This window comes from Xenorhabdus sp. KJ12.1 (genome assembly GCF_963876495.1).
Lineage (GTDB): Bacteria > Pseudomonadota > Gammaproteobacteria > Enterobacterales > Enterobacteriaceae > Xenorhabdus > Xenorhabdus stockiae.
This window is the reverse complement of record NZ_CAWNQH010000001.1, coordinates 137,917-253,259: the sequence shown is the minus strand read 5'-3', so window position 1 is coordinate 253,259 and position 115,343 is coordinate 137,917. Positions and strand designations below refer to the sequence as shown.

Annotated in this window: 71 protein-coding genes, 1 riboswitch and 1 other annotated feature (2 of these 73 only partly in view); of the genes, 39 read left to right on the top strand and 32 right to left on the bottom strand. The window is 44.0% G+C overall.

Features of this window, described 5'->3' with window-relative positions; all coding sequences use genetic code 11:
* The 3 genes in view from AACS92_RS00955 to AACS92_RS00945 are tightly spaced (at most 11 nt apart) and all read right to left on the bottom strand, a layout consistent with a single transcriptional unit that may run on beyond the window.
* Positions 1 to 14,445, bottom strand: partial view of a non-ribosomal peptide synthetase gene (locus AACS92_RS00955; protein WP_099108246.1) — the 5' portion only. 342 nt of this gene lie to the left of the window's left edge; 14,445 of the gene's 14,787 nt are visible here — the first part of the coding sequence; the start codon lies at positions 14,443 to 14,445; its stop codon lies off the left edge, out of view.
* Positions 14,442 to 21,158: an amino acid adenylation domain-containing protein gene (locus AACS92_RS00950; protein ID WP_339373537.1), complete on the bottom strand. Its 6,717-nt coding sequence runs from the start codon at positions 21,156 to 21,158 to the stop codon at positions 14,442 to 14,444. The genes AACS92_RS00955 and AACS92_RS00950 overlap by 4 nt, the downstream gene beginning before the upstream one ends.
* Positions 21,159 to 21,169: 11 nt before the next feature.
* A complete protein-coding gene (locus AACS92_RS00945) occupies positions 21,170 to 44,122 on the bottom strand; it encodes a non-ribosomal peptide synthetase (RefSeq protein WP_099108244.1) in 22,953 nt (7,650 codons plus the stop codon).
* A gap of 833 nt (positions 44,123 to 44,955) precedes the next feature.
* Between AACS92_RS00945 and AACS92_RS00940 the strand changes: the two genes are divergently transcribed.
* Complete coding sequence (locus AACS92_RS00940) at positions 44,956 to 46,962, top strand: autotransporter outer membrane beta-barrel domain-containing protein (RefSeq protein ID WP_153044718.1); 2,007 nt, start codon at positions 44,956 to 44,958, stop codon at positions 46,960 to 46,962.
* A gap of 81 nt (positions 46,963 to 47,043) precedes the next feature.
* Here AACS92_RS00940 and AACS92_RS00935 read toward each other — a convergent pair whose 3' ends face one another.
* From AACS92_RS00935 to fliD, 5 genes are all read right to left on the bottom strand, one after another.
* Positions 47,044 to 47,781 (bottom strand): cyclase family protein, encoded by a 738-nt coding sequence (locus AACS92_RS00935; RefSeq protein ID WP_099108242.1) that lies wholly within the window; start codon positions 47,779 to 47,781, stop codon positions 47,044 to 47,046.
* Positions 47,782 to 47,877: 96 nt separating this feature from the next.
* A complete protein-coding gene (locus tag AACS92_RS00930) occupies positions 47,878 to 48,258 on the bottom strand; it encodes a hypothetical protein (protein WP_099108241.1) in 381 nt (126 codons plus the stop codon).
* Positions 48,259 to 48,543: 285 nt separating this feature from the next.
* Positions 48,544 to 48,921: a flagella biosynthesis regulatory protein FliT gene (fliT, locus tag AACS92_RS00925; protein ID WP_099108240.1), complete on the bottom strand. Its 378-nt coding sequence runs from the start codon at positions 48,919 to 48,921 to the stop codon at positions 48,544 to 48,546.
* Positions 48,921 to 49,331: a flagellar export chaperone FliS gene (gene fliS, locus AACS92_RS00920; RefSeq protein WP_086956342.1), complete on the bottom strand. Its 411-nt coding sequence runs from the start codon at positions 49,329 to 49,331 to the stop codon at positions 48,921 to 48,923. The genes fliT and fliS overlap by 1 nt, the downstream gene beginning before the upstream one ends.
* A gap of 12 nt (positions 49,332 to 49,343) precedes the next feature.
* On the bottom strand, positions 49,344 to 50,807 hold the full coding sequence (fliD, locus tag AACS92_RS00915; RefSeq protein ID WP_099108239.1) for a flagellar filament capping protein FliD: 1,464 nt from the start codon (positions 50,805 to 50,807) through the stop codon (positions 49,344 to 49,346).
* A 99-nt stretch (positions 50,808 to 50,906) separates the two neighbouring features.
* Here fliD and AACS92_RS00910 point away from each other — a divergent pair, with 99 nt between their 5' ends.
* From AACS92_RS00910 to fliZ, 4 genes are all read left to right on the top strand, one after another.
* Positions 50,907 to 51,107, top strand: coding sequence for a hypothetical protein (locus AACS92_RS00910; RefSeq protein ID WP_099108238.1), 201 nt, complete (start codon positions 50,907 to 50,909; stop codon positions 51,105 to 51,107).
* Between the two features lie 169 nt (positions 51,108 to 51,276).
* Entirely contained in the window at positions 51,277 to 52,350 is a 1,074-nt protein-coding gene (locus tag AACS92_RS00905) for a FliC/FljB family flagellin (protein ID WP_099108237.1), read from the top strand.
* A gap of 385 nt (positions 52,351 to 52,735) precedes the next feature.
* Positions 52,736 to 53,458, top strand: a complete 723-nt coding sequence (locus tag AACS92_RS00900; RefSeq protein ID WP_099108236.1) for an RNA polymerase sigma factor FliA — start codon at positions 52,736 to 52,738, stop codon at positions 53,456 to 53,458.
* Positions 53,459 to 53,509: 51 nt separating this feature from the next.
* Positions 53,510 to 54,022 carry a flagella biosynthesis regulatory protein FliZ gene (fliZ, locus tag AACS92_RS00895; protein ID WP_086956345.1) on the top strand — a complete coding sequence of 171 codons (513 nt, stop codon included), beginning with the start codon at positions 53,510 to 53,512 and terminating at the stop codon, positions 54,020 to 54,022.
* Between the two features lie 224 nt (positions 54,023 to 54,246).
* On the opposite strand, the gene putA is transcribed toward fliZ, so the two are convergent.
* Positions 54,247 to 58,227 (bottom strand): trifunctional transcriptional regulator/proline dehydrogenase/L-glutamate gamma-semialdehyde dehydrogenase, encoded by a 3,981-nt coding sequence (putA, locus tag AACS92_RS00890; RefSeq protein ID WP_099108235.1) that lies wholly within the window; start codon positions 58,225 to 58,227, stop codon positions 54,247 to 54,249.
* Between the two features lie 725 nt (positions 58,228 to 58,952).
* Here putA and putP (AACS92_RS00885) point away from each other — a divergent pair.
* Together putP (AACS92_RS00885) and putP (AACS92_RS00880) are read left to right on the top strand one after the other, a co-directional pair.
* Positions 58,953 to 60,437 carry a sodium/proline symporter PutP gene (gene putP, locus AACS92_RS00885; protein ID WP_099108234.1) on the top strand — a complete coding sequence of 495 codons (1,485 nt, stop codon included), beginning with the start codon at positions 58,953 to 58,955 and terminating at the stop codon, positions 60,435 to 60,437.
* A gap of 198 nt (positions 60,438 to 60,635) precedes the next feature.
* On the top strand, positions 60,636 to 62,120 hold the full coding sequence (gene putP / locus AACS92_RS00880) for a sodium/proline symporter PutP (RefSeq protein WP_099108233.1): 1,485 nt from the start codon (positions 60,636 to 60,638) through the stop codon (positions 62,118 to 62,120).
* A gap of 49 nt (positions 62,121 to 62,169) precedes the next feature.
* Here the strand turns inward: putP (AACS92_RS00880) and AACS92_RS00875 are convergent, their stop codons facing one another.
* The 4 genes from AACS92_RS00875 to AACS92_RS00860 form a co-directional block, all read right to left on the bottom strand.
* Positions 62,170 to 62,811 carry a hypothetical protein gene (locus tag AACS92_RS00875; protein ID WP_099108232.1) on the bottom strand — a complete coding sequence of 214 codons (642 nt, stop codon included), beginning with the start codon at positions 62,809 to 62,811 and terminating at the stop codon, positions 62,170 to 62,172.
* A gap of 381 nt (positions 62,812 to 63,192) precedes the next feature.
* A complete protein-coding gene (ghoS, locus tag AACS92_RS00870; protein WP_099108231.1) occupies positions 63,193 to 63,501 on the bottom strand; it encodes a type V toxin-antitoxin system endoribonuclease antitoxin GhoS in 309 nt (102 codons plus the stop codon).
* A 261-nt stretch (positions 63,502 to 63,762) separates the two neighbouring features.
* Complete coding sequence (locus tag AACS92_RS00865; protein ID WP_099108230.1) at positions 63,763 to 64,086, bottom strand: phage holin, lambda family; 324 nt, start codon at positions 64,084 to 64,086, stop codon at positions 63,763 to 63,765.
* Positions 64,087 to 64,265: 179 nt separating this feature from the next.
* Positions 64,266 to 65,183 carry a DMT family transporter gene (locus tag AACS92_RS00860; RefSeq protein WP_241537826.1) on the bottom strand — a complete coding sequence of 306 codons (918 nt, stop codon included), beginning with the start codon at positions 65,181 to 65,183 and terminating at the stop codon, positions 64,266 to 64,268.
* A gap of 130 nt (positions 65,184 to 65,313) precedes the next feature.
* Between AACS92_RS00860 and AACS92_RS00855 the strand changes: the two genes are divergently transcribed.
* Together AACS92_RS00855 and speD are read left to right on the top strand one after the other, a co-directional pair.
* Positions 65,314 to 66,216, top strand: a complete 903-nt coding sequence (locus AACS92_RS00855; protein ID WP_099108229.1) for a LysR family transcriptional regulator — start codon at positions 65,314 to 65,316, stop codon at positions 66,214 to 66,216.
* Positions 66,217 to 66,771: 555 nt separating this feature from the next.
* A complete protein-coding gene (speD, locus tag AACS92_RS00850; RefSeq protein WP_241537824.1) occupies positions 66,772 to 68,247 on the top strand; it encodes an adenosylmethionine decarboxylase in 1,476 nt (491 codons plus the stop codon).
* Between the two features lie 117 nt (positions 68,248 to 68,364).
* On the opposite strand, the gene AACS92_RS00845 is transcribed toward speD, so the two are convergent.
* On the bottom strand, positions 68,365 to 68,868 hold the full coding sequence (locus AACS92_RS00845; protein ID WP_099108227.1) for a GNAT family N-acetyltransferase: 504 nt from the start codon (positions 68,866 to 68,868) through the stop codon (positions 68,365 to 68,367).
* A gap of 119 nt (positions 68,869 to 68,987) precedes the next feature.
* Here AACS92_RS00845 and AACS92_RS00840 point away from each other — a divergent pair, with 119 nt between their 5' ends.
* The gene (locus AACS92_RS00840; RefSeq protein WP_099108226.1) at positions 68,988 to 69,377 is read left to right on the top strand and encodes a nuclear transport factor 2 family protein; all 390 of its coding nucleotides are present in this window, start codon (positions 68,988 to 68,990) and stop codon (positions 69,375 to 69,377) included.
* A gap of 67 nt (positions 69,378 to 69,444) precedes the next feature.
* Here the strand turns inward: AACS92_RS00840 and cycA are convergent, their stop codons facing one another.
* Positions 69,445 to 70,845 (bottom strand): D-serine/D-alanine/glycine transporter, encoded by a 1,401-nt coding sequence (gene cycA / locus AACS92_RS00835; RefSeq protein WP_099108225.1) that lies wholly within the window; start codon positions 70,843 to 70,845, stop codon positions 69,445 to 69,447.
* A 686-nt stretch (positions 70,846 to 71,531) separates the two neighbouring features.
* On the opposite strand from cycA, the gene AACS92_RS00830 reads away from it, so the two are divergent.
* The 6 genes from AACS92_RS00830 to AACS92_RS00805 all read left to right on the top strand — a co-directional run bounded on the left by AACS92_RS00830 (position 71,532) and on the right by AACS92_RS00805 (position 78,881).
* Complete coding sequence (locus AACS92_RS00830) at positions 71,532 to 72,278, top strand: OB-fold protein (RefSeq protein WP_193756829.1); 747 nt, start codon at positions 71,532 to 71,534, stop codon at positions 72,276 to 72,278.
* Positions 72,279 to 72,479: 201 nt separating this feature from the next.
* Positions 72,480 to 73,646: an AAA family ATPase gene (locus AACS92_RS00825; protein WP_099108311.1), complete on the top strand. Its 1,167-nt coding sequence runs from the start codon at positions 72,480 to 72,482 to the stop codon at positions 73,644 to 73,646.
* 249 nt (positions 73,647 to 73,895) lie between these two features.
* Entirely contained in the window at positions 73,896 to 75,272 is a 1,377-nt protein-coding gene (uhpT, locus tag AACS92_RS00820; RefSeq protein ID WP_099108223.1) for a hexose-6-phosphate:phosphate antiporter, read from the top strand.
* A gap of 139 nt (positions 75,273 to 75,411) precedes the next feature.
* On the top strand, positions 75,412 to 76,020 hold the full coding sequence (gene uhpA / locus AACS92_RS00815) for a transcriptional regulator UhpA (RefSeq protein WP_099108222.1): 609 nt from the start codon (positions 75,412 to 75,414) through the stop codon (positions 76,018 to 76,020).
* Positions 76,020 to 77,543: a signal transduction histidine-protein kinase/phosphatase UhpB gene (gene uhpB, locus AACS92_RS00810; protein WP_099108221.1), complete on the top strand. Its 1,524-nt coding sequence runs from the start codon at positions 76,020 to 76,022 to the stop codon at positions 77,541 to 77,543. Before uhpA ends, uhpB begins: the two co-directional genes overlap by 1 nt.
* Positions 77,544 to 77,552: 9 nt before the next feature.
* Positions 77,553 to 78,881: an MFS transporter gene (locus tag AACS92_RS00805; protein ID WP_099108220.1), complete on the top strand. Its 1,329-nt coding sequence runs from the start codon at positions 77,553 to 77,555 to the stop codon at positions 78,879 to 78,881.
* Positions 78,882 to 78,892: 11 nt separating this feature from the next.
* Here the strand turns inward: AACS92_RS00805 and AACS92_RS00800 are convergent, their stop codons facing one another.
* Complete coding sequence (locus AACS92_RS00800; RefSeq protein ID WP_099108219.1) at positions 78,893 to 79,450, bottom strand: GNAT family N-acetyltransferase; 558 nt, start codon at positions 79,448 to 79,450, stop codon at positions 78,893 to 78,895.
* Positions 79,451 to 79,623: 173 nt separating this feature from the next.
* Here AACS92_RS00800 and rlmA point away from each other — a divergent pair, with 173 nt between their 5' ends.
* Positions 79,624 to 80,439, top strand: a complete 816-nt coding sequence (rlmA, locus tag AACS92_RS00795) for a 23S rRNA (guanine(745)-N(1))-methyltransferase (protein WP_099108218.1) — start codon at positions 79,624 to 79,626, stop codon at positions 80,437 to 80,439.
* A 55-nt stretch (positions 80,440 to 80,494) separates the two neighbouring features.
* Here rlmA and mntP read toward each other — a convergent pair whose 3' ends face one another.
* The 8 genes from mntP to pabB form a co-directional block, all read right to left on the bottom strand.
* Entirely contained in the window at positions 80,495 to 81,079 is a 585-nt protein-coding gene (gene mntP, locus AACS92_RS00790; RefSeq protein ID WP_153044717.1) for a manganese efflux pump MntP, read from the bottom strand.
* Between the two features lie 7 nt (positions 81,080 to 81,086).
* Positions 81,087 to 81,262, bottom strand: a riboswitch (yybP-ykoY riboswitch).
* A gap of 141 nt (positions 81,263 to 81,403) precedes the next feature.
* A complete protein-coding gene (locus tag AACS92_RS00785) occupies positions 81,404 to 81,862 on the bottom strand; it encodes a DUF986 family protein (protein WP_099108216.1) in 459 nt (152 codons plus the stop codon).
* Positions 81,863 to 81,953: 91 nt separating this feature from the next.
* Positions 81,954 to 82,811 (bottom strand): PTS mannose transporter subunit IID, encoded by an 858-nt coding sequence (manZ, locus tag AACS92_RS00780; protein ID WP_193756828.1) that lies wholly within the window; start codon positions 82,809 to 82,811, stop codon positions 81,954 to 81,956.
* 13 nt (positions 82,812 to 82,824) lie between these two features.
* Positions 82,825 to 83,622: a PTS mannose/fructose/sorbose transporter subunit IIC gene (locus AACS92_RS00775; RefSeq protein WP_099108214.1), complete on the bottom strand. Its 798-nt coding sequence runs from the start codon at positions 83,620 to 83,622 to the stop codon at positions 82,825 to 82,827.
* 80 nt (positions 83,623 to 83,702) lie between these two features.
* A complete protein-coding gene (gene manX / locus AACS92_RS00770; RefSeq protein ID WP_099108213.1) occupies positions 83,703 to 84,668 on the bottom strand; it encodes a PTS mannose transporter subunit IIAB in 966 nt (321 codons plus the stop codon).
* Between the two features lie 538 nt (positions 84,669 to 85,206).
* Positions 85,207 to 86,571, bottom strand: a complete 1,365-nt coding sequence (locus AACS92_RS00765; protein ID WP_099108212.1) for an L-serine ammonia-lyase — start codon at positions 86,569 to 86,571, stop codon at positions 85,207 to 85,209.
* A gap of 176 nt (positions 86,572 to 86,747) precedes the next feature.
* Positions 86,748 to 87,311, bottom strand: a complete 564-nt coding sequence (locus AACS92_RS00760; protein ID WP_099108211.1) for a CoA pyrophosphatase — start codon at positions 87,309 to 87,311, stop codon at positions 86,748 to 86,750.
* Positions 87,308 to 88,678 carry an aminodeoxychorismate synthase component 1 gene (gene pabB, locus AACS92_RS00755; protein WP_099108210.1) on the bottom strand — a complete coding sequence of 457 codons (1,371 nt, stop codon included), beginning with the start codon at positions 88,676 to 88,678 and terminating at the stop codon, positions 87,308 to 87,310. The genes AACS92_RS00760 and pabB overlap by 4 nt, the downstream gene beginning before the upstream one ends.
* Positions 88,679 to 88,844: 166 nt before the next feature.
* On the opposite strand from pabB, the gene AACS92_RS00750 reads away from it, so the two are divergent.
* The 3 genes from AACS92_RS00750 to pip all read left to right on the top strand — a co-directional run bounded on the left by AACS92_RS00750 (position 88,845) and on the right by pip (position 90,715).
* Complete coding sequence (locus AACS92_RS00750) at positions 88,845 to 89,027, top strand: YoaH family protein (protein ID WP_099108209.1); 183 nt, start codon at positions 88,845 to 88,847, stop codon at positions 89,025 to 89,027.
* A gap of 100 nt (positions 89,028 to 89,127) precedes the next feature.
* A complete protein-coding gene (yebF, locus tag AACS92_RS00745) occupies positions 89,128 to 89,505 on the top strand; it encodes a protein YebF (protein ID WP_099108208.1) in 378 nt (125 codons plus the stop codon).
* A gap of 256 nt (positions 89,506 to 89,761) precedes the next feature.
* A complete protein-coding gene (pip, locus tag AACS92_RS00740; protein WP_099108207.1) occupies positions 89,762 to 90,715 on the top strand; it encodes a prolyl aminopeptidase in 954 nt (317 codons plus the stop codon).
* Between the two features lie 59 nt (positions 90,716 to 90,774).
* On the opposite strand, the gene AACS92_RS00735 is transcribed toward pip, so the two are convergent.
* Positions 90,775 to 91,005, bottom strand: coding sequence for a DNA polymerase III subunit theta (locus tag AACS92_RS00735; RefSeq protein WP_099108310.1), 231 nt, complete (start codon positions 91,003 to 91,005; stop codon positions 90,775 to 90,777).
* Between the two features lie 375 nt (positions 91,006 to 91,380).
* Here AACS92_RS00735 and ftnA point away from each other — a divergent pair, with 375 nt between their 5' ends.
* The 8 genes from ftnA to htpX all read left to right on the top strand — a co-directional run bounded on the left by ftnA (position 91,381) and on the right by htpX (position 99,194).
* The gene (ftnA, locus tag AACS92_RS00730) at positions 91,381 to 91,893 is read left to right on the top strand and encodes a non-heme ferritin (RefSeq protein WP_099108206.1); all 513 of its coding nucleotides are present in this window, start codon (positions 91,381 to 91,383) and stop codon (positions 91,891 to 91,893) included.
* A gap of 228 nt (positions 91,894 to 92,121) precedes the next feature.
* On the top strand, positions 92,122 to 92,508 hold the full coding sequence (gene copC / locus AACS92_RS00725) for a copper homeostasis periplasmic binding protein CopC (RefSeq protein ID WP_099108205.1): 387 nt from the start codon (positions 92,122 to 92,124) through the stop codon (positions 92,506 to 92,508).
* Positions 92,508 to 93,467, top strand: a complete 960-nt coding sequence (gene copD, locus AACS92_RS00720) for a copper homeostasis membrane protein CopD (protein ID WP_099108204.1) — start codon at positions 92,508 to 92,510, stop codon at positions 93,465 to 93,467. Before copC ends, copD begins: the two co-directional genes overlap by 1 nt.
* A gap of 222 nt (positions 93,468 to 93,689) precedes the next feature.
* On the top strand, positions 93,690 to 94,052 hold the full coding sequence (locus AACS92_RS00715) for a YebY family protein (protein WP_099108203.1): 363 nt from the start codon (positions 93,690 to 93,692) through the stop codon (positions 94,050 to 94,052).
* Between the two features lie 622 nt (positions 94,053 to 94,674).
* Positions 94,675 to 95,172, top strand: a complete 498-nt coding sequence (locus AACS92_RS00710) for a GAF domain-containing protein (protein ID WP_099108202.1) — start codon at positions 94,675 to 94,677, stop codon at positions 95,170 to 95,172.
* 95 nt (positions 95,173 to 95,267) lie between these two features.
* A complete protein-coding gene (gene proQ, locus AACS92_RS00705; protein ID WP_099108201.1) occupies positions 95,268 to 95,981 on the top strand; it encodes an RNA chaperone ProQ in 714 nt (237 codons plus the stop codon).
* Positions 95,982 to 96,000: 19 nt separating this feature from the next.
* Positions 96,001 to 98,100 carry a carboxy terminal-processing peptidase gene (gene prc, locus AACS92_RS00700; RefSeq protein ID WP_099108200.1) on the top strand — a complete coding sequence of 700 codons (2,100 nt, stop codon included), beginning with the start codon at positions 96,001 to 96,003 and terminating at the stop codon, positions 98,098 to 98,100.
* A 209-nt stretch (positions 98,101 to 98,309) separates the two neighbouring features.
* Positions 98,310 to 99,194, top strand: a complete 885-nt coding sequence (htpX, locus tag AACS92_RS00695) for a protease HtpX (RefSeq protein ID WP_099108199.1) — start codon at positions 98,310 to 98,312, stop codon at positions 99,192 to 99,194.
* A 96-nt stretch (positions 99,195 to 99,290) separates the two neighbouring features.
* On the opposite strand, the gene AACS92_RS00690 is transcribed toward htpX, so the two are convergent.
* Positions 99,291 to 100,658 (bottom strand): L-cystine transporter, encoded by a 1,368-nt coding sequence (locus tag AACS92_RS00690; RefSeq protein ID WP_099108198.1) that lies wholly within the window; start codon positions 100,656 to 100,658, stop codon positions 99,291 to 99,293.
* Between the two features lie 430 nt (positions 100,659 to 101,088).
* Positions 101,089 to 101,667 carry a metal-dependent hydrolase gene (locus AACS92_RS00685; RefSeq protein WP_099108197.1) on the bottom strand — a complete coding sequence of 193 codons (579 nt, stop codon included), beginning with the start codon at positions 101,665 to 101,667 and terminating at the stop codon, positions 101,089 to 101,091.
* 361 nt (positions 101,668 to 102,028) lie between these two features.
* Between AACS92_RS00685 and AACS92_RS00680 the strand changes: the two genes are divergently transcribed.
* Complete coding sequence (locus AACS92_RS00680) at positions 102,029 to 102,568, top strand: YniB family protein (protein ID WP_099108196.1); 540 nt, start codon at positions 102,029 to 102,031, stop codon at positions 102,566 to 102,568.
* 360 nt (positions 102,569 to 102,928) lie between these two features.
* Here AACS92_RS00680 and AACS92_RS00675 read toward each other — a convergent pair whose 3' ends face one another.
* The 5 genes from AACS92_RS00675 to AACS92_RS00655 form a co-directional block, all read right to left on the bottom strand.
* The gene (locus AACS92_RS00675) at positions 102,929 to 103,792 is read right to left on the bottom strand and encodes a fructosamine kinase family protein (RefSeq protein WP_099108195.1); all 864 of its coding nucleotides are present in this window, start codon (positions 103,790 to 103,792) and stop codon (positions 102,929 to 102,931) included.
* A gap of 144 nt (positions 103,793 to 103,936) precedes the next feature.
* Entirely contained in the window at positions 103,937 to 104,812 is an 876-nt protein-coding gene (locus AACS92_RS00670) for a metal ABC transporter permease (RefSeq protein WP_099108194.1), read from the bottom strand.
* A complete protein-coding gene (locus AACS92_RS00665; RefSeq protein WP_099108193.1) occupies positions 104,809 to 105,684 on the bottom strand; it encodes a metal ABC transporter permease in 876 nt (291 codons plus the stop codon). The genes AACS92_RS00670 and AACS92_RS00665 overlap by 4 nt, the downstream gene beginning before the upstream one ends.
* Positions 105,681 to 106,580: a manganese/iron ABC transporter ATP-binding protein gene (locus AACS92_RS00660; protein ID WP_099108192.1), complete on the bottom strand. Its 900-nt coding sequence runs from the start codon at positions 106,578 to 106,580 to the stop codon at positions 105,681 to 105,683. Before AACS92_RS00660 ends, AACS92_RS00665 begins: the two co-directional genes overlap by 4 nt.
* Complete coding sequence (locus AACS92_RS00655) at positions 106,577 to 107,491, bottom strand: metal ABC transporter substrate-binding protein (RefSeq protein WP_099108191.1); 915 nt, start codon at positions 107,489 to 107,491, stop codon at positions 106,577 to 106,579. Before AACS92_RS00655 ends, AACS92_RS00660 begins: the two co-directional genes overlap by 4 nt.
* 253 nt (positions 107,492 to 107,744) lie before the next feature.
* Here AACS92_RS00655 and AACS92_RS00650 point away from each other — a divergent pair, with 253 nt between their 5' ends.
* From AACS92_RS00650 to pheT, 10 genes are all read left to right on the top strand, one after another.
* Entirely contained in the window at positions 107,745 to 108,461 is a 717-nt protein-coding gene (locus AACS92_RS00650; RefSeq protein WP_369800361.1) for a transglycosylase SLT domain-containing protein, read from the top strand.
* A 346-nt stretch (positions 108,462 to 108,807) separates the two neighbouring features.
* Complete coding sequence (locus AACS92_RS00645) at positions 108,808 to 109,317, top strand: cupin domain-containing protein (RefSeq protein WP_099108190.1); 510 nt, start codon at positions 108,808 to 108,810, stop codon at positions 109,315 to 109,317.
* A gap of 165 nt (positions 109,318 to 109,482) precedes the next feature.
* The gene (locus tag AACS92_RS00640; RefSeq protein WP_099108189.1) at positions 109,483 to 110,121 is read left to right on the top strand and encodes a hypothetical protein; all 639 of its coding nucleotides are present in this window, start codon (positions 109,483 to 109,485) and stop codon (positions 110,119 to 110,121) included.
* Positions 110,122 to 110,451: 330 nt separating this feature from the next.
* Positions 110,452 to 112,380: a threonine--tRNA ligase gene (thrS, locus tag AACS92_RS00635; protein ID WP_099108188.1), complete on the top strand. Its 1,929-nt coding sequence runs from the start codon at positions 110,452 to 110,454 to the stop codon at positions 112,378 to 112,380.
* A gap of 3 nt (positions 112,381 to 112,383) precedes the next feature.
* Positions 112,384 to 112,923 carry a translation initiation factor IF-3 gene (gene infC, locus AACS92_RS00630; RefSeq protein ID WP_099108187.1) on the top strand — a complete coding sequence of 180 codons (540 nt, stop codon included), beginning with the start codon at positions 112,384 to 112,386 and terminating at the stop codon, positions 112,921 to 112,923.
* Positions 112,924 to 113,016: 93 nt separating this feature from the next.
* Positions 113,017 to 113,214 carry a 50S ribosomal protein L35 gene (gene rpmI / locus AACS92_RS00625; RefSeq protein ID WP_006118955.1) on the top strand — a complete coding sequence of 66 codons (198 nt, stop codon included), beginning with the start codon at positions 113,017 to 113,019 and terminating at the stop codon, positions 113,212 to 113,214.
* A 46-nt stretch (positions 113,215 to 113,260) separates the two neighbouring features.
* Positions 113,261 to 113,617 (top strand): 50S ribosomal protein L20, encoded by a 357-nt coding sequence (gene rplT / locus AACS92_RS00620; protein ID WP_010847342.1) that lies wholly within the window; start codon positions 113,261 to 113,263, stop codon positions 113,615 to 113,617.
* A 120-nt stretch (positions 113,618 to 113,737) separates the two neighbouring features.
* Positions 113,738 to 113,862: a sequence feature (Phe leader region), on the top strand.
* Entirely contained in the window at positions 113,741 to 113,788 is a 48-nt protein-coding gene (gene pheM, locus AACS92_RS21800) for a pheST operon leader peptide PheM (protein ID WP_139204069.1), read from the top strand. (Overlaps the previous feature by 48 nt.)
* Before the next feature lie 85 nt (positions 113,863 to 113,947).
* A complete protein-coding gene (pheS, locus tag AACS92_RS00615) occupies positions 113,948 to 114,931 on the top strand; it encodes a phenylalanine--tRNA ligase subunit alpha (RefSeq protein WP_099108186.1) in 984 nt (327 codons plus the stop codon).
* Between the two features lie 14 nt (positions 114,932 to 114,945).
* Positions 114,946 to 115,343, top strand: partial view of a phenylalanine--tRNA ligase subunit beta gene (gene pheT, locus AACS92_RS00610; protein ID WP_099108185.1) — the beginning only. Its footprint extends 1,990 nt past the window's final position; 398 of the gene's 2,388 nt are visible here — the first part of the coding sequence; its start codon is at positions 114,946 to 114,948; its stop codon lies off the right edge, out of view.

Genomic DNA, 115,343 nt, shown 5'->3' with positions numbered 1-115,343 from the left:
TGTCAGGTTTTCAAAATCCTGTCGGGTGAGAGAAAGCGGCTGATCTAAGATCATATCGTAGATATCAATCAACTCCATTATCGTCTCAGTATGGCTGACAGGCTTATGGATAGAGCCTTGTTGGTTGGGTTCGTCTGTATCAACAAGAATGAGGTCAGCGACCTGTTCGCCCTCTGCCTGTAGTTGTAAGGCGATTTCAAAGGCGATCCAGCCACCAAAAGAGTGGCCCAACAGATGATAAGGCCCGTGAGGCTGAATCTCACGAATAGTCCGGATGTAAGCCCGGGCAGCCCCTTCAACGCTGGTATGCGGGTAATTGTGCTCAGCAGTAAAACCACGGGCCTGTAAAGCATAAATGGGCAGTTGCGATGGGAATGATAACGCCAGTTCAAGCAGGCTGGACGGGCTGGCTCCAGCTCCGGGCAGACAGAATAGCGGGGAGACTGATTTAGAACCCAGCTGAATGATCACACGCGGGTCGAAAGCCGGAACGGCCTGTATCTGCTCAGTAATTGAATCTGCAATCTGATTAAGGAAAGGAGGCTGCATAATAGAAAAGTGTGTTCCGCCAATGGGGCAGAGTACAGAATGGTGCCCGGCGATATCGTGCCAGCCATGCCAGCGGTCACGATTGTTTGACTCATCTGCGGCATAGAGATGAACAGGCAGGGATGACTTGGGCGGAACATAGTCTTGTCCCAGCCGGGTGATCAGTTCAGCGGTATGAGTACGTGTAAGGATATCGTTCTGCGTGATATTCGCCGGTACCCATTGATGCTCAATGCAGTAATCAATAACCTGCTCCAGACTACTGAGTTTGTACAGTGCTTCCAGCGCCTGCTCATCATCAATATTCTTCTGAGTACGCAGTGAATCAATGATTAACCCGATTTGTACAGCTGTTTTATCTTCACTTTCCCTGTCTTCATTAAGCGTATTGTTATCAGTATCGTCATTGACATAATTATAGGTGTCAATCATGCCAAGGAATTCCACGACTTCATTGTCATTGATTAACTGTTGAGCGATTTCATAAGCAATCAGGCCACCAATAGACCAGCCAGCCAGACGATACGGCCCCTGAGGCTGAATACGGCGGATTGCCTGAATATGGCAGGCGGCAAGTTCTTCAATGGAGGTGGGTTGCTGTTTCAGTGTATGAATGCCAAGCGCCTGTAGTGCGTAAACGGGAAGCTCAGCCGGCAGTAGCGTTGCCAGTGGAGAATAAACCAGCGGATCGCCGGAAGTCTCGTGTATCAGGAATAGTGGAGGTAAAGAACCAGACGGGCTTAACGGTACTGGGTTTGCATCAAACGGAGATTCTGGTACGGCAAGGTGTTTATCCACAGCGGTAGCCAGCTCACATAGTGTGGGGTGAGCAAACAAAGCGGTCAGTGGAGCTTCCATTTCCTGTTCCTTCATTCGGTTTAGTAGTTGTATGGCGAGTAATGAGTGACCGCCCAATTTAAAGAAATGGTCATAACGGCCAACTCGCTTCAGTCCCAATAGATCCTGCCAAATCTGTGCCAGCGCGATCTCAGTTTCGCCCATCGGGGCGGCATAATTATGTACTATCATTGCGGATAAATCAGGAGCAGGTAGTGCCTGCCGATCAAGTTTACCATTAGGGGTTAATGGGAAAGCCTCCAAAGTCACAAAAGCACTGGGTAGCATGTACTCAGCAAGATGTTGGGCAAGTTGCCGACGAAGTTCAGCCGGGACTAACTTAGCGCCCATATGCGGTAATAAGTAAGCAACCAGACGTTTTTGTCCGCCTGTTTGTTCATCAACAGGGTTTTCACGGATAATGACTACCGCTTCACGTACTCCATCACATTTTGCCAGCCGGGTTTCTATTTCACCGAGCTCAATTCTGAAGCCTCGTAGCTTAACCTGAAAATCATTACGGCCAAGATATTCGATATTGCCATCCGGCAACCAGCGCCCGAGATCGCCTGTTTTATACATCCGCTCATTCGGATTGGCAGAAAAAGGATCGGGCAGGAAGCGCTCAGCCGTCAGGTCTGGCTGATTTAAATAACCACGGGCCAATCCGGCACCGGCGATATAGATTTCACCAATGACACCAACGGGAATCAGTTGCTTGTCAGGATTAAGAATATAACAGCGGGTATTGGCAATGGGACGGCCGATTATGGAGACATCAGGGACAACACGCGCAGCATCGTACTCATACCATGTAGCATCCCCATTAATTTCAGATGAACCATAAAAATTAAGCAGCCGGATCCACGGATAATTAGTGACTAACTGCCGAGCCAGTTCGGGTGTCAGCTGCTCCCCGCTGCAAATCAATATCCTGATAGATTTCAGGATGTGTTCATCATTATTCTGGATTAAGATCTTCAACAGGGAAGGAACGATGACCAGTAAATTCACACCAGTATGCTGTAGGTTTGCAAGGAATCGGGCAGGATCTTTCACCTCATGGTTGTCGAAAACCACCAGTCGCCCTCCTGCTAATAGGGTACTCAGCGTCTCTGTTATTGAATCAATGAAGCTGATACTGGTTTTCAGTGCTGTGATAAGCGGAAGTGTCACTATGTCGTTCACAAACCACAATAACCGGTTACTCAGGGCTTGGTGGCTGCTCATGACACCTTTAGGAACCCCCGTTGAACCTGACGTGTAAACAACATAGGCCAGATGCTGATCTGTTATACCGGATACTGTCGGATTATGTTCTGGTTGTGTATCCATAAACGGTGTCTGGATATCTAAAAGGATGATTGGCAGAGTATCCGCAGATTCTAAATCGCATAATATATCGAGAGAAATGGTCTGATAGATTTCAGACTGAGTCAGCAAGGCTATCGGAGCAGAGTTTTTGAGCATATACTTCAGCCGCTCTGCCGGGTAAGCCGGATCAAGCGGAACGTAAGCTCCTCCCGCTTTAAGAATACCGAGTAAGCCAGCAACCATTTCTGGGCCGCGTTCAAGACAAACCGCGACTCGATCATCAGGGCGCACACCCGATGCAATCAAATAATGGGCCAGACGATTAGCCCGGCGGTTAAGTTCACTGTAACTTATGGCCTGATCGTCAAATACTACCGCAATCGCATCAGGGAATTGTTCTGCCTGAGCTTCAAACAGTTTGTGGATCAGGCCACCTTGCGGATTGTCTGTTTGGAAGAAAGTAGCCTGAGTCGTATTAAAATCTACCAATAGTTGCTGCTGTTCCAATTCTGGTAGCATTGGTAGTGTCATAACCGCTTGCTTTTCATCAGCCGCCATTGCTGTCAGTATATTTGTGAAATAGCCGACCATACGCTCAATGGTTGAATGATCAAACAGGTCAGTGGCATAGGATAGTGCGCCTGCCAGGCCAGATTCAGTTTCAACCAGTGATAGCATTAAATCAAAATGGGTGGTGTGCTGTGTCTGTTCAAGTGGAGTGAACTGTAACTCAGGTAAAATCAGTTGCTGAGCTGGCGTATTATTTAAGGCCAGCATGACCTGAAAAACAGGGCTATAGCTGAGTCTGCGTTCAGGCTGTAAGGCTTCCACCACCTGTTCAAAAGGTAATTCCTGATGAGCAAAGGCTGCTAGCGCACTTTCTCTGACCTGTGCCAGTAAATCCGCGACATTAAGTTTTTCATCAAACTGAATACGCAATGCCAGTGTATTGACAAAGAAACCCATTAATCCTTCGAGTTCAGGGTACGGACGGCCAGCAACGGGGGTGCCGATGACAATATCATCCTGACCACTGAGTCGGGCAAGGACAATGCCCCAGCCAGCCAGTACGGTCATAAACAGGGTCGTATTATGACGCTTTCCAAGGGTTTTCAGTGAAGACAACACGCGGTTATCGAGGTGGAAAGCAACCTGACTACCAACATAGGTTTGTACTTTCGGGCGAGGCCGGTCAGTCGGTAGTGTCAGTAAAACGGGAGCATCTTTAAGTTGCTTACGCCAGAAATCACGTTGTTCAGCAAGGACAGTTTCCTGTAATAATTGATGTTGCCAGACGGCGTAGTCAGCGTATTGAATGGGGAGTGGCGGTAAAACGGCAGTCTGTCCATTGAGCGCTGCACGGTAGAAAACCCCTAATTCCCGTACCAGTATCCCGATTGACCAGCCATCGGTAATAATATGGTGCAAGGTGATCAGAAGAATGTGTTCTTCATCAGCCAGTTGCAGCAATTGACCACGAATGAGTGGTCCACAGGCAAAATCGAAAGGCATTTGTGCTTCACGTTCAGCAATTTCGGCAACCCGCTGGTTTTTCTCGTCTGTATCGAGCAGGCGAAGATCATGGCTGGATAAGTCAAAGCCGATATCGGCAGCATCAATATGCTGATAAGGCTGGTTTTCATTTGATACAAACCGAGTGCGTAATCCCTCATGACGGGCTACAAGATTATCAAGCGCGGAGCATAACGCCTGATGATGCAGCCTGCCGGTCAGGCGTAACGCCGCCGGAAGATGATAAGCAAGGCTGGCGGCAGGATCGAGCTGACCAAGAAACCATAACCGTTGTTGTGCAAAGGATAAAGGCAGCCTTTGGCTGCGATCTGCCACGGCTATCATAGTTTGGTTGGTCGTATCAGCCTCAGCAATAGCCTGTGCTAAATCCATCAGGACTGGCTGGGAAAATAATTGTTGCAGAGGTAACTCGCGTTTCAGCATTTGACGCACGCGGGCGGCCAGTCGAACAGCTAGCAGCGAATGCCCACCCAGCTCAAAAAAGTGATCATATCGCCCAACTTGTTCCAGCCCGAGTAACTCTTGCCAGATTTTCGCCAGAACAGTTTCTGTTTCACCAACCGGAGCCACATAATCACGGGTAGCAATAGCCGATGAATCCGGAGCAGGGAGTGCTTTACGATCCAGTTTGCCGTTAGGCGTTAACGGAAGCTTATCTAATATCACAAAAGCCATGGGCAGCATATATTCCGCAAGATGCCGGGCCAACTGCTGGCGTAATTCAGCAGGGCTCAGACTCACGCCTTCCTGTGGGCACAGATAAGCGACCAGCCGTTTCTGGTTATTTTCAACTTCTTCACGGGCGATAACGACAGCTTCCCGTACGCCGTGGCACAGCATCAGCTGAGCCTCAACTTCACCCAGTTCGATACGAAAACCGCGTATTTTCACCTGAAAATCATTACGGTTGAGATATTCAATATTGCCGTCGGGTAACCAACGGGCAAGATCGCCGGTTTTATACATACGGGCATGAGGTTCCGTTGAGAACGGATTAATCAGGAAGCGTTCGGCGGTAAGCTCCGGACGATTCAGATAACCCCGAGCAATGCTTATGCCCGTAATATAAAGCTCACCGGCAACACCAAGAGGCACAGGACGGCAATATTCATCAAGAATATAGATCTGATCATTGGCGATCGGGCGCCCGATAGGCGGCAGAACCGGCCAGTGTTCAATTTCCTTGTCTAAGGTATAGGACGTGACAACGTGACTTTCCGTCGGGCCATAGTGATTATGTAACCGACAATGTCCCGCACGTTGCAGAAAACGCTGGATGGTCGGGGTGATACGCAATTGTTCACCGGCAGTAATAATATGGGCCAGACAGGATATATCGCTCTCATGACTATTGCCTGCGCGATGGCTGTCGGCTTCGGCAAGGTGCTGAAGCGCAATAAAAGGCAGAAAAATGCGGTTAATCTGCTTTTGCTGAATCAGCCGCAGGAGTTGCAGAGGCTCCCGACGCAGGGTTTCATCAATCAGCACCAGACAACCGCCTTCACTTAGCGTAGTGAAGATTTCCTGAAAAGCGACATCAAATCCCAGTGCTGCAAATTGCAGGGTTTTACCGTTTCTGGAGAGGCATGAATCAGCCTGACGCTGCCATTGTAGTAAATTTGACAGCGCCATTAGTGGCATCTCTACTCCTTTAGGTAATCCGGTTGATCCCGAGGTATAAATCACATAAGCCAGATGGTGAGGCTTCAACCCCATTGATTGTGTATCTGGATTATGATCTGGCTGCCCAGCCAGATAAGACTGCGGTTCATCAAGCAACACGATAGTACAGGATGGCGCAGGGTTTAATGTCTCTGCCAGTGCTGTTCGGGTGAGTAAAACTGTATGGGTGAGTAAAACCAGCGGAGCTGAATCTTGCAGCATATAGGCCAGCCGTTCAGCCGGATAAGTCGGGTCAAGGGGGACATAAGCACCGCCGGCCTTAAGAATGGCGAGTAATCCCACTACCATCTCCGGGCTGCGTTCAAGATAGATTGCTACACGTGTATCAGGGCGAACACCTTGTGTCACCAGATAGTGCGCCAGCTGATTGGCACGGCGATTCAGTTCGCCATAACTCAGGGTTTGATCTTCGAATTCTACTGCGATTGCATCAGGGTATTGTTCTGCCTGAATCTCAACCAGCGGATGAATTAAGGCATTTTGTGGGTAACTTACCTGTGTAGCGTTAAAATCCACCAGTAACTGCCGTTTTTCCTGTTCCGATATGATCGGCAGGGTAGCGACGGTTCTGTTTTCATTGCTTACCATCGCTGCCAGTATATTAGTGAAATAGCCCGTCATACGTTCAGCCGTGGTGTGATCAAACAAATCAGCAGCATAGATTAAAGCTCCTGCCAGACCGGATTCGGTTTCTGTCAGTGACAGGGTTAAATCAAAATAAGCGCCATGATGAGACTGTTCAACCGATGAAAGCTGTAAACCGGGCAGTACCAGCTTCTGAGGTGGTGTATTATTCAGCGTCAGCATTACCTGAAAGATCGGGCTGTAGCTGAGGCTGCGCTCGGGCTGTAAGGCCTCCACGATCTGCTCGAACGGCAGGTTCTGATTAGCATAGGCAGCAAGCGATTGTTCACGAACCTGCGCCAGCAAATCTGTCACTTTGAGTTCGCGACTGAATTTGACACGTAATGCCAGTGTATTCGCAAAAAAACCAATCAGACCTTCCAGTTCTTTATGCGGGCGGTTGGCAACCGGCGTGCCGATAACAATATCATCCTGCCCGCTCAGGCGGGCAAGTACGATGCTCCATGCGCTCAGCAGGGTCATAAACAGCGTGGTGCTGTGGCGCTGGCCTAATTCCTTAAGCGATGTCAGTAAGCGGATATCAAGGTGGAGAGGAACCTGCCCGCCGGCATAGGTTTGTACTGCCGGACGTGGGTAATCAGTAGGTAGTGTCAATAGAGCCGGAATGTCAGCAAGCTGGCGACACCAGAAGTCGCGTTGTGCATTCAGGGCCACTTGTTGCTGTTGATCGCGCTGCCAGACAGCATAGTCGGTATACTGAATAGGCAATGGCAGTAAGGGGTTATCACTACCGTCAAGAGCAGACAGGTAAAAATCGCCCAGTTCACGCACCAGTATACCCAGCGACCAGCCGTCAGTAATGATGTGATGCAGAGTGAGTAACAATATATGCTCGTCATCAGCCAGCTGAATTAACTGTCCGCGTATCAGAGAGCCCTGCGCAAAATCAAAAGGTGTCCGGGCTTCGAGATCGACAAGTTCAGCAACCCGGCTGCGCTGTAAAGCCGGATCAAGCTGGCGCAGGTCATGGCAGGGCAGGGAAAAACCCATACCAGCAGGATCGATATGCTGGTAAGGATGCCCGTCGATGGAGATAAAACGGGTACGCAGACTTTCATGGCGGGCAATCAGATGATTGAGTGTGCTAGTCAGTGCCTGCCGATTAAGTAAGCCGGTAAGACGCAGTGCCGCCGGAAGATGGTAGGCGAGGCTGGCAGCCGGATCGAGTTGCCCCAGAAACCACAGCCGTTGTTGAGCAAAGGAGAGCGGCAGAAGCTGATTGCTGTCAGCACTGGGGATAATGACTTGTGTGGTCGTTGCCGCATCAGCAAGGGTATGTGCTAATGCCACCAGCACTGGCTGGTCAAATATCTTCTGTATGGGTAACTCACGCCCCAGCATCTGACGAATACGGCCAGCAAGCTGAACAGCCAGCAGCGAATGCCCCCCGAGTTCAAAAAAATGGTCATAGCGGCCGACTCTTTCCAGCCCCAGAAGTTCCTGCCAGATTTGCGCCAGAACAATTTCAGTTTCACCAACCGGAGCCACGTAATTCTGGGTCACCATCGCGGTACTATCCGGTGCAGGAAAAGCTTTACGATCCAGCTTACCATTCGGTGTCAGTGGGAATGTCTCTAACGTGACAAAAGCACCGGGCAACATATACTCAGCAAGATGCAGAGAAAGCTGCTGGCGCAGTTCAGCCGGGATCAGTACAGCTCCTTCATGTGAACGCAGATAAGCCACCAGACGTTGCTGATTGGGTTCATCTTCACGTACCAGAACGACGGCTTCCCGTACGCCGTGACACTGTAATAACTGCGCTTCAATTTCACCCAGTTCAATACGGAAACCACGTAGCTTAACCTGAAAATCATTGCGCCCGAGGTACTGGATATTTCCGTCCGGCAGCCAGCGACCCAGATCGCCGGTTTTATACATCAGCTCGTTCGGTTGGGAAGAAAAGAGGTCGGGCAGGAAACGTTCCGCCGTCAGTTCCGGAAGATTCAGATAACCACGGGCTAATCCGGCACCGGCGATATAGATTTCGCCAGTGACACCAAACGGAACCAGTTGCCTGTCAGGGTTCAGAATATAGCAGCGGGTGTTGGCGATTGGACGCCCGATTACGGAGACATCCGGTACGCCACGTCCAGCATCGTACTCATACCATGTCGCATCACCATTAATTTCAGATGAACCATAAAAATTGAACAATCGGAGCCACGGATAATTTGTCACTACCTGCTGTGCCAGTTCGGGGGCCAGCCGTTCTCCGCTGCAAATCAGTATCCTGACTGATTTCAGGGTATGCTCATGACTATCCTGTATTAAGAGTTTCAACAAGGAAGGAACGACAACCAGTAAATTCACCTCAGCATGCTGTAAACCAGCACATAAGCGGGCAGGATCTTTTACCATATGGTTGTCGAAAACCACCAGCCGTCCTCCCGCCAGTAATGTTCCCAGTGTTTCTGTTATCGAATCCACAAAGCTGATGCTGGTTTTCAGCGCGGTGATAAGCGGGAAGGTCGCTATATCGTCCACAAACCACAACAGCCGGTTACTCAGGGCATGGTGGCTATTCATGACACCTTTAGGCACACCTGTTGAACCGGACGTGTAAACGACATAGGCCAGATGCTGATCCGTCATACCGGATATTTCCGGATTGTGCTCTGGCTGTTCTTCCATAAACGGCGTCTGAATATCGAGCAGGACTTTCGGCAAAGATCCCGCAGATTTTGGCAGGATATCGGAGTGAATAACCTGACAGGTCGATAGCTGAACCAGCAATGCGACCGGAGCAGAGTCTTTGAGCATATAAACCAGTCGTTCAGACGGATAGGCCGGATCAAGTGGCACATAAGCCCCACCTGCTTTGAGAATAGCCAGTAATCCCACCACCATTTCCAGACCCCGTTCGACACAGATAGCAACCCGGTCATCCGGGCGCACACCCAACGAAATTAAATGATGAGCTAAGCGGTTAGCATGGCGATTCAGCTCGTCATAACTGAGTGATTGCTGACCGTGTACCACCGCAATGTCATCGGGGTGATGCAGGGCTTTGGTTTCAAAGCGCTGGTGGATAAGCCCGCTTTGTGGGCTGTCTGTTGGCAGGAAAAGAGCCTGAGTCTGATTGAAATCCAGCAATAATTGCTGTTGCTCCGAAGCCGGAATGACCGGCAACGGTAAAATCGGTTGCTGAGGGTTATGAGACAGGGCATCAGCCAGACTACTGACCGCAGTGAGCAGGTACTGGAGTATACGGTCAGCATTGATTCCGGTTACGGTCTGTGCCTTCAACTGGAAATCTTCGCCTAAGTCATCCACGGTGAGTGTGACAGGGTAGTTAGTCTGTTCTTCCGCTGCCAGAACCCGTATGCCTTCCCAGGTTGTACTGACTGTTTCTGTTTCATTACTCTGGCTATGCCGGTAATTCAGTAAGGCGCTGAACAGGGGCATCGGCTGAGCCACGCCACTGCATTGTTGTGCCAGTGATAGCGGAGCCTGCTCATGTTCCAGCAGATGAGTCAGATTACGATAAGTGGCCTGTACGACTTCCTGAACACTTGCTGTTTTCTGCAAATTGCGATCAGTCAGGGAAATCCGGACTGGCAGGGTATTGATAAACATCCCCAGTATGCGCTTAACCCCGGATATCCCCTGTAAACGGCCCAGCAATACAGAGCCAAAAACAACATCGTCATGACCGCTGGTATGAGCCAGCACCTGAGCCCATGCGACGTGGAACAGTACACTGGGGCTGACACCCAGATGGCGGGCCTGAGTACGGACATGCTTTGCCAGAGCCGGATCAACCGATAGATGAGACTGATGAATAACACGGTTATCGTTTGGTATTCTGATGATGCCGAATGGCGCAGTGGGTTCAGTAAAATCGGCAAGCCGGGTACGGAAATAGTCCTCATGTACTGAAACAGGCACATTTAAAATTCGGGCGATAAAATCCCGGTAGGGTAGAGCTACTGGCAGTGATTCCGCCTGCCCCTGCAATACCTGAGCGATTTCGGCAAAAATCAGTTCCAGTGTCATATGGTCGCTGACCAGATGGTGAAAACGCAGCGACAGCAGCCATTCATCCTGTGCTGCATCATAAGCAATATCAGCAGAGAATAACGGCGCGAGGTTCAGATTGAGGCGATTATGGTGCGGGTCAGTGTGAGCACTTAGCTGTGATAGCACTTCGTTTTCAGTTGTCGGTATGAAGTGATGAATATGCAGTGGTGCCCGCCGCCAGACTACCTGAACAGGTTGAGCCAGATCCTGCCAGTAAGCAGAGGTGCGCAGAATATCATGGCGATCGATGATGTGGTGCAATGCGGCCAGAAAGGTGTCAAGGCGTTCACGGGAGTCAAAGGCCAGCAGGCTTTGCAGCAGGTAATCATCCCCTTGAGTCTGTAATAAATGATGGAACAGAACCCCTTCCTGTAGCGGTGCCAGTGGGTAAATATCCTGTATATTGCTGACTCCGTCGGGAATGGTTGCGGCAATGGCATCTATCTCTGATTGTGACAGGGAAACCAGTGGCAGCATATCCGGAGTAATCGCTGTGCAGTCTGTGGTAATGAGATTAGGTGGTACTACAAAAGCCGGAGTATCACGCTGATAGACTAAAATCGCCTGCGCCAGTTCGCTCAGGATAGGAGTTGCAAATACATTCCGTACATCAAGTCGTAACCCAATATTGTGCAACTGGTCAATCATGTTGACAATCATCAGGGAATGCCCGCCGAGTTCGAAGAAGTGATCATGCCGACCAACTTTTTCCAGCCCCAGCAACGTCTGCCAGATCCGGGCTAACGCAATTTCCATTTCGCCTGTGGGGGCTTCATAACTTCGGGTGATTACCGCTGATTGATCTGGAGCAGGAAGCCCCTGACGATCCAGCTTACCATTGGGCGTCAGCGGAAAGGCATCGAGGATGACAAAGGCATTGGGCAGCATATAATCAGCAAGATGCTGAGCGAGTTGCTGGCGTAATTGTGCTGGAGTCAGTTCAATGCCATCCTGAGCCAGCAGATAAGCAACTAATTGTTTCTGGCTGCCTGTTTTTTCTGCATAACCTCCTTCGTGGGCAATAACCACCGCTTCGCGTACACCATCACATTGCATTAATTGTGTTTCGATTTCCCCCGGTTCGATACGAAAACCCCGTATTTTCACCTGAAAGTCATTACGACCGAGATACTCAATGTTGCCATCTGACAGCCAGCGCCCCAGATCACCGGTTTTATACATACGCGCATTCGGAGCAGGGGAGAATGGATCGGCAAGGAAACGTTCCGCCGTCAGTTCAGGGCGATTCAGATATCCACGAGCCACTCCGGCTCCGGCAATATAAATTTCGCCAGTGACACCAGACGGAACCAGTTGCCTGTCAGGATTCAGAATATAGCAGCGGGTATTAGCAATTGGGCGTCCGATGACGGAGACATCCGGCACACCACGCGCTGCATCGTATTCATACCATGTTGTATCACCATTAATTTCTGCTGAGCCATAAAAATTGAACAATCGGAGCCACGGATAATTTGTGACTACTTGTCGTGCCAGTTCGGGTGCCAGCCGTTCTCCGCTGCAAATCAATATCCTGACTGATTTCAGGGCATGTTCATTACGATCCCGTATTAAGAGCTGTAAAAAGGAAGGAACAACAACCAGTGAATTCACACCATAATGTTCTAGACCTGCGCAGAAGCGGGCAGGATCTTTCACTTCGTGGTTGTCGAAAACCACCAGCCGTCCTCCCGCCAGTAATGTACTCAGAGTTTCTGTTATCGAATCCACAAAACTGATACTGGTTTTCAGTGCTGTGATAAGCGGGAATGTCACGATATCGCGTATAAACCACGACAGCCGATTACCCAGTGCATGGTGGCTGCTCATTACGCCTTTGGGAACGCCCGTTGAACCGGAGGTGTAAACGATATAAGCCAGATGCTGATCCGTTATGCTGGGTATCTCTGGATTATGCTTTGGTTGTTCTTCCATAAATGGCGTCTGGATATCGAGCATGATGGCGGGCACGGTATCGGAATGAATGGCCTGACAAGTTGACGGCTGAACCAGTAATGCGACCGGAGCGGAATCTTTGAGCATATAAACCAGTCGTTCGGCCGGATACGTCGGGTCAAGCGGCACATAAGCACCACCCGCCTTAAGAATAGCCAGTAATCCCACCACCATTTCCAGACCCCGATCTACACAGATAGCAACCCGGTCATCCGGACGTACACCCAGGGCAATCAGATGATGAGCCAGCCGGTTGGCGTATTGATTCAGTTCTGCATAGCTGATTACCTGATCCCCGTGAATGATAGCTGTAGTATCAGGATGCTGTTCTGCCTGAGCTTCAAAAAGCGTGTGGATGAGTGCGTTTTGAGGGTTTTCTGTTTGAAACGTTTGTGTTGCATTAAACTCCACTAACAATTGCTGTTGCTCTGAAGCGGACAGCATTGGCAATCTGGCAACAGGTTGTATGGCATCTGTTGTCATTGCCATCAGTACCTGTTTCAGATAACCGATCATACGTTCAATGGTGGCCGCATCGAACAGATCAGTGGCATATTCCAGTTCACCCAATAATCCGGCTTTGGTTTCAGTCAGCGATAAAGTCAGATCGAAATGAGTACTGTAACGTACCTGTTCCACCGGCGTCAGTTGCAGGCCGGGCAGGGTTAATGTTTTTGCCGGTGTATTATTCAGGGCCAGCATAACCTGAAAGATCGGGTTATAACTCAGGCTACGCTCGGGTTGTACTATTTCTACTACCTGCTCGAAGGGCAATTCCTGATGGGCATAGGCAGCAAGTGACCGTTCACGGATTTGCGTGAGTAACTCTGCAACTGTCGGGGATTCACTGAATGTGACCCGCAACGCCAGTGTATTGACGAAGAACCCAATTAAACTCTCAAGCTCATTTCCCGGCCGATTGGCGACCGGGGTGCCGATAACGATATCATCCTGCCCGCTCATTCGGGATAGAACGATACTCCAGCCTGCCAGCAGCATCATAAATAGAGTAGCCTGATGACGTTGCCCGAATAATTTCAGCGCTTCTGACAGGGATGCATCAAACTGAATCGGTACCTGTCCGGCGGTATAACCCGGACTGGCAGGACGGGGGCGATCGGTGGGGAGTGACAGTAAAGCCGGCGCACCTTTAAGCTGACGGCTCCAGAAATCACGTTGTTCCGCAAGAACATCACCCTGTAACCAATTCCGCTGCCAGAGCGCATAATCGGCGTACTGAATGGGCAGTGGCGGGAGTGATGTATCACTATTATTGTCGGAGTCATTATTATCTGGGTCGCATTCGATGCGGTAAAGGGCGCTCAGTTCATGCGCCAGTACACCAATTGACCAGCCATCGAAAATAATATGGTGCTGAGTGAATAATAAGACATGATCATCATCAGCTAATTGTAATAGCTGACCCCGGATCAGCGGCCCTTGTGTCAGGTCGAAGGGAGTTCGGGCTTCAAGTGCGGCAATGTCGGCAATATGCTGCATATGCGTTTCTGAATCCAGCGTACGCAGATCCTGATAAGTCAGGGTAAAGCCCGTGTCAGCAGGGTCAATATGCTGGTATGGCTGGCCTTCGGTAAGCATAAAACGGGTACGAAGAATTTCATGGCGGGCGACCAGCAGATTGAGGGCGGCTGTCAGGGCATGATGATTCAGCTGCCCGGTCAGGCGCAGTGACATGGGGATATGATAAGCCAGACTGGTCGCCGGTTCGAGCTGATGAAGAAACCACAGGCGTTGCTGTGCAAAAGATAATGGCAGGGGCAGATCACGGTCAGCGTGCTGAACAGGCGGTCGTTTCTGGTGCTGCTGAGTTTGTAATTGCTCTTTAAGTTTCTTTTTCAAAACAGCCCGTTTCAGATCATCAAGATTCATATCGCTCTTTATCATTTGTCACTCTCTCCACCTAACATTGCCATTAATTCCTCTGCGGACATTGAATCCAGTGTGTCCTGAAGGAAGTCAATATTGTTTTGTCCTACCGCTTCCTTTTGTGCTGCGAAAATGATTTCTGCCTGATCCGCCAGTCTGGGGGAAAGAAACAGTGAAGCGATGGGGATCTCAACCAAAAATTCATTCTGAATGCGGGTTGCGAGCTGACCTACCATCAGTGAATGACCGCCCAGCTCAAAAAAGTGATCAAAGCGGCCTACACGCTCCAACCCCAGCAGGCTTTGCCAGATTTTTGCCAATGTTGCCTCTTCTTCATCGTTCGGTGCTTCATACGGACGCGTCACAATAGCTGACATATCAGGTGCTGGCAGAGCCTGACGATCCAGTTTGCCATTGGGAGTCAGCGGGAAAGATTCAAGCGTGACAAAAGCGCTGGGCAGCATATAGTCGGCAAGGTGTCGGGAAAGCTGCCGGCGCAGTTCAGTTGGAGATAGTTCAATGCCATCCTGAGCAACCAGATAGGCAACCAGTTGTTTCTGTCCTGCTCCGTCTTCGCGACTCAGGACAATTGCCTCACACACACCATGACACTGCATCAGTCCGGCTTCAATTTCGCTTGGCTCAATGCGAAAACCACGCAGTTTGATCTGATTATCAGTGCGACCGAGGTAATCGATATTGCCATCGGCACGCCAGCGCCCCAAATCACCGGTTTTGTACATACGGGCATCAGGATCGGAAGAGAATGGATCAGTAATAAAGTGTTCCGCAGTCAGCTCGGGGCGATTCAGATAACCACGGGCAACGCCGGAACCCGTAATATAAATCTCACCGGCAACCCCGACAGGAACAGGCTGGTGCTGTTTGTCCAGAATATAGATTTGCCTATTGGCGATGGGTTTCCCGATGGGGATGTTGGTTTCACCTTCACGGGTTTTTTCTGCCATGAGTGGTATTTCATAAGTAGTGGCAATCGTTGTGGCCTCTGTTGGCCCATAGGCATTAACTAAATGCAGTGAAGGATATTTCGCGCGGAAACGCATGGTAGTACGGGGATTTGCCTGCTCCCCTCCGAACAGGAGATAGCGCAAACCTGATAACGCAGGTGTAATCAGGTTGGCATACTGATTAAATAGCGCCGTAGTCAGGAGCAGTGCACTCACTCTCTCTGATGACAGGCGTTGACCAAATTGATCGGGCTGTAATAGGGCTTTTTCCGGAAATAGCACAATACGTGCCCCATAAGCCAGACCTGCCCAAACTTCCCATATTGCCGCATCAAATGACACGTTGGCACAATGTGCAATGCAGTCATCCGGCCCGATATCGGTAAAACCATTGTTGATAACGAGAGAAACTACATTCCGGTGTTCGACCATGACGCCTTTTGGTTGACCCGTTGATCCCGACGTATAAATGATATAGGCCAGTTGGCGGGATGTTAATTCCGAGGCCTGAACATCAGGGTTTTGGTGTGACAACAATGCAGTGGTGTCTGACACATTGTCCAGCAGGATCACCGGTAGGGTGCTGTTAAGTTTGTTATGCCACGGCGCCTGAGTCAGCAAGGCAATTGGCGCAGCATCTTCAAGCATATAGGCCAGTCGTTCAGCCGGATAGTTCGGGTCAAGGGGTACGTAAGCCCCACCCGCTTTAAGAATAGCGAGCAGGCTGACGATCAGTTCCGGGCTGCGTTCGGCACAAACTGCCACTCGATCATCCGGACGCACACCCAGCGCAATCAGATAATGTGCCAGCCGGTTAGCACGCTGGTTCAGTTCCTCATAGCTGAGTGTCTGATCTTCATAAGTCAGCGCAATAGCATCAGGGCGTTGTAATACCTGAGCTTCAAACAGCTGGTGGATCAACTTATCCTGCGGGAAGCCCGCTTGCCCGGTTTTACCACGAGGCGAGTTAAAATCTATCAACAGCTGTTGCCGTTCGATTTCCGGCAGAATCGGCATATGCAGGATTAATTGCTGAGGATGATGTGTCATGGCATCAACCAAACCCGTGATGGCGGTTTGCAGATAGTGAGCAATGCGAACAGGGTCGATACCGGCTACCGCGTGGACAGACAAACGGAAGTCTGAGCCTAAATCATCCACTGACAGAGTGATGGGATAGTTAGTGCCTTCTTTAGCCGCGATAACCCGCATACCTGACCAACTGTTTTTGGGCGTTTTTTCTTCACTGGCCTGAGAGTGTCGATAATTCAGCAAGGTACTGAATAGTGGTATGGCGTGTTCTACACCGCTGCAACTTTGTGCCAGTGTTAACGGGGCCTGTTCATGTTCCAGCAGTGTGATTAAATCCTGATAAGTATCCTGAACCACAGTCTGTACGCTGCGATCTGCGAGGGAAATCCGAATGGGCAGAGTGTTGATAAACATTCCCAGTATATGGTCAGCTCCAGCTCCGCCTTGCAGACGGCCTGACAAAACGGAACCAAAAACTACATCATCGCGATTGCTGGTCTGTGCCAGTACTTGCGCCCATGCGACATGAAACAGGACACTCGGGCTGACTTTCAGTTGCCGTGCCAGCGCACGGATGGTACCCGATAATTCAGGAGAAAGCGGAAGGTGTGCTTCCGTAATAGAGTCATTCTGTTCTGCTTCTGGATTTTCGTTATTCGGTATTGAAAGTACGCCAAATGGCGCAGTGGGTGCATCGATATCAGCCAGCCGGGAACGGAAATAATCTTCGTGTTCTGAGGTAATCTCACTCAGCGTTCGGGCAATAAAATTGCGGTAAGGCAATACGGCAGGCAAGGCAGTTTCCTGCTTGTGCAAGATAAGTGCAATTTCATCGAAAATCAGTTCCAGTGTCACATGATCGCTGACCAGATGATGAAAACGTAATACCAGCAGCCATTCATTTTGTGCCGTATCATGAGCGATATCAGCAGTGAATAACGGAGCACGGGTCAGATCGATACGATGCTGGCGTGGGTCGGTGTGAGCCAGCAGTTGTCCCTGAATATTATTTTCCGTATCTGGAGTGAAGACGTTAATCTCCAGTGGTGCCTGACGCCAGACGACCTGAACAGGATGCTCCAGTCCTTGCCAGAAAACACTGCTGCGCAGGATATCGTGACGGTTGATCACTTGTTGTAAAGCAGATAAAAACTGGTCAAGGCGTTCGCGGTTATCAAAAGCCAGCAAACTCTGTAACAGGTAGGTATCTCCCTGAGCCTGCATCAGATGGTGGAACAGAATTCCTTCCTGCAAGGGCGATAACGGATAAATATCCTGTACATTACCAGCGCCACCGGACACAGTTCCGACAATGGCATCAATCTGAGCCTGAGATAATGTCACCAATGGCAGTATTTCAGGAATAATCACAGTGCAATCTTCAGGGATCAGGTTCTCAGGCACAACAAAAGAGTCAGCATCACGGCGCAGAGCCTGCGCCATATCAGCGAGAACCGGCGTGGAAAATACGCTGCGGATATCAAGGCGCCAGCCAATGCGGCGTAGCTCTTCGATCAGGCTGACAATCATCAGTGAATGACCGCCCAGCTCAAAAAAGTGATCAAAGCGGCCTACACGCTCCAACCCCAGCAGGCTTTGCCAGATTTGTGCCAGCGAAGTTTCTGTTTCCCCTGTCGGAGATTCATAGTGGCGAACCGCGAAAGCGGAGGCGTCCGGAGCAGGAAGCGTATCACGGTCAATTTTTCCGTTAGCGGTCAGCGGGAAATTATCCAGCATGATAAAAGCACTGGGCAGCATATAATCAGCAAGGTGTCTGGCAAGCTGCTGACGCAATTCTGCCGGTTCCGGTATCATCCCCGGCTGAGGCTGTATATAGGCAATCAGCCGTTTCTGACTTCCTGTTTTAGCACCTGTTTTCTCATCACCGGCTTCTTCACGGGCGAGAACCAGTGCTTTTTGCACACCATGACACTGGGAGAGGTGGCTTTCAATTTCCCCCAACTCAATGCGGAAACCGCGTATTTTGACCTGAAAATCATTACGACCACAGTATTCAATATTGCCATCCGGCAGCCAGCGCCCCAGATCGCCGGTCTTATACATTCGTGCATCAGGCACTGAGGAAAACGGGTTCACCAGAAAGTGCTCAGCGGTGAGCTGCGGACGGTTAAGATAACCACGGGCAACTCCTTCACCGGCAATATAAATTTCGCCCGTTACCCCGAGAGGAACAGGCTGCTTGCCGGCGTCAAGAATATAGATCTGAGTGTTGGCAATCGGGCCACCAATGGGAATTTTTATTTCTTTTTCAATACGTTCAGTATGACCTCTATCGATAAAGGGGATCTTATAAGCGGTGGAAAAAGTAGTGACTTCCGTTGGCCCGTACATGTGCAATAAATGTTGTGGCGGATGCTCAGCCCATAACTGAATAGCAGGGCGGCTATCGGCTTGTTCGCCGCCAAACAGAACATAACGCAGACCCGGCAAGGTTGGGGCAAGTAAGTCTGCATATTGGTTAAACAGGGCAGTGGTAAGAAATAACGCCGTGATACCTGCTGATGACAGACACTGACTGAAATAAGCCGGTTGTAACAAGGTATTTTCCGGTATTAGCAGGAGTCTGGCACCATGTACCAGCGCAGACCAGACTTCCCACGTTGCTGCATCAAATGAAATATTGGCGCAATGGGCAACACAATCATCGGGAGTAATATCGGCAATGTTATTATTGATAAGTAAGCGAATTACGTTACGGTGCTCAATCATCACACCTTTAGGCTGGCCCGTTGAGCCTGACGTATAAATGATATAAGCCAGATGATGCGAGGTCAGACCTGATGTCTGAATATCCGGATTGTGAGTGGGATAGCCAGCCAGAGGTGCTTCCTGCTCACTCAATAAATTATCCAGCAAAACGACAGGCACAAAGGTGTCCAGTTTGTCGTACCATGCTATCTGCGTCAGCAGAGCTACAGGTCTGGCGTCCTCCAGCATATAGCTCAGCCGTTCAGCAGGGTAATGCGGATCGAGTGGCACATAGGCACCACCTGCTTTCAGGATGGCAAGCAGACCGACTATCAGCTCCGGGCTGCGTTCGGCACAGATTGCAACCGGATCGTCCGGGCGTATACCCAGTGCCAGCAGGTGATGAGCCAGACGATTGGCATGACAGTTCAGCTCAGCATAACTCAGTGTCTGCCCCTCGTAGCTTATAGCGATAGCATCGGGGCGCTGTAACACCTGCGCTTCAACTAACTGATGGATTAGCGCATTTTGCGGTAATGCTGTCTGTGTGGCATTGAAATCCACTAATACTTGTTGTCGCTCTGAATCTGGCAACATCGGCAGTGTGTTTACGGGCTGGCTATCATCAATCACCATTGCAGTTAATACATGGGTTAAATAACCCACCATACGCTCAGCAGTTGGGCGATCGAACAGGTCTGCGGCATATTCTAAATCCCCGGCTAAACCTGTTCCGATTTCGTTCAGTGATAGAGTTAAATCAAAATGCGCACCCCGATGCTTCTGCTCAATCGGCGTGAGTTGCAGTTCCGGCAGCGTTAGCTCTTGAGCCGGAGTGTTATTTAAGGCCATCATTACCTGAAAAATCGGGCTGTAGCTGAGACTACGTTCAGGTTGCAGCGCTTCCACTACCTGTTCAAAGGGCAGATCCTGATGGGCATAGGCCGCCAGTGACTGCTCCCGGATTTGAGTGAGTAAATCAGCCACACTCAGATCGTTATTGAAGGTGATACGTAAAGCCAGCGTATTGACGAAGAAGCCTATCAGCCCTTCAAGCTCACGGTGTGGACGGTTAGCAACAGGGGTGCCGATGACAATATCATCCTGCCCGCTAAGGCGGCTCAGTACGATACTCCATGCGGTCAGGAGGGTCATAAACAGCGTACTGTTATGGCGTTTCCCCAGCGCCTTCAGTGATGCCAGTAAAAGGGCATCAAGATGAAAGGAGACTTTGCCGCCGATATAGCTCTGTACTGCCGGGCGTGGGCGATCAATAGGAAGTGTCAGCAGCGGCGGGGCATCTCTGAGTTGTTCACACCAGAAATCGCGTTGTTTCGCGAGGCTATTTCCCTGCGCTTGTTCATGTAGCCAGACCGCATAGTCAGCATATTGAACAGGTAATGGTGATAAAGAGATATCGTGACCATCAAGGGCTGCACGATAGAAATCGCCTAACTCCCGTACCAGCACACCGGTAGACCAGCCGTCAGTAATAATATGATGCAGGGTCAGTAATAAAATATGCTCTTTATCGCTGAGACGAAGCAACTGACCGCGAATCAGCCGTTCCTGAGTAAAATCGAACGGAGTTTGCGCTTCGGTATCAATAAACTCGGTAATGCGCTCGGTGTGCAAAACCGGAGATAACTGGCTCAGGTCATGATAAGACAGAGTACAGCCAATATCGGCCGGATCAATGTGTTGGCAGGGTTTTCCCTCCACTGACACAAAACGGGTTCTCAGGCTTTCATGGCGTTCAACCAGACGGTCGAGTGATGCACTCAGCGCATGGCGGTCAAGCTGACCTCTAAGGCGGAGTATTACCGGCAGATGATAGGCCAGACTGGCAGCCGGTTCGAACTGGCAGAGAAACCACAGCCGCTGTTGAGCAAAAGATAATGGCAGTGGCTGGTTACGATCCGCGGGTTTTATTATTGACTGCTGCTGTTGATAACCCCGTGCTTTCAGTTGCTCTTCAAGCCTTTTCTCCATAACAGCACGTTTCAGATCATCGAGATTCATAGTAGTCCTTATCATTGTTTGTTATCTCCGCCGGTATCGTTTTTCCGAGAATCGTTTTCGCCTAAAATTGCCATTAACTCTTCGGCTGACATCGCATCAAGATCGCTTTGAATTGATTCAATGTCGTTGTCGCCGATTGCACTCATTTGTGCTGCAAAGATGATGTCTGCCTGTTCCATTAATTTGGGTGAAACAAACAGGGAGGTCAGAGGAACATTGACCATAAACTGACTTTTTATATGGGTTATCAGCCGGATAACCATCAATGAATGACCGCCCAGTTCAAAGAAGTTGTCATGACGACTAATGCGTGTCAGCCCTAACAATTCCTGCCAGATTTGTGCCAGTGCTGTTTCTATCCTTCCCTGTGGCGCTTCATATTCATGTGTCACTACCGCAGAGAGTTCAGGCTCCGGCAACGCCCGGCGATCCAGTTTGCCATTTGGTGTGAGAGGGAAAGTAGTCAGCACGACATAGGCACTGGGCAGCATATATTCCGCCAGATGTTCTGCCAGTTGGCGGCGCAGAACCGCCGGATCAAGTTCAGCGCCATTTTGGGGCAGCAGATAGGCAACGAGGCGTTTATGCTCTGGTTTATCTTCACGAAGGATAACCACCGCTTCACGCACACCGTGACACTGTTCAAGCCTTGTCTCGATTTCACCCAGCTCAATACGGAAGCCCCGTATTTTGACCTGAAAGTCATTGCGGCCGAGATATTCGATATTGCCGTCAGGTAGCCAGCGCCCTAAATCACCGGTTTTATACATGCGCATACCGGGTTTACCGGAGAACGGGTCGGGCAGGAAACGTTCGGTAGTCAGCTCCGGGCGGTTCAGATAGCCACGGGCAACACCTGCTCCTGCAATATAGAGTTCGCCTGCAACGCCCAGTGGCACAGGCTGACCATAAGCATCAAGGATATAGATGCGTAAATCATCCAGAGGCTGCCCAATCAGGCTGCCATGCCTTGCGTGGATATCTGTTTCTGTCAGTTCACGATAGGTAGCATGTACGGTAATTTCCGTGATGCCATACATATTCACCAGACGGGTTTGTTCGGTAGGATTGTGTTCAACCCACGGGGCTAGGGTGTGCAACTCTAATGCTTCACCGCCGAATATAATGCAGCGCAGTGTGTGATGCTCATGCGGCATCATATCCTGAGCCGCAATCAACTGGCGGAAGGCACTTGGAGTCTGGTTCAGAATAGTGACCTGCTCACGACACAGTAGTTCATAGAACATCTGAGGTGAGCGGGCACATTCAGTCGGGATCACCACCAGCTTGCCCCCGTAAGCCAGCGCTCCCCACAATTCCCATACTGAGAAGTCGAAAGCAAAGGAGTGAAACAGCGTCCAGACATCGTTGTTATCAAACCGGAACCGCGCCTGTGTCGCTGCCAGCAGACGGGTCACATTGGCGTGTTCAACCATCACCCCTTTGGGTTTACCGGTAGAGCCGGAGGTATAAATCACATACGCCAGATGGTGTGGCATCACTCCCAGTGCTTGGGTATCCGGATTATCGGTTGGTTGTTCCGCCAGTAACGATGCCTGAGTGTCCAGTTCCATAATCGGGACAGTTATCACCGATGTAGAGAGGAACAATTTTTCCGCTTGTGCTGCCTGAGTCAGCAGGATCTGCGGGGATGAATTTTCCAGCATGTAGGTCAGTCGTTCGGTCGGGTAAGCAGGGTCCAGTGGGACATAACCCCCGCCAGCCTTGAGAATAGCGAGCAGGCTGATAATCAGCTCCGGGCCGCGTTCGAGGCAGACGGCTATCCGATCATCTGGTTGCACTCCCTGCTTAATCAGATAATGAGCCAGCTGATTAGCGCGACAGTTCAGCTCGTTATAACTCAGTGTTTGTTCCGCAAATATAATGGCAGTGGCGTCAGGCGCACGGGCTGATTGTTCCTCAAACAACTGGTGTATCAGGATGTTATGTGGGAATTCCACCTGATTAGCATTGAAATCGGTCAGCAACTGCTTGCGTTCTGTTGCAGGCAGGATTGAGATATCCCGCAGCAAATGTTGTGGGTTATGTGTCAGCGCATCAATCAGACCATTAATTGCGGTTACCAGATAAGCGGCTATTCTGTTCGGGTCAATGCCGGTTATTGTTTGTGAAATTAGCCTGAATCCGGTGCCTAAATCGTCCACTGACAACGTGACTGGGTAGTTGGTGCGCTCTTCTGCGGTCAGAATGCGAATGCCCGTCCATACAGTGTCAACGGATTCAGCAGTCTGACTATGGCGATAATTCAGCAGGGAGCTGAACAACGGCATTGACTGCGGTACACCGCTGCATTGTTGTGCCAGAACCAGAGGGGCCTGCTCATGCTCCAGCAGCAACATTAAATTGTGGAAGGTATCCTGAACCGCTTCCTGAATGGTGCAATCACCGACAGAAATTCGCATTGGCAGGGTGTTGATAAACATCCCTAATACCTGCTCGGCTCCTGCTCCTCCCTGAAGCCGTCCCAACAGGACGGAGCCGAAAACCGCATCATCACGACCGCTGGTTTTTGCCAGCACCTGCGCCCACGCCACATGGAACAGAACACTCGGACTGACTCCCAGATGTCGCGCCTGAGTTCGGATCGCCGCTGCCAGCTCTGGGGCAATAGTGAGACAGGATTCAGCCACCGTTTCGCCGTCAGTCTGAACTTTCAGGATACCAAACGGTGCGGTGGGTTCGTCGATATCAGCAAGTCGGCTGCGGAAATAAGCCTCGTGTTCCGATTCCGGCACGTGCAGTGTCCGGGCGATAAAGTTGCGATAGGGCAGAACGGCAGGCAGTATTTTCGTATTCCCTGTCAGGAACTGCGCAATCTCTGCAAAAATCAGCTCCAGCGTCATATGATCACTGACCAGATGATGGAAGCGCAGTGCCATCAGCCATTCATTGTGTGCCGGGTCGTGAGCAATATCTGCGGTAAACAGCGGTGCACGATCCAGATTGATACGATATCGGCGTGGATCGGTATGCTCTCTGAGTTGGGTAACAATATCGATTTCAGTGGCTGGCGTGAAAATATTGATACTCAGAGACGCCTGACGCCAGACAACCTGAACCGGCTGAACTAAATCCTGCCAGTATGCCGCTGTTCGCAGAATATCATGGCGATTGATAACCTGTTGCAGTGCAGACAGAAACGCATCAAGACGTTCGCGGGAGTCAAAAGCGAGCAGGCTTTGCAGCAGGTAATTGTCACCCTGTACCTGTAACAGATGATGGAACAGGATCCCTTCCTGCAACGGTGACAACGGATAGATATCCTGTACATTGGCAGCGCCGCCGGGCACGGTAGCGACAATGGCATCTATTTCTGTCTGGGACAGCGCAACCAAAGGCAGCATGTCTGGTGTGATCAGCCGACAATTTTCAGGAATGCCGTTAGGCGGCACGATAAATGTATCGTCAGTATCACGCTGAATAGTCTGTGCCATATCGGCAAGGACAGGAGAAATAAATACGCTGCGCACATCCAGTTGCCAGCCGATGAGACGTAACTCCTCGATCAGGCTGACAATCATCAGGGAATGCCCGCCTAACTCAAAGAAATGGTCGTGACGACCAACACGCTCCAGTTTTAACAGGCGTTGCCAGATTTGTGCCAGTGCGATTTCTGTTTCACCCATTGGCGACACGTAGCGATGTGATACCACGGCTGATGAATCAGGGGCAGGCAATGCCCGCTGGTCGAGTTTCCCATTTGCTGTCAACGGGAAAGCATCCAGTGTGACAAACGCACTGGGCAGCATATAGTCGGCAAGGTGTTGTGCCAGTTGCTGACGCAATTCTGTCGGATTCAGTATGGCATCAGGTTGTGGCAGCAGATAGGCCACGAGTTGTTTTTGATGTGTTCCGTCCTCACGGGCGATCACGACAGCTTCACGGACTCCGGCACACTGTTCAAGTCTGGCTTCAATTTCCCCTAGTTCAATGCGGAAACCGCGTATTTTGACCTGAAAATCATTACGGCCGAGATATTCGATATTGCCATCAGGTAGCCAGCGCCCTAAATCACCGGTTTTATACATGCGTGTATCGGGCTTAGCGGAGAAGGGATCAGACAGGAACCGCTCTGCGGTCAGCTCAGGGCGGTTCAGATAGCCACGGGCAACCCCTGCTCCTGCAATATAGAGTTCGCCTGCAACGCCCAGTGGCACCGGCTGACCATAGGCATCAAGGATATAGATGCGTAAATCATCCAGAGGCTGCCCAATCAGGCTGCCATGCCTTGCGTGGATATCTGTTTCTGTCAGTTCACGATAGGTAGCATGTACGGTAATTTCCGTGATGCCATACATATTCACCAGACGCGTCTGTTCGGTAGGATTGCGTTCAACCCACGGGGCGAGGGTGTGCAACTCTAATGCTTCACCGCCGAATATAATGCAGCGCAGTGTGTGATGCTCATGCGGCATCATATCCTGAGCCGCAATCAACTGGCGGAAGGCACTTGGAGTCTGGTTCAGAATAGTGACCTGCTCACGACACAGTAGTTCATAGAACATCTGAGGTGAGCGGGCACATTCAGTCGGGATCACCACCAGCTTGCCGCCGTAAGCCAGCGCTCCCCACAATTCCCATACTGAGAAGTCGAAAGCAAAGGAGTGAAACAGCGTCCAGACATCGTTGTTATCAAACCGGAACCGCGCCTGTGTCGCTGCCAGCAGACGGGTCACATTGGCGTGTTCAACCATCACCCCTTTGGGTTTACCGGTAGAGCCGGAGGTATAAATCACATACGCCAGATGATGGGGTTTCAGCGCTGATTTTTGTACATCCGGGTTCCCGAACTGTGCATGACCGGGTAATAAGTCAGCGGATAATAAATTATCCAACATAACATTATCCAACATAACTACAGGCAGGGGACTGGTGAGTTTTTCGGCCAGTGTTGCCTGAGTCACTATCACCACCGGATTTGAATCTTCCAGCATATAGGCCAGTCGTTCGGCAGGATAAGCCGGGTCAAGCGGGATATAGGCTCCTCCGGCCTTGAGGATAGCCAGCAGACCGACTACCATTTCCAGACTCCGCTCGACACAAATTGCTACCCGATCATCCGGACGTACACCCTGCGTAATCAGCTGATGCGCCAGATAATTGGCGCGTTGGTTGAGTTCACCATAGCTGAGGGTCTGCCCTTCAAATACCACGGCAACTGCATCAGGATATTGCTCTGCCTGAGCCTCAAACAGCTGGTGGAGCAACGCATTATCGGGAAAATTATTCAGTGGGAAATCAGCCTGATGCGCATTGAAATCCATCAGTAATTGTTGCCGCTCTGATTGCGACAACATAGGCACAGTGGCAGCCAGTTGTGATTCATCTGCCAGCATGGCGTTCAGTACATTGGAGAGATAACCCAGCATGCGTTCAATGGTTGCTGCATCAAATAATGCACTGGCATAGGTCAGCTCGCCTGTCAGACCGGTATCGGTTTCGGTTAATGACAGGGTTAAATCGAAGTGGGCACTGTGGTGTATCGGCTCCATCACAGTGAGTTGTAAATCCGGTAATGTCAGTACCTGTGCCGGTGTGTTATTTAACGCCAGCATAACCTGAAATATCGGGCTGTAACTCAGGCTGCGCTCAGGTTGTAACGCTTCCACTACCTGCTCGAAGGGCAGATCCTGATTGGCATAGGCCGTCAGTGTCTGTTCCCGAATCTGTCTGAACAAATCGGCAATTCGGGCGGAGTCATCCAGCCTGACACGCAGGGCCAGTGTATTCACAAAGAAGCCGATCAGCCCTTCCAGTTCGCGATGCTGACGGTTGGCAACCGGTGTACCGATGACAATATCATCCTGTCCACTCAGTCGCGCCAGCACGATACTCCATGCTGTCAGCAGAGTCATAAACAGGGTGTTGTTATGGCGTTGTCCGAGTGTTTTCAGCGAAGCCAGTAATTCCGCATTAAAATGAACGGGAACTCTTCCTCCGGTAAAGGTTTGTGACGCGGGACGTGGCCGGTCTGTTGGAAGTGTCAGCAAAGCAGGCGCATCGCGGAGCTGGTGACACCAGAACTCCCGTTGTCTGTTAAGCGTGGCTTCATGCAGTTTGTCACGCTGCCAGACAGCATAATCGGCATACTGAATGGGTAGGGGTAATAACGGGTTTTCCTGATTTTCAATAGCTGCCCGATAGAGAACGCTCAGCTCACGTATTAGCACACCGACAGACCAGCCATCGGAAATAATATGGTGCTGGGTGATCAGTAATACATGTTCATCATCAGCCAGTTGCAGTAATTGACCACGTATCAGTGAACCTTGAGTAAAATCAAACGGTATTCTGGTTTCGGTGGTAGCAAGTTCTGTCATTCGCTGGGTTTGCTCATCGGCAGTTAATGAGCGCAGATCCTGATAAGACAACGCAAATCTGCTGTCAGCCGTTGCAATCTGCTGGCGGGGCTGGCCTGCGGCCAGTACAAAACGGGTACGCAGGATCTCATGTCTGGCGACCAGATTGTCGAATGTTTGGCGCAGGGCATGGTGACTGAGTTCTCCGGTCAGACGCAATACCAGCGGAATATGGTAAGCCAGGCTGGCAGCCGGATCGAGTCGGCCTAAAAACCACAGTCTCTGTTGAGCAAAGGAAAGCGGTAGCGGCTGGCTACGATCAGCGAGCGGTATTGTCATTTGAGAGGTTGCTGCAACATCAGTCAGTTCCTGAGCTAAATCCATCAGACGTGGCTGATCAAACAACTGTTGCAGCGGTAATTCCCGCTTCAGTACCTGACGGATACGGGCTGTAAGCTGAATAGCCAGTAGTGAATGCCCGCCCAGTTCAAAAAAATGGTCATAGCGTCCGACTCGCTCCAGTCCCAGCAGATCCTGCCAGATCCGGGCTAATGCGATTTCCGTTTCACCGACAGGCGCTGCATAGTCACGGGTTGCTACTGCCGATGAATCCGGTGCAGGAAGTGCCTGACGATCTAATTTGCCATTAGGAGTCAGCGGGAAAGTTTCCAGCATAATAAACGCACCGGGCAGCATATAATCAGCAAGATGTTGAGTAAGCTGGCTACGTAGTTCTGCTGGTTCGAGTTCAGCGCCTTCCTCTGGTTGCAGATAGGCAACTATTCGTTTCTGATTGGGTTCGTCCTCCCGTATCAGAACTACCGCTTCACGTACGCCATCGCACTGTACCAGTCTGGCTTCGATTTCCCCCAGTTCAATACGAAAGCCTCGCAATTTGACCTGAAAGTCATTGCGTCCGAGGTATTCAATATTGCCATCCGGCAGCCAGCGCCCCAGATCTCCGGATTTGTACATACGTGCATCAGGTTCTGAAGAGAATGGATCGAGCAGAAAACGCTCTGCGTTCAGTTCCGGGCGATTCAGATAACCACGGGCAATACCTGCACCGGCGATATAGATCTCACCGGAAACTCCGACAGGAACAGGTTGAGCCTGTTTATCCAGAATATAAATTCTCCGGTTACCGATAGGGCGACCAATCGGAATTTTGATTTCACCTTCACCGGCTTTTTCTGGCATGAGCGGCATTTCATAAACAGTGGCAATCGTTGTGGCTTCTGTTGGCCCATAGGCATGCAGCAAATGTTGTGGAGGATATTCCGCCCGGAAACGAATGGCGGTATGGGCGTTGGCTTGCTCACCGCCGAACAGGAGGTAACGCAGACCCGATAACGTAGAGGCGATCAGGCTGACATACTGATTAAACAACGCCGTAGTCAGGAACAGTGCACTGACTTTCTCTGCTGACAGAGCCTGGCCAAATTTGTCAGGCTGTAACAGGGTTTTTTCGGGTATCAGTAGAATACGTGCACCATGTGTCAGAGCAGCCCAAACTTCCCATGTTGCCGCATCAAATGAGATGTTGGCACAATGGGCTATGCAGTCATCCGGCCCGATATCGGCAAAGCCGTTATTGATAAGCAGGGAAATGACATTTCTGTGTTCAACCATGACACCTTTCGGCTGACCGGTTGAACCGGAGGTATAAATAACATAGGCCAGATGGCGTGATGTCAGCCCTGAAGCCTGAATGTCAGGGTTACGCGTTGGGAACGATGCGGAACTGTCTGACTCATCGTCCAGCAAGATAACAGGTAAGGTGCTGTTCAGTTTTTCATGCCACTGAGCCTGTGTCAGTAAGGCAACCGGGGAAGCATCCTCAAGCATAAAGTTAAGCCGCTCAGCCGGATAGTTAGGATCAAGTGGCAGATAAGCGCCACCGGCTTTGAGAATGGCCAGCAACCCAATAACCATTTCCGGACAGCGTTCAATGCAAATAGCGACCCGATCATCCGGGCGTATGCCGAGTGTCAGCAGGTGATGTGCCAGACGATTGGCTCGCTGATTCAGTTCACGATAGCTCAGCGTCTGATTTTCATAGGTGACGGCAATAGCATCAGGACACTGTAATGCCTGAATTTCGACTAGCTGGTGGATTAGCGCATGTTCCGGGAATGCGCTTTGCGTTTCAGGAGCATTAAAATCCACCAACAGCCGTTGCCGCTCTGATCCCGATAAAATCGGAATATCCAGAATCGGTTGCTGAGGATGATCAATTAAAGCTTCAACCAACCCTTTAATCGCAGTTATCAGATAGCTTGTGACCTGATCAGGTGAAATTTCAGTCACAGTCAGCGCTGTGAGCTGAAAACCGTCACCTAAGTCATCCACGGACAGGGTAATGGGGTAGTTAGTTCGTTCTTCCGCTGCGACCACACGCATACCCACCCAGATGGTATCCATTTCAGCCTGAGTCATCTGACTATGGCGATAATTCAGTAAGGCACCGAACAACGGCATCGGCTGTGCCACGCCACTGCACTGTTGTGCCAGTGCCAGCGGAGCCTGCTCGTGTTCTAATAGTGCGGTCAGACGGTGATAGGTGTCCAGCACGGTTTCCTGCACACGACGACCCGCCAGAGAAATGCGGATTGGCAGAGTATTAACAAACATTCCCAGCATTTGCTCTGCCCCGGTGATGCCCTGCAAACGACCCAGCAGCACGGAGCCAAAAACCACATCATCGCGACCGCTGGTGTGTGCCAGCACTTGTGCCCAGGCAACATGGAACAGGACGCCGGGACTGACTTCCAGACGGCGGGCTTGTGAGCGGATAGCTTCTGCCAGATCGTTATCAAGTAAAACGCGGGCTTTGGCGACGGGATTACTGTTATCCCGTGATTTATTATTATCAGGTGATGCACTGAGCTTCGGCATTTTAAGCACACCAAACGGTGTCGTAGGCTCGTCGATATCAGCCAGTTGTTCGCGGAAATAACTTTCGTATACTGAAACAGGCACATTCAACGTTTGAGCGATAAAATTACGGTAAGGCACAGAGGTAGGCAGAACATTGGCATTTCCCTGTCGTATGCGGGCAATTTCGGCGAATATCAGATCGAGTGTCACATGGTCGCTGACCAGATGATGGAAACGCAGCGCCAGTAACCACTCATTCTGGGGGATATCGTGTGCTATATCAGCAGCGAATAACGGGGCACAGCTCAGGTCAATGCGATGCCAGCGCGGATCAGTATGGGCTTGTAATTGAGCAGCTATATCACCCTTTGTTTCTGGTGCTAACTCGTTTATATTCCATTCTTTAATACACAATTTCGCCTGACGCCAGACTACCTGAACGGGTTGTGCCAGATCCTGCCAGTAAACCGAGGTGCGCAGAATATCGTGACGGTCGATTACCTGCTGCATGGCGCTCAGGAAACTATCAAGGTGAGTTCGGGTATCAAAGGCAATAAGGGTATGTAATAAATAGTCATCACCCTGTGTCTGTAACAGATGATGGAACAGAATACCTTCCTGTAACGATGCCAGCGGATAGATATCCTGTACATTACCCGCTCCGCCGGAAACACTGGCGGTGATAGCGTCAATTTCTGACTGGGACAGTGAAACCAGCGGCAACATATCCGGTGTAATAGCCTTACAGTCATTTGAAATAAGGTTAGGTGGCACAACAAAAAATTCCGCATCACGCTGAGTGGCTGCTGCCATATCTGCAAGCACAGGCGTCGTGAACACACTGCGGACATCAAGTTGCCAGCCGTGGTTGTGCAGTTCTGCAATCAGGTTGATAATCATCAGCGAATGGCCGCCCAGCGCAAAGAAATTGTCATGGCGGCTGACCTTCTCCAGACCTAATAGCTGTTGCCAGATCTGAGCCAGAGTTATTTCCACTTCGCCAATGGGCACTTGGTAGTCTTGTACTGCCAGAGCAGACAGATCAGGTGCAGGCAGTGCCTGACGATCCAGTTTGCCATTTGGCATCAGCGGGAATGTCTCAAGGATAATAAAAGCACTGGGCAGCATATATTCAGCAAGATGCTGAGCAAGTTGCTGACGGAGTTCTGCCGGAACCAATTCAGCTTTCGTTTCTGGTAACAATGTGGGTAACAAATAGGCGACGAGACGTTGCTGATGAGTCTCATCCATGTGGATCAGAACTACGGCTTCACGCACACCGGAACACTGTCTGAGCCGTGCTTCAATTTCCCCCAGTTCAATGCGGAAGCCCCGCAGTTTGATTTGAAAATCATTGCGACCAAGATATTCGATATTGCCGTCTGGCAACCAGCGCCCGAGATCGCCGGATTTGTACATACGCGCATCAGGTTCTGGAGAGAAAGGATCGAGCAGGAAACGCTCCCGCGTAAGTTCAGGCCGGTTAAGATAACCACGGGCTACACCGGCACCACTGATATAGATTTCGCCCACCACCCCAAGCGGAGTAGGTTGGCCATAAGAGTCAAGAATATAGATTTGGGTGTTAGCAATAGGGTGACCAATCGGGATTTTTATTTCACCCTCACCGGCTTTTTCTGCCATGAGTGGTATTTCATAGGCGGTAGCAAATGTGGTGGTTTCCGTTGGCCCATAGGCATTAACTAAATGCTGAGGCTGATATTTCTCCCGGAAATGAATGGCAGTACGGCTGTCCGCTTGTTCACCACCGAACAGGAGATAGCGCAAACCTGATAAAGCAGGAGCAATCAGGCTGGCATACTGATTAAACAGTGTTGTAGTCAGGAACACTGCACTGGCTTTCCCTGATGACAGGCATTGACCAAACAGATCGGGCTGTAACAGGATTTTTTTCGGAATAAGCAGAATACGTGCCCCGTTAGCCAATCCTGACCAAACTTCCCATGTTACCGCATCAAATGACACGTTGGCACAGTGCGCAACGCAGTCACTTGGTCCGATATCAGCAACACCATTATTGAGAATCAGAGAAGTTACATTCCGGTGTTCGACCATGACGCCTTTCGGTTGACCCGTTGAACCCGACGTATAAATGACGTAAGCCAGATGGTGGGATGTCAGTCCTGATCCCTGAACATCAGGGTTGTGGACTGGAAACAAGGCTGAGCTGTCTGATTTATCATCCAGCAGGATCACGGGTAAAGTACTGTTAAGTTTGTCACACCACTGGATCTGGGTCAGCAAGGCGACCGGAGAAGCTTCCTCAAGCATATAGGCCAGCCGTTCAGCCGGAGAGTCCGGATCGAGTGGCAGATAAGCACCACCCGCTTTGAGAATAGCAAGCAGGGCGATAATCATCTCCGGACTACGTTCAGCACACAGGGCAACCCGATCATCAGGGCCTACTCCCAGCGCCAGTAAATGATGAGCCAATTGATTAGCTCGCTGGTTCAGTTCGTGATAACTCAGCGTCTGGTTTTCATAAACCACTGCAATAGCATCAGGACGCTGTAATACCTGTGCTTCAACAAGCTGGTGGATAAGTGCATTTTGTGGGAAACCGGATTGGGTAGAACCGATCTGAATAGCATTGAAATCTACCAACAGTTGATGTCGTTCCGATTCTGGTAGCATGGGCAAAGTAGCAATACATTGTGTATCATCAGTGACCATTGCTGTGAGCACATTGACTAAATAGCCAGTCATGCGCTCAATGGTTGCGGAATCGAACAAATCCGCTGCATAAGTCAGTTCACCTGTCAGACCGCTTTCGTTTTCGGTCAGAGACAGGGTTAAATCAAAATGTGCGCTGGGGTGTGCCTGTTCTATTGGTGTACAGCGGATATCGGGCAGGTTTAATACCTGAGCAGGGGTGTTGTTTAAAGCCAGCATCACCTGAAATATCGGGCTGTAACTGAGATTGCGTGCCGGCTGCAAGGCTTCCACCACTTGTTCAAAAGGCAGATCCTGATTGGCATAGTCATCCAGCATCTGTTCACGGATCTGAACCAGCAGGTTAGTAATACTGTCGGAATCGCTTATTTTGGTACGCAGGGCTAATGTATTGACAAAAAAGCCGATTAATCCTTCCAGTGTAGGGTGAGGCCGGTTGGCAACCGGTGTACCGATGACAATATCATCCTGCCCACTCAGCCGGGCGAGGACAATACTCCATGCTGCCAGCAGAGTCATAAACAGGGTGCTGTTATGGCGCTGCCCCAGCTTCTTCAATGAAGCCAGTAGTTCGGCATCAAAATAAACAGGAACCCGCCCGCCGACGAACGATTGTACCGTCGGGCGGGGTCTGTCAGTCGGCAACGTTAATAAAGACGGAGCATCTTTAAGCCGGGAAGACCAGAAATCACGTTGTGCAGTCAGAGCCGATCCCTGCAACCAACCACGTTGCCAGACGGCATAATCGGCATACTGAATAGGTAATGGCAGTAACGGGTTTGCCTGATTTTCAAAAGCCGCATGATAGAGGACGCTCAGCTCACGCATTAGCACACCGACAGACCAGCCATCGGAAATAATATGGTGTTGGGTGAGCAGAAAGATATGTTCTTCATCAGCCAGTTGCAGCAAGTGAGCACGAATCAATGGCCCCTGTGTGAAATCAAATGGCGTCAGGGTTTCAAAAGCGGTCAGTTCAGTGATACGGTCAGTTCTTTCTTCAGGCGCTAGCGGGCGTAGATCATGGTAAGAGAGCGTGAAACCGGTATCCGCCTGATCAATGTATTGGCAGGGATGACCTGCTACAGAGATAAAGCGGGTGCGCAGGCTTTCTTGCCGAGCCACCAGATTATTCAGTGCCTGACTCAGTGCGTGGTGACTGAGTTGCCCGCTGAGACGTAATGCTACGGGAATATGATAGGCCAGACTGGCGGCCTGATCGATTTGTGCCAGGAACCATAACCGTTGTTGTGCAAAAGAGAGTGGTAATGGCTGGTTTCTGTCAGCAACAGGGATCTCGATTTGGCTGGCTGTTGTAGTTTCGGTGAGCAGTTGTGCCAACTCAGCCAGAATTGGCTGATCAAAGAGTTGTTTTAATGACAGTGTTTTTGCCAATTCCTGACGAACGTATGCGACAAACTGAACTGCCAGCAGGGAATGCCCCCCCAGTTCAAAGAAATGGTCATAACGTCCGACTTGCTGTATGCCGAGTAATTTCTGCCAAATCTGAGCCAGAGCGGTTTCCACTTCACTGATCGGTGCTTCATAACCACGGGTCACTATTGCTGTCAGATCAGGTACCGGAAGCGCCTGACGATCCAGTTTACCATTGGATGTCAGCGGGAACGTTTCCAGCATGACAAAAGCACTGGGTAGCATATAGTCAGCAAGGTGTTGTGAGAGTTGCTGACGCAATTCAGCGGGTACTAACGATAGGCCATTGTATGGCTGCAAATAAGCGACCAACTGTTTTTGCTTTGATTCGTCCTCACGGGCAATCACGACAGCTTCACGTACACCGTCACACTGTATCAGTTGCGCTTCAATTTCCCCCAGTTCAATGCGGAACCCACGGATTTTGACCTGAAAATCATTGCGACCGAGGTATTCGATATTACCATCAGCCAGCCAGCGTCCCAGATCCCCTGTTTTATACATGCGCGCATCAGGCTCTGAGGAGAAAGGGCACTCAAGAAAACGCTCAGTAGTTAGCTCAGGCAGATTCAAATAACCGCGGGCAACACCGGCTCCGGCAATATAAATTTCTCCGGCAACGCCAACAGGAACAGGCAGTCCTTTGGGATCAAGAATATAGATTTGGGTATTGGCAATCGGGCGGCCAATAGGAATAGAGCGAGTGATATCAATAGGGGATGTTATTACATAGGTAGCCGCAAACGTGGTGGTTTCCGTCGGGCCATAGCCGTTAATCAGATAGGCAGGCTGAGATTCAGATGAGAATACCTGCCGGATCTTACCGGGATCGAGAACATCACCACCGACAAGCAGATAGCGTAACTGCCCGAACATCGGCATAAGAATATCAAGGTAGGCATTGAACAAACCGGCAGTCAGCCAAAGTGCGGTCACTTTCCCTTCAATGAGTGAATGACTGAAACGCACCGGGTCAAGCAGTACAGCCTGAGAAATGATATGTAAACATCCGCCATTCAGCAGGGCTGACCAGATTTCCCATGTTGAGGCATCAAACGCAATATTGGCACAATGAGCAACACGGTCATCAGGGCCGATATCCGCAAAACTGTTATTGATAGTAAGGTGGAGCACACTACGATGCTCAACCATGACTCCTTTGGGTTGTCCGGTTGAGCCGGAGGTGTAAATCACATAGGCCAGATTTTTTGATGTCAGATGAACAGTGGGATTATCGACCTGTTGTGTTGGCAGGACAGTTTCCTGTTCATCCAATAATACGGTCGGAATGTGGTTTTCCGACAATTTATCCGCATGAGCGGTATGAGTCAGTATGGCTACGGGAGCAGCATCCCTAAGCATATACTGCAATCTTTCCGTCGGATAAGCCGGATCAAGGGGTAAATATGCGCCTCCGGCCTTAAGAATGGCGAGCAAGCCAATAATCAGCAGAGGGCTGCGCTCGACACAAATCGCGACCCGATCATCGGGGCGTACACCTTGTGCAATCAGATGATGCGCCAGATAGTTAGCACGTTGATTAAGTTCGTCATAGCTAAAGGAATTGCCTTCAAACACTATAGCGATGGTGTCGGGGCGATGTGCGGCCTGCTCCTCAAATAATTGATGGATTAAACCCGACTGGGCACTTTCTGTAGTCTGAGCTGCGTTGAAATCTACCAGTAATTGTTGCCGCTCTGTGGCAGGCAGGATGGATAACGTCTGAATAAGCTGCTGCGGATTGCGAGCCAGTGAGTCAGTTAAACTACGAAGGGCTGTTTCCAGATAAGTGGTAATGCGAGCCGGATCAATGCCTGCTCCTGTCAGCGCTGTCAGACGGAAGCCTGCTCCCGTATCATCCACGGATAGGGTGATTGGGTAATTTGTCCGCTCCTCCGCCGCGAGAATACGCATACCTAACTGAGGCATCTCAAAAATATCAGCTTCATTGAGCCGGGTATGGCGATAATTGAGTAGAGTACTAAACAGTGGCATTGGCTGCGCCACGCCGCTGCATTGCTGAGCCAGTGCCAGCGGTGCCTGTTCGTGCTCCAGTAAGATGGTCAGATTGCGATAGGTAGCCTGTACGGTATCCAGTACACTCTGGCCTGTCAGGGAAACCCGTACCGGCAGGGTATTGATAAACATACCCAGTGTTCGGGCTGTTCCTTTGCCACTCTGCAATCGGCCTAATAGCACTGAGCCGAATACAACATCATTACAGCCACTGGTTTGTGCCAGTACTTGTGCCCATGCGACATGAAACAGTACTCCGGGGCTGACGCCCAGACGACGAGCCTGATGGCGGATATTCTCCGCCAGAACCGGATCGAAAGAGAGGCGCGCTTCAGCAACAGGTTCATCATCCGATAGGGAAAGTACGCCAAAAGGTGCGGTGGGCGTGTCGATATCAGCAAGTTGTTCACGGAAATAGGCCTCGTGTACCGCTGGTGGCACGCTTAACGTCTGGGCGATAAAGTTACGATAAGGCAGGGCGGCAGGTAATGTTTCAGGTTGTCCTTGTTGTTTCTGGATAAGCTGTATCAGGGCAATTTCGTCGAAAATCAGCTCCAGTGTCATATGATCAGCGGTCATATGATGAAAATGCAGTGCCAGCAGCCAGTTATCCTGAACCGGATCATAAGCGATATCTACCAAAAATAGTGGTGCATGGTTTAGCTTAAGACGGTGTTCACGCGGATTATTGAGCGCTCTGAGCTGAGCGGGAATATCATCTGTTGTGGACGGAATGAACTCATTGATCGTCAACCGTGCCTGACGCCAGACCACCTGAACCGGTTTGACCAGCCCCTGCCAGCAGGCGGCTGTACGCAGGATATCGTGGCGGTCGATAACATACTGAAAACCGGACAGGAAATCATCAAGGTATGCTCGGTTACTGAAAGTGAGCATACAATGGAGCAAATAAATATCACCCTGTTCCTGTAATAGGTGGTGAAACAGGACGCCTTCCTGTAACGGTGCCAGTGGATAGATATCCTGTATATTGCTGGCTCCGCCGGGAGTGACTTCGACAATCGCATCAATTTCGGCTTGTGAAAGTGAAACCAGTGGCAGCATATCCGGTGTAATGGCTGTGCAATCAGCCGGAATAAGGTTAGGCGGAACAACAAACGTATCGGCATCACCCTCAATCGCCTGAGCCATGACCATCAGGACAGGCGCTGAGAACACACTGCGAACATCCAGTTTCCAGCCAAATTTGTACAGTCGTTCAATCAGACTGACAATCATCAGCGAATGACCGCCCAGTTCAAAGAAATGGTCATGGCGGCTGACCTGTTCTAACCCTAGCAGCTCCTGCCAGATGTGTGCCAGTGCGGTTTCTTTCTCCCCTATGGGAGCCTGATAACTGCGGGTTATCACTGTCGAAACATCAGGCTCAGGCAGTGCCTGACGATCAAGTTTTCCATTAGGGGTTAACGGGAAGGTTTCCAACATAACAAAAGCACTGGGCAGCATATATTCAGCAAGGTGTTGAGCGAGTTGCTGGCGCAGTTCTGAAGGGGAGAGTTCAACACCCTTCTGTGGACATAAATAGGCGATCAGCCGTTTTTGTTCACCTGTTTTTTCCTCAATAGACTGTTTATTAAAAGTATCTTCACGGGCGATAACCACGGCTTCACTCACGCCGTGACATTGCATCAGCTGTGCTTCAATTTCCCCCAGTTCAATGCGGAAGCCGCGAATTTTGACCTGAAAATCATTACGTCCGAGGTATTCGATATTACCATCAGGCAACCAACGCCCGAGGTCACCGGTTTTGTACATGCGGGCATCGGGTTCTGAGGAGAAAGGATCGGCGGGGAAACGTTCCATTGTCAGTTCTGGACGATTCAGATATCCCCGCGCTACACCCGCTCCGGCAATGTGGATTTCACCAACAGTTCCTATGGGGACAAGCTGAGCTGATGGATCAAGAATGTAAATCCGGGTATTGGCGATCGGACGTCCGATATGGTTGTGAAAACCCGTTGCCCGATCCATACGTGTCCATGTTGAATAAACGGTCGTTTCAGAAGGGCCATATAGATTGCATATGTGCGGGATAGGGGTGTATGCAAATAACTGGTTAACCACATGCGATTTCACGGCTTCACCGCCTAAATTGACGGTTCGTATACCCATTGGCATAGCATTCGCTTCAATCAGTTGCGGGATAGCCGAGGGCACGGTATTGATCAGGCTGAGGTTCTGTTTTGTAGCGATAGAGCTTGTATTGATCAGCGACAACACATCAGGGACAAGATGCACTGTACCGCCAGAAAGCAGAGGTGTGAAACATTCGTATACAGATAGATCAAAATTCAGTGACGTGGAAAAAAGGGTGTGTGCCAGCTCTTGTTGGCTAAATGTTTTCCGCGCCCAGTTCAGGAAGTTGACGGTATTGCGGTGTTCGATTGCCACACCTTTCGGCAGCCCGGTTGAACCGGAGGTGTAGATGACATAGGCCAGATGGCGTGAAGTCACTCCCCGTGACTGTGCGTCAAGGTTGTGTTCGGGCAGTTCTGCCAGAGAGGAGGAGCTGATATCAAGTATATTGTCGAGCAGAACAATTGGTACAGAGCTGTGTAGCGTGCCAGCCAGTGTTGTCTGAGTCAGAATGGCCGTCGGAGCTGAGTCTTCCAGCATATAGGCCAGCCGTTCGGCAGGGTAAGCCGGATCGAAAGGGACATAAGCTGCGCCCGCTTTCAGAATAGCCAGTAAGCCCACAATCATTTCGGGGCTGCGTTCGACGCAAATGGCAATTCGATCATCCGGTTTTATTCCCAGCTTAACCAGATAATGAGCCAGTTGGTTGGCATGACGGTTAAGCGCGCCATAGCTCAGGGTTTGTTGTTCGAAAACGACAGCGATAGCCGCCGGAGTCTGTGTCACCTGTTGTTCAAACAGTTCATGGATTAGGGCGGATTGTGGACTGTTTATTTCTGGAAAAGAGTCTTGTGTGGCGTTGAAATCCACCAGCAACTGCTGCCGTTCTGCTGCGGACAGCATGGGTAAGTGCGTAACGGCTTGTGTTTCATCTTCTGCCATTGCTGTCAGAACATTGATGAGATAACCCACCATGCGTTCAGCGGTTGTGGCATCAAACAGATCAGCGGCATATTCCAGTCCGCCAGTCAGACCTGTATCACTTTCGGTCAGTAACAGCATTAAATCGAAGTGGGCACTATGACCCGTCTGCTCAAGCCGGGTGATTTGCAACTCGTGCGATGTCTGATCCTGAACCGGCGTATTATCCAGCGCCAGCATAACCTGAAAGATAGGGCTATAGCTGAGACTACGTTCAGGCTGTAAGGCTTCAACGACTTGTTCAAAAGGCAGATCCTGATGAGCGTAAGCAGCCAGTGCCTGCTCCCGCACTTGAGCCAGCAGGTCAGCGACAGAGAAATGATTATTGAGTTTGATCCGCAGGGCCAGTGTATTAACAAAAAATCCCATCAATCCTTCAAGCTCAGAGAGTGATCGATTGGCGATGGGGGTACCGATGACGACATCATCCTGACCACTCAGCCGCGACAACACGATACTCCAGCCAGCCAGAAGCGTCATAAAAAGGGTGGTATCGTGGCGTTTTCCGAGAGCCTGAAGTGATGCCAGCACCGTGTTATCAAGCTGGAAAGGCACCTGACTGCCGATGTAGGACTGGATTGCCGGACGTGGCCGATCTGTCGGGAGTGACAATAGTACTGGTGCATTCTCAAGTTGTATACGCCAGAAATTTTGTTGGGCCGTGAAGATGTTTTCCTGTAACCATTCACGTTGCCAGACGGCATAGTCGGCGTATTGAATGGATAAGGGTGGCAAAGAAATATCATGGCCGTTAAGTAATGCATGATAGATAATATCCAATTCACGCATGAATACACCGATAGACCAGCCATCAGTAATTATATGATGCAAAGTGATCAGTAACAGATGCTCTTCATCGGTCAGTTGCAGCAGATGACCACGAACAAGTGGCCCGTGGATAAAATCAAAGGTCGTCTGAGCTTCAAGGGTTGTAATCTCTTCAATTCGCTCAGTACGTAGCGCCGGATCTAAGCTGCGTAACTCATGGTAGGACAAGGTAAAGCCGGTATCAGCATGATCGATATGCTGATAAGGCTGGCCTTCAACCAGTATAAATCGAGTGCGCAGGCTTTCATGGCGGGCAACCAAATAATTGAGTGTGCTGGTCAGGGTATGATGGTTAAGCCGACCTGTCAGACGCAGTGCTACCGGAATATGGTAGGCCCGGCTGGCAGCCGAATCGAGCTGGTTCAGGAACCATAAGCGCTGCTGAGCAAAGGACAGCGGTAGTGGCTGACTGCGATCAGTCGAGGGGATAACGGCCTGCGTGGATACTGCTGCTTCAGTAATAATCTGAGCTAACTCCATCAGGACAGGTCGGGTAAAAATCTGTTGCAGAGGGAGTTCTCGTCCCATGATCCGGCGTATACGGGCCGCCAGCTGGACAGCCAGAAGAGAGTCACCACCCAATTCAAAGAAATGGTCACGGCGACCAACCTGTTCTAATCCTAATAAACTTTGCCAGATTTGCGCTAAAGCCGTTTCTATTCTTCCTTGTGGTGCTTCATACTCATGCGTGACTACCGCAGATTGCTCAGGTAACGGCAAGGCACGGCGATCCAGTTTACCATTCGGGGTAAGAGGAAAAGCGGTAAGCACTACAAACGCACTGGGCAGCATATATTCTGTCAGATGTTCTGCCAGCTGGCGGCGCAGAACAGCCGGAACCAGTTCAACACCATTCTGCGGCAGTAAATAGGCGATTAGACGTTTATTTTCTGGTTCGTCTTCACGAAGGAGAACGACGGCTTCACGAACACCGTGGCACTGCTTAAGTCTGGCTTCAATTTCCCCCAGCTCAATGCGGAAGCCCCGTATCTTGTACTGAAAATCATTGCGGCCAAGATATTCAATATTACCATCCGGCAACCAGCGCCCTACATCCCCGGTTTTATACATGCGCTCAGCCGGATTACCGGAGAACGGGTCGGGCAGGAAACGTTCGGTAGTCAGCTCAGGGCGGTTCAGATAGCCACGGGCAACGCCTGCTCCTGCAATATAGAGTTCGCCTGCAATGCCCAGTGGCACAGGCTGACCATAGGCATCAAGGATATAGATGCGTAAATCATCCAGAGGCTGCCCAATCAGGCTGCCATGCCGTGCATGGATGTCCGCTTCTGTCAGTTCACGATAGGTCGCATGTACGGTAATTTCCGTGATGCCATACATATTCACCAGACGCGTCTGCTCGGTGGGATTGCGGTCAACCCACGGGGCAAGGGTGTGCAACTCTAACGCTTCACCACCAAAAATAATGCAACGCAGGGTGTGTTGCTCATGCGGCATCATATCCTGAGCCGCAATCAACTGGCGGAAGGCACTTGGAGTCTGGTTCAGAATAGTGACCTGCTCCCGGCAAAGCAGCTCATAGAACATCTGAGGCGAGCGGGCACATTCAAGTGGAACAATAATGAGTTTGCCGCCGTAAGCCAGCGCTCCCCACAATTCCCATACTGAGAAGTCGAAAGCAAAGGAGTGAAACAGCGTCCAGACATCGTTGTTATCAAACCGGAACCGCGCCTGTGTCGCCGCCAGCAGGCGAGTGATATTGGTATGTTCAACCATCACTCCTTTGGGAAGACCGGTTGAACCAGAGGTGTAGATAATATAGGCCAGATGGTGCGGCATCAGCCCTAATGCCTGTGCATCCGGGTTTTCAGCCGGTTGTTCTGCCAGAAATGAAGCGTCGGTGTCGAGTATATTATCGAGCAGAATTGTTGGTACGGAGCTGGTCAGTTTGTCAGCCAGTGTTGTTCGGGTCAGTATTATCACTGGCTCTGAATCTTCCAACATATAGGCCAGCCGTTCGGTAGGGTAAGCCGGATCGAGTGGCACATAGGCTCCGCCTGCTTTCAGAATAGCCAGTAAACCCACAACCATCTCCAGACTGCGCTCAATACAAATAGCGACTCGTTTATCTGGTCTTACACCCCGTGCAATCAGATAATGAGCCAGACGATTGGCCCGGCGATTGAGTTCGTCATAACTCAATTTTTTCCCGTTAAACTCGACGGCAATGGTATCGGGAGACAGCGCTGTCTGGGTCTCAAAAAGCTGATGAATTAAGACATGTTGCGTGAAGTTCTGCTGAGTGGCGTTAAAATCCACCAATATCTTTTGCTGTTCAGTCGGCGACAGCACCGGCAAGTATCGGGTCAAGGTTTCCGGAGCAGAGAGCGCGGCTTCTATCAGGGTGACTAAACGGGATTGAAGTGCTGTAACCTCAGTCTGACTCAGGAAATCGGGAGAGTAATTAAACTCCAGTGTCACCGGTTTTCGGATATCTTCACTGTTCGTTGTAAAGGCATAATGATGGATTGCAATAATCAGAGGAAACGGGTTACCGCGCTGCATTTTGACACATGTGAGTGAAGCCTCCGGCAGACTGGCATTCATTTCGATCTTCTCATATGACAGTATGATATCGAACAACTGATTCTGGCCTGTTTTCTGACGGGTCTGTAAGTGTCGGTTTAATTCTGCAATAGGTAAGCGTTGGCGCTTATAACAACGTCGCAACTCGGTTGCTACTTTTCTCATAACATCAAGAAAAGAATCATGTGGGTCTACGGTGATACCAACGGGGATCACTGAGGTAAACATCCCGACCATACGTTTTTGTTTGATGTTTTTACGGTTATGTACGGGGATGCCAAAAACAATTTCCTCTGTGCTGTCAGTGCGTGAAAAATGCGTTGTACGGAAAAAATAACAGGCCAGAACGGCATACATAAAATGCAGCACGGATAATCCGTTTGCCGCAACCAGCTCTTCGATACGCTGAAAAAGCGTCCGGTCAAATTGATAAATTAAAGGCTCAGGGGTCTGGTGTTTTGTGGTTTTGTCTGAACTTGATGGTTTGAGTAATGCAGGGGGAAAATTTTCATAGCGTTCCAACCAGAATTGCAGATCCTGTATATAGCGTTTTGAATTCAGATAGGCGATGTCTTCATCCACAAAGTCGATATAAGAGGGGGCGCTTTCAGTGATTGCTTCACCTCTGGCCAATTGACTGTAAGTGTTGGCTATTTCCTCAGTAATCAGCCCCAAAGTGGTTCCATCCCCGATAAGATGGTGGCAGAAGAACTGCCAGTTCCAGCGTTTGTTACCCAGCCGGAACAGCTCAAAACGGAATAATTCATTATTTAAATCGAACGGGCGTAAAAAGGTTGTGCGGAAATGTTGTTCAGCCAGCTCTTCTGGGTTGGCATACCCGGAAAAATCATCCACTGTTATGGAAACAGGTAAAGTATTATCAATTTTTTGCAGGGGTAATTCTTGTGTATCAATCAATCGTAAACGGAGTGCATCATGACGCTCAACAACATTTTTAAAAGCCTGAATTAACAGCGCTTCATTTAATTCTCCCTCAATGAGAATCACTGAACCGATATTGTAACAGGTATTATCAGGACGAAGGATTTGATCAAGCCAGACAACTTGTTGTGGAGAACTGAGTGAGAATGTGCAAGAGGAAGATTCAGAAGTATTCTCATATGAAGGCTGGGCTTCGTTATTGATACGATTGCACGACATAGGCATCACTTAACTCCTGCTTGTTAGGCTTATTGATTAGCCTAATGATTGAATATGATTTATTTAACCCAAAATAATGAATAAAAATTAATGTGTTATAGTTAAACTTCTTTCAATTCTCTCTGAGCGAGGGCAATTAAACTGGGGCTGTAGAATGGGGATGGGATGGAGGATTTGAGCCAAACCAGATAATCTGCTGTAGAGAGTTGATCGAAAATTTGCAGTCAGAAGATAGGAATACGTAATTTACCTCATATGCAGGCTGATTTTCGTTATTGAGACGAGAGCGCGACATAAACATTACTTAACTCCTGCTTGTTAGACTAATAATGAGTCAAATATTAAATACTTTTTATTCGATACAGTTTCTCGGGAAGGAAATTGAACAGATAACCTTTATAAGGTAGATACTTTATTTTTTTAATCCCCTTTCTAAAAGGGGTAAGGCTTATCTATTTTTTGATAGGCAGTATTAAAATTACTGATGAACTATTCGTAAATACAGGCGTTATTAAATTTGATGATGGGCCATTTATATTGATTATCCCATTATGAAATTATAAAAATTGTTATTTTGATGGTTATAAATATTGATTTTCTGTTTTATTGTTAATGCTATCGTGGATGATGCTAGATTATTTCTAATTGAATTATTTAAATGAATCATTGAGATAATTAATGTATATTCCGTGTTTTTTATTAAGTGAATATGGCGTGGGAATAGTTGATTAATGGTGAATGGGTAAAATAAAAATAATGTAACATTATTAAGTTACGGCACTTTTTATGTCAGTTGTATCGAGTGCTAAAGAAAGAGAATGTAATATAGAGGTTGTAGAGTGAAAAGAACCTATTTGTCTTTAGCTATATCTGCGTTTGTTTTCGGTATTTCAGGCATGTCTGTTGCTGATCCTATTTCTGGTATTTTTGGTGATAAATTTTTTGATTATTCCCGTGATGATGGTGGGATACCTCATTTTAAAAATATCCCTTCAGATACGGTATTTGATAATAAATCAATGCTATATCTGCATGATTCAGAAGAAATAAAAAATGTAACATTGAATCAGGACTCAACATTGAAAATAGATGGAGGTGGGACTGCTATTAACACGATTGTTAATCAGGATTCGGTGATATTTCTTATTAAATCTAAATTAAACACGCCGGGGGCCCCAACCGTTCAGGATACCATTATTAATCCTGGAGGATATCTTAATATGGAAGCACACGCTGTATCAAAAGGGGGGCTCTATGTAGCCAAAGATGCAGTATTAACGATTGACAATGTTGATGGGAATTTTGTCAACGTGAAGTTCAATACACCCGTACCAGCAGCTAATGTTTCAATTGAAAATTTGAAATTAGCGGGACTCGTAGATATTACTCCAACATGGAATGAAGATGATGGAGAAGATGGTGATGCCCCATTCCCTGATAAGCCTGGGCCATATTTAGTGACGCAGATCCATAATCTTGAAATGCTGCCAGGTAGTAAAATAACGATGTATGGGTATGAGTCAGGGGCACAATATAATAAATTGGAGATAAATAGCTTATCAGGCACAGGTAATTTTGAATTATCTACCAGTCTTGCTGATAATATTGGTGATCTGATTTATGTAACAGGCCATGCGTCTGGTAATTTTGGCATCTTAGTCCAAGATAGAGGGCGGGAAATTGTTCACACAGAAAATATCCGTCTTGTATATATCAATGCAGGTGATGCTCAGTTTGATTTACTGAACAAAGATGGCATTGTAGATATTGGTATTCATAAATATCGTTATCGGTTAGAGAGTAAAAAAGATGGCGAACATACGGAATGGTATCTGGTAAATGAGAAAAAAGAGCTGCCTCAGAAACCAAAAAAAGATCCGACAGAAATGACTAATCCGACTAAGACTGATAATAAGAGTACACTTGTTCCAATTGGTTTTAGTTCCAGTGCCCGAAATATAATGAGCATGTCTGCTTCTTCACAACATATTCTGAACACTGAGTTAAATACTTTACACCAGCGGCAGGGCAATTTGCGTAGCAGTGATGGTGAAATGGAGGTTTGGGTACGCCATCTTAGCGATAATAGCCGCCTGAATACTCATCACTATGCCGCATTTAAAAATACCATGAATGGGCTGCAAATCGGGGTAGGTAAACAATTTGAGCTGGAAAGAGGTAAATTATTAACAGGTGCCTTCACGTCATACAGCAAATCTAATGTTAAATTCAATATCGGTGGTAATGGCGATGTTGAGAGTTACAGTAGTGGTCTGTATGCGACCTATCTGGATCAATCAGGTTTGTATTTTGATACAGTGCTGAAAGGTAATCGTCTGAAAAACCAAATTAGAACCAGAATGAATAGCGGTGATATCGGACGGGCTGATTATAATCAGAGTGCTTTCACTGCTTCATTGGAAACGGGCTATACCTTGCCAATATCTCAACGTGTTACTTTTGATCCCTATGTAAGAGTCAGTTATTCTCACATCAGCAGTGCTGATTATACACTCAGTAATGGTATGCAGACTGACATTCACGGAACAAATAGCTTACAAAGTGAAGCCGGTGCACGTTTTGGTACTCATCTGACATTAGGTAGTATGGAGATTATGCCATATGCTAAGTTGGCTGTTTCCCATGAATTTAGTGGCAGCAATAAAGTCAATATTAACAAAGTGACTTTTGATAATAATTACTCCGGTAATACCGGTAAATATGGTTTGGGTATAAATACTAATGTGAATAAAAATATCTCTGTTTACGCTGAGGCAAATTACCTTCATGGCAATAAAATCGAAACTCCGATACATACAACAGCAGGATTTAAGGTATTGTTCTAAGCATTAAATAGTTTTTGTCAGGAAAGTAGTTCAAGCTTAGTGCATTCTTTTGTCAGTTATGCTTGAACTACCTATTGTAACTTACGGGATTATCGCAAATGAACGTACCGGGAACCCTGTTGCCTTTTCTGGTTTAGCGACAATATTGAAAATAATCGCGCCACGAGTAGGAACCTTGTCTAAATTTTTCATGATTTCTATTTGATACGTATCCTGTGCTAAAACGTAATGCTCGCCGAGGAACCCATTATTATTTCTGGCATCTTTCGAGGAGTCAGTATCAAATGTTTCGTGCCCGATGGCTTTTATTTTCCTTTCCTCAAACAGAAACTTGAGTGCATCTAATCCCCAGCCGGGTGTCTGATTATTTCCGTTAATATCTTTATTTTCCATTTTTTCCTGAGAAGGCCAGCGTTTACTCCAGTCTGTTCTTAATGCAACAAAAGTATCAGCTTCAATAATGCCATGCTCGGCTTCAAAACAAAGAATATCTTCTTTGGACAACGAAAAATCGGGTTCTTTTTCTGCCCGTTCTGATTTGTCAATAACTATTAATGGTAATACTAGTTCTTTTAATTCAATCCCATTCAGGAAACGACCATCAGGAATAAAATGGCAGGGAGCATCAATATGCGTGCCATATTGCCCGACAAAAGTAAATTGTTGGGTGAAAAAGCCATCCTGATAACTAAATAATGTTTTAATTTGAGCAGGGGGAAACATAGAAAAATGAGGAGAATGTTGATCAAAGCTGTGAGTCAGATCGATCCATTTTTTAGATTTTAATAAAGTGAGTGCCTGTAAAATATTATTCGTCATAAAAACCTCATCTTTTTTAATTTTTTGAGGATGACAGGTGATATATTCAATCGTCGGTGACTGGGGCAGCCACCGAGATTCGTTTGTTAGTGGATATTAATAACTTTTTGGGGTGATATCAACATAGGTGGGATCGGAAAAAGAACATTCCTCTTCAGAAATAATCGATGAAGCAATAATAATCACCGGTGATTTATTCTTGTCAATATAAGGAATGGTAACTTCTATTGTCTGGGAATAAAGTTCGCCCCAGGCTGAATAAGTTATCGGTAACTTATTTTTTTCCAGAAGGTGTCTGTTAATTAATATTGAATTTGCCTGATGCTTATCCAGTTGGTTATTTTTCCTGACTGCGGCGTTTATAACCTGATAAGCTGCCCACGATTCTGTCGTAGCGCAGTAATCTAAATTTTCATTTGTCGAAGCGATGCCTATCGCTGGGATAAATAACATAGTAAAAGTGAGAAATTTTTTCATATCATTCCATTGAATATATTATTTTAAATAATAATAAAATTTGATTGTTCTTCCGTATTCTTCTTGCAAGAAACAGCCGTTATTATCATCTTTGAGTTAATTTTTTGTGTTGAAAATGTTTGTGTTTTTATATTGATTGTTTGCAAATTATGCATAAAATATAATGCCGAATCAGGATCCCCGAAAAAGGGATGGTGACTAAATGACACCACCTGAAATAAGATCAATAAACGATACCACTCATTATTATTATATTAATAAAATATTATGGTGCCGCTGTTATTTTTATGTTTTCTCTGTCGTAGGCGTTAACTCCATTTCATAATCACTGACAGGGAATTGCCCATAAGTATCATGCAATAATTGTTTGCAGCTTTCCTGTTTAATCAGGTCGCTGAGTTCATCTAAGCGTTTTTGTAATAACCGCTTAGTTTCATTTTCATTATCCAAGACAGTCTGCAAAATTTTGGTTAATTTCTGCTGCAATGAAATAGGCGCATCTGAATCTTCTGATATTAAGGTAACCACTTCTACTGCTTTCAGATAGGTGATTTCCATATCGACAAGTACATCCCATTTTTCATTTTTAGCTAAATCAAGCATCTGCTCACTTAAACTAAGGATCTGCTGGTAAGCTGACAAAAGATCCAGATCATTTTTCATCAAACAATATCCTGACTGGCGTTGTAATGAGGACCTATCTGCCGCCAAGAATCTGAAATCTCGGTAAGTAAATCAATCACTTCGGTAATAGCCTTCTCATCGTTGCGTAAATTAGCATGGAGTAAACGACGACTCATATAATCATATAAAGCAGAAAGATTCTGAGCAATCTCTCCGCCTTTTTCGAAATCAAGTCCTTCTTTCAGACCATTATCAATGATATTTATCGCCTTTGAAATAGCTAAACCTTTTTCCGGGATATTTCCCTGTTGCATCAGAATAATTGCACGACGTAGGGCGCTGAGCGCCCCATTGAACAATATCTGAATCAACTGATAGGGAGAAGCATTCATAATTTCGCTCTCAAGATCTACCTGAGCGTATAACTGGCTTGCCGAACGTTGATACATATTATCCTTTAATTATCTTAAAAGCTGGAATAGGGATGAACTTGTGTTATTCAGGGAATTCATCAGTTTATCCAATTCTGTGAATTGACGTTTATAACGCTCCATTGTGGCATCAATAGTGTCATTTGTCCGCTCCACTTGTTTCTCAAGGGTTTTAAGACTTTTATTAATGCCTTCGGTTGCGGTTGCGATAGTCCCTTCATGGCTATCCAACGTTTTCTTTAATAGGTTGTAAGTCTGGGTTGCAAAGCCGGTTTTTTCACCATCGCCCATAAAGAAAGCCTTAACGTTGGCCGGTTTCTCTTTCAGGTTCTTTTCCAGTTTATCTTTATTGATTTCCAGTGTGCCATCCAATTTCTGTTTAATACCCAATTTATTTAAGGTAGCGATATCAGCAACATTCTGGGCGGCAAATAATTGGTGTCTTAATTGGTTCTGGATATTTTTCAGTGTTCCGTCACCCAGCAAAGCACCATTATCTTTTGACGCCGCTTCACCTTTTCCGACCGCTTTGAATTTGGTCAGCGAATCAAAAGTAGACTGTAAGTCATTATAAGCATCAACCCACTTTTTAATTGCTTCCTGCATTGGTTCAATATCACGGGAAACAACCAGTGTTTCGGATTTGAACTGTTCTACTTCTTTCAGTTCGCCATCGTCCCCTTTAACTTTTACAGTTTCTTTTTCTGAAACTTTTTTCAGATTCAGGGTAATACCTTCCGGCGCATCTTTTATTTCGTTAGTCTGGCGCTCAATTTTGACACCATTAACGTGTAATATTGCATTTTTTGCGGGAACTTTTTCTTGCATTACACCTGTGCGATTTTTATCGCTTGGTGGGTATTCCAGCAATTCGTTCAGTTTATTATCACCTTCGACCTTGATTTTCATCATCGATTTTGTACCCGCTTTTTTAGCGGTCAGAATCAGATAATTATTTTTATCGTCGGCTTTAATAATGCTGGCGTTAACATTACCTTCCTGCTTATTAATTGCATCACGGATCTCAACCAGAGAAGTTTGCTCATCGGTCAGAGCAATCTTCATGAGTTCTGTTTTACCGTCTTTACCTTCCTGCTCAATAACGATAGTACGACTTGTTGCCGAAGTTTCTCCCAACTGTTCTTTTACACTGGGAACAGATGCGGTTTGCAAAGATTGCGCTACGGCAAGCTGCTCAACTTCAATCTTATAGTTACCCGGGCTGGCTTTGGAATCCGTGCTTGGAGTAAATAATTTATGGTCTTCGCTTGTTTTAGTTGTATTAAGCTTATCGAATTTTTTTAGTTCTTCCGAAGCGGTCTGAAGTTTTTCCAGACTGCCTTTTAATGTGCCAAAACCGGTCAGCTTTGCTTTATAGCTTGTTTGTTGCTGTGCTAATGGTTCTAAACGTTTTCTTTCTGCTGCCTGAAGTTTATCCAGCAAAGAACCCAAATCCATCCCGGACCCGGCCCCTAATGAGGAAATGCTAGCCATATTGACTCCTTTATTTGTAAAGCATCACTGGAGTTGTTATCGGATTAATTTGCGAAAAGTTTACTGAGAAAACGATTTTTTTGATGGATGGAATAGTTGATGAGAACAGGCGCTGTTTGGGTTATCGGTATATTCTTCGTCTTTCAGGCTGTTTATTTATTGGCTGCGCTCACTCCAGTCACCGATTTTATAAATATAGAGTTACCTATGCTCCTGGAGATTAATGAAAGACTCCTGCTTTTCTTCACCGTAGGCCAGCCTTTGGCCTGGCGAATTCGTTTCTTTGCAGCCACGATGTAACTTGAAATCCATAGGAGATACAAGGAGTAAGAAAAAAATGAAAAACTTTTTTCAAGAAATATTAAAGGTTCTTTTTAAGTAGCCGATAAAACTGTTGGCGGTGATGAACACCGTGAGCAAACAGGCTCAGACTAATTATATCGACTTGATTTTAAAAAGGAACTCTACTATGGCATCAGTAATCAATACTAACTATTCATCTCTGCTGGCTCAAAACAACCTGACCAAATCTCAGGGTACTTTAGGTTCTGCTATTGAGCGTCTGTCCTCTGGTTTACGTATTAACAGCGCGAAGGATGATGCTGCTGGTCAAGCGATTGCTAACCGTTTCACTGCTAACGTTAAAGGCCTGACTCAGGCTTCCCGTAACGCAAACGACGGTATCTCTATTGCTCAGACTACAGAAGGTGCTCTGAACGAAATCAATAATAACCTGCAACGTATCCGCGAGCTGACTGTTCAAGCTAAAAATGGTAGCAACTCTTCAAGCGATACTAAATCAATCCAGGAAGAAGTTAAACAACGTTTAGATGAAATTGATCGTATCTCTGAACAAACCCAATTTAATGGTGTGAAAGTATTAAGCAAAGATAGCAAAATGTCTGTTCAGGTTGGTGCTCATGATGGTGAAACTATCGACATTGATCTGAAAAAAATCGATAGTAAAGTTTTGCAATTGAACGATCTGAAACTTCATGATCCTGCTTTCGGTGAGCAAATCACTACTGTTAAAGTTGATGATGCTACTTCTACTACTACTCCTAAGGCAAAAAAAGAGCAGGCTCTTGATACTAAGGCTGTCGCAGGTGCTACCGATGTTAAAGTATTCCAGAAAATGGGTGCAGATGGCAAAGCAGAAGATGGCAAGGTTATGCTTACCTACACGAAAGATGGTAAAAACTATACTGCTGAATCAACTATGACTGCAGCTGGTGTAGTTGCAAAACCTGCGGATGCTGCGGAAAAAGAAAGTGCTCCTTTGAAAGCTTTAGATAAGGCTTTGTCAACAGTAGACAGCCTGCGTAGCTCTTTAGGTGCAGTCCAAAACCGTCTGGAATCCACTGTTAACAACCTGAACAACACTGTTAACAACCTGAGCGCTGCTCGTAGCCGTATCGAAGACGCTGACTACGCGGTTGAAGTTTCTAACATGAGCCGTGGCCAGATCCTGCAACAAGCTGGTACTTCTGTTCTGGCTCAGGCGAACCAGGTTCCACAGACCGTTCTGTCTCTGCTGCGTTAATTTTTATTACCCAGCTAAGGGTTTATGCGGGGCAACCTGTATAACCCCTACATATAAAAAAGGGATCGGCTTGCCGATCCTTATTTTTTAAGTGCTATTTAAAGGGAATACCCTAAGTATTTCGCGTTGTATCGCGGCGGCAAGGGAGTGAACCCCTGAGCATAGATAAACTATGCGACTGGGGTGAGTGAGCGCAGCCAACAAAGAGACAGCGTGAAAGACGACGGGTATTGTCAGGGACAGCCTGAAACTTGCGACACAAGGCGGACAACAAAAATTTCGCATAGGTGAAAAAGAAGCGCTTTTACTTCATTGTTCAAACGATTGTACCCGTTAGGGGATTGGATAATGGTATCCAGTCTCTTATCCAAAGGTGTCTGTTGTTGTGAGCGATTTGTATACCGCCGAAGGCGTGATGGACAAAAATAGCCTCTGGAAGCGCTATGTACCACTGGTTCGCCATGAAGCACTGAGGCTACAGGTGAGGTTGCCTGCGAGTGTCGAGCTTGATGACCTGCTTCAGGCCGGTGGCATAGGGTTGCTGAATGCAGTGGAGCGTTACGATTCCCTACAGGGAACGGCGTTTACCACTTATGCAGTGCAGCGCATCAGAGGTGCAATGTTGGATGAGTTGAGGAGCCGTGATTGGGCGCCACGCAGTGTGCGACGCAATGCACGGGAAGTCACGCAAACCATCCGTAAACTTGAGCAAGAGTTAGGCCGTCCAGCCAGTGAGCAGGAAGTTGCTAAAGAATTAAAGATTAATCTGATAGAATATCGGCAAATACTGTTAGAAACCAATAACAGTCAGCTATTTTCTTATGACGAATGGCACGAAATTTACGGCGAAAGCTGTGAGCCAGTGATTGAGGAAGAGCATGAGACAAATCCTCTCCAACAGTTATTGGAAGGTGATCTCCGTCAGCGGGTTATCGATGTTATTGAGTCGTTACCTGAAAGGGAAAAAATGGTTCTGACGCTGTACTATCAGGAAGAACTGAATCTTAAAGAGATTGGCGCGGTGCTTAATGTGGGGGAATCTCGCGTGAGTCAGCTCCACAGCCAGGCAATAAAAAGGCTGCGGGCGCGTTTGAATCCAGAGAAGTAACTTTTTGCTTATTTGTTTTTTGTTAAGACTACACACAGGGCTTTATCTCTTATGTCTGTTACAACACAAAAGAAACGGCCTCTTAGCCGTTATATTAAGGACTATAAACATAGTCAGACTCATTGTTTGCATTGTCATAAGACTCTTGACCGTATTTCCCTTGTTTTTAACGGTCAGGTTATCAATAAAGAAGCAATTTCCGAGATGACCGAATTGGTTGATGACAAAACATGGAATGAGTTACAGGGTAAATTTGTAGCGCTGTGCCGCTTCTGTAGTGAAATTTATTGCAATAGCCAGACTGATTATTTCGACATTATGTCATTTAAACAGTATCTGTTTGAACAAACCGAGATGAGCCACAGCACAGTGCGTGAATACGTGGTTCGTCTGCGCAGATTGGATGAGTTACTGACCTCAGACAATTATCCTGAAGAAGAGTTTACACCAGAAAAAATTCAGGAAAAATTGAGTGAGAAGCTGTCCGAATCTGCTTTCAGTAATTACAATATCGCGCTGCGTAAATACGAACAATATCTGAGCTGGCAACAGAACGGGCATTGATTAATTCGGCAAAAACATAGCGTCTGTTTGGCTGAACAATTTGGTCAGTTTTAGAGGGGAATGTACAAATAGTGCATTCCCCTTTATTTTTAATAAATCATGTTTTATATGTCTATTTAGTTATAAATATATAACTAAATAGAACTAAGCGGGATATTTTAATCGTTTGATTTAATCAAATGATTATAAATAAATTGGTTAATCTATTTTTTAATTCCGCTTTTTTAACCGATGGTCATTAAGCTGGCATTTCCTCCTGCCGCTGCGGTGTTAACACTCAATGAACGTTCATGCAGCAGGCGCTCCAGCAACAGATTAGTTTCGCCCCGGGCAAAACCCTGCACTGAAACAATCGGCCCTTTACGTTGTGCAACGGTTTCACATACCTGCCGTAACTGATCACAATCACCGTGATAAATAACCGCTTCCATAACCGTGTCTTCATTCTGCCAGTCATTCACTAAATAAATGGCGTGACGAACTTCTTTTGGTAACTGTTTCAGTAACTGCTGGTGAAGCTCATCCTTTTCCCAGACCGCCTGACAACCAACCGAAAGCACTGCGGCTAACTGAATCAGAGTATCCTGCTCATTATCTGCAAGACAGAGAACCTGACCGCGTGGCAACAGGGTATAGGTATTACGTTCTCCCGTTGGTCCCGGCAGTAAGCGCGTTGTCCCGCCCTGAGCCAGTAAAGCGTATTCCTGAATGAAGTGGCTCAGTTCCGAGTGGTTATTTGATGTAGTCCATTCAGCCAGTTTGTTGAAAGGAGAGTGCAGGGCAGTGCGAATGGTGGCATCCAGGGGATATTCCTCATCCTGACGAGCTAATGTCTGAGTTGCAGCATTGACAGGGCGCTGGGATAACAGGCGATAAAGATAGAGAGGCCCACCGGCTTTAGGCCCGGTGCCGGATAATCCTTCACCACCGAATGGCTGAACACCAACAACGGCACCGACCATATTACGGTTAACATATAAATTACCGACTTTTGCCTTACCCGTGACCTGAGAGATGGTTTCATCAATACGGGTGTGAACGCCTAATGTTAATCCGTAGCCGGAAGCGTTAATCTGGTCAAGCAGTTGATCCAACTCGTCCCGCTTGAAACGGACAACGTGCAGAACCGGGCCGAAAATTTCTTTTTTCAGCTCATCAAAACTTTCCAGCTCAATAAGGGTAGGTTTGACGAACATTCCCTGTGGCCATTCCTGACTGTCTGCCGTGTTTTCATGTGTCGCCTGATAAACGGTTCTGCCCTTAGTACGCATAGTCTGAATATGGCGCTCGATATTCGCTTTTGCTTCCGCATCGATCACCGGGCCGATATCGGTGAACAGGTGCTCAGGATTCCCCATCCGGCATTCTGCCATTGCGCCTTTCAACATGGTGAGTGTTCTGTCTGCAACATCATCCTGTATACACAGAATACGCAGGGCAGAGCAGCGCTGACCCGCACTGTCAAAAGCAGAGGCAACCACATCAGTGACAACCTGCTCAGTCAGGGCGGAGGAATCGACAATCATCGCATTCATTCCGCCTGTTTCTGCGATCAATGGCGTCGGGCGGCCCTGCGCATCAAGACGTCCGGCGATATTACGCTGTAACAGGCTGGCAACTTCGGTGGAGCCGGTGAACATCACGCCACGCACACGCTCATCGCCTACCAGCATAGAACCGACAGTTTCCCCTTGCCCCGGCAATAATTGTAGCACTTCGCGCGGAATGCCTGCCTGATGCAGCATTTTAACGGCGACCGCTGCAATCAGTGGGGTCTGTTCTGCTGGTTTTGCCAGAACGCTATTACCAGCCGCTAATGCAGCGGCAATCTGACCGGTGAAAATGGCCAGAGGGAAGTTCCACGGGCTGATACAGACCACAGGCCCAAGCGGGCGATGCGTATCGTTGGCGAAATCCTGACGCACCTGATCGGCGTAATAGTAAAGGAAATCCACCGCTTCACGAACTTCTGAAATGGCATTGTTGAACGTTTTACCTGCTTCACGAACCAGAATGCCGAGCAGGGATTGCAGGTTATCTTCCATCAGTTCTGCTGCACGTACCAAAATAGCTGCACGCTCTGACGGTGGCGTGGCAAACCAGATGGTTTCGGCATTGGTGGCGATGTCCAGTGCGTGGCTGACTTCCTGCTCTGTGGTTTCCCGCACATAGCCGACGATATCAGAAGAGTTGGCCGGGTTCTTGACCGGATTGGCAACCGGTAATTCCTCAGTATGAGTATAGTTACCACCCAATAACGGTTCGCTGTTCCATATTTCCATGGAAGAACTCAACAATGCGCTGGAAAGAGAAGCCAAACGGTGTTCACTGGAAAGGTCTAATCCTGATGAATTGACACGATTTTTACCATATAAGTCAATTGGTAATGGAATTTTCGGATGAGGCAGGCCGATTTGCCCTTCAGATTTAGCCAGTTCATGAACCACTTTTACCGGATCGGCAACCAATTCATCTATCGGTAGGTTGGTATCAGCGATACGGTTAACGAATGAGGTATTCGCCCCATTTTCCAACAGGCGTCGAACCAGATAGGCCAGTAAAGTTTCATGGGTTCCGACTGGTGCATAGATTCGACACGGACGATTCAGCTTGCCATCCGCAATTTTACCGACCACTTGTTCATAAAGCGGTTCTCCCATTCCGTGCAGACACTGGAATTCATACTGCCCCGGATAATAATTCTGCCCTGCGATATGGTAAATGGCAGACAGAGTATGGGCGTTATGAGTTGCAAACTGAGGGTAAATAAGATTAGGCACAGATAGCAACTTACGGGCGCAGGCAATGTAAGAAACATCGGTATACACTTTGCGGGTATAAACCGGATAGCCTTCCAGACCGTCAATCTGGGCACGCTTGATCTCACTATCCCAATAAGCCCCTTTTACCAGACGGATCATCAGTCTGTGGCGGCTGCGCTGGGCTAAATCGATAATGCTGTCAATAACGAAAGGACAGCGTTTCTGGTAGGCCTGAATAACAAAACCAATTCCGTTCCAGCCTTCCAGTTGTGGTTCAAAGCAGAGTTTTTCCAGCAAATCGAGGGAAATTTCCAGCCTATCCGCTTCTTCTGCATCAATATTGATACCGATATCATACTGGCGGGCCTGTAAAGTCAGGCTAAGCAGGCGAGGGTAGAGTTCGGTCATCACGCGTTCATACTGGGCGCGGCTATAGCGGGGATGCAGGGCGGAAAGTTTGATAGAAATACCCGGCCCTTCATAAATTCCCCGACCGTTCGATGCCTTACCAATCGCATGAATAGCCTGCTGGTAAGAGACCATATAAGCCTGTGCATCCTCTTCGGTCAGTGCCGCTTCACCAAGCATGTCATAGGAATAGCGGAAGCCTTTTTCCTCCAGCTTGCGGGCGTTGGCAAGGGCCTGAGCAATAGTTTCACCTGTGACGAATTGCTCTCCCATCAGACGCATTGCCATATCTACACCTTTGCGCACCAACGGTTCACCGCTCTTGCCGATGATTCGGGTTAGCGATTTGGATAACTTGGCTTCGTTATGAGTAGAGACTAATTTACCGGTAAACAGTAAACCCCATGTCGCGGCATTAACGAACATGGATGGGCTTTGCCCCAGATGTGAGTGCCAATTACCGTTACTGATTTTATCGCGGATGAGTGCATCGCGGGTGGCTTTATCAGGAATGCGTAACAGGGCTTCGGCAAGGCACATCAGTGCGACACCTTCCTGTGAAGAGAGTGAAAACTCCTGTAGCAATCCCTGAACCAGACCGGCGCGCCCAATACCCTGTTTTTGCTGGCGTAATTTCTCTGCAATAGAGTATGCGAGTTTATGTGCCGCTTTGGATTGTTCTTCTGGTAATTGAGCTTGTTGCAGTAACATTGGAACTGCCTGTGTTTCAGGCAACCGATATGCCGCAGTAATTGCAGAACGTTTCACCGATTGGGGTAAAATGTGCTCGGCAAAGTCCAGAAACGGCTGATAACGGGTTTCAATCGGTGATTCTTCTTCGGAAATCTTTTCTTCTTTGTTATCCTGAGCGGCTGATATTTCCGGGATCTTTTCCTCATTTTCAAGACGTTCGAGATAATTAAAAATGGCTTGCTTAATCAGCCAGTGTGGTGTGCGTTCAATTCGTTGTGCAGCAGCTTTGATGCGATTGCGCGTTGCTTCATCGAGCTTCACGCCCATAGTGGTACTACCCATTCTCACTCCTTAATAGGAAGACTAATCAAGTTACGGAACAATATCTTCCATGTTGCAACTTTGTGCAACTTTGTTAAAAGCCATTATTCAGAATTTGTGAAATCAATCTGATTTTGAACATATAATTTGTGGCTCATGATTATTAATCTATTATCTACATGATAGATAAGCATTTATTTTCATTTGGCTACATAGGGTTTTTTATGGAAGGTGCAACTTTATGGGTGATAAATGTGACTTGGCGAGCGTTTCTTGTAAAAAATGCCGTTAATCAGTTGTTAAAAATGTTTTAGCTAATTTAGGATAGAAAGTGATTTTTAAATAATTACAAATATAAATTACATACCGGAACAACGCCACCTTCAGGTGAAATAATCTTCAGGTACAACTCTGGTCTACCCAATAAACTTCGAGTTGCATACAGCCAGCAAAAGGCAGTCTGAAAGCAAGATGGGTAAAACCTGACAACAGAACACCTTGTCCTGAGAGAGATATTGCGCTGAAAGAAGTGGGAAATCTATACCCAATGAATTTCAAGCCGCATCGCGGCGGCAAGGGAGTTCATCCCCGGGAGCATAGATAACTATGTGACTGGGGTGAGCGAGCGCAGCCAACAAAGAGGCAGTTTGAAAGACGACGGGTATAAGTACAGAACACATCATTGACGCAAATCAAGTAGTCTGAATAAACAGGATTTGCAAAAAATACTATGGAGAAGAACCTGCATGACAGTAAATTCACCAATGCTAATTACCTTCATTGTCTATATAGCCGGGATGCTGCTGATAGGCTTCATGGCTTACCGTGCCACCAAGAATTTCGATGACTATATTCTGGGTGGCCGGCGATTAGGCAGTGTTGTAACAGCACTATCTGCTGGCGCTTCTGATATGAGTGGCTGGTTATTAATGGGGTTGCCGGGAGCAATTTTTTTATCCGGTGTATCAGAAATCTGGATCGCGTTGGGCTTATTATTGGGAGCCTATCTGAACTGGCGATGGGTCGCAGGCCGATTACGTGTTCATACAGAAATCAATAATAATGCGCTGACTTTACCGGATTATTTCACCAACCGCTTTGATGATAGCAGTAAAATTCTCCGTATTATCTCTGCCGTTGTTATCCTGATTTTCTTTACTATCTACTGTGCGTCAGGCGTTGTAGCGGGTGGTTTGTTGTTTGAGAACACATTTGGCATCAGCTACGAACACGCAATCTGGCTGGGGGCGTTAGCTACGATTGCCTACACTTTCCTCGGTGGATTTTTGGCGGTGAGCTGGACTGATACCGTACAAGCAACCTTAATGATTTTTGCTTTGATCCTGGTGCCTGTGTTGATTTTACTCAACGTGGGCGGCGTGGAGAAAGCCATTACCATGATTGAGGCGAAAAATCCTGTCTATATGGATATATTTAAGAACCTGAATTTTGTGGCCATCATCTCACTGTTGGGCTGGGGGTTAGGTTACTTTGGTCAGCCCCATATTCTGGCCCGTTTTATGGCCGCAGATTCTCATCAGACTATCCATAAAGCGCGCCGTATCAGTATGACGTGGATGCTGTTATGTCTTGCGGGTACGTCAGCGGTAGGTTTCTTTGGTATTGCATATTTTTCAATCCATACGGATCAGGCTGGCCCGGTATTACAAAACCATGAGCGTATTTTCATGGAGCTGGGCATACTTTTATTTAATCCGTGGATCACGGGTATTTTGTTGTCTGCGGTTTTGGCGGCGGTCATGAGTACACTGAGCTGCCAATTGCTGGTGTGTTCCAGTGCTCTGACAGAAGATTTTTATAAAGCCTTTATCCGTACGAAAGCGAGCCAGAAAGAACTGGTATGGGTCGGACGGATGATGGTGCTGTTGGTCGCAGCTATTGCCATTGTGATTGCGACTAACCCAAATAATAAAGTGCTGGCTTTAGTCAGTAATGCCTGGGCGGGTTTTGGCGCAGCATTTGGCCCAGTAATCCTGATTTCGGTGATTTGGCAACGTATGACACGTGATGGCGCATTGGCAGGTATGCTGGTGGGTGCAGTGACTGTACTGGTATGGATGAAGTTTCAGTGGTTTGGTCTATACGAAATCATCCCCGGATTTATTCTGGCCTCGCTTGCCATTGTGGTGGTGAGCTTGTTGGGCAAAGCACCAAATAAGACGATCCAGCAGCGTTTTATCGAAGCCGAAGCTCAATATAATACTAAATAAAGATATATTCAGAGCCTCTGAAGTAGCAGAGGCTCATTTCCTATCCTGTCTGATTCAATTACCATCTTTGCTTACCTTTACACGTAATCTTCAAATATCACTCAGATAAATCCAATAAATTTTGAATTGCATACAGCCAACAACAAGGCAGCCTGAATAAACAGAATTTGCAAAAAAATACTATGGAGAAGAATCTGCATGACAGTAAATTCACCAATGCTAATTACCTTCATTGTCTATATAGCCGGGATGCTGCTGATAGGCTTCATGGCTTACCGTGCCACCAAAAATTTTGACGATTATATTTTGGGAGGACGGCGTTTAGGCAGTGTAGTAACAGCGCTATCTGCTGGTGCATCTGGTATGAGTGGCTGGTTATTTATGGGGTTGCCGGGAGCAATTTTTTTATCCGGTGTATCAGAAATCTGGATCGCGTTGGGCTTATTACTGGGAGCCTATCTGAACTGGCGCTGGGTCGCAGGCCGATTACGTGTTCATACAGAAATCAATAATAATGCACTGACTTTGCCGGATTATTTCACCAACCGCTTTGATGATAGCAGTAAAATTCTCCGTATTATCTCTGCCGTTGTTATCCTGATTTTCTTTACTATCTACTGTGCGTCAGGCGTTGTAGCGGGTGGTTTGTTGTTTGAGAACACATTTGGCATCAGCTACGAACACGCAATCTGGCTGGGGGCGTTAGCTACGATTGCCTACACTTTCCTCGGTGGATTTTTGGCGGTGAGCTGGACTGATACCGTACAAGCAACCTTAATGATTTTTGCTTTGATCCTGGTGCCTGTGTTGATTTTACTCAACGTGGGCGGCGTGGAGAAAGCCATTACCATGATTGAGGCGAAAAATCCTGTCTATATGAATATATTTAAGAACCTGAATTTTGTTGCAATCATCTCATTGTTGGGCTGGGGATTAGGTTACTTTGGTCAGCCGCATATTCTGGCTCGTTTTATGGCGGCAGATTCTCACCAGACTATCCATAAAGCCCGTCGGATCAGTATGACGTGGATGTTGTTATGCCTTGCGGGCACGTCAGCAGTGGGTTTCTTTGGTATTGCGTATTTCTCATTCCATACAGATCAGGCTGGCCCGGTATTACAAAACCATGAGCGTATTTTCATGGAGCTGGGCATACTTTTATTTAATCCGTGGATCACGGGCATTTTGCTGTCCGCGGTTTTGGCGGCGGTCATGAGTACACTGAGTTGTCAGCTGTTGGTGTGTTCCAGCGCACTGACCGAAGATTTTTATAAAGCCTTTATCCGTACGAAAGCCAGCCAGAAAGAACTGGTATGGGTCGGACGGATGATGGTACTGTTGGTCGCAGCTATTGCCATTGTGATTGCGACTAATCCAAATAATAAAGTGCTGGCCTTAGTCAGTAATGCCTGGGCGGGTTTTGGCGCAGCATTTGGCCCAGTTATCCTGATTTCGGTGATTTGGCAACGCATGACACGTGATGGCGCATTGGCAGGCATGTTGGTGGGTGCAGTGACTGTGTTGGTATGGATGAAGTTTCAGTGGTTTGGTCTGTACGAAATCATTCCCGGATTTATTTTATCTTTACTTGCCATTGTGGTGGTGAGTCTATTGGGTAAAACACCAAATAAGACGATCCAGCGGCGTTTTATCGAAGCGGAAGCTCAGTATAATACTAAATAAAGATATATTCAGAGCCTCTGAAGTAGCAGAGGCTCATTTATCCTAATTATTACCAGCATATCCATCGTTTGGGATCTCCAGCATATTCAAGTTTTGTCCCTTCTGGTGGTTGAAGAAGAGTAATAGTCCACCCTTGATCTGAATCCTTAAAATTACCAGTTTGATTATTATATGTATCATTGAGAGAGTGGATTGTTATTGGTTTTGAATTAAAATTCGCGCGTATATAATCTGGCGGAGGTGCTCCATCAGTTTTTTCACTTATTTCTCTCAGATTTGCAGGGCAATATTGTTTAGAATAAAAAACTGTCCAATAATACCCAGATATGAGAGTAGGAGAGACTTCTATCATTCCTATCCGACCAGACCATAGTAGTTTTTCATCTTGAGTAATAAATTTAAATCCTGTTATTTTTGCAGCATGAAAGCAGTTGAGAGAATTTTTATCTTCCCAAGTAAAAGTCCCTTTTTTTCCCGGCCCTACTGTTATCACCACGGGATTGCCTTCTGTTGGTTGATATGTGCAAACAGCATAGACAGATGGTGCATAGACAGTGATTGTATAATTTGTTCTATTATCAATAGTTATCGGGTGATATCCAGAAGAAAATGCTGAAATTGATGTGGTAGTAAGTAACATCATAATAATCAAATTAAACATTCTATGATAAATTAAATTTATGATTTTCATAACAGCTCCTTACTTATTAGTAAGTAAATAAAAAATTACCCCTTCTAAAGGAAACGTTCCATTAGCGAATGGTGGTTTTTTGTTCTAATATATTATTAAATAATAGTCTATATTTTTGATTGTTCTAATTATTAATGTTTAATAAAAATTATATTAATATATCTTATCTTTAATGATGAATGAGATGAGCTGTTATTTTCAATTAATTGTTTTTACAGGGGGTGTTTTTTATGGGGGGAATTTGATTTTTATTTTTTAGTGCTTTTTCTACTGTATATAACGAGATAGGTGATAGTGAATATGAAAAATATCAAATTTTCTTCAATAACACGATTCTCCAGCCAATCGGTTGACTGGAGAATTAAATTACCTAATTTTTAATTAGGATTCAGATGCAGATGCATTGATGGATGCAGGATAAAGATATGCAGACCATTCATTATATTGGCAAACAAATATTGACGGATTTCTTGCTGAAAGTGGAGATGCTAATTTATAAACTCTATCTCTTATTTCAGCAGCAGTATTTAATGAGTAACCAACATAAGTACCGGCAGGTAAGGCCATAACATTGCCATTTGAAAATACTACTATGTTATTAAAATTAATTGTTTTAAGTGATTCGTTAAGAGCACTAATTTCTCTTGGGCCTGCACCATAGATTTCAACGCGGATTAAATAATTAGCCATGGATTACCTCTCTTTTATTTAATGTTTGAATAAAATCATTCATCGGTTTTCTGTGTGCAGAATACGATGATATTTATATCCAATCTCTTTCCGAGGTTGGTATGCTGGAGAATCTAACAGGTATTAATGACATTACGCCATATCATTAAATCACAGTTATTTGATGAAATGTTTTTAGAGGATTTTGAATATAATATTTATTATCAGATCTGCTATTTAATAGCTCTACAAATATGCAGAGCTTTATATATTTTGGATTATCTATTTATGAGCCTTTTCCTCCAGGCGTTGCTCAATAGCGCGTATCACAAATTCGCGTAATTTCTCCACACCAAGAAAACCCACAGCGCCGCCAAGAGCTGGAGATACGCTAACAGGAATACCAATCAACTCTAGCCCGCTGGAAAATCCCCATGAAAGAGCCCCACAGAGAAGAGGTTCAGCCCAGCGGTTTTTGCGTTCCACACCGTCATAAATCAGCCGTCCATAACAGATCATAATAGCCAGCAATGCGCCGGATATCTGTGGCCAGGCATTTCTCAGGTAGTACATAAGATCAATCCATAATTCAGGATATTCTTGCATTATTTGCCCCATAATTTATTTCCGGTCGTTCAATCACAATGCCTGAATTAAAATTAACTGGGCAGAGGTTGGATTCCGGTGTTTAGTGATAGGTTACATATTTCCATAATAGCGTTAGCACCGGATATCCACATTTTTATGAAGTTGTGCCCTGCATAATACGAACTTCATAGTGACTTTTATTGTGAAGTTCTCTCAGATCCCTTGCTGATACCCTGTCCAATCAGCACACCAATAATAGTGAGAGCGCTACCGGAAAGTTGGATGAAACTGGGGCTGTCTCCTACAATAGTCTGTATCGCTAATGCGAAAATAGGGACAAAATTAAAAAAGACTGCTGTTTTTCCTGCACCACGAATAGTAATTGCTATGTTCCAGAAGAGGTAAGCAACAACAGAACCAGCAAGACCCATATAAAAGTCAGCTAAATGACTTTCAAAGGGGGCAGATAATAATGTCGAAACGGGTGATTCAACAGAAATCGCAATGATAGACAATATAATTGTGCCAAAAAACATCGTCCAGCCAGTGGTTTCCAGAGGTGTTGATTCTATAACAAATGTGCGGATCCCAATGGTATAAATTGCCCAGCCCAGAGAACCCAAAAAGATGATTAATTCTCCGGTATTAATATGAATAGTGTTACCCAACATAGGTTGCGCATTGGTAACAACTAGGATCACACCAAACAAACTGAGTATCATTCCGATTATACGTATTATATCAGGGAAACGGCGGTTAATAATGGCCTCAAAAATATTGGCAGTGACAGGTGTTGTTGCCATTATTAATGCAGCATTAACAGGATTTGCATATTGGAGACCAACAAATAATGCACCATTGAATCCTGCAACTCCAATTCCTCCGAGGAGAATAAAAGCAAGCCAGTTTTTTCTGAATACTCCAATGTTAAGTTTTTTTCTGGATATCATAAATAGGAAAATAAATAAGACAGCAAAAGTGAAGCGTTCAGCAGAAGCAGTCCATGGAGGCAGATTCATCAGGGAAATCTTTGTTAGCTGAAAATTTGAGCCCCAAAAAAATGTTGCAATTAATGTCAGAACAATTGCTAATTGTGATGTATTTCGTATACGCATGTTATTGACTCGATTAAATTTTTATTAAATAAAATTGATTGTTTTTTTATCAGAGTGATTGTGGCATAGTCGAAAGAAAAGATATTTAGATATAAATAGAAAATAATTTTCCAAAAATGGAAGTCATAATATGCAATCACTTATTTGGGATGATATTCGTGTATTTCTGGCAGTTGCTCAGACCGGAACTATCAGTAATGCAGCAACCCTTCTTGGGGTTGGTATTGCAACAGTGTCCAGAAAAATTGAAAGGCTGGAAGCAACTTTTGGAATGCCTCTGTTCTTTCGCCATCAGACTGGCTACCAGTTAACAGAAGATGGAAGGGGATTGTTGGAAAAAGCAGAAGCAATGGAAACGGCAGCAAATTCATTTTTGACAGAAGTTGATGTACGCACAAAAATCGCTGGTAAAGTGCGTCTTGCAACAACAGAAATGCTGGCTAGTAATTTAATTATTCCTAATCTGCCAGTTTTGCTGAAAAAATATCCCGATTTGGCACTGGAAATTATTACTGATTCACGTACTGTCAACCTTCATCGCCGAGATGCTGATTTAGCTCTTCGCCTTGTCAGGCCGGAACAAGGCCATGTTACTGTTCGTCAGATTGGAATACTGGGGTTTGGGTTATATGCCAGTAAACAATACTGCGAAAATTATCCATCTCAAATATCTGATGAAGCCTATAGTCATGCTCATTTTATTGGCTGGACTGATGAGAGCCAGCAACTTCCAATGTACAAATGGATGGAAAAAACCCTCAATGGTCGTCCGCTTTCTATAGCGACGACTTCACTTTCAGCTCAGGTTGCGGCGGTCAAAGCAGGTTTGGGATTGGCAGTTCTACCTCATTTTATTGCTGATTCTGCTGATCTCATTTGCCTTTCTCCTAAACTGGGGTTAAATCAGCCTCTTTGGCTTGTTATTCATGCAGATTTGGCATACTCCCTGAAAATAAGGAAGGTGGTAGATTTTCTTACAGAAATTGTCTCTCAACATTTGCAGCAACTGTCCAGCCAGATAATAAAATCCTAGTAATAAGATTAAGTATTATTTAAGAATAATATTCAATATAACTGCTCCTCCAAACTTTCGAAAGATTTTGAAAATCCATTTAGTTTTACTCATACCTTACATAATGACGTAGAAATTTAGAAAATTAGAGTGATTTTTTGAATTAAAGATATCACCTTTGTTTATGGATAGAGAATTATTATAATATTGGTAACTTGTTCTTATTTTTTATATTTTTTTAATATTAAATTCTGCATTAATCTTTTTTTTATTCAAAATATATGTTATTTTCACTGTTCATTGATTAATGAAAATATAAGTTCATATTGTTTGAATTATAAAGAATGAAATTATATCTATAGGTTTTAATCACTTAACAGAAGTGTTTTTATCCATTTTTGGTAAATATTCCTATTGCAAAGTTAAATTATTTAACATAGATTGCTTGCAAATTATAATATTGATGTTGCTGGTAAGTAAATTAATAGGTAATCATTTTTATTATATTGTTGATATGAAGGACTGAACGTCATATAAGAGATTAAAATGAATATACTCTGTACTATAAAGAATAATATGAAATTAGAGCAACCTATTGAAGTACTGGAAAAATTACTTTCTTATTTATATTTAGATGATTGCGTATCAAATAAAGAACTATCATTAAAGATAGGGTTGCCTATTCCTCTCGTATCCGCATTTAAAAAAGAACTGATAAAATTGAATTTTGCGGAAAATAAAGGGTTATTTAAACTCAAGTTAGAGGGTGTTCAATATATTCAGAATGAACTTAATTATAAGCTTGTTGATTATGAATTATATAATTCATTATCTTCAGAAGAAGAATGTGAAAAATTTAAAGATGATTTAGCCGGTTTGCTTGCTCCTATATATGATAGCCGCCCTCGCGTCAATGTGTTGTTGGATCAGGCTCACGCTACTTTGGATACATCGGTGCGCAGGGTAATGCTACTACTCAAAAATCCGATAATATTCAAACAAAAAATCCTTTTTTTAGGTGATGATGATCTGACATCTGTGGCTTTAATGATGGCATTTAAAAAGCTGGGCCATTATGATCATAAAAATATTCATGTTAAAGATCTTGATGAAGATCTGTTGAAATTTATTGAAGATGTATCAATGAAAAATGGCTTTACGATTAATACTGAGTATTTAGATCTGAAAGAACCAAATAAATATGTCAGGTCATTTGATGTGATTTTAACAGATCCACCCTACACTTTTAGTGGATTAAAATTATTTTTGTCTAGGGCAATTAGTTTTTCTAAAAATGAGGGGAGTGAAATATTATTGTCATTTGGACAAAAAAAACCTAAAGAAAATCATGAGGTACAAAAACTCTTTAGTGACCAGAATCTTTTTATCAAAAGTATCTATCCACAATTTAATAAATATTATGGTGGGAGTATTATAGGTAACGTCAGTGACTTATATATTCTTTCTGTCACAAAAAATACATATCCAACCATTTCAGGTAATGTTGATTACTCAAATAAAATATATACCGGAGAAATTAATCCACGTATAAAATTTTATCAATGTAAATCGTGCAACAATCGGCTTACAATTGGATATGGAAAAGACATATTAACTATAGAGCAGCTGATAGAAACAGGTTGTAACAAGTGTAGCGGAACCAAATTTCAATATCAGGGGCAAGAAAAAATCCATTTGCCTCCAGAAACAAGACAGTTTGGCACTCATATCATCATAGAAATGAAAAACTGTGAAAGTGACAAATTGAAATGTATATCAACTATTGAGAATATGATGGTTGATATTTCTCGCAAGTGTGAATTTGATGTGATTAATTACCATTTTCATCAATCGGAATCACGTGGTATCAGTGGAGCAATGATATTGGCTGGATCACATTTTGCTATTCATACGTGGCCAAAATATAGCTATGCAGCACTTGATTTATTAATCTATAGTGATTTTAATCATCAGGATACACTTATAAGGCAGTTGCAGAGCCAATTAAATTCACAGGAATATGAGTGCAAAATATTGCAACGAGGGTTTTAATATAGCTCATGTCTGGCTGATAGATTATCTGGCCAGACATATAGAAAATAAAATGATTGCAACAAAGAAATATTTTTCTGTCTTTAAGAAAATAATTGTTCTAATCCTAATGAGATTTTATAAAATTGGCTCATTTATTAAAGACATATCCATAACATCGCAATACCGTCCCTGTTTAAGGGCTGCTTTACGTTGAATACCTTCCCTTTCAAATCCAAACTTAGTGTAAAGAGCAATTGCCTTTTCATTATCTGTGAAAACTTCCAGATCAATTCTGATGCAACCGAGCCAGTTGAAAACATAGTCAATAGCAAATGCCATCATTTCTGAGCCAATACCTCGGCCTGAATAATCGGGATCAATACCAATACCGAGGCTGATAACATGTTTGCGTCTTGGGTTGGGATAACTATATAACCCCAGAGTACCAACAACATTACCGTCTATTTCTGCCACGAAGTCGAATACCCCTTGTGTTCTATTATTCTTAAGACGCTCACGCCACATTTCAAGAGATGGGCATGGGCGTTGTAATGTATAGAAATAAACATCGGGATGACCAAAAATTCGCTGAAAATGCTCAGCATCTTCAGTTTCAGCAGATCTGATTTTAGTTTTCATATATATCTCTCCTGAATTTGACTCTACCATAATTACCCGATAAAACATTAAATGTAAATATAATGTTTAAAAAATAAATAATACTGTCTTTCCTTAATTACTAGAATTTAAGGATATCAATGGATCAGGAAAATTCAGCCATACTTGCAATAATAAAAAGCTTTGAAATCAGCCTGCATGGAGAAAAAAGATATGATATTGAATGGTTAAATCGCATCCTACATGATGATTTTCTGGAAATAGGGAAGTCTGGTTATCTTTATACGAAGAAAATTGTGGTGGAATCTTTAAAGGAAGAAATAAATATTATTTCTCAAATTTTTTCAGAAGATTTTAATATGCAGATTTTGGATAAAAATATTGTGCTGCTTACCTATAAATCTTATGAAGTAAATAAACAAGGGCAGTCATATAACGAAGCATTGCGTTCATCAACCTGGCAGTTATCAGCATCGGGTGTATGGCAACTCAGATTCCATCAGGGGACAAAAATGGCGGATTCTCAATAGAACCCATAAAAATGGCCCGGATTCCGGGCCATTCTATTATGCATAGATTTTTATCATTCTTCTCTTATCAGCGGTGGGTTTTGCGCCTTTTCACAACTTGATACCCGATCATTAAAATAATGAACCAGACAGGAGTTGCAATTAATGCTTGTCTGGTATCTGCTTGTAAAGACAGCAGGACTATGACAAAAGCAAAAAAAGCCAGACAAACCCATGACATCACGATACCAAACGGCATTTTGTAAATAGATGCTTTATGCAGTTCAGGACGATGCTTACGGTAGGCCAGATAGGAGCACAAAATCATACTCCAGATAAACATGAACAGAATGGCTGATATCGTTGTTACCAATGTAAAAACACGCATTACATCAGGAATAAAATAGATCAGAATAACGCCGCAAGAGAGGCATAAACAGGTAAAAATCAAACCTGATGCAGGAACTGAACGCCGGGAAAGTTGGCTGAACTGTTTTGGTGCATTTCTTTCCTTAGCTAAACCAAATAACATCCGGCTGGTAGAGAAGACCCCGCTGTTTGCTGAAGATGCAGCAGAAGTCAGTACTACGAAATTCACAATGCTGGCGGCGGCAGGTAACCCTATCAGAACAAACAGTTCCACAAAGGGGCTTTTATCCGCCACAATTGCACGCCATGGTGTGACTGACATAATGACAATCAATGCGAGTACGTAGAATGTAATAATCCGGACAGGAATGGCATTAATTGCTTTCGGCAGCGATTTCATCGGGTTTTTGGTTTCTGCCGCCGCTGTCCCGACTAATTCAATCCCAACAAAAGCAAATATTGCGATTTGAAAGCCGGCAAAGAATCCGCTCAACCCCATAGGGAACATGCCTCCATCGCCCCAGACATTGGAAAGGGAAGCAACATGCCCAGCGGGAGACCGGAAATGACTACCAATCAACACGCCACCAATTACAATTAAGGCAACAATGGCAACAATTTTGATCATCGCAAACCAAAATTCCAATTCACCAAACAGTTTGACTGTTGCAAGATTCAGTGTCAGTAAAATCAAAACGCATAAAAGAGAGGTCGCCCATTCAGGGAAACCAGGTGCCCAATACCCAACATAAGAGGTGATGGCAACAACATCAGCAATACCGGTAATTACCCAGCAGAACCAATAAGTCCAGCCCACAAAAAAACCGGCCCATGGCCCCAGGAGGTCAGCTGCAAAGTCACTGAATGATTTATAATGCAAATTAGAAAGCAATAGCTCTCCCATTGCCCGCATCACGAAAAACAGCATAAACCCTATGATCATATAAACGAAAATGATCGAAGGCCCTGCAAGGGAAATAGTTTTACCTGACCCCATAAACAGGCCGGTTCCAATAGCGCCCCCGATAGCAATAAGCTGTATATGTCGGTTAGTCAGGCTTCGCTGAAGATGCGAGCCTTCAGTTTCAGGTGGGTGTGTGGGTTGTATATTTTCTTCCATAGTTGTATCCAATTTATTCTCACAGCATGGCCTTAATACCCTCAGGCTGTGTTTAAGACGCCATTGTGACATAGACAACTACATTATTAACAGAAGGAATTTACACGAAAAACCAATAGAACGTATTTTGAGCTAAATATTGATGGTTCTGTTTACTCATCCCAATCCTCATTTTTATAAATACATATGTTGATGTTCTGTCTCTCAGCGATGGCATACTTTGGGATGAAAAAGTTCACTTTCGACGGATTCATTATTCCAGAATTCAGATATAAATATTGCTTGATGAAATTTAAAGTAGACCATTAATTAATCATATGTAAAAAGCAAAATAGCCAATGTAGTGTATAGGAGATAATATAAATAGGAGAATAAGACATGAGTAAATATATCTTTGTTTATAACGGTCTTGATAATAATGATGGGGTTTTGCAAATAATCTTAAAAATAGATAATCAATCAATTATTCAATCAGTAATTTAGATTGTTAATAGTCAATATTACTGTTCTAAAATTTTAACTTCATTGGATAAGAGGGATAAATTATATTGTTATGTTATTGTTTAATGATAATAACTGGTAATATTTTACATTGACTATTATTCAGAGTAATGTGGATTAAATTTATCAGTAATGGACTCCTTAAATGTGGAAGTTTTGTTGGTTTGAAATTTAGGTTATTGATTATGATTAGAAAACTAGCACAATTGGTTGTTGCGGTGGTTTCTGTGTTATTTTGGCAAGTTGCTGTGGCAAACAGTGGGATTATTCCTTTTACTGAAAATGATGCTAAATTTGCAAAATCGCTTGTTGATAATGAGGTTAAACTGTTTTTTTCTGGCAAAAGAAAGTCTAGTGATTATGGGTATATTCATATAACTGCAAAGGATTTATACAGAAGGTATTCCGAAAATGAAGTGAAAGCAAATAATGATTTAAAATATAAGAAAGTTATCGTTTTCGGAATTATTAAAAGTATAAATAATTACTCTTCTGATGGTGAAGTCTTCATTGCATTAAGTGCTGGAGGGTTTTTAGATACTGTACATGCAACACTGAGTAATGATTTTCAGGATTATGCGTTAACATTACGTAAAGGACAAAAAATTACTTTAGCCTGTGAAGTTGCCGGAACTGCTGTTGGTGAGCCTTTTTTAAAGCGTTGTATATCAGAAAATAAAGCAAAAGAACAAGTTACTAAGTCTATTATATCTCAGATTAATAGAGTGGTTAGTGGAGATAAGAATGAATCCAATAAAGTAGGTGTTAATATAGTTGTATTAACAAAGTTAGTTGATTTATCCACTAATAATTTCTTTATTTGTAAAAAAATAGATATCTCTTGTCTGAATAAATCAAAAAGCTCAGAGTGGAAAAAGTATGTAGAAAAAAACAGAAATCAAATAGAGTGGTATAAAGAAATGTTAGAGTAATAAATATTGTAATGAAATGATTAGCTTGATAACTATGTTTTCGAGTGATTCTTGTATGGGATTTTTTTCTGTTAAAAATGATTGCCATTTATATTTTTTTAGGTAAGGATGATATCCCCACGGATATCATTATTTCTCATTATTTCTATTGATTTAATGATTGCTAAAAATAAAAGTGATAATCAGGAAGATATTGATCTTATGATATCGACATTAGCTATCAATAATTATCGTTCTATTCGTGACCTTCGTATTACTCTTGCTCCTCTTAATGTGATTACAGGCGCAAATGGTAGCGGTAAATCTAATTTATATCGTGCATTACGTTTGTTATCTGAAACAGCTCAAGGTGGTGTAGTGAATTCTCTAGCGCTGGAAGGTGGGCTGGATTCTGCATTTTGGGCCGGGCCGGAAAATTTTTCAGGTGCGGTACGTGCAGGGCACATGCCAGTACAGGGTGGGGTTAGAAAAGAAGTAAAACGATTACGTCTTGGGTTTGCGACAGATTCGTTTGGTTATTCCATCTCCCTTGGTCTGCCTCACCCGTCTAGCTCTGCTTTTGCGCTAGATCCAGAAATTAAACAGGAATGTATTTGGGGAGGAGGGCGTTATCATCCGGCTGGTGTATTGGTAGAACGAAAAGGGGCAATAATCCGGGTTCGTGATGGGCGAAAATGGCAAATTACTTCAGAACATATTAATAGTTTCACCAGTATGTTTGATCAGCTTTCTGATCCTTTAATGGCTCCGGAAGTTTTTCATATGCGTGAGTTTATTCGTGGTTGGCGTTTCTATGATCATTTCCGGACAGATAGTGATGCTCCTGCCCGAAAAGCTCAGATTGGTACCCGCACTCCGGTATTGCATCATGATGGGCGGGATCTGGCTGCTGCCTTACAAACTATCCGCGAAATAGGTGATGCACAATTACTGGATGAATCGGTTAATGATGCTTTTCAGGGAGCTTCTTTGGCAATTACCCGTTCCAACGAAGGGCTATTTACATTACAGTTTCGTCAGTATGGTTTAATGCGCGCGCTCTCCGGTGCTGAATTATCCGACGGAACGCTACGCTACTTGTTATTGATTGCGGCATTACTGACACCACGTCCACCATCAATGATGATATTAAACGAGCCAGAAACCAGCCTGCATCCAGAACTTTTACCTTCATTGGCTAAATTGATTATAAAGGTTTCAGCTCAGACTCAGGTTTGGGTTGTTTCACACTCTCCAGTATTGATTTCAGCACTACAGCACTCTTCGCTTTGTCAGACTATTCAGCTTGAAAAGCAACTAGGTGAAACTCATATCATTGGTAGGGATATACTGGAAGAGCCATCATGGCACTGGCCTGATAGGAATTAAAATATCTATCGTCTCAGGTTGTTTCGCTGAGAGATTGTGATTCTTTTCACGCTTTACTTCCTATAAAGACAAAACTAGGAAAATTTCCTAGTTTATCTAAGACAATAGCTCAAGCCAATTTTTAACCCCTTTCTTAGAATCTCAGTAATAACAATACCTACGAAAAAATTCGCGTTTTAGCGAGCCGCCTTTTTGATTTCCACCTGCATTAAAAAGGTTTTCTTTGTCGTGGTTATCTGAGGATTTCATATGATTAAAATTCTGGAACAAGTTCGTCAACCGACGTTGGATCTTCCAGTCGATATACGCCGTAAGATGTGGTTTAAGCCTTTTATGCAGTCATATCTGGTGGTTTTCATTGGCTATATGGCGATGTATCTGGTGCGCAAGAATTTCAATATTGCCCAGAACGATATGGTTTCTACTTATGGTTTGTCGATGACGAAGCTTGGGTTGATAGGGTTGGGGTTCTCTATCACTTATGGCGTAGGCAAAACGTTAGTGGCTTATTATGCAGATGGAAAAAATACCAAACAATTTTTGCCATTTATGTTGATTTTGTCTGGCCTGGCCATGCTCGGTTTTAGTATGAGTATGGGCAGCTCTGGGATCAGTATTTTTTTGATGGTGGCATTTTATGCGCTGAGTGGTTTTTTCCAAAGTATAGGTGGGCCGGCAAGTTATTCCACCATTACCAAATGGACTCCGCGTAGCAAACGAGGCACCTATCTTGGGCTTTGGAATATGTCGCACAATGTGGGTGGCGCAGGTGCGGCAGGAGTTGCTTTGTTTGGAGCGCACTATTTATTTGATGGTCATGTCATCGGGATGTTTATTTTCCCTTCCATAATTGCTCTGATCATTGGTTTTATTGGTTTACGTTATGGAAGCGATTCGCCTGAAAGTTATGGTCTGGGTAAAGCAGAAGAGTTATTTGGTGAGTCGATCAGCGAAGAGGATATAGCAGCAGAAGAAAATCAAATGACTAAGCGGGAGATTTTTGTTGAGTATATTCTGAAAAACAAAGTGATCTGGCTTCTTTGTTTTGCCAATATTTTTCTTTATATCGTGCGAATTGGCATTGACCAGTGGTCAACGGTATATGCGTATCAGGAATTAGGACATTCAAAAGAAACTGCTATTTCCGGCTTTACAATGTTTGAGGTTGGGGCGTTAGTCGGGACGCTGATGTGGGGATATTTGTCAGATTTAGCAAATGGTCGTCGCGCTCTTGTTGCTTGTGTCTCACTGGGCCTAATTATTGTTAGCCTTGAATTCTACCAGCATGCAACCAGCGAGTTTATGTATTTAGGCTCTCTATTTGTACTCGGATTTCTGGTGTTTGGCCCACAATTACTGATTGGCGTGTCAGCTGTTGGCTTTGTACCGAAAAAAGCGATCAGTGTTGCAGATGGTGTTAAAGGTACGTTTGCTTATTTAATCGGTGATAGTTTTGCTAAATTAGGTTTGGGAATGATTGCTGATGGAGTGCCTATTTTTGGTTTAACAGGCTGGAAAGGTACTTTTGTCGCACTTGATACTTCTGCATTTATCTGTATTACATTACTTGCGTTTGTTGCTATTGCTGAAGAGAGAAAAATTCGTAGTAGCAGGAAAGCGCTATAAAGCTTGTTAAAAATCGTTATGACGCTACTGTTTTATTCGCAGTAGCGTTTTTGAGTGAAACGTATCGTTCCCAGTCTATTGCACAGCTATATTAATGAGAGTAATTTATACGGGTTTTCTGATCTGGCAATAAATAACGATGATTAAAGTAGCATTAGTCGATGACCATGTGGTAGTACGTTCTGGCTTTGCCCAATTATTAAGCTTAGAGCCTGATATTGAAGTTGTTGGTGAATTCAGTTCATGCGCCGAAGCAAGATATGGTCTGCCCGGTTCAGGGGCAATGGTTTGTATTCTTGATATCTCAATGGCTGATGAAAGTGGATTATCACTATTGCAGGATATTCCCTCCGGCATTGGTTGTATTATGCTGAGCGTCCACGATTCAGCCACCATGGTAGAAAAAGCCCTGAAGGCGGGAGCCCGGGGTTATCTAAGCAAACGCTGTAGCCCGGATGAATTGGTACAGGCGGTGCGTATTGTTGTGAATAATGGTTTTTACTTCTCGCCGGATATTGTGCTAAAACTGACATCATCAAAAAATAATCCTGCTTCTTTGGATCACTTAACCAAGAGAGAGAGGCAAATCGCGGAAATGCTTGCCACAGGAATGGATGTTAAAGCAGTAGCTGCTGAGCTGGGTTTGAGTCATAAAACAATTCATGTTCATCGGGCTAATGCAATAAGTAAATTGGGCGTAACAAATAACGTGGGCCTAGCAAATTATTTTGCCTCTAGTGATCTCTAATGTATCGATACTTGCTCAGTTCATTTTGTGGTGGATTACTGTTTTCCTGCTGGTGGTTCTGTTTATGGGTGATAGCTTATTACTTTGTCAATGACTTAGAGCTGGCTATTTTGTTTTTTCCATTTGCACTACGTCTTGGCATTGCTTTACATATCCCGCAGAAATATTGGCTAACACTATATGGTACAGAATGGTTGCTTACAATTGGTCTGGCCTTACTAATGAAGCAGCCTCAGTGGCTAACTGTATTAACAGCCAGTATAGTCAGCCTTCCCATAGTCTGGGCCGCCAGTCGTTATTATTGTGGTAATCAGTGGCAAAGACTTTCTGTGATGGCCCTTGTGATTGTAATCACTTCAATTGTTAATGTTATATCCGTCATCAATCATAATCCGGCTGTAACCATCGCACTTTTGGTGAGTTTAACCGGAGGCGTTATGCTGGTTCCTTTGTGTTACTTAGTTTGGCATTATTTATTCCAGAATGTCTGGCTACCCATGACTGCCAATGTTATTGCACACCAAATTCGTTTCAATCTGAAACAGGTTATTTTTTATAGTCTATTATTTGTATTAAATATTTTTCTTCAGATCTGGATACCTAACGAACTCCGCTATTTTGCGCCATTCTGCCTTGCTATTCCGATTATTTTATTGGCTTTTCGCTACGGTTGGCAGGGAGCATTGCTTGGCACTTTACTGAATAGTGTTGCGTTAATTGCTGCTCGCAGCGGTGTTTCCGATATGGAAATTACGGATTTGCTGTTATCTCTTCTGACCCAGACTCTGACAGGAATAATCCTTGGAATGGCTGTTCAGCGTCAGCGTGATCTGAATATGCAGCTAAAGAGGGAATTATCTCGTAATCACAGTCTGTCACGCCAGTTAGTAAAAGCAGAGGAATCAGTAAGACGGGAGATTGCCCGCGAATTACATGATGAAATAGGTCAAAATATTACAGCTATCCGGACACAGGCAAATATTATCCAACGTGTTGGTGCAACGCCGGTGGTTATTAATTGTGCCAAAACTATCGAAACATTATCTCTGAATGTTTATGATACTACCAAAATGTTATTGAGCAGATTACGGCCTAAAGTACTCGACGATTTTGGCCTTAAGGAAGCTATTGAGCAGTTATTGCGGGATATGGAATTTGAAGCAAACGGCATATCAGTAGAAATTAATTGGGAAATCGATTCCGATGCTGTTATTGAACAGTTAAGTGATGCAACGAAAGCTACATTATACCGCCTTTGTCAGGAAGCATTGAATAATGCATTAAAGTATTCTCAGGCTGATTGTATTAAAGTGCATTTTTCTATTAAGGAAATGATCCGTTTATTGATCAAAGACAATGGTATTGGCTGTAAAGCTGAAGATCATATGAAGGGATTTGGCTTGCGAGGTATGCGTGAGCGTGTACAGGCCCTCGGTGGTAATTTTTCAATTCATAGTGAGAAACAGCAAAATGAATCTACACGCTCTGGTACGGATTTATCGATCATTTTGCCTAAACTTTAAGAAATGATCATGACAGTTTTTTCTCAGCCTAAACTAATTAATCCAAATCATTTGTCTACGATAGAAATTAGGGAGCAATATCGTTACTGGCGTCTGCATATAATGTTGAGCTTATATGTGGGCTATGCGTTATTTTATTTTACCCGTAAAAATTTTAATTACGCAATGCCAGAATTGATCAGTGATCTGGGTCTTGATAAAGCTGAAATTGGGTTGATTGGTACGTTATTTTATATTGCTTATGGTTGCTCAAAATTTATTTCCGGTATTCTCTCTGATCGCTCTAATCCACGTTATTTCATGGGTATTGGGCTAATTGCTACCGGTATCATTAATGTTTTTTTCGGTCTGTCCAGTTCTGTTGTCATGTTTAGCTGTTTATGGATATTGAATGCTTGGTTTCAGGGATGGGCCTCTCCTTCATGTATTAAATTACTTACCACTTGGTATTCGCGTTCGGAACGTGGTTTTTGGTGGTCATTGTGGAATACTTCGCATCACATTGGGAGTGCATTAGTTGCACTCTTTGTTGGTTTTGTCACCTTGCACTTCAGCTGGCGTGAAGGTTTCATTGTGCCCGGTTGTCTGGGGATCTTAGGAGGAATTCTACTATGTTGGCGATTACGTGATAAACCGACTTCAATGGGGTTGCCAACTATTGGGCAGTATCGCAATGATTTTCTGGAAAAAAAACATGAAAATCAAGGGAAGGGGTTAAGTACCAGAGAAATATTAAGAGATTATGTTTTCAGGAATAAATATATCTGGTTACTTTCCTGTAGCTATGTGCTGGTTTACATTGTTCGCACAGTTATCAACGATTGGGGAAACCTTTATCTGACAGAATATCATCATTATGATTTAGTGAGCGCCAACTTTGTCGTATCACTTTTTGAAGTTGGAGGCTTTGTGGGATCCTTGGTTGCCGGCTGGGGTTCTGATAAGTTATTTGGCGGCAATCGAGGTCCTATTAATTTAATATTTTCAATTGGTATTTTTTTGTCAGTAGCTGCTTTATGGTTGATGCCTGTAACAGATTTAGTTTTTCAATCGTTGGGATTTTTCTCTATCGGTTTTTTCGTTTTTGGTCCGCAGTTATTGATTGGTATGGCAGCAGCAGAATGTTCACATAAAGATTCAGCTGGAGCAGCGACGGGATTTGTTGGTCTCTTTGCCTATACAGGTGCGGCACTTGGTGGTTATCCTTTTGCGATTATTTTGGAGAACTATCATTGGACGGGGTTGTTTATTACCATCTCTGTATGCGCTGTCATGATTGGTTTATTATTGCTGCCTTTTTTACAGGCTCAATTTCCTCAGCAAAGAGAGCAGGGTTAACTGCTCTTATTTTAACGCTGTGATATTTGCCGGTTAAGCCACTCTTCTCTGGTTAGTTCCCATATTTCATTATCATACTCCCCTGAAACATATTCTTTTTTACCAGTTCTTATCACCTTCATACCTTCAGATAATGAAATATTTCTTGATTTATCATTGACTTTAGCTTTGGCCACTCTGAGTATTGTCTGGCCTAATTCTGTAAACCAATAACTCGTAACCTTTTCACAGGCTTCACGCATAAACCCATGCCCTTGATATTCGAGAGAGAGCCAGAAACCGCGATTATTATCTTGTGTGTTATATAACCCAATGATACCAATGAACTCATCGGGCCTAGCTTTCATTCTGAGTGACCAGATATAGGCTTTTTGTTCTTGGATTGCAGGTATGGCAACGTTATTGACAAAAATATCGCCACCATTATCAGGATATGGCCAGGGGACTGCATTCTTGTCTAAGTATTTTACAATATCCCAGTGAGGAAATTTTTGTTGTATGTGAATCGCATCGGTATGAGCCAATTTTTTTAATAAAAGGCGCTTAGTTTCTAAATCTTCAAACGGCATTTTTTTGATTACCAACCCAATGTTAATTTATTGTGAAATTCATAATGAATTTTAGTCGTAAAATAGTCAATATGATTTTATCTCCACTATATAAAGCGGTTTTATAAAAACATACCAAACCGAAATATGGTATAGTGAATGCCTGATTTATTCTTTACTCCTATCGGAATGTTATGTCTTATCAATGTCCTTTATGTCATTCACCATTACTGTTTTCCCATCACCAATGGCGTTGTGAAAGCAATCATCAGTTTGATTGTGCAAAAGAAGGTTATGTGAATTTGTTACCGGTTCAGCATAAGCGTTCAAAAGAGCCGGGTGATAGTGCTGAGATGATGCAGGCGAGAAGGGCATTTTTACAGGCAGGTCACTATCAGGTATTACAGCAAAAAGTTATTGAGCTATTTGATCGCTTTTTATCTGAACAGGCTGGAGTGTTGTTGGATATTGGCTGTGGAGAAGGGTATTACACTGCTGCGGTACAACAGGCTTTGAGTCTGAAACGGCCCATAACCGTTTATGGCTTGGATGTGGCGAAAATTGCAGTCCGCTATGGAGCCAAACGTTATCCGGATGTTGATTTTTGTGTGGCATCCAGTCATCGGTTGCCGTTTGCAGATGGTTCCCTTGATGGTATTTTGCGGATTTATGCTCCCTGCAAAGCTGCTGAGTTATTTCGAGTTGTAAAATCAGGGGGGATTGTTCTCACTGTAACGCCCGGCCCACGTCACTTGTATCAGTTGAAAGAGTTGATTTATCAGGAAGTCCATTTACACCCTGAGAATACCGAGCAACTGGAAGGGTATGAATTAGTGGCTGAGGAAACTCTGGCTTATGAAATGCAGCTGGATGGTGAACAGGCTTATAATTTATTACAGATGACACCTTTTGCCTGGAGAGCGTCTGAAGACGTTAAAAGCCATTTAATGGCTAATAAATTGTTTAATTGTGAAGCTGATTTCACATTAAAAGTTTACCGTCATATTTAAATTCTTTGAATGAATTCCCCGCAATAAGAGAGGGGAATTCATTTATGAATAAATATCAGGCATACATAAATAATTTAAGATGTTCGAATAATATATTGAAGCCAATAGCAATTAATACTAATCCACCAATAAGCTCTGCCCGTTTACCTAATAATGGCCCAATATAACGCCCAATTAACATACCCAAAGTTGCCATGATCATCGTCATTATTCCTATAGTCATCGCTGTGGGCAATATATCAACTTGTAAAAAAGCGAGGCCAATACCAATTGCCATCGCGTCCAGACTGGTTGCAATAGCGGTAAATATTAAGGTTACTGAACTATGACGGCGTGGTGCTGTTGGCCTGGTGGTGACGTCAGGATCATGTTTGAAACTTTCTCTAATCATCCGGCAGCCAAGGACAAATAATAGTGTGAATGCCACCCAATGGTCCCACTCCATAATGTACTGACTGGCATAAATTCCCAGAGACCAACCGATTAAAGGCGTACAGGCTTCAATAAGGCCAAAGATAAGCCCTGTTCGAATTGCTTCACGTAAATGAGGACGATGAAGGGCTGCTCCTTTACTTACGGCAGCAGCAAAAGCATCCATAGAGAGGGCTAGTGCAAGAATGAGTGTTGCATAGAAATTCATTAAAATAGCCTCGGTTGGGTAGTTCCATATACATATAAAACACCCCCAACCAATGGTGATTTTATATGTCTATGGTCTTGCCAACCGATTCGGCATTCGTACCACGTTTTATTAAAACGAGCATGTTGATACGAATTTCCCAGTAATATTCTGGAACAGGCTACTCCCCAATGACTGGGCTGGACGATAACATACTCGGAGTGAAAGGCAAAATATTTTGTGCAATGTTAAGTTATTTAATTGATAATAATTATCATTATCTTTCTTCTAATGAAAAATAAGGCTGATGTGATATTACAGCCTTATTTAATAGAAAGGAGAATATTATTTATTGCTCAGTAGAAATTTATAGATTTTTTCTAAATCGTCTAATTTTGTTACGGCTATGTATATTTTATTTACCTCAAAGTCTATCATTAAAATACCATCTTCGGATAAATTTATAGCTTTAATCTTTTCATAATAAAAAAGGCGATTGAAATAATAAAATCCTTCTTTTTTAAAGATAATTTTAGGTGAGCGTATATAGCCAAAGTATATTGAGATTAAAATAATAAACGATAATAAATAAGTTGTTAATGGGCTGCCTTGACTAGCTATATTATTATAAATCACAATGCTAACTAAGATAATAAATATTAAAGCATCTATACGATGTTTTCTTTTTAATTTTATAGTTAACAGCGTCTTGTCTTTGAAGTAGTGGATAAAAAACTCATCATAAATAGCAAAAGCGAACGCTAATAAAATTGAAGCTATCAATATGATGTCATTCAGGCTCATGTTTACTCCTGAGTTTCCTGATCTGTTTTGTAAGTGGGGGAGAGGAAATGCTTCCTCTCCCTATTTTCAGTTAATCAATTCTTCAATAAAACTATTTGGCTACACCAAGAAGACCGAAATAATAACCAATAATACCAATCACAAAGAAGCCGATAATAATCCATAAAGGGTTTACTTTTTTCCGTAATAGCCACATACATCCAAAAGTTAGCAATAGAGGTGCAAGCCCAGGCAGCAACTGATCAAGAATGGTTTGAACAGTGTTGATTTTTATCTCACCGGTTGTAGGGTCAGGAACCTTAGAGACAACCAGTGTAATGTCGATTTTTGTCCAACTATTAACCAGCGCCCCCATGACAAATAGACCCAGAATTGACGCGCCTTCTGTCATTTTTTGCAGGAAACCGCCTCCCATATCTTTGACGATATCTATTCCCTTCTTATAACCATATGCAACGCCATAATAACGGGTTAGTAAACGCACCAGATTGAACAGGACGAAAAATATAAATGGCCCGATCCAACTGCCACCTAAGGCAAGTCCGGCACCAAGAGCAGCAAAAACAGGGCGCACAGTTCCCCAGAAAATCGGGTCGCCCACACCGGCCAGTGGTCCCATCAAGCCGACTTTAATCCCGTTGATTGCAGCGGCATCAATGTCAGCACCGTTGGCTTTCTGTTCTTCCATTGCCAGAGTGACACCCAGAATAGGTGCTGCGACATAAGGATGTGTATTGAAGAACTCTAAGTGGCGCTTGATGGCCAGTTTACGTTCCTCAGTATTTTCAGGATAAAGGCGGCGGATGGCTGGTACCATTGAGAAACAGAAACCCAGCGCCTGCATACGCTCAAAGTTCCATGAACCCTGAAATAAGTTAGAACGCAGGAAGACAGCACGGATATCGCTTTGTGTCAGTTTTTTCTGACCCATGTTTATTGTATCTGACATGTTGTTCATCCTCTTAATCTAATTCGTTATCAAGGTTATTTGGGGTATTACCAGCAGGAGCGGCTGCCTGTGATTGATTGTATTTAGGGCTGAGCTGAATATACAGGATTGCCATAACTGCACCAATGACACCAAGTATGACGAGATTATGTACATATACCGCGACCACAAAACCCAGATAGAAGAATGGCATCAGGTAACCAGCACGCATCATGTTAATCACCATCGCATAACCAACAACAACAATCATGCCACCTGCGATATTCAGGCCCGTAGTAACGACTTCCGGAATTGAATCCAGCATATTTTGAACTTCAGATGTGCCGACAGACAGGGCGACAACCAGCGCAGGTAAGGCAATACGCATTGCCTGCAACACCAGAGCAGAGATATGAAGAGCTGTAATGGCCCGGAGATTGCCGTTTTCAGCGGCTTTATCTGCCGCGTGTTGGAAGCCGACAGTGAGGGTACGAACGATAATAGTGAGAACCTGACCCGCTGCCGCCAGTGGAATTGCCAGCGCAATACCTGCACCAACCTGTTGTCCACCAGCGATAACCAGAATAGTCGAAATGATGGATGCTAAAGCTGCATCCGGGGCAATCGCTGCACCGATGTTCATCCAGCCGAGAGCGATCATTTCCAGCGTCCCGCCGATGATGATGCCTTTTGTGACATCACCAAGGATCAGGCCGATTAATGTACAGGCAATTAATGGGCGATGGAATTGAAATTCATCAAGAATAGAACCCATACCTGCAATACAGGCAACGATGAATATCAAGAAAAGTTGAACAACGGTAATTTCCATTGTTTTCTCCTGTAACCAAATATAATTTGGTAAGAATTTTGTTGTTGAGTAATGGTTAGTAAAAAAATATCTTTATTTTTTTAAGCTTTTTTGAGTAAATCCATCATATTTAAACGCGCATCGCTGGCAACTTTACGTGCTTCAAGCTCTATACCGCGTGAATTCAGTTTTTCAAAAGCAGTGATATCAGTTGGATCAACAGAGATGGCGTTATTGATTTGGGTTTTACCCTGACGGAAAGCCATACCACCAATATTGACAGATTCCAGTGAAACCCCACCCTCTACAATACGCAGTACATCGGTAGGATTGGTGAATAACAGCATAACGCGTTCACCGGCGTATTTGGGATTGTTATAAACACGGACGCACTTCTCAACGTCGACCACATGCGCCCTGACGCCGGGAGGTGCGACCTGTTTTAATAAAGTGGAACGTACGGTATCCTGAGCAACTTCGTCACTAACTACAATGATACGCTTTACGTTAGTTTCTTTTGTCCAGCGGGTTGCAACCTGACCGTGAATAAGACGGTCATCAATACGTGCAAGTGCGATTTTCATATGACCGCCTGCAACTGGAGTGCTAACCTGAGATGCAACTGGAGCGGTTGGCTTGGCAGGTTCAGGTTTACTGGCCTCTTCTTCAGGCTCTGTTTTAAGAGCACGAATGCCTTCTCTTCCTGTTTCTAATGCAACAGCAACCAATTCTTCCATGGATGGGTCATCATCACGGCACATGAAGGCTTCAACCAACATTGGTACGTTTACACCCGTAATGATTTCGTAGTTTTTTTTGTCTACAGCAATCCGGTTTGCCGCATTAAACGGGCTGCCACCCCAGGTATCAACAAAAAACAAGAGCCCTTGCGTTGTATCAAGTGACTCCAGTCTCTTATTGTATTTCTCGAATAATGTATCGGCATTTTCACCGGGCACGAAGTCAATATAGGAAACGTTTTCTTGTTCCCCAATCAACATTTCCGTGGTACGTAGCAGTTGCTCTGCCGCAGCCCCGTGTGTGCCAATCATAATGGCTATACTCACTTGTTTTCCCCTTTCTGTAACAATCGAACTCGGATTTATTGCAAGCTCATGCTCAATACTTCCAACCTGTTTTACTATCAGTTAATAAACATAATAGTTACAAACATTATGTTTTATCGAGGTTCCATCCCAAGTATTTCATTTCTTATGGACTCTATTTTGTTACATAAGAAAATATGTCATTAGATTATCATTGGAATCATTCAAGAAAATTGCTATCAGTCAGAAAATTTAAGTCGAACTATTTTGATAGGTGAAAATAATATTTTAATTTTAATTATGGTAAATAAAAATTAATTAATTCTTTTATTTTTTTAATTTTCAGTCTTAACATCTGTTTCCGGTAACATTTTGTTAATTTTTAGATAAAAAGAAAGTGATGTCTTAAATAGGAAAGAGGAAAAAATGTACTTCTTTGATCCGTTTCAGCCAAAAAAAATCCCTACTGTATTAGCAGGGATTTTTCCGGATAAGCCAAATCTGAACTTAAAGAATGTCGCTATTTAACTTATGCCATATTGATAACTTACAGATTTGATTAGTCACACTGTACTTTTATGGCCAGACCACCACGTGATGTTTCACGGTATTTGGCATTCATGTCTTTACCAGTTTCGTACATAGTTTCAATAACCTTATCCAGTGAAACGCGTGGTTCACTGGTGCGGCGCAATGCCATACGAGCGGCATTGATCGCTTTAACTGAAGCGATTGCATTACGTTCGATACATGGAACCTGTACTTGTCCGGCAACTGGGTCACAAGTCAAACCAAGGTTGTGTTCCATGCCGATTTCAGCTGCAATGCACACCTGCTCAGGGCTTGCGCCGAGCAATTCTGCCAGACCTGCCGCCGCCATTGAACAGGCAACCCCAACTTCTCCCTGACAGCCAACTTCTGCACCGGAAATAGATGCATTCATCTTATACAGAATACCGATCGCACCTGAGGCTAAGAAGTAGCGCGTATACAGCTCAGGAGTAACCGGTTCGATGCAGTGGTTGTAGTAAGCCAGTACTGCTGGAACGATCCCACATGCGCCATTGGTTGGTGCTGTAACAACGCGGCCACCAGCGGCATTTTCTTCATTGACTGCCAAAGCAAACATGTTGATTAAATCAACAACATTCATCGGGTCATTTGAAAGTTTGTTTGATGATGTCAGCATACGATGCAAAGCCGCAGCACGGCGCGGTACACGCAGAGGGCCGGGTAAAACGCCTTCTGTATTCAGGCCTCGTTCAATACAGGCCTGCATGGTATCCCATACATCTGCAAAGTATTCAGCAATTTCTTCTTTGCTATGTAAATCCAGCTCGTTTTTCATCATCAGGCCGGAAAGCGACAGGCCTGTTTTGCTGCAATTCATCAGTAATTCAGCAGCAGAGCTGAATGGATAAGAAACAGGCTTTGTGTTCTGAGATGGCTTACCAAAATGCTCTTCATCAACAATAAAACCACCACCGATAGAGTAGTAGGTTTTGCTGTAAACATTTTCGTCACCTGCAAATGCATGGATTTGCATGCCATTTTCATGTAATGAAAGGTTATCGCTCCGGAAATTCATGCCTCCGTCACGAGGGAAATCGACTATATGTAAACCATTTGCCAGCGGCAAACGTTGAGTTTGCTCAACATCACGAATAAAACCAGGGATTGAATCAATATCAACAGTTGCAGGCATATTACCGGCCAACCCCATGATAATGGCGATATCCGTATGATGACCTTTCCCGGTTAATGAAAGTGAGCCGTATACATCAACAGCTACACGCGTGATAGAGGACATAAGCCCCTGGTTTACAAGATCATCGACAAATTGTTTTCCTGCTTTCATAGGACCAACAGTATGAGAGCTGGATGGGCCGATACCCACCTTAAACATGTCGAAAACGCTAATCACGCCAGACTCCTTAAAGAAGAAAGAGATATAGTATATTTATAATAAAGCGCGTTACTTTACTGTTATTTAGTGGTGTTGATAAAGGAGTTTACAGTTTTTTTTTAATTATAATAGTTATTGGTATGATTTCGGACAATAAATGTGCAAATAATGTTTGTTAGTGGTTATTTTTAGCTCTAATTTTGAACTTGTTGAGCCAGCCGATAAATAATTGAGGCAGTTAATCCCCAAATCATTTGCCCGCGATACCAGTAAAAGTAGATCCGATGTTGGCGGTTATGCTTCTTAACATCCAAATACTGGTAGTTGGGAAGGGAGAGTGCATCAAAAAGCGGGATTTCAAAAAAATTATCCACTTCTGTTGGATTGGCCTGAAAAGAGAAGGGAGGCGACACTAACCCGACGACAGGAGTGACATGATACCCGCTGCTGCTTTCCATAGGGGCTAATTGCCCCAGAACCTGTACCTGATGGTATGGAATATTGACTTCTTCTTCGGCTTCACGTAGCGCGGTAGCAGCCAGTGAATGATCTTCCGGGTCAGCCGCGCCACCGGGGAAAGCAATTTGCCCTGCATGCGAACGTAGATGCCGGGCCCGTTGGGTAAGTAACAGTGTAGGCTCGGGCTTACAAATAATTGGTAGTAATACAGCGGCATTCCGCTGATTGCTGACCGGATAGTCTGGTTGTACGGGAGTTTGCAGTTGAAACCGATGAATAAAATCAGAAAGAGATGTCATGATGTATGGAGTTCCCTTAATTTCGGTAAGATATGTCCAAGTTTATCGAATGTTTCCTGATACTCTTTTTCCGCAGTGCTGTCAGCTACGATTCCCCCACCAGCCCAGCAGTACATTTTTCCTTTTTCTGTCAATAGGGTGCGTATAGTAATATTACTGTCCATTGTACCGCAGAAACTAATATAGCCAATAGCTCCACAATATCCATGTCTGCGATGCGGTTCTAATTCTTCAATAATTTCCATGGCCCGGATTTTTGGAGCTCCCGTGATGGAACCTCCGGGGAAACAGGCTTGCAGTAAATCTGTTGCGTGATATTCGTCTGGTAATGTTGCAGTAATGGTACTGACAAGGTGATGGACAGCCGGAAAAGGCTCAACAACGAATAATTCGGGGACTTTAACTGATCCCGCCTCCGCTACACGCCCGATATCATTTCTGAGAAGATCAACGATCATCAGATTTTCCGCGCGGTCTTTCCGGGATTTGGCTAATTTTTCAGCTTGTAATCGATCTTTTTCCGGGTCTTGTTCACGTGGCAATGTGCCTTTGATCGGCCGGGTCTGGATTTTATTATCTTCCAGTAATAAAAAACGTTCGGGTGAAACACTGATAACGCAATTTTCATGCAAACGAATGAAAGCCGAAAAAGGAGCGCGATTAGATTCGTTGAGTTTCCTGAAAGCCTGCCATTCATCACCCTGATAATTTGCGTGAAAACGCTGTGCCAGATTAACCTGATAACAGTCGCCATTACGCAAATAACGATGAATATGCGCAATTTTTTCATGATATTGCTGTTCACTCATATTGGATTGCCATGCGCTGGTGAGGGCAAAATTTGTTTCGCGGTGCTGGGTGTGCGCTTCCAGCCATGCCAGGCGAGTATCAATATCGTGATAGCTTAATAAAGTTGCTTTTTGCTGGTGGTGGTCAATGATAAGGCACCAATCGTAGATCCCAATGGCCATATCCGGGAAATTCAATTCATTAATGGTTGTCGCTGGTAGCTTTTCAGTCCATCGCCCGAGATCATACCCCCATATTCCCAATGCTCCTCCCTGAAAGGGCAGGTCAGGATCAAACTGAGGGGTAATATTGCAGTCATTGAGATGTTTTTTTAGTAAAAGAAAGGGATCTTCTTGAGAATGAGAGACTGTATCATGACTTTTGATTTCGGTAGAGTTTCCTTGAGTCACAAGAGTGATGATTGGTTCAGCAACAATAATATCAAATCGATTATGTGAATGTTGAGCGGCTCCTGAATGTAGCAACATTGCCCAAGGAGAGGCGGAAAGAGGAGCAAAATAGCTGGCTGCAAGATCAGGAAAATAAGGTAACTGACGTTTTTGTAATGCAATTTTCATGGTGGAACCCGTATTGGCAGGGCAATTCAAAATTAACTGATTAATTGGGGGGAGATTATCATAGAATGGTGCACTGGTTCACTTGCTGTCATACTGCAACTTAAAATTGATTGTGTATATAATCACAATTATCATCAGTTATTACTATATATTAGAGGTAAACGCTATGTTTTCGGGTATGCCGGCACTGTCCCATGAAGAACAACAAATTGCTGTAGAAAGGATCCATCAACTTATTTCTGAAGGAATGAGTAGCGGAGAAGCAATCGCGATTGTGGCTCAGGAACTGAGAGAAAAACATCAGGATAAAGAGCAGATCCATGTTTTGTTTGAGGATGACGTAAAATAGTCACAACGCATTTTTAACAAAACTCACATAATTACTTTCTATTACATGTTAGTTTAACCTAACATTAATCCATACTATTTGGATGGTAATAGGAGGTAACATGAAGATAAAACAATTCATCCATCGTGCAGGGTTATTGAATGTGGCCGTTGCACTTTCTTTTACGTTTACAACTGCTGTATCAGCTGTTGAAAATGACCATGTCGCTAAATTTGTTTCCTGCAAAAATCTGACTAAAGATCAAATAGCCGCACAAGTTAAACAAGATTTCCTGCAAAATCGTCTTAATCACTGGGATAAGGACAGGAAACAATTAGGTACTGCAAAACCCGTAGCATGGGTAAATGTCAACGATATTACCGGTGATAAAGACGCATTGCAGGTTCCGTTAGTTGTCAGGGGCACTAAAAATGACAAAAGCTATAATGTCACAATTGATTGCCAGAAAGAGACTATCAGCTATAGTGAAACCCGGTAATTAAAGAGTCATGATAGCTTCATATGTGTTCGGGATACTAGAAACGTATCCCTTTTTATGCCTTTCTTCTTTCAGTTTGCCTATTTGTTGGTTGTACTCTCTTATTCCTACTACTAATGAGTTATGCTTCCGGGGGATCAATTAAAGGCTCCTGCTTCCCAATGGAGCCACTTTTGGTTGCTCCGGCAACTTTGTCACTCTCTTACTGGCGGACACAATTTGGAACCCAGTGGGTGTATCTGATTAAGAGGTCTCTATGACGGAATTACGGAAACTTTATCCGGCTTATGATGCATATAAGACTGGCTATCTGGATACCGGCGACGGGCACCAGATTTACTGGGAACTGTGTGGTAATCCTAAAGGTAAACCTGCGGTATTTATTCACGGAGGACCAGGCGGAGAAATAGCCCACTACCATCGGCAGCTATTCAACCCTGAACATTACCATGTCATGTTATTTGACCAACGTGGTTGTGGGCGCTCTAAGCCTCATGCAAGCCTTGAGAATAATACAACCTGGCATCTGGTAGATGATATTGAACGCTTACGTACACTAATGGGCGTTGATAATTGGCTGGTTTTTGGTGGTTCATGGGGTTCAACATTATCTCTGGCTTATGCCCAGAAACATCCTCATGCTGTATCAGAGCTGGTATTAAGGGGAATATTCCTACTCCGGCCTCAAGAATTGCAATGGTATTATCAGGAAGGTGCTTCCCGATTTTTTCCGGAAAAATGGGAACGTATATTATCCATTCTTTCTGAAGAAGAGTGTGCAGATGTGATTAGTGCTTATCAAAAACGTCTGACAAGTAGTGATCCCGTCGTACAGTTGGAAGCCGCTCAACTATGGAGTACCTGGGAAGGTGAAACTATCACACTGTTACCTTCTGAACATACAGATTCATTTGCAGAAGAACAGTTCGCTCTGGCAATTGCACGTATTGAAAATCATTATTTTATCCATAACGGTTTTATGGATGAGACGCAACAGCTATTAGATCATATTGATGCTATCAGGCACATTCCAGCAGTCATTATTCATGGGCGCTATGATATGGCATGTCAGGTACAGAATGCTTGGGATCTGGCAAAAGCATGGCCAGAAGCCGAGCTCCATATTATTGAAGGAGCAGGTCACTCTTTTGATGAACCGGGTATTTTGCATCAGTTAATCAAGGCAACGGATAAGTTTGTCGGAAAGTAGATAAGGTAACCACTTGCTCACGCAGTGGTTACTTTTTACAATTTTTTAATTGCTATTTTTTAACGGCTTTTGGGCTCGTAAGGTAAACGTGATAAAGACCTTGATTGCTGACGGTAATGCCTCAACCGCTGCTGAAAATATTCCCTCAGATGTTGTGGCTGGGTTTGCTCAACATTATCCGGAATGACAGGCATATTATAACGCTCTTTAAATGCAACCCCTGATGCAGCTAAATCAGTGTTGACTTTGTCCATCTCACCTTTTGATAGCCTGGCTAAATTATGCTCTATCATATTGTCTCCAAAAAATACTATGTATACCTTTCGTCTCTCAAGTTGATTCTTGAAATCTATAAGATATATCCTCAGGAGATAAAATTAATGGAGTCTCGTTCATTTAGCAAGCTGTTATTTGAATAAAAAATAGTCGAGTGAATATTAATAATATCAATTATCATTTCTATTAAATTGGTTTTATTTTAATAAATATTAAATCAAATAAAATTGATTATTATTTCATTATATTTAATGAGATTTATTCTTGTTAGGGGGTGAGATTAACTTATTAATTATCAATGAGTTATTTATTATTAATTTATTTTTGTTTTATTGGTTTTTAATAGGCATAATATGCTCCAGTTAATTAATCATCAGGAGATTGGGCTAATGTTAAAACAAGAAATGATCACGAAATTAAATGAGCAATTAAATCTGGAATTTTATTCTGCTAATTTATATCTGCAAATGAGTGCATGGTGTAGTGATAAAGGGTACGAAGGAGCGGCAGCATTTCTGAGAGCCCATTCACAGGAAGAAATGCAGCATATGCAACGCTTATTTGATTATCTGGGCGATACTGGAGCAATGCCTGTACTGGGCGCAATTCAGGCTCCACCTGTTGAATTCAGTTCCATTTCTGATGTATTCAATCAGACCTATGAGCATGAAAAACTGATCACTGAAGAGATTAATAAACTGGCTCACCTGGCGATGACAACTCAGGATTATTCTACTTTTAACTTCTTACAGTGGTATGTTTCTGAGCAGCATGAAGAAGAGAAATTATTCAAATCTATTCTGGATAAACTGGGTATGGTGGGTGAAAGTGGTAAATCTTTATTCTTACTGGATAAAGACTTGAAAGGATTATCTGTTCCTGCACATGCAGCCCATGCCTGAGAAAGGTTTATAATAAACTAGCCTCTATCTGTCTGATGGATTTTTGGACCGTGACTTCTGTTTTTTGACTATGTCAAGCAGGATTCACGGTTTTTTCGTTTTATTTTCCACTATTGTTTTTGCGTGGTGCTTCACAGGTCCGGTCTTTTACCACAGATTAAACTTGTCTTTTGATATAGAATCCTCTCAATTATAAAATTCGTCTTTATATTAAAGGGTTATATATTTATGACTATTTTTAGCATTCGTTCATTTTGGACTAAGTTATCTGCCTTGGTTGTTTTGTTTGTTGGAATATCCTGCCAACAGGCTTTAGCGCATGCCAATTTAAAAGATCAAACTCCGGCTGAAAATACAACTGTTGAAGCTGCACCACAAGCTATAACTCTGAGTTTTTCAGAGCGCATTGAACTCGGGTTTAGCAAAGTAAAATTAATTGGTCCGGAAAAAGAAGAGATTAAAACAGGAAAACTGGAGCTTGATCCGGAGACTAAAACCAAGTTGATTCTGCCGGTTGAAGCCAAACTGTCCGCCGGAGAATATCGCGTTGACTGGAGTGTATTGTCAGTCGATGGTCATAAAACAAAAGGTGTCTATAACTTTACTGTAAGATAATGATTTCACTCGAGGCATTATACGTACTCTGCCGTTTCTTCCACTTTGTGGTTGTAATGCTAATGTTCGGGCTTAGCCTGTTCATTACCTTACTTGCATCAGGCCACTTTTCAGTATTGATTAGAAAACGGCTGAAGTCTGCTTTAGGGATTAGTACGGTACTGGCTTTTATTACTTCAATCGTCTGGTTTATCGTACAGGCTGGGCTGATGGGAGACGGCTGGCACGATGCTTACCAGCCTGAAATATGGCAGGCCGTATTAGGAACCGCTTTTGGCAAGGTATGGCAGTGGCAATTGTTGGCTGCAACACTTGCTGTGGTAGGAATACTCTTTTTACGTACTGATGCCGGTAGTTCTCAAGTAAACCACTTTTTATTATTAGGCTGCTCTGTTGTCTTGCTTTCAAGCCATGCCTTCATTGGGCATGCTGCTATGTATGAAGGAGAACTTGGTCAACTGCTTCAACTGAATCAGGTTGTCCATTTACTCAGTGCAGGTTATTGGTTTGGTGGGTTATGGCCGTTTTTGCTGTGTTTGCAATTTTTACGTTTGAAAAGTAGTGCTGGCTTGAATTCAACTCCTGGCAAGGTGGGGGGGGATGACACAAAGAATCGTTTTTATGATGAAAGTGTTGCTGCGATGAGACGATTTTCTAATTATGGGCATCTGGCCGTTTTTTTGGTGATTGCCACAGGCATTGTCAGTAGCATCATTTTAATTCCGGGCTGGCCGGTTTTTGATGTCCCGGCCTCCGAATACCAATCAATGTTATGGCTAAAAATAATATTGGTCACAATTATGGTCATCTTAGCCTTAATCAATCGTTATATCCTAGTGCCTAAATTAAAGCAAAAAGGGCGCTATGAATTGCTAATGATCAACAGTTGGCTGGAAATCATTCTGGGAACAACTGCCCTGCTATGTGTTGCTATTTTTGCAACAGAACCTCCTGTGTGATCCTTATTTACATGCGGTATATTCCATTTTGGTCGGTTTAGCCACTTTTCAACTGTATTTCGTATTAAATGCATAAGCGCAGAGTTTCTGCGCTGCCATTTCCTTGCGGGTATAGTGTAGTGCAGTTAAGTGTATTGGTTATGGTAATGAGTGTAGTCTTAGCTATATAAACAGGGAAAAGGGCGTTAGAATTCGGGTTGTGTATTTATCTGGGGAATAACAATGAAACGAGTATTTTGTGTTTTATCTTTTTTGTTTTTTTCTTTTCAGGGGATAGCGGCTCCAATACAAACTGTAAGTAAATTACAGTTTGGTAAGCAATGGGCTTTCACCCGTGAAGAGGTTATGCTTGATTGCCGTTCAGGAGGTGCATTGTTCGTGATAAACCCCAGTACGCTTATGCAATACCCACTTAATGAACGAGCAGAAGAACTTGTGCAAGCCAATCAAGTGATTGCAACACCGCTAAGTACAATACTTCTAGATGATCCTGAACATAATAATCAAAAAATGAGCATTGAACCATTTCAAAAGGCAGCCATGTCTTTATGTGATTATAAATTAGGTGATAAAAAAGATAGGTGATTTTTATTGCTAATATGAATGAAATGTCAATTAATGTGCTAATAAATTAATCAAAATTGGTAAATTACCATGTGTCAACTACTCTTTAAGAGGTAAGTTGTTCTACGTCTCAATGGCATTTTAGCGCACGGCTCTCTAACAGAGCCATTTTCCCTAGGCCGAGTAGAGGAATGAGCTCGGCCTTTTTTTATTATGCTTACCATAATTAGTGAATAATTTTACTCTTTTTTCACAGGATCATGTTTTTCCTAATTTGTATAATTTGTTCAGTAGGCTTTGAGTGGCAATAATGTAGTGACAAACAAACACAAAAAAATCGCAATAAACAACCATTCGTCGGTAGAGAGAATATTGGATAATAATTTGAACAGGAACACGGTTTGGACTGCAAATCAGGTAGTTTTATAATATAAGCTGTGATAACTAACTGAATTTTAAAAGTGAATACTGGTAAAATTCTCGAAAGAAAATTCTAATTCTGTGCTTCAGACTTTAAGCTGGGGCAGCGAATACAAGGGGTAGCAGAAAATTTATCGGAGTGACTGATATCTTTAATAAGAATCCCTGTTCGTTAATTTATTGTTGTTCATTTGTTGTTCTTGACTACTTTGTATAGGTGTATATGGATAAGTATAAACTCTATGAGAATTTATCAGATAGCTTGATGGCATTATTATCAGGTGAGTATAACCTGATCGCGTCTCTCGCAAATACAAGTTCATTGTTATATGAACATTTGGATAATGTTAATTGGGTTGGCTTTTACTTGGTAGATGGTGATACCCTAGTTTTAGGGCCATTTCAGGGCAAAATTGCCTGTGTTCGTATTCCTATAGGGAAAGGGGTATGCGGAACCGCTGTAGAAAAGAATAGTATTCAGCGTATTTCTGATGTACATGCTTTTCCTGGTCATATAGCCTGTGATGCCAATAGTAATGCTGAAATTGTCCTTCCTTTGGAAATTAATGGGCAAGTTATTGGCGTTCTTGATATCGACAGCACGGTTTTTGACCGGTTCGATGAATACGATGAACATGGCTTGAAAGCCCTTGTTAGCAGGCTTTGTGAGCATTTGGGGCAATGTGTTGTGCCAAAATATCTGCAACAGAATGTAACTTAACTTATGTATGACGTGGCATTTATCGGCAACACCATTATAATGTCGCCTGTTCATGCCTGCGCTGGTTGGCAAAACCGTTGTAATCAGGAAATTTCATGGAAAATCAACCTAAGTTGAACAGTAGTAAAGAAGTCATTGCTTTTTTGGCTGATCGTTTCCCGTTATGTTTCGCCGCAGAAGGTGAAGCACGTCCTTTGAAAATCGGGATCTTTCAGGATATCGTTGAACGTATTCAGGGCGAAGAGTGTTTAAGTAAAACACAACTCCGTTCTGCTCTGCGCTTGTATACTTCCAGTTGGCGTTACCTTTATGGTGTAAAAGAAGGTGCTCAACGTGTTGACCTTGACGGTAATGCATGTGGTGAGCTGGAAGCTGAGCATATTGAACATGCGCGCCAGCAGTTAGCGGAAGCTAAAGCTCGTGTACAGGCTCAACGAGCTGAGCAACGTGCCAAAAAACGTGAAACAGAAAACGTATCTGACAAGAAAAGCGAACGTCCTGTGAATAAAAAGGCTGCGCCTCGTCGCCGTCCGGAAGCAGGTAAAAAGGATGATAAACGTCCAACTCGTCCGCAAGAGCGTCCGCAGCAATCGCGTAAACCAGCAGATAAAACTAGCAAAAAAATTGCACAACCTGAGTTAACCTCAGTTACAGATGTATCCTCTTTGAAAGTCGGGCAGACAATCAAAGTAAATGTAGGAAAAAGCCTAATGGATGCTTCTGTGCTGGAAATTGCGAAAGATGGTGTAAGAGTGCAGTTACCTACTGGTCTGGCAATGATTGTACGCGCAGAACACTTAAAGTTCTGATACGGAGGCCAACTTGGGCATGAACAAACTCATTACTTTGGCTTTCGTTTTAGGGCTATCATTTTTTGGTACAGGGTATGCAGATACTGTCAATGATGGCGCTGCTCGTAGTAATGCTTCTGTACCTGTTGCCGGAACAGCAATTGGGAATAATCAGCTTACTGTTACTATAAATCAGTTACCCGATCTAAAACCGGAACCACAACATGCGACAGTAAGTAAACGGGTTGTTTCCCGTTTTCTCAGTTCTCACTACCGACATTTCAATCTTGATGCCGATTTCTCAGGCAAGATCTTTGATCGTTACTTAAATATGCTCGATTATGGGCATAATATTTTTTTGGCATCAGATATCGCGCAGTTTGCCACACAAAAAGGGCTTTTGGGTAAAGAGCTTGAAAATGGTGATTTACACCTTCCATATACATTATTTAACTTACAGCAAAAACGTCGTTTTGAGCGCTATCAATATGCTCTTTCCAGGTTAGAGCAGCCTATCCGCTTAGATGGAAATGATAAGCTAGAGACTGAACGTGATAAAGCACCGTGGCCTACGAGTGTTGAAGAATTAAATAATCTTTGGGATGCAAAGATTAAGTCAGATTGGATAAATCTTAAACTCTCAGGGAAAAATGACAAAGAGATCAAGGAAACGCTGACAAAACGCTATAGGACGTTACTGAAACATTTGACTCAGAGTAAAAGTGAAGATGTTTTTCAAATCATAATGATGGCTTTTGCTCGTGAAATAGATCCTCATACTAGCTACCTTTCACCTCGTAATACAGAGCAGTTTAATTCAGAGATGAGCCTTTCACTTGAAGGGATCGGTGCTGTTTTACAATATGATGATGAATATGTAACCGTTCGCTCACTTGTAGCGGGAGGGCCGGCAGCCAAAAGTAATTTGCTCAAAGTCGGGGATAAAATTATTGGGGTAGGGCAGGCAGGTAAACCTATTGTAGATGTTGTTGGTTGGCGCTTGGAAGATGTTGTTGCTCTGATCAAGGGGCCAAAAGGCAGTAAAGTCCGCCTTGAAATTATTCCAAGTGCAAAAGGGGCAAAAAATCATATTATTACGTTAACTCGTGAAAATATTCGCCTTGAAGACAACGCAGTTAAAATGTCCGTTAAAACTGTTGGTAAAGAAAAAGTGGGGGTTCTTGATATTCCCAGTTTTTATGTTGGTTTGACTAATGATGTAAAAGTACAACTGCAAAAACTAACTAAGCAAAATGTTTCTGCCATTGTTATTGATTTGCGTGGTAATGGTGGTGGCGCGCTGACAGAAGCTGTTTCACTTTCTGGTTTATTCATCACAACTGGTCCGGTTGTACAAATCCGAGATAATACAGGGCGGATTAAAGAAGATTCAGATAATGATGAAGCGATATATTATAAAGGCCCTTTGGTTGTTTTAGTTGATAATTTAAGTGCATCTGCATCTGAAATTTTTGCAGCTGCTATGCAAGATTACGGTCGTGGGTTAATTGTTGGTGAGCCGACTTTTGGCAAAGGGACAGTTCAACAATATCGTTCCCTGAATCGCATTTATGATCAAATGCTCAGCCCTGACTGGCCGGCAATTGGTTCAGTGCAATATACTATTCAGAAGTTTTATCGGATAAATGGTGGTAGTACTCAGCTTAAAGGTGTGACACCTGATATTCTTATGCCAACAGGGGCAGAGCCTACTGATATAGGTGAAAGTAAGGAAGATAATGCTTTGCCTTGGGATAGTATCCAGCCAGCAGTTTATTCTTCTTCAAAGAATATTTCAGAGTTAGTACCATCATTAACTAAACTGCATCGCCAGCGTATCGCTAATGATCCTGAATTTAAATATATTGACCAGGATATCGCCTATTACAAGGTACTAAAAGCTCGCCATGGTGTTTATTCATTAAACTATGCAGAGCGAGAGAAAGAAAATAAAGAGTATGAGGCGATTAAACTAAATCGTATCAATGAGCGCTTCAAACGAGAAGGCAAAAAACCACTAGTGTCACTTGATGACTTAGCAAAAGATTATAAAGGGCCAGACCCTTACTTAGACGAGTCCGTACAAATTGCTCTGGATCTGGCTCACCAGCCAGTTGAAATAACTCAGAATAAATAGTAGTGGTTTTAAATATCACAATACAAAAAAGCCGACTTTATAGTCGGTTTTTTTACTTTTGTATTATTGGCTGGATCTTATGTAAAATTGTAAAGTTACGTTGATTCTATCGCTTAATATCTTAAAGAAATTGAATAATATGGTCTTAGTCCCCATCTTATGATTTACTTTTAGTTGAACTGTTTGATTATTAAAGGAAGCAAATTTATATGATGAGAATTGCCCTGTTCCTGCTCACCAACCTTGCCGTTATGGTTGTGTTTGGGATAATACTTTCACTTACGGGAGTACAGCGAAGTAGTGTTGCCGGCCTTATGATTATGGCTGGTTTGTTTGGTTTTGGTGGTGCATTTATTTCTTTGTTAATGTCAAAATGGATGGCATTACGTTCTGTTGGTGGGCAGGTTATTGAAAAGCCGTCTAACGAAATGGAATTCTGGCTGATGGAAACTGTTCGCCGTCAGTCCGATCAAGTCGGTATCACTATGCCACAGGTTGCTATCTATGATGCACCGGATATTAACGCATTCGCTACAGGAGCGCGCCGTAATGCGTCTTTAGTGGCTGTTAGTACAGGCTTGCTGAATAATATGAGCCGTGATGAAGCTGAAGCTGTTATTGCTCATGAGGTTAGCCATATCGCTAATGGCGACATGGTAACAATGACGTTGTTACAAGGGATTGTAAACACATTCGTTATCTTTATCTCACGTATCATTGCACAAGCAGCTGCAAGTTTCTTGTCCAGCAGTGACGATGAGAGCGAAAGCAGTAGTAATGGCAACCCTATTGTTTATATGATCCTTTCCATGGTTTTGGAAATTGTATTTGGCATTCTGGCAAGTATTATTACCATGTGGTTCTCTCGTTATCGTGAATTTCACGCAGATGCAGGCTCAGCAAAACTTGTCGGGCGTGAGAAAATGATTGCTGCATTACAGCGTCTCAAAACAAGCTATGAGCCTCAGGAAGAAGGCAGCATGATGGCGTTTTGTATCAATGGCAAATCGAAGAGTTTTAGTGAGTTATTCTTATCTCACCCACCATTGGATAAACGTATTGAAGCGTTGCGTAGTGGCGAATATATTAAGTAATACTGCTTGGCTTGCATCTATTTAAAAGATGAGAATCTAAACAGTTAAATGAAAAAAGCCGGGATTTATCATGAATCCCGGCTTTTTTACCACTATTTAATCCTGATCAAATAACTTTTTATCAGTTTTACCCATTAACTGACTGGTAATTGTACCGGCAGTCATAGCTCCGTTAACATTCAGAGCAGTACGCCCCATGTCAATCAGTGGTTCAACAGAGATTAATAAAGCGACTAAAGTAACAGGCAATCCCATCGCTGGTAGAACAATAAGTGCGGCAAACGTAGCACCACCACCAACACCAGCCACACCGGCAGAGCTGATAGTTACAATCCCCACCAGAGTTGCAATCCATAAAGGGTCAAAAGGATCAATACCAACTGTTGGAGCAATCATAGCCGCTAACATAGCAGGATAAATTCCTGCACAACCATTTTGGCCGATAGTCGCACCGAATGAGGCGGAAAAGCTGGCTATAGACTCAGGAACACCAATGCGACGTGTTTGCGTTTCTACATTTAACGGAATACTTGCAGCACTTGAGCGGCTGGTAAAAGCAAATGTCAGAGCAGGACCTGCCTTTTTCAAGAATTTTAGCGGGTTGATACCTGTTATAGCTAAAAGAATACCGTGTACAACAAACATTAAACCTATAGCAATGTAGGAAGCAACAACAAAGTTACCTAATTGGGCAATATCATGAATATTAGAACTGGCAACTACTTTGGTCATTAATGCCATTACTCCGTATGGGGTAAGGCGCATAACCAGCCTGACTAGTTTCATTGCCCATGCTTGCATAGTATCAATCGCGATAAGAGCTCGTTCACCGCGTTCATGGTCATCTTTCAGCATTTGCAGAGCTGCAATTCCCAAAAATGTTGCAAAAATGACGACGCTGATAATTGAGGTCGGATTTGCTCCAGTAAGATCTGCAAATGGATTTTTGGGAATAAAAGAGAGGATTAGTTGCGGTACACTCAGGTCTGAAACCCGATTAATATAGCTTGTCTCAATTGCTGACAGACGAGCAGTCTCTTGTGTCCCCTGAACTAATCCAGCAGCGGTCAATCCAAACATATTGGCGATAACAACACTGATTAAAGCAGAAATCGCTGTGGTAAACAGTAAAGTACCAATAGTCAGCAAGCTGATCTTACCTAAGGAAGATGCCTTATGCAGACGTGCAACTGCACTTAGTATAGAAGCAAAGACTAATGGCATAATGACCATTTGTAACAATTGCACATAACCATTGCCGACGATGTTGAACCATTTAATTGATTCTTTCACGATCGGGTTATGTGCACCATAGATAACATTTAATGCTAATCCAAAAAAGACACCAACAACTAAGGCAATAAGAACTTTTTTGGATAGACTCCATTGATCTGAACTCGTTTTTGCTAATATAACGAGTAGTGCTGTAAAAACCAGCACATTAATAATGAGTGGTAAATTCATCCCTAGTCTCCAATATTCTGACTAATATTCTTGTATGGTATGTATTCACTTCGAGTTATAGCGAGAAGTTTTACCATTATTTTATTAAAGAATTATGGTATCAATATAAGTATTAGCTTTCTTATAATTTTAGAGAATATAATATAATTATTTGTCACTAAATAGCACTATTAGTTATATGTATTTATGGGATTTGTTCTGCTTTCGTTCAATGTTAGCCAATATGTGAGTGGGGCCGCCTCAGAGAATATGAAGCCATTGGAGTTATCTGATTAATATATAAGTTTATTTATCAACAATGGCAAGCTGTAACTCAGAAGTTAGATACCAGATAGTGAAATTAATAAGCAAAAATAAAGAAATAATATTTATGTTTTTGATTGGTCCTATTATTAAAATAGGACCATTATTTGATTAAAAGTAAACTCAATTATTTGTACAAATTTTGTAATTTATCAAGGTGTAGTTTATCGAATTGCAATTTATCTAAATAATCCATAAATGAAATATTGATATGTTGTGGAATAAGAATAGCAATTACTACAAGTAAAACTGCTATAAAGCGCTCTGCTTTTTTGCGTTCTTTTCCTCTCAAGATAGGAATTCGAAAACGCATTTTCAGTGGCCATAAGAGAGGAATGCCTGCGGGGGTCAGCATATCTGCGATTAGGTGGCTAATATACCCTATGAGCATGGCATGGATAAAATCAGTTGGTATAGGCCACTCAGGGGGTATTTCAGCCTGAAACAGAACAATACCGACTGTCAGAGCCAGTAAGCTATGAGTGAACCCTCTGTGCCCGCAAAGCCGTGCAATAGGAATGGAAATAAAGCGGAATAGTCTACCTAAAGTTGAATGTGGATGATCAATATCTGGTAATAAAGAAGCCAAAAGTACACCGGGAATCATATGGAACCAATCCCCCTGTGCTATTTCTGGAGTGATTTCTAGCTGGTGAGCCAATACAAGGCTGGCAACTGAAAAGAGAAGGTGTCCTTCTGCTGTCATAATTATTTATACTAGATTGTTTGTTGTATTGATTACTGGAGCTGATTGCTGTTTATGCATACAGTGCACTAGTATAGAGGGTTTTGTCCTGGTTGAACAGGGGGTAAACAAGAAAAATCTTTTATTTATTAACATATAACACTAATATTTAACTGGCCCTTGCCCAGAGCATATATCTATACTCAATGGATTTTACATTGCATCGTGGCGGCAAGGGAGCAGCAAATTAGTCAAAAATGAACTTGCCCAGCCAATAAAAAGGAAATTTGAAAGGCGAAGAGTATATGCTTCTGGTGATTAATTCACTTACTTTCGCGTTACGACTTGAAATCTTTTGGATATATGCGCATGAGGAGTATCAATGACGTATTCACAGGCAAGGTATGTAGCCATCACAAAGCGGTTATTGGGTTGGGTTATTTTTATACCCGCTTTTTTGTCAACTCTAGTTTCAGTAGTCAATTTGGTATGGCTGCATGGAGTTAAAGGTGATGGTATTAACGCAGTCTTGAATGATTTCTTAAAAATGATGGCTGACGTGATTAAGTTCAACACACCATTTTTAGATTTTTTCTGGAGACATTCTCCAATACCAGATTATATGGCAGTTATCACAGGAGCGAATGTTAGTTTTTTAGTCATCTATTTCCTGATGTTTGTTGGTTTGGCGATGAGTGCATCTGGTTTGAGGATATACCGTCAATTCAAATTTATTAGGGAACAGATTGAAGATCATGTGATCCTGGAGAAAGCAAAAGAAAGTGATGTCACTAAAGAACAGCTGGAAGCTAAGGTGGAATTCCCACGCCACTCATTATTCAGTCAAATATTCACTCTCTATATATCACCTATTATTATTGGTGCAATTGCTTATTTTTTATCAAAATTATTAGGTTGGTGATGCAATATCATAGCTGCGGGATACTGAGTTCCGCAGCTACATTGTATCTGTTGTTTTTCAGATTGCTTCTTTGTTGGCAATGTTTGCTCCTCCCTGTCAGTATTTTCATAAACACTACTCCAGTGGGTTTGCTTTCTTGCCACTACTTTGCAGTTTGAAATTTATTAATTACATATATATCTGTTCATAAATTTCACAAAGAGAAATTAATATAATTAATCTTTTGTTATAGTTTAACTTTCTTATCTCCTTTGATTTTTATTAATAAAATAATAAACAAGCAAATTTCGATTGGTCTAGTTAACTCTTCGATTAGATTTTAAATCTGATTATTTAGCTATTCTGAATCAGATCGGATTTTTATTCGGATAATATATTATCGATGATACTTTGTGCAGTGATAAAATTATCACCGCCAAAAAGGTTACAGCGATTCAATAAATAATAGAGTTGATAGAGAGGCTGCCGTTCGATGAAATCTGTCGGTAGTGGCCAAACGCTTTGATAGCCATCAAGAACCTGTAGAGGGAGTTCAGGGTAAAAAGGGAGCATAGCGAGATCACACTCACGATCACCCCAATAACATGCAGGATCAAATGCAACGACACAATTGTGATTTAAAGATGCGCAATTCGTTGGCCATAGATCACCATGCAATAAAGATGGTTCAGGTTGATGAGAGTGCAGTTTATTACTGATTTTTTCAACAATTGCATCGATGTTTCCGAATACCATGCCATTATCTGATGCAAGTTGTAATTGCCAGCCAATACGCTTTTCTGCATAAAATTGGTTCCAGCGTTTTTGCCATCCATTAGGCTGGATTGTCGTTCCAAGCATGTTGTCAAAATCAAAACCAAATTTGGGTTGTTCATTCCATTGGTGAAGCCGGGCAAGTTGCTGGCCAAAGCAGTACGCGTTGTGGGCATCAAATGGCTTGATAGGAAGATATTCGAGTAAAAGGAAGCTATGATTACGGTCATGCCCAACGCCATAGACCTCAGGTACTTTGGTTGTGTTGCTACGGGCTAATAATTCCAGTTGTTCTGCCTCTGTTTTAAAGATAGGCAACATTTCTTTCGTATTGGATTTAACAAAGATATGCTGATCGCCGTACTCAACAGACCAAGAACGGTGAATATCTCCTCCTGATAATTCCGTTTTGTTGCGGATTTCTGCCTCTTCAAAATGTTCACTTAATAGACGGCTAACAGTTTGCCACATGACTCACCTCATTAAGTTGACAATTACTATGCTCATATTACATACAGATGCAGTGGTTGAACAGTTTAAAACAGAATTTAAATCCTGATTAGCGGGCCATATTTAAATTAGATATAGGCCCCCTAATTTGATTTTACTGAAGACTCACACTGATGGGGATAATATATCCTTGGACTGTTTTCTATGCATTTTCTTTCTGGCTAATTTTATTTGGTCATAAATAACGGCAAATGCGAAGAAAATAGCCTGAATGATAACAATGCATGCGCCGGTTTCACCATCAATGTGGAAGCTGACTATTGTACCAAAAACACTGGATGTGACTGATGCTATTATGGCAACAATCATCATACGTTCAAAATTCCGACATAAGATAAAAGCAATAATCCCGGGAGATATTAACATTGCAATAACCAGAATAATCCCAACAGCTTGTAATGAGGCAACAATGGTTAGAGCCAAAAGAGATAATAAGCCATAGTGCAGCAGTTTTACTGGTAAACCGACAACTTTTGCCTGATTAGGATCAAAGCAATAGAGCATGAAATCCTTACGTTTCAGAAGAACAATGGCCAGAGTGAACCCTGCAATGCACATTATTTGGATCAGCTCATTTTGGGTAATACCGAGGATACTGCCGAATAGAATATGGGTCAAATGTTGTTCTGTATCTATGCGGGTAAAAAGTACCAGACCAAATGCAAACATGCCAGAAAACACAACACCCATGACGGTATCTTCCTTAACCCGGCTATGCTCTTTCAGATATCCAGTGGCAAATGCGCAAAATATTCCAGAAAGGAAAGCACCTATTGCAAGTGGTATTCCTGCAACAAATGCCAGAACAATGCCCGGTAATACTGCGTGGGAAATGGCATCTCCCATCAATGACCAACCTTTCAGCACTAAATAGCACGATAGTACGGCGCAGACAGTCCCTACGACAATCGCAGCCACAATGGCACGTTGCATAAAATCATGCATAAAAGGTTCCGTGATGAACTCAATCAAGGTATTCATGAGTGCTCTCCCTGAGTAAGTGCCTGAGATTCTTTTCTGGCGCGTTGGCGAGAGGCCAGCATACCGTGCTTAGGTGCAAAGAAGAAAGCCAGCAGGAAAATCAGCGTCTGTAATGTAACGATGACTCCTCCGGTTGCACCATTAAGGAAATAACTAATATAAGCACCTATACAACTGGTTAAAGCACCTATGGCAACTGAAATGATAAGCAAGTTCTTAAAACGGTCTGTCAACAGATACGCAGTTGCTCCAGGAGTCACGACCATAGCAATAACCAAAATAGCGCCAACTGTCTGTAAGGCTGCAACAGTGCAGGCGCTTAATAAAGTGAAGAAAATAATTTTCAGGCGTAATGGGGATAACCCGATAGATCGGGCATGATTTTCATCGAAGAACACAACTAGCAGATCTTTCCAGAGCAACATCAGAACAATAAAAGATACAGCAATAATGATTTCTACCTGCAATACATCTTCATCAGCGATCCCCAGAATATTGCCGAGGATGATGGTTTGTACATTAACGGATGTTGGATTTAAAGAAACGATCAATAATCCGGCAGCGAAAAAAGTGGAAAATATAAACCCAATAACGGCATCTTCACGTAATCGAGTGATGTGGCGTACGAGAGTCATCGACAATGCTGCAAGCATACCGGTAAAAAAAGCACCGCCGGCATAAGGCAAACCGAGAGCATAGGCACCGGCAACTCCGGGCACCACAGAGTGGGAGAGGGCATCCCCCATTAGTGACCAGCCTTTTAGCATTAAATAGGCTGACAAAAATGCACAGACAGCGCCGACAATGGCACTTACCCACATGGCTTTCACCATATAGTTATAATTAAATGGCTGTAGTAATAGTTCCATCATAACTGTTCGTCCTTCTGTTTTTGACTTTGTCGTGGAGGAACATGATTGTCATGACCGTAAAATACGGCAGCGCGTTCATCATCTGTAATGACGGTCAGGGAACGGGGATCGTCATCGTCATGGAGTTCAGGGCCAGAGAGATTGATATGACGTAAAACACCGCCAAATGTGGTTTCCAGATTCTTCTGCGTGAATGTGGTTTCAGTTGGTCCACTGGCCAGAACGGTGCGATTAATCAAAATAACATGGTCACAAAATTCGGGAACACTGCCGAGGTTATGTGTGGAGACTAAAATTAAGTGTCCTTCATCACGCAGGTCACGAAGCAAATCAATAATGGCATTCTCAGTTTTAACATCTACCCCGGTAAAAGGTTCATCTAAAAGTAGAACTTTTCCTTCCTGAGCCAGTGCGCGTGCCAGAAATGCCCGTTTTTTCTGTCCACCAGAAAGTTCACCGATTTGTCTGTCACGCAGTTCAATCAGCCCGACCCGCTCGAGTGAACGGTTTACAATTTGATGGTCGAGCTTACTGGGCCTGCGAAGGAAGCCCATTTTTCCATAGCGCCCCATCATCACAACATCAGAAACCAGAACCGGAAAGTTCCAGTCTACATCTTCAGTTTGTGGAACGTATGCAATGATATTCTTTTTCAGTGCTGTTTTTATGGATTGCTCATTAAGGGTAACTTTTCCTTGAGATGGAGTAACTAACCCCATAATGGTTTTGAACAATGTCGATTTCCCACTGCCATTCATTCCGACTAATGCACATATGGTACCGCCTGTGATATCAAAGCTCGCATCATAAATTGCAGTATGGCCGTTGTTGTAAGTGACAGTCGCGTTATCGACTAATAAATGTGGTTTTTCAAATAATGACGATGCGTTTTTCATTGATTAAATCCTTTTGCGATAGTATCGACTGTCATATTCAACAGATCGATATAGGTAGGAACAGGACCTTTTGCTGTAGAGAGGGAATCAACATAAAGTACGCCGCCATATCGTGCCCCGGTCTCTTTGCTGACTTGTTTTGCTGGTTTATCTGAAACAGTACTTTCACTGAAAACAACTGGGATTTTATGTTCTATCATCGTATCGATGACACGGCGGACCTGTTGTGGTGTACCTTGTGCTTCGGCATTAATCGGCCATAAATAGACTTCTTTGAATCCATAATCTTGTGTGAGATAGCTAAATGCGCCTTCACTGGTTACCAGCCAGCGTTCATTTTCAGGAATACGAGAAAGTCGCTCTCTTAATGGCGCATCCAGTTTGGCTATCTTGTCAGCATAAATTTTGGCGTTACGGTTATAAGTATCTGCATTTTGTGGATCGTTTTTGACTAAAGCCTTACGGATATTTTCGATATAAATAAGAGCGTTATTAGGAGACATCCAAGCGTGGGGATTAGGGTTCTGATTATAAGGCCCTTCGCGGATCGGGAGTGGTGTAATACCTTCGGTGATTACAGCGACAGGAATATCCTGCATATTTTCAAAGAAACGTTCAAACCAGCGCTCCAAATTTAACCCGTTCCAGAGGATGAGATCAGCTCGCTTTGCCTTAATGATATCTTTTGGGGTGGGTTGGTAATCGTGAATTTCTGCGCCGGGTTTTGTAATGGATTCAACAATAGCAGCATCCCCTGCAACATTTTGAGCCATATCCTGAATAATGGTAAATGTGGTTACAACCCTGAATTTTTTATCTGCATGAGCTTGCAGGCTGAATAAGGTCATAGTGAAGAGGGTAATAGTCATACTGAGTATCGGGAAAACAGAAAAAGAACGTTTTTTGTTCATTATTGTAAACCTTATTTGTTATACATGTGATTGTTGATAATGATTATCAATATCATCTTTGTAAAGTCAAGGTGATACAGTGATATGATTGATAATTTTGCAGGTTATCCTGAATTTTTCTGGTTTTTAAAATCACTATGCGAACAAAAAAACAACATGTTGTCTAGTGTTTTGAAGTTTATTGAATATAACCGTCTCAATTTATTTTGATGTGATATATAAAAATATTTTCATTTTATTCATAAAATTATATATGCTTTATAAGGTTAATTTTAGTTTAGGAGAACTTTTCGTGAGATTAAAGTTTATTCATGTTCATATTTTTCTGATGATGTTGCTAACAGGATGTACAAATCAGGAATCTCAACAAGTAAAAAATGACCATAAATCAATATCGAAAAGAATATTCGGCAGCGATGGCACTATGGGATCACAGAATAAATTGGATAATCGGAGAAGAGCAACACCCTTTGATAATTTTATTGCACAGGCTGCAAAACGTTATGGGGTGGATGAAACTTTGATCAGGGCAATTATTCAGGTTGAATCCGGTTTTCGCCCAGAAGTTATTAGTAAATCTAATGCAGTTGGATTGATGCAGATTAAAGCCTCTACAGCAGGTAAGGATGCCTATCGATTGAAAGGTAAGTCAGGGCAGCCTACTATGCGTGAATTGAAAGACCCTGAAACGAATATTGATCTTGGTACTGCCTATATCAGTATTTTGAAAAAACAGCATCTAAGCGGAATTATTAACCCTGAAACTTTATATTATGCAACAATAGTTGCCTATGTTAATGGCGCTGGAGCATTATTGCGGACATTTGATTCAGATCGTAAGTTGGCAATTAATAAAATTAACCGAATGACACCGAATGAATTTTATCAATATGTTCAGAATAATCATCCTGCACCACAGGCTCCTCGTTATTTATGGAAAGTAAAAAATGCCTATCTTAATTTAGAGTGATTTTTGGTACACTGAATTGAATATGTGATTTATTATTTTTTCTCTGGTAGTTATCAAGAGGAAATAATAGTTTTCCTTTACATATACACTTCGTCTTTCCAGTTGCTCTTTGTTGGCTACGTTGATTCATCACAATATAGTTATCTATACTCCTTTATAGTCACAATGCATCTTGAAATCCATTGTATATAGAACTAATGTAACTAACGGATTTATAAATAATTTCGTGGGTTATATATTCAGAAAATTCTTTTTTTAGATATGAACATTTAGTTACCTAAATATATTTTTCAGGACAATGTAATTATCCTACTACTAAAAATTTTTTAATAATAAAGGAAGTGTAATGTCATTAAAACGAGAAAACAGAAGACCTGAATTTATTCAGCATTGGACACAAAACGAAGAAGAAGAGAGAGCAGGATATCCCGATAGCAATGAAATTTTCACTATAGGCTCTGCTCTTGGTAAATCTCTGGGACTAAAGAAACTGGGTATCCACCACGAGCGCCTTTTACCCAGTCGTAGAACATCTTACCCCCACGCAGAAAAGAATGAAGAAGAATTCGTGTATGTGCTTGAGGGAACACCTGATGTGTGGATTAACGGAGAACTGTATCGATTAGAGCCGGGAGATGCCGTTGGTTTTCCCGCTGGCACAGGGATTTGTCACACAGTAATAAATAATACGGATTCCGAAGTCAGGTTATTGGTTGTCGGAGAAAAAAGTAAACCTGAAAACAAAATCTGGTATCCACTGAATCAAGAATATCAAAAAACCAGAAGTGATGGATGGAATTCACCGCCTGAACAAATTTTTGGCAACCATAATGGTCAACCAGATAAAAATAGCTAAATTAACGCAGGTTATCATCTTTAACCACTTTCATTTGGTGGTTTTTACATAAGGACAGAATTACCTCGTCAGCATCAGTATTAGCCATACAAGTGGTATGAAACAGGAAAATTTGAATATGGCATTCATACTATAGCTATCTATGTAAACAATGACGGTGAATGTATGTTTGATGACTTGCTGAACTGGGTAATAAAAAATTACTCTGCTATAGCATCAATATTGTCTGCTTTGACAGCATTTCTCGGAGGTATCTGGGTAATGCTTAAAAATGTCTATAGCAGTCTGAATTTTTTTAGGAATAGGAGACTCACAAACAATATTGATTATCTTGAGAAATATGATGAATACTTGAGTCAGGAAGATAAAACCTATATTAAAGATATTATTACCTCTGAGATTATGTTTAGAGTGACTAAGATTAAATCAAAGGATCTTAGGCACTTAGTTATACAATTAACCAGCCTAGGCATTGAAGCAGGATATATATTCGATATTAAAAGATTAAAAAGATATGTCATGGTAAATTCAGATTTTGCAAAAATAAAAATTGATGCTTCTTATGTTTTCAATTATTGGATTGAAAAATTAATGTCTGTTGTTATTTTTGTTTTGATGCTTTTTATTGCATTTAAAATATTATATGTGGATGGTCAGGATATCAGTAGCCTGAATACGGTAGTCATGATATTTCTGATGATTATTTTAGAATTGCTGGGGATCTGCTTTTTAACGTTAAGTGTATCACCGGGGAGAATAAAAAAAATAAATGCAGAATTGTCTAAGCATAAGTTGAGTGATTAGCGTTCAAGTCTTTTCAAACCTTGATGTCAGGAAATCTTGGAGACTGAGAAATTACAGGAAAACTGCCGTTTTTTTGGCTAAAAGAATTTATGTTCATTGAATAATAATACCTATGTTGTTCTTTTTATTTGTTGCTGAATGATATGGGTGATAACATCCTCCGTCGAGTTAAAGCGGTGTACATGAGTCGTTTGTCATTTTGTGTACTTAACTGTGTACATAACTTGCATGGTGCAGCAAGTGCCCGCAATTAACGTATTGAATTCTTGAGGTAAATATTTCATACAAGTGATCTTTCGTGTGGGTCACCACTGTAGATAAGGATTTTAAATGCCTGTAATTACTCTTCCTGACGGTAGTCAACGTCAATTTGAGCACGCCGTTTCTGTCATGGATGTTGCTCGCGATATTGGTGCTGGTTTGGCAAAAGCGTGTATCGCTGGTCGTGTTAATGGCGAATTGGTAGATGCGTGTGAATTAATTGAAACAGATTCCACACTGGCCATTATTACCAGTAAAAATGAAGAAGGTCTGGAAATTATCCGCCATTCATGTGCGCATTTGCTGGGTCATGCAATCAAACAACTGTGGCCTGACACCAAAATGGCAATTGGTCCGGTGATTGATAATGGCTTCTATTACGATATCGATTTGGATCGCTCTTTGACGCAGGAAGATATCGAGCTGCTTGAAAAACGCATGATGGAGCTTGCCAAGAAAGATTATGATGTTATCAAGAAAAAGGTAACCTGGCAGGAAGCTCGTGATGCTTTTGCAGCTCGTGGTGAAGAGTATAAGATTCAGATTCTGGATGAGAATATCAGCCGTGATGATCAACCTGGTTTGTATCACCACGAAGAATACGTAGATATGTGCCGTGGCCCACATGTACCTAATATGCGTTTCTGCCATTATTTCAAATTGCAGAAAGTTGCCGGCGCATACTGGCGTGGCAACAGTGACAACAAAATGTTGCAGCGTATTTATGGTACTGCATGGGCAGATAAAAAGCAGCTGAGTGCTTATTTATTGCGTCTGGAAGAAGCGGCAAAGCGTGACCATCGTAAAATTGGTAAGCAGCTTGATCTATATCATATGCAGGAAGAAGCGCCGGGTATGGCTTTCTGGCACAATGATGGCTGGACAATTTTCCGTGAGCTGGAAACGTTTGTCCGTGTCAAGTTAAAAGAGTACCAATATCAGGAAGTAAAAGGCCCATTTATGATGGACCGCATCCTGTGGGAAAAAACGGGGCACTGGGAAAACTATAAAGAAAATATGTTCACTACCTCATCGGAAAACCGTGAATATTGCGTAAAACCGATGAATTGCCCGGGGCACGTCCAGATCTTTAATCAGGGGCTAAAATCCTATCGTGATTTACCGCTGCGTATGGCTGAATTTGGTAGCTGTCATCGTAATGAGCCTTCAGGCGCTCTGCATGGCTTGATGCGGGTTCGTGGCTTTACTCAGGATGATGCGCATATTTTCTGTACTGAAGATCAAATTCTTCAGGAAGTCAGCAGCTGCATCAAAATGATTTATGATGTATATGGTACATTTGGTTTTGAGAAGATTGTTGTTAAACTATCGACTCGCCCGGAAAAAAGAATTGGTACTGATAAACAGTGGGATGCAGCAGAAGCAGATCTCGCTGAGGCCTTGAAAACAAATGGTATTGAATTTGAGTACCAACCGGGTGAAGGTGCATTTTATGGACCTAAAATTGAATTTACTTTGTATGATTGTTTGGATCGAGCGTGGCAATGTGGTACTGTGCAGCTCGATTTTTCATTGCCGGCGCGTTTGAGTGCGTCGTATGTCGGTGAAAATAACGAACGTAAGGTTCCTGTAATGATCCACCGAGCTGTTCTGGGTTCCCTTGAACGCTTTATTGGTATCCTGACAGAAGAATATGCCGGGTTTTTCCCGACATGGCTGGCACCTCAACAGGTGGTTGTCATGAATATTACCGATGGTCAGTCAGATTATGTACAGGAATTGGTTAAAAAACTTCAAGATGTAGGCATTCGTGCAAAAGCAGACTTGAGAAACGAGAAGATTGGCTTTAAAATTCGCGAACACACTCTGCGTCGTGTACCTTACATGCTTGTCTGTGGTGATAAAGAGGTCGAGTCAGGAAAAGTTTCCGTTCGTACCCGCCGCGGTAAAGATTTAGGTAGCATCGATGTCAGCGAGTTCTCAGAGAAGTTGCTGGCAGAAATACGCAGTCGCAATCTTCGTCAATTGGAGGAATAAGGTATTAAAGGCGGAAAAAGAATTCAACCGGCGCGCCCAAATCGCATTAATGAAGAGATTCGCGCCTCTGAAGTTCGTTTAACTGGGTTAGATGGCGAGCAGATTGGTATTGTCAATCTGAGAGAAGCTCTTGAAAAAGCTGAGGAAGCTGGTGTTGATTTGGTGGAAATCAGCCCAAATGCCGAACCGCCGGTTTGTCGTATCATGGATTACGGCAAGTTCCTCTATGAGAAGAGTAAGTCAATCAAAGAACAGAAAAAGAAACAAAAGGTTATTCAGGTCAAGGAAATTAAATTCCGTCCTGGTACAGATGAAGGCGACTATCAGGTCAAACTACGCAACCTGATTCGTTTTCTGGAAGATGGCGATAAAGCCAAAATCACCCTGCGTTTCCGTGGACGTGAAATGGCGCATCAACAGATTGGCATCGAAATGCTTAACCGCATTCGTGAAGATTTGAGTGAACTGGCAGTGGTCGAGTCCTTCCCATCGAAGATCGAAGGCCGCCAGATGATCATGGTGCTCGCTCCTAAGAAGAAATAGTCAGGCATACAAGTAGCAGGCTCCAACCAGTTTGGAAGGGGTCTGTTCGCCTTACTAGTTCGTTGTAATTAACAATGCGAAGTGGATATTAAAATGCCAAAGATTAAAACAGTACGCGGCGCAGCTAAACGCTTCAAGAAAACTGCCAGTGGTGGTTTCAAGCGTAAGCACGCTAACCTTCGTCACATTCTGACTAAAAAATCAACTAAGCGTAAACGTCATTTACGTCCAAAAGGCATGGTCTCCAAAGGTGATCTGGGCCTGGTTGTTGCTTGTCTGCCATACGCATAAGCAAGCATTTTTTTAGATTAGAACTCAGAGACGATAGGAGAAGTATATGGCTCGCGTAAAACGTGGTGTTATTGCCCGTGCACGTCACAAGAAAATTTTGAAACAAGCGAAAGGTTACTACGGTGCCCGTTCGCGCGTTTATCGTGTTGCTTTCCAGGCAGTTATCAAAGCTGGTCAGTACGCTTACCGTGACCGCCGTCAGCGTAAACGTCAGTTCCGTCAATTGTGGATTGCTCGTATCAACGCTGCTGCACGTCAGAACGGCATGTCTTATAGCCGTTTCATCAACGGCCTGAAAAAGGCTTCGATTGAAATCGACCGTAAGATTCTGGCTGATATCGCTGTATTCGACAAAGTAGCATTTGCTGCTCTGGTTGAAAAAGCGAAGGGCGCTCTGGCATAAGTCAGGTTAAAAGAGGGAGCCTTTGCTCCCTCTTTTACTTTTTTTCAAAATATGCTTACTATTAGCTAGATTTGCCCGCTCATAAATAGTTAGGTTGAAAAGAGTACAGGAGAGAGAATAAAAATGATGAAGTTAGCCTTTTTTCGTTTCTTTTTTTACTTTAGCGCCTGAAATAAGGGGGCTTTGCGCGTAAGAAAAGAAACGAAAAACAGCGCTTGAGCCTCCGGTCTGGAGGCTTTTTTATTTTTATGACCTCATTAAGAGACAAAAATTTTGAGGGCATAGTCGATAACAACTAAAAGGCCATCTGGCCGAAGGAAGAGGAAAACGATGTCACATCTTACTGAGCTGGTTGCAAATGCAAAAGCAGCCGTAGAAGAAGCCCAGGATGTTGCCGCGTTGGATTTGGTGCGAGTTGAATACCTGGGAAAAAAAGGCCATTTAACTCTCCAGATGTCATCGCTGCGTGACTTGTCTGCCGAGGAGCGTCCAGCGGCAGGGGCTGTTATTAACCAGGCAAAACAAGAAGTCCAGGAAGCTTTGAATGCACGTAAAGCCAAATTGGAAGCAGATGTTCTGAATGCCCGTCTGGCAGCAGAAAAAATTGATGTTTCATTGCCTGGCCGTCGTATGGAAAATGGCGGATTACATCCAGTCACTCGTACGATTGAACGAATTGAAACTTTCTTTGGTGAGTTAGGCTTTTCTGTTAAAGCTGGTCCGGAAATTGAAGACGACTACCATAACTTTGACGCGTTGAATATCCCTGCACATCATCCGGCTCGTGCTGATCACGACACATTTTGGTTTGATGCAAAACGTTTGCTACGTACGCAAACGTCAGGTGTTCAGATCCGCACAATGAAAGAGGGTCAGCCACCTATCCGCATCATTGCACCAGGTCGGGTATACCGGAATGATTACGATCAGACACATACCCCAATGTTCCATCAGATAGAAGGGTTGATTGTTGATAAGAATATCAGCTTCACCAATCTGAAGGGCACGTTGCATGACTTTTTGAATAACTTCTTTGAAGAAGATATGCAGGTTCGTTTCCGTCCATCCTATTTTCCGTTTACTGAACCATCCGCAGAAGTTGATGTGATGGGTAAAAATGGCAAATGGCTGGAAGTATTAGGCTGTGGCATGGTTCACCCGAACGTATTGCGTAATGTTGGCATTGATCCTGAAGTTTACTCTGGTTTTGCCTTTGGTATGGGAATGGAACGCTTGACGATGCTGCGTTATGGTGTCACCGATCTACGTGCTTTCTTCGAAAATGATTTGCGTTTCCTTAAACAGTTTAAATAAGGCGGGAATATTTCATGAAATTCAGTGAACTCTGGTTACGCGAATGGGCGAATCCTGCCATCAGTAGCGAAGAATTGTCTGATCAAATCACTATGGCGGGCTTGGAAGTTGATGGCGTTGAAAAAGTAGCTGGTCAATTTAATGGTGTTTTCGTCGGTGAAGTTGTTGAATGCGCTCAACATCCGAACGCAGACAAATTGCGCGTCACAAAAGTTAATGTTGGTGGTGATCGCCTCCTCGATATCGTCTGTGGTGCACCCAATTGCCGTCAGGGTCTGCGTGTAGCAGTTGCTACCGTTGGTGCTGTCTTGCCGGGTGATTTTAAAATTAAAGCGGCCAAATTACGTGGTGAGCCGTCAGAAGGCATGCTTTGCTCGCTTTCTGAGCTGGGAATTAGCAATGATCACGATGG

Bases quoted from the DNA above. Each gene is read 5' to 3' on its own strand.
- AACS92_RS00950 (WP_339373537.1), bottom strand. From the start codon at position 21,158: ATGAATCTCGATGATCTGAAACGTGCTGTTATGGAGAAAAGGCTTGAA.
- AACS92_RS00945 (WP_099108244.1), bottom strand. From the start codon at position 44,122: ATGCCTATGTCGTGCAATCGTATCAATAACGAAGCCCAGCCTTCATAT.
- AACS92_RS00935 (WP_099108242.1), bottom strand. From the start codon at position 47,781: ATGACGAATAATATTTTACAGGCACTCACTTTATTAAAATCTAAAAAA.
- AACS92_RS00930 (WP_099108241.1), bottom strand. From the start codon at position 48,258: ATGAAAAAATTTCTCACTTTTACTATGTTATTTATCCCAGCGATAGGC.
- fliT (WP_099108240.1), bottom strand. From the start codon at position 48,921: ATGAAAAATGATCTGGATCTTTTGTCAGCTTACCAGCAGATCCTTAGT.
- fliS (WP_086956342.1), bottom strand. From the start codon at position 49,331: ATGTATCAACGTTCGGCAAGCCAGTTATACGCTCAGGTAGATCTTGAG.
- fliD (WP_099108239.1), bottom strand. From the start codon at position 50,807: ATGGCTAGCATTTCCTCATTAGGGGCCGGGTCCGGGATGGATTTGGGT.
- AACS92_RS00910 (WP_099108238.1), top strand. From the start codon at position 50,907: ATGAGAACAGGCGCTGTTTGGGTTATCGGTATATTCTTCGTCTTTCAG.
- AACS92_RS00905 (WP_099108237.1), top strand. From the start codon at position 51,277: ATGGCATCAGTAATCAATACTAACTATTCATCTCTGCTGGCTCAAAAC.
- fliZ (WP_086956345.1), top strand. From the start codon at position 53,510: ATGTCTGTTACAACACAAAAGAAACGGCCTCTTAGCCGTTATATTAAG.
- putA (WP_099108235.1), bottom strand. From the start codon at position 58,227: ATGGGTAGTACCACTATGGGCGTGAAGCTCGATGAAGCAACGCGCAAT.
- putP (WP_099108234.1), top strand. From the start codon at position 58,953: ATGACAGTAAATTCACCAATGCTAATTACCTTCATTGTCTATATAGCC.
- putP (WP_099108233.1), top strand. From the start codon at position 60,636: ATGACAGTAAATTCACCAATGCTAATTACCTTCATTGTCTATATAGCC.
- AACS92_RS00875 (WP_099108232.1), bottom strand. From the start codon at position 62,811: ATGAAAATCATAAATTTAATTTATCATAGAATGTTTAATTTGATTATT.
- ghoS (WP_099108231.1), bottom strand. From the start codon at position 63,501: ATGGCTAATTATTTAATCCGCGTTGAAATCTATGGTGCAGGCCCAAGA.
- AACS92_RS00865 (WP_099108230.1), bottom strand. From the start codon at position 64,086: ATGCAAGAATATCCTGAATTATGGATTGATCTTATGTACTACCTGAGA.
- AACS92_RS00860 (WP_241537826.1), bottom strand. From the start codon at position 65,183: ATGCGTATACGAAATACATCACAATTAGCAATTGTTCTGACATTAATT.
- AACS92_RS00855 (WP_099108229.1), top strand. From the start codon at position 65,314: ATGCAATCACTTATTTGGGATGATATTCGTGTATTTCTGGCAGTTGCT.
- speD (WP_241537824.1), top strand. From the start codon at position 66,772: ATGAAATTAGAGCAACCTATTGAAGTACTGGAAAAATTACTTTCTTAT.
- AACS92_RS00845 (WP_099108227.1), bottom strand. From the start codon at position 68,868: ATGAAAACTAAAATCAGATCTGCTGAAACTGAAGATGCTGAGCATTTT.
- AACS92_RS00840 (WP_099108226.1), top strand. From the start codon at position 68,988: ATGGATCAGGAAAATTCAGCCATACTTGCAATAATAAAAAGCTTTGAA.
- cycA (WP_099108225.1), bottom strand. From the start codon at position 70,845: ATGGAAGAAAATATACAACCCACACACCCACCTGAAACTGAAGGCTCG.
- AACS92_RS00830 (WP_193756829.1), top strand. From the start codon at position 71,532: ATGATTAGAAAACTAGCACAATTGGTTGTTGCGGTGGTTTCTGTGTTA.
- AACS92_RS00825 (WP_099108311.1), top strand. From the start codon at position 72,480: ATGATATCGACATTAGCTATCAATAATTATCGTTCTATTCGTGACCTT.
- uhpT (WP_099108223.1), top strand. From the start codon at position 73,896: ATGATTAAAATTCTGGAACAAGTTCGTCAACCGACGTTGGATCTTCCA.
- uhpA (WP_099108222.1), top strand. From the start codon at position 75,412: ATGATTAAAGTAGCATTAGTCGATGACCATGTGGTAGTACGTTCTGGC.
- uhpB (WP_099108221.1), top strand. From the start codon at position 76,020: ATGTATCGATACTTGCTCAGTTCATTTTGTGGTGGATTACTGTTTTCC.
- AACS92_RS00805 (WP_099108220.1), top strand. From the start codon at position 77,553: ATGACAGTTTTTTCTCAGCCTAAACTAATTAATCCAAATCATTTGTCT.
- AACS92_RS00800 (WP_099108219.1), bottom strand. From the start codon at position 79,450: ATGCCGTTTGAAGATTTAGAAACTAAGCGCCTTTTATTAAAAAAATTG.
- rlmA (WP_099108218.1), top strand. From the start codon at position 79,624: ATGTCTTATCAATGTCCTTTATGTCATTCACCATTACTGTTTTCCCAT.
- mntP (WP_153044717.1), bottom strand. From the start codon at position 81,079: ATGAATTTCTATGCAACACTCATTCTTGCACTAGCCCTCTCTATGGAT.
- AACS92_RS00785 (WP_099108216.1), bottom strand. From the start codon at position 81,862: ATGAGCCTGAATGACATCATATTGATAGCTTCAATTTTATTAGCGTTC.
- manZ (WP_193756828.1), bottom strand. From the start codon at position 82,811: ATGTCAGATACAATAAACATGGGTCAGAAAAAACTGACACAAAGCGAT.
- AACS92_RS00775 (WP_099108214.1), bottom strand. From the start codon at position 83,622: ATGGAAATTACCGTTGTTCAACTTTTCTTGATATTCATCGTTGCCTGT.
- AACS92_RS00760 (WP_099108211.1), bottom strand. From the start codon at position 87,311: ATGACATCTCTTTCTGATTTTATTCATCGGTTTCAACTGCAAACTCCC.
- pabB (WP_099108210.1), bottom strand. From the start codon at position 88,678: ATGAAAATTGCATTACAAAAACGTCAGTTACCTTATTTTCCTGATCTT.
- AACS92_RS00750 (WP_099108209.1), top strand. From the start codon at position 88,845: ATGTTTTCGGGTATGCCGGCACTGTCCCATGAAGAACAACAAATTGCT.
- yebF (WP_099108208.1), top strand. From the start codon at position 89,128: ATGAAGATAAAACAATTCATCCATCGTGCAGGGTTATTGAATGTGGCC.
- pip (WP_099108207.1), top strand. From the start codon at position 89,762: ATGACGGAATTACGGAAACTTTATCCGGCTTATGATGCATATAAGACT.
- ftnA (WP_099108206.1), top strand. From the start codon at position 91,381: ATGTTAAAACAAGAAATGATCACGAAATTAAATGAGCAATTAAATCTG.
- copC (WP_099108205.1), top strand. From the start codon at position 92,122: ATGACTATTTTTAGCATTCGTTCATTTTGGACTAAGTTATCTGCCTTG.
- copD (WP_099108204.1), top strand. From the start codon at position 92,508: ATGATTTCACTCGAGGCATTATACGTACTCTGCCGTTTCTTCCACTTT.
- AACS92_RS00715 (WP_099108203.1), top strand. From the start codon at position 93,690: ATGAAACGAGTATTTTGTGTTTTATCTTTTTTGTTTTTTTCTTTTCAG.
- AACS92_RS00710 (WP_099108202.1), top strand. From the start codon at position 94,675: ATGGATAAGTATAAACTCTATGAGAATTTATCAGATAGCTTGATGGCA.
- proQ (WP_099108201.1), top strand. From the start codon at position 95,268: ATGGAAAATCAACCTAAGTTGAACAGTAGTAAAGAAGTCATTGCTTTT.
- prc (WP_099108200.1), top strand. From the start codon at position 96,001: ATGAACAAACTCATTACTTTGGCTTTCGTTTTAGGGCTATCATTTTTT.
- htpX (WP_099108199.1), top strand. From the start codon at position 98,310: ATGATGAGAATTGCCCTGTTCCTGCTCACCAACCTTGCCGTTATGGTT.
- AACS92_RS00690 (WP_099108198.1), bottom strand. From the start codon at position 100,658: ATGAATTTACCACTCATTATTAATGTGCTGGTTTTTACAGCACTACTC.
- AACS92_RS00685 (WP_099108197.1), bottom strand. From the start codon at position 101,667: ATGACAGCAGAAGGACACCTTCTCTTTTCAGTTGCCAGCCTTGTATTG.
- AACS92_RS00680 (WP_099108196.1), top strand. From the start codon at position 102,029: ATGACGTATTCACAGGCAAGGTATGTAGCCATCACAAAGCGGTTATTG.
- AACS92_RS00675 (WP_099108195.1), bottom strand. From the start codon at position 103,792: ATGTGGCAAACTGTTAGCCGTCTATTAAGTGAACATTTTGAAGAGGCA.
- AACS92_RS00670 (WP_099108194.1), bottom strand. From the start codon at position 104,812: ATGAATACCTTGATTGAGTTCATCACGGAACCTTTTATGCATGATTTT.
- AACS92_RS00665 (WP_099108193.1), bottom strand. From the start codon at position 105,684: ATGATGGAACTATTACTACAGCCATTTAATTATAACTATATGGTGAAA.
- AACS92_RS00660 (WP_099108192.1), bottom strand. From the start codon at position 106,580: ATGAAAAACGCATCGTCATTATTTGAAAAACCACATTTATTAGTCGAT.
- AACS92_RS00655 (WP_099108191.1), bottom strand. From the start codon at position 107,491: ATGAACAAAAAACGTTCTTTTTCTGTTTTCCCGATACTCAGTATGACT.
- AACS92_RS00650 (WP_369800361.1), top strand. From the start codon at position 107,745: ATGCTTTATAAGGTTAATTTTAGTTTAGGAGAACTTTTCGTGAGATTA.
- AACS92_RS00645 (WP_099108190.1), top strand. From the start codon at position 108,808: ATGTCATTAAAACGAGAAAACAGAAGACCTGAATTTATTCAGCATTGG.
- AACS92_RS00640 (WP_099108189.1), top strand. From the start codon at position 109,483: ATGTTTGATGACTTGCTGAACTGGGTAATAAAAAATTACTCTGCTATA.
- thrS (WP_099108188.1), top strand. From the start codon at position 110,452: ATGCCTGTAATTACTCTTCCTGACGGTAGTCAACGTCAATTTGAGCAC.
- rpmI (WP_006118955.1), top strand. From the start codon at position 113,017: ATGCCAAAGATTAAAACAGTACGCGGCGCAGCTAAACGCTTCAAGAAA.
- rplT (WP_010847342.1), top strand. From the start codon at position 113,261: ATGGCTCGCGTAAAACGTGGTGTTATTGCCCGTGCACGTCACAAGAAA.
- pheS (WP_099108186.1), top strand. From the start codon at position 113,948: ATGTCACATCTTACTGAGCTGGTTGCAAATGCAAAAGCAGCCGTAGAA.